This is a genomic window from Novacetimonas maltaceti, assembly GCF_002906255.1.
GTDB classification, from domain to species: Bacteria; Pseudomonadota; Alphaproteobacteria; order Acetobacterales; family Acetobacteraceae; genus Novacetimonas; species Novacetimonas maltaceti.
This window is the reverse complement of the sequence record NZ_POTC01000005.1, coordinates 1-113,840: the sequence shown is the minus strand read 5'-3', so window position 1 is coordinate 113,840 and position 113,840 is coordinate 1. Positions and strand designations below refer to the sequence as shown.

The window sequence follows — 113,840 nt, the reverse complement described above, 5'->3', positions numbered from 1 at the left end:
GGAGGCCCCGGCCCCCACGCCGGACACGCCCACGCCCCCCAAGGCGGAGGAGCCGTCGCCTGATGCGCTGAAGGTCCCGCCGCAGCCGCAGTCGGTGCCCGCGCCCGCAAGCGCGCCGGTGCCGCCGTCGCCGCAGCCGGAGGAGAACGCCCCGCCGAAGGTGCAGGAATTCTCCCACATCACGCAGCCCAACGAGACGAAGAAGGCCGTGCCGGATACGCATTCGCTGCTGGCGACGCTGGATTCCTTCCGCGCGGACCAGAAACAGACCCATCCGCCCAAGGCCCGCGCCAACCCCGCGCAGGGTGGCGCCCCGAACGGGGGCGGGACGCCTGACGGAGATATTACCCAGTCCATGAGCGCTGCCGACCAGAAGGGGATCGGCAACGCCGTGCGGCGCTGTTATTCCGAAGATACGGCGGCGCGTAATTATGCGCAGTTCGTGGCGCACCTTGTGGTCACGGTGGATGCCACGGGCACGGCCCGCATCGTGGAGTTCGCACCGCAGACGCAGGCCCGCATGGACAGCGACCCGTCCTATCGCGCCCTGGCCGAGCGTGCGCGTGATGCGGTGCTGAGCCCGACCTGCGCCAAGCTGCCGATTCCCAAGAACCTGCTGGGCCAGACCCGACAGCTGAAATTCGTATTTCGTCCGTAAAACGGGACGAGACCGAGGAGACGATTGAGATGAGTCCAAGTGTAAAGCCACTTATCCCCGATGCGGATGCCGATCGCCTGGCCGCTGTGTTCGGTCGCCGCGGCGTGATGGGGGCGGGGATCGCGGGGGGGCTGCTTGCGACGCCGCTGTTCACCCCTTCGGGCGCTGCCCACGCGCAATCGGCGCCGGATGCGGAAATTACCGTGGACCAGGCCCGCACCGCGCCGATTCCCATTGTCATCCCGTCACTGGGCAGTGGCACGGGACAGCAGATTACCGATGTCATTTCCGCCGACCTTGGCAATTGCGGCCTGTTCCGTCCCATTTCGGCCTCCATGCCGGCGGGGCGTCCCGATTTCGCGACGTACAAGACGATGGGCGCGCGCGCGCTGGTGACCGGCAGGGCGGAAGACCGCGGATCCTCCGTGCGTGTGGAATTCCGCCTGTGGGACGTGACCACCGGCAGCCAGATCCAGGGCACCGCCTATACCGCGTCCAGCCAGGACTGGCGGCGGATCGCGCATGTGATTTCCGACGTGATCTATACGCGCCTGCTGGGGGAGAAGGGGTATTTCAATTCCCGCATCGCCTATGTCGCGATGTCGGGGCCGCGTTCGCACCAGACGCGCCGCCTTGCGATCATGGACCAGGACGGCGCCGACAGCCGTTACCTGACCAGCGGGCAGTGGGACACGATCACCCCGCGCTTCAACCCGGCGAACAGCGAACTCGCCTTCATGTCGTATATCAACAACCGCCCGCGCGTTTACCTGTTCAACCTCAATACGGGGCAGCAGCGGATGCTGGGCGAATTCTCGGGCATGTCGTTCGCCCCGCGTTTCAGCCCGCGTGGTGATTCGGTCATCCTGTCGGTGACGCGCGGCAGCGGGTCCGACCTGTACACGGTGGACCTGTCGAGCATGTCGCGCCGCCAGATCACGGCGTCGGGCGCGATCGACACCAGCCCGTGCTACAGCCCCGACGGTTCGCAGATCGTCTTCAACTCCGACCGTGGCGGCTCCCCGCAGCTTTACGTGATGCCGGCCGGGGGCGGGGAGGCGAAACGTATTTCCTATGGCCACGGACATTACGGGTCCCCCGTGTGGTCACCGCGCGGCGACCTGATCGCGTTTTCGCGTATCGCCAATGGTTCCTTCTCCCTTGGCGTCATGGCGCCCGACGGGACGGGGGAACGTATCCTGACGCAGGGCTTTACAGTGGAAAGCCCGACTTTCTGCCCCAATGGCCGGGTCCTTGCCTTCTGCCGCCAGAGTGCCGCCCATGCGGGTGGTGCAGGGTTCAGCTCCGGCATCAGCAGCATCGACATCACCGGCTTCCACGAGCGTATCCTGCCGGTCGGCATGTCGTCCGACCCGACATGGTCGCCCCTGAACCAGTAAAGAGGAGACATTTTTACAACAGTCGACGGGTACAATATCGTGCAGCGTTTCGTCTGGTGAAGGTCCGATATGTGTCGGCTTCAACTTGACGATCGTGGGTCCGATGAAGTATTAACCCCGCAGGTCTCCAGCGTTCGCGGGTCTCTGTTTACGTTTGTTGGCAGGGCAAAACGAGACTCGGGACCAGCAGAATTTGTACCCGGAAATTTAACAAGTGGTTTCGACGATCACAGAAACCAATCCAGGATCAAAAGTAATGAGACTGAAGCTTCTTGGCGCCGCTGGCATGGCTCTCTTCCTTGCCGCCTGCTCCGACCACACGAACAAGGCCGCCAACACCGGCGCCGCAACCCAGCAGCAGACCGGCCCCGTCCCGGGCAGCGAAGCCGACCTGGTTGCCAACGCTGGTGACCGCGTGTTCTTCGAACTGAACCAGAACACCCTGTCCGCCGATGCGAAGGCGACGCTGGACCGTCAGGCCGCGTGGCTGGCGAAGTATCCGCAGGTCAACATCCAGATCGCCGGCAACTGCGACGATCGCGGGACCGAGGAATACAACCTTGCGCTGGGTCAGCGTCGTGCGAACGCCGCCCATGACTACCTGGTGGCCAAGGGTGTCGCGGCTTCGCGCATCACGACCATCTCCTACGGCAAGGACCGCCCGACCGCCCCTGGCGATGACGAGGCTTCCTGGTCGCAGAACCGCAACGCGATTTCCGCGGTGCAGTAAGGTTTCCTTTCCCGTCATGGGGAATGGAGGTTTTAACGGAACCGGTCGGGTGCTTATCACCCGGCCGGTTTTGTTTTAGGTATATGCCTGTTCCATCCGGTGCCCCTGCGTGCCGGCAAGATGCAAGCTCTCAAGAAGGGGGATCCCATCCATGCGGTCTGTTGTGTCCAGCTTTGTCCACGCGGGGCGGCGGCCGCTGCGAACGGGGCTTCTCGGGATGGCGTTGGGGCTTGTGGCCCTGCATGGCCCGGCGATGGCGCGTAACGATGACAATGCCAACCTCGTGCTGCAACTGCTGGACCGCGTGAACACGCTGGAGGAGCAGACGCGCGACATGCGCGGGCAGATCGACCAGCTGAACAACCAGGTGCAGCAGCAGAACGCCGCGCTGAGCAAGCAGATCGCGGACATGAATTTCGCGATGCAGAACGGCCATGGCGGCACCGCCGGCGGCACATCCGCCCCGGCAGCGGCCACGGTGGCGCCGCCGCTGGCATCCGCCGACGATGCAGCACCGGCAAAGCGCACCGCGGCCGATATCCTCAAGGACGGGAATGCGGCGCTGCTGCGGCAGGATTACACGACCGCGCAGGCGGACGCGCAGCAGGTCCTGTCCGGCCCCAAGAGCCCGCGCCAGATCGACGCGCAGTACCTGCTGGCGCAGTCGCTGGCGGGGCAGAAGCAGTACCGCCAGTCGGCGCTGGCCTATTACGATACCTATAACCGCTCCCCCCATGGCGCCCGCGCGCCAAGTGCGCTTCTGGGGGTTGCGGCAACGCTGGTGGCGCTGGGGGACAAGGCTTCGGCCTGTCAGGCGCTGGACAAGCTGTCGAACGAATTCCCCGAACCCGAAGCCCGCATCCGCAGTGCGGAAGGGGTCTATCGCAAGAAGGCGAAGTGCAGCGGTTGAGCAGAAGCCGCAAAACAACGGTTTGATGACAGATAAAAGTTTCTGGGCGCCGCCTTTTTCCAAAAAGGCGGCGTTCTGTTGAAGTTTTTTTGGGAAAAAGCTTCACCGGAAACTGCTGAATGATTTTCGCAATGTCCATGGACAGACTGGATGAGGCCACCATACGCATGAAGGCGGCAGATGGCGGCCGGGTGATTGGTGATGCCGAATTCGCCCGCTGCATGCAGGCGCTTGGGCCATGGCTGCCGGACGGACCGGATGCAGTGCCGGTCGCGATTGCGGTCTCCGGCGGGGCCGACAGCCTTGCGCTGGCGCTGCTGGCGCGTCGGTGGCGGCGCGCGGTGGTCGGGTTGGTCGTGGACCATGGGTTGCGCGCGGAATCGGCGCAGGAGGCGGCGCTGACGCTCCGTCGTCTTGAGGCCCTCGACATTCCCGCGCGCCTGCTGCGGCTGGAGGGACTGTCGCGTGGGCCGCGCATGGCAGAGCGTGCGCGGCGCATGCGCTACCACGCCCTGACGGGGGCCTGCCGCGAACTGGGCAGCCTCGACCTGCTGCTGGGCCATCATGGGGACGACCAGGCGGAGACCGTGCTGATGCGCCAGCGCGCCGGAAGTGGCCCGGACGGGCTGGCCGCGATGGCGCGGGCGGTTGCGGGCACGGATGTGCGGTTTGTCCGGCCATTGCTTGGGGTGGGGAAGGCCGACCTTTACGCCACCATGCGCCATGCGGGTCTGGCCTGGGTGGAGGACCCGTCCAATGCCGACCTGCGCACCGAACGCGCGCGGGCGCGCTCCGCGCTGTCGGGTGATGCGCCGTTGCGCGATGCGTGCCGTGATGCCGCCGACATGGCGGGGGGGCAGCGCATGGCGCGCGATGCGCATGACGCGCAATGGCTTGCGGCCCATGCCCGGTTCGATGCGGGGGGATGGGTGGCGCTGCCGCATGGACTGCCGCCCGCACGGGTGCTCTCCGCGCTGGTGCGCACCGTCTCCGGCCATGAATATCCCCCATCCCCCGGCGGTATCGCCGCCCTGTGCGCAGCCCCGCGCCAGGCCACGCTGGGGGGGGCGTGCCTTCTGGCGCATGGGGACGGATGGATTCTGGCGCGGGAGGAAGCGGCGATGCAGGGGCCTGTCCCCGCCTGCGCGGGCGCGTGCTGGGACGGGCGTTTCGTGCTGTGCGGGGCAGGGGGGATGCAACTTCCGCCGGGGCTGCGCGTCGGTGCGGCCGGGCCGGTTGCCGCATGGTGGCCGCGCGAACGGGGACGGGCGGGCGTGCCCGCGCGGGTGCTGCGCACGCTGCCCGCGCTGCATCGGGACGGGCGGGTGGTGGCGGTACCGCACATGGGGGTGTTCGCCCCCGGCATGGAGCAGGGCTGGCGTTTCGCCTTCGTCCCCCCGTCACCTGCGACGGCGCTTGCCAGATTCGGGCCGTCAGGGCAGATTCATCATCCCGTTTGACAGAAAGGTCTGTCATGGGGGGTGTGAATATGCCTTGATCGTCCTATGTAAGAAAGACGTAAACAGGAACTTGGTGTCTGTCAGTCGGCCTGCCACGGTGGGTCCACGAGGGCGTCAGCACATGGAACAGTGGGCAAGATGAATAATTTCGGCCGGAACCTGGCCCTGTGGGTAATCATCATCGTGCTGCTGCTGCTGCTGTTCAACGTTTTCCAACCGGGAAGCGCGCAGCACGCATCGCAGCAGTTGGCGTATTCGGACTTCATCGGTGACGTGAACACCGGGCATGTGCGGTCTGTCGTGGTGCAGGACCACACGATTACCGGCACCCTGACCGATGGGACGTCGTTCGATACCTATGCGCCGCAGGATCCGACATTGATCTCGCGCCTGACGGAAAAGGGCGTCGAAGTCGTGGCAAAGCCGATCGACAGCGACACCAATCCGTTCCTGCGCTACCTGATCAATTACGCACCGCTGCTGCTGATGGTGGGGGCATGGATCTTCATCATGCGCCAGATGCAGTCCGGCAGCGGACGCGCGATGGGCTTTGGCAAGTCGCGGGCGCGGATGCTGACGGAAAAGCAGGGGCGCGTCACGTTTGACGATGTCGCCGGCATTGATGAGGCCAAGGGCGAACTGCAGGAAATCGTGGACTTCCTGCGCGATCCGCAGAAGTTCACCCGTCTGGGCGGCAAGATCCCCAAGGGCGTGCTGCTTGTCGGCCCGCCCGGCACCGGCAAGACGCTGCTGGCCCGTGCCATCGCGGGGGAGGCGAACGTCCCGTTCTTCACCATCTCCGGCTCGGACTTTGTTGAAATGTTCGTCGGTGTCGGCGCATCGCGTGTGCGCGACATGTTCGAGCAGGGCAAGAAGGCCGCGCCGTGCATCATCTTCATCGACGAAATCGACGCCGTGGGCCGCCATCGTGGCGCGGGCCTTGGCGGCGGCAATGACGAGCGCGAGCAGACGCTCAACCAGATGCTCGTGGAGATGGACGGCTTCGACAGCAATGAGGGCGTGATCCTGATTGCCGCGACCAACCGCCCTGACGTCCTTGACCCCGCGCTGCTGCGTCCCGGCCGCTTCGACCGGCAGGTCGTGGTGCCGAACCCCGACGTGGCGGGGCGTGAAAAGATCCTGCGCGTGCACATGCGCAAGGTTCCGCTGGCGTCCGATGTCGATCCCAAGGTGATCGCGCGCGGCACGCCGGGCTTCTCCGGCGCGGACCTCGCCAACCTCGTGAACGAGGCGGCGCTGATGGCGGCGCGCCTTGGCAAGCGCACGGTCGCGATGCTGGAGTTCGAGAACGCCAAGGACAAGGTCATGATGGGTGCAGAGCGCCGTTCGCTGGTCATGACCGATGACGAGAAGAAGATGACCGCCTATCACGAAGGCGGGCATGCGCTGGTCGGCATCCTCACGCCCGGGTCGGACCCGGTGCACAAGGCGACGATCATCCCGCGTGGCCGTGCGCTGGGCATGGTCATGAGCCTGCCGGAGAAGGACCGTTACTCCGAAAGCCGTTCGTGGTGCCTTGGCAAGCTGACGCTGGCGATGGGTGGCCGCGCGGCGGAGGAAATCATCTTTGGCCCGGACAACGTCTCCACCGGGGCGTCGGGCGATATCAAGATGGCGACCGATGTTGCGCGCCGCATGGTCACCGAATGGGGCATGAGCGAGAAGCTCGGCATGGTGGCCTATGGCGGCAACGGGCAGGAAGTCTTCCTTGGCCACAGTGTCACGCAGAACAAGAACGTGTCGGAAGAAACCGCGCGTGAGATCGACAACGAGGTGCGCAGCCTGATCGATGCGGCCTACCTCAAGGCACGGACGCTGCTGCTGGAACATATCGACCAGCTGCACCGTCTGGGCGAGGCATTGCTGGAATATGAAACCCTGACGGGCGAGGAAATCCGTCAGGTGCTGCGGGGCGAGAAGATTACCCGTGTCGTGGTGGATGACCCGATGCCTGAAAACCGCCGCCCGTCGGTACCGCCGTCGGCCCCCACGGGGTCGCTGCCGGGGCCTGCGGCCGGGCCGGATATCGGGACCGCGCCCCAGCCGGGCTGACGCCTCTGGCGCGGTTTCATGACCAAGGGAAATGGCGGAAGAACCATAGGCGTTCTTCCGCCATTCTTTATTTGGGGTGCCTGAAAAAACGCCCCCGGCAACATACTGTTATCGTTTTCCATTACATGACGACTTCAACCGGTTTCTTTGTGGTTATACGAGACGATAGATGACGGACGACGACAGGCTTCTCGAACCTCTGGGGCTGCTGTCGGGGCAGGCAGCGGTGGATGCGGTGCGCCTTGGCGTGGCGCGCTGGCTGTGTGGCGGCCCGGTGGCCTTTTCGCTGGCGCGGTTGTGGCGGGGGTATCGTGACACGGGGCTTGTGCCCGTGGGGGCGATCCCGCCGGGATGGGAAGACGTACTGGCGCGGGTCTGTGCGCCACCTTGTGCCGCGGGCCTGCCGGATGGGGCGCGGGTGATGGGGATCGTCAACGCCACCCCCGACAGTTTCAGCGATGGCGGGCGGCATCTGGCGGCGGATCGCGCCCTTGCCACGGCGGCGGACATGCTGGCGCAGGGGGCGACGGTGATTGATGTCGGCGGTGAAAGCACGCGGCCGGGTGCGGCCCGCGTCACCCCGGCGCAGGAGTGGGAGCGGGTCGGCCCGGTCATTGCCGCCCTGCGCACTGACGCGCGGACGCGCGACGCCGTGATTTCCGTCGATACGCGTCATGCACTGGTCATGGAACGCGCGCTGGCGGCGGGGGCGGATGCGATCAACGATGTCTCCGCCCTGGCGCACGACCCGGCGGCGGCGGATGTGGTGGCGCGCGCGGGGTGCCCGGTCATGCTGATGCATATGCGTGGCACGCCGGGGACGATGAACGACCATGCGACCTATGCCGATGTTGCGGTGGATGTCGTGCGCGAACTGCGCGACCGGGTGGAATGCGCCGTGGCGGCGGGGGTCGCGCGCGATCGCATCATGGTCGATCCGGGGATCGGCTTTGCCAAGACGGCGACGCAGAACATGGAACTCCTCGCCCGGTTGCCGTTACTGGCCAATCTGGGATGCCGGGTGGTGCTTGGCGTCTCGCGCAAGCGGTTCGTGGGGCAGGTGACCGGTATTGCCGACGCCGCGCTGCGTGATCCGGGCAGCATGGCCGCCAGCCTGCCCGGACTGGTGTTTTCGAACACGATCCTGCGGGTTCACGATGTCGGTGTCATGATGCAGGGCCTGAAGATATGGCAGGGACTGGATTGCACGCGGCAGGTAAGGTAGGTCCATGCACACCAGTTCAAGCAGCCCGGGGATGGCGCAGGCATGACGAAGACAAGACGACTGTTCGGGACCGATGGGATTCGGGGCACCGCCAACCAGGACCCGATGACGGTTGAAATCGCGCAGAAACTGGGTCAGGCCTCCGGCCTGCGTTTCATTCAGGGGACGCACCGCCACAGCGTGCTGCTGGGCAAGGATACGCGGCTGTCGGGTTACATGATCGAATGCGCGCTGGTCTCGGGCTTCCTGTCGGCGGGGATGGATGTCACGCTGGTCGGTCCCATGCCGACACCCGCCATCGCCATGCTGACGCGCTCGCTGCGCGCGGACCTCGGGGTCATGATCTCCGCCTCGCACAACCCGTATGGCGACAATGGCATCAAGCTGTTCGGCCCCGACGGGTTCAAGCTGTCCGACGAGGTCGAGGCCGAGATCGAGGAGACCATGCGCTCCGACCTCAGTGGCCGCCTTGCCGCCCCGGACCAGATCGGCCGGGCCTCGCGCCTCAATGACGCGGCGGGACGGTATATCGAAAGCGCGAAGTCATCCTTCCCGCGCGGGCTGCGCCTTGATGGGCTGCGCATCGTCATCGACTGCGCCAATGGCGCGGCTTATCGCGTTGCCCCCACCGCCCTGTGGGAACTTGGGGCGGAGGTCATCCGTATCGGCTGTGACCCCGATGGCATCAACATCAACGAGGGCTGTGGCTCCACCCGGCCGGAGGCGCTGTGCAGCGCGGTCACGCGGCACCGTGCCGATATCGGCATCGCACTGGACGGGGATGCGGACCGGGTGCTGATCGCGGACGAGAAGGGGCGCCTGGTCGATGGGGACCAGATCCTTGCCCTGATCGCGCGGTCATGGATCCGGCAGGGGCGCCTTGCGGGGCGGCAGATCGTCGCCACCGTGATGTCCAACATGGGGCTGGAACGCTTCCTGTCCGAACAGGGGCTGGAACTGGTCCGTACCGCCGTGGGGGACCGTTACGTCGTTGAAAAGATGCGTGAGCTTGGCGCGAACCTTGGCGGGGAACAGTCGGGGCACATGCTGCTGTCGGACTTCGCCACCACGGGGGATGGCCTTGTCGCCGCCCTGCAGGTGCTGGCCGTTCTGGTGGAGGAGGGACGGCCGGCAAGCGAGGTCTGCCGCATGTTCACGCCCTATCCGCAACTGCTGCGCAATGTGCGTTTTGCCGGGCGCAGCCCGCTGCTGGACCCCGCCATTGCCGAAGCCCGGCGCGCGGCGGAGGCGCGACTGGGAACGCGCGGGCGCCTGGTGCTGCGTGAAAGCGGGACCGAACCCCTGATCCGCGTGATGGTGGAGGCACAGGACGAACAGCTTGTCCGTGAGGTGGTCGATGACATGTGTGCCGCCATCACCGCCGTGCAGATGATGGCCTGACGATGCGCGGGCGTATCCTTGTCATTGCCGGCAGCGACAGTGGCGGCGGCGCGGGCATACAGGCGGACATCAAGGCGATCACCGCGCTGGGTGGTTTCGCGATGACGGCCATCACTGCCCTGACCGCGCAGGATACGCGCGGCGTGCATGACGTGTTTCCCGTCCCGCCGGATTTCGTCACCGCGCAGATGCGCTGCGTGGTGGAGGATATCGGTGTCGATGCCTTCAAGAGCGGGATGCTCGACCGGCGCGAGGTCATAGGGGCCGTTGCGGACATGATCGCCACCCGTCCCGACGTGCCCTATGTGCTGGACCCGGTGATGGTGGCGAAGGGCGGGGCCTCGCTGCTGCAGCAGGCGGCGGTGGCCGCGCTGAAATCCCGGCTGCTGCCACTGGCGACGCTGCTGACCCCGAACCTGCCCGAAGCGGAGGTCCTGCTGGGGCGGCCCGTGCGCGTCCATGGCGACATGCGGCAGGCGGCGCTGGACCTGCGTGACATGGGCGCGCGGGCGGTCCTGCTGAAGGGCGGGCACCTGCCGGGGGATGAACTGGTGGATGTGTTCGTGGATTCGGATGGAACGGTGGAAAGTTTTACCTCCACGCGCATCAGGACGGTCCATACCCATGGCACCGGATGCACGCTGGCCAGCGCGATCGCGGCGGGCCTGGGGCAGGGGATGACCCTGTCGGCGGCCATTGGCCGGGCGCGGGCCTACCTCCATCGCGCGATCATGGCCGCGCCGGGCTATGGCCATGGGGCAGGGCCGGTGAACCACGCGGTAGACATCACGACATAGTGATGACGGGGTGCCTGTCGCGCCCCATCCGGTCCGGCCGTGCATGGTGGCGGGCCTGCCTGATGCGCCCGGCGGGGCGCAGGGGCCGTGGCGTGGGAGCCATGGAAACGGCCCTGTAACCCGCGGTTACATGCCATTTTCCACAATTATGGATCGTAACGGGGGCGGGTCGGAAATGGCCGCGCCCGGCGCGCGACTGCGGCATTGTCGCAGGAGGAAACACGTGGAACGTGTCATTTCTAAGGCACGGACATGTGGCCGGAATTTACGCGATATATAAATAAATTCCTGATTTACTTCATAATCTAGCCGTAACTATGGACTCATGCGGGAACATATAGGATTATATTCCCCTATTGAATGAGTGTGTCACTGCTTATTCACAACCTAAAGATTGTTTCATGAAAAAAATACACTTATAGGTAGTAACACATATTAACGAAAATATTGGTGGTCGATATGCGTGTTTTGCTGGTTGAACCGGACAGGGCCATGATGGGAAAAGAAGTCAGCCAGTTTCAGGCGGTTGGGTTCATGGTCGATCATGCGGTTTCGGGTCATGACGCGATTGCGATGCTGAAACTGTATGATTACGACATTGCGGTTGTGGAACTTGGCCTGCCGGACATGGAAGGTCACGATGTCGTCAGGCGCTGCCGCGCGGCGCGGATTGCCACCCCGGTCCTGATCCTGTCCGCGCAGGGCAGTGCACAGGCGAAGGTGAAGGCCTTTTCGATCGGGGCGGATGATTATGTGACCCGTCCCTATGACCCGATGGAGCTGACGGCGCGCATGCAGGCGGTCATCCGCCGCTCCAAGGGGTATAGCGAGCCGACATTGCAGGCAGGCGCGCTGCGGCTTTCCCTCGACAGCCGCGACGTGTCGGTCAACGGACGGTCCGTTCACCTGACGGGCAAGGAATACATGATCCTGGAGCTGCTGCTGCTGCGCAAGGGCATGGTCCTGACCAAGGATGCGTTCCTCAACCACCTGTATGGCGGCATGGACGAGCCGGAGATGAAGATCATCGATGTCTTCGTCTGCAAGCTGCGCAAGAAACTGCAGAAGGCAGGTGGGGAAAACCTGATCACGACCGTCTGGGGGCAGGGATACATGCTCAAGGACGATGCGGTCGCCGCGATTCCCATGCCTGCCGCCGGCAAGGGCGACATCGCCCCCCATGTTGCGGCACGCGCGGCATCGCACGGTGTCGGTGGTGGTTCCGTGGCCTGATCCCGGCTGCCATTGCCGGCATGACAGCACCGCCCCCGTGTTGTCATGCGGTATCGGGAATGACCCGTCATGAGGTTCCTCATGGCGGGTTTTTCGTGTCCGCGCGTGTGGGCCATGGACGAATGACGGGGTCATAAAAAAATGCGGGGCCATAGGCTGGCCCCGCAAGTTGAAAGTGATGATTCGATATGCGATGCCCCCATCGCCCTTTCAACCTCGCATGGGCTTTCCCACGCCGACATGAGATAGATCAAAGTCGATGAAAAATAATGTATCGACGCTCCGGGATATGTCATGACGCAGCGGGAACGTGATATTTTCATCCGATGAACCATGCGCCATGTCCTGCATGGCATCCTGTTCGCCTTTGCCAGCGTTTCGGATCGGGAATATGAACAGGATGGAACAAGGGGTATGTGGATGAAAACCAAGATCAGGACGAATTGGACTCTGTCGGCGGTCCCGGCATTCATGGCTGTGGCCTGCCTGTCGCTTTCGGGGTGTGAAAGCGTGCGCGACCAGATTGCCGATCGTGAAAACAGCCTCGCCGCCGCAGGGTTTGTCGCGCGTCCGGCAAATACGCCGCAGCGCCTGGAAATGCTGCAGAAACTGCCGCCCAACCGTTTCCTGCAGAAGCCGTTTGGCGACCATGTCCTGTATATCTATTCCGACCCCAAGGTCTGCAACTGCCTGTATGTTGGCAACCAGGCCGCCTATGGCCGGTACCAGTCCTATGTGCAGGCGCAGAACCTGGCGGATCAGCAGCAGATGACCGCGGACATGTATGAAGATGCCTCGTGGAACTGGGGCATGTGGGGCTGGGGCGGCGGCTGGGGCCCCGGCATGGGCATGGGCATGTGGTGATGGCGGGTCCCGGCATGTCCCTGTATGGGGATGCCGGGACAGGTCATTTCAGGCGATGGTCGGCATAGACGATCATCTGCCAGACTTCCTGCGTGCCCAGCCGATGGGGATGGGCATGGATGGGGGGCAGCAGCTGTCCCTCGCTTGCCGCGATTTCAAAGCCACATCCCACACAGCGATAGATGCCCGAATGTGGCGCGGGCGTACGCGGGTGATGCAGCCGGTCGAATTCGGCATCGGTCCATGCCGTTATGAATTGTGAAGACTGGTACAGCGCCATTCAGGTCTCCCTGCGCTACGTCCTGGCGAATACGGGAATGCCGTGCCGGAGGCGGCAGGGCGGTTCATGGAATGTGCCAGAAGAATAACGGTTTGTCGCCATCCTGATTGCCGGGCGCGATCAGTCGTCCGAATGGAGGGTGACGGACTGTTCGATGTCGGAAATGACGATGCCGTTCAGCCCCCCATGGGCGGCAACCCACTGGAACGCGTCGGGGTCGGTATCGAATGTCGGGTCGAACCTGCTGCCATGCACCACGCCATAGGCCTGGTAATAGACATGGGGATCGGCCGGGATATGGTCCGCCGTCCAGGTCCAGTCCTCTGACAAAACGGCCTGTGCAGCGACATTGGCGCAGGGACGGGCGCGGGTCAGGGTGGTGGTGGCGCTTATCATGACGGCGGCCTGTGGGCGGTGATAGCCGCTGTCGCCGCCGATATCCTCCATCTGCAGCGCGCGCCTGCGCTGTTCCTCCCCCGGGGGCAGGCCGCGCCAGCCATCGCCGAAGGGGGCGGCATGCGCGCGGTCAAGCGGGTCGTCCGCAGGGCCGAAGGCATGCCCGGCGTAATTGAAGACCGTGCCCGACGGGACCGTAATCGAATCGAAACGTGGCATGTTGGGCGCGGGATCCGATTCCGCGACGCGACGGTCGAAGCAGATGCGGATTTCGCCCGCCCATGCGCCGGAGGGACATAGGGGGAGCACGCCGGTCATGATCCCGGCCATTCCCGCCATCAGGGCGAATCGAAACATTGACAGTCCTGCGCGCGGTTGCGGGGCGGGAAAATTGCGGCCCCGCAAGCGCAAGTGGCGGCCCGTCCCACCGTGTCAGGTGCGCCGGGCCGCCGGTAGCGGGGTCTTACTTGCCCTTGGCGGCCTTGCTGCCGGCGGCAGGGGCGTCAGGGGTTTCGACCATGTCCTCGGACACGAAGCGAATCGAGTTCTGGGCATCGGCCAGCGCGGCGTCCGCACCCTTGGTGTCCTTGCCCGCCAGCAGGTTGGTGGCGCGGTACACGTCATCGGCGCTGGCCTGCAGCGGCGCGATGGCAAGGACGAAGTCCACGTCAACCGCGGCAACCTGCAGGTTCTGGCTGGCCTGCGCGGGCTTGCCCTTGTTCAGGCTGGCGTTGGCGGCGGCGACGGCCGTGCCCTTGGCGGAGGTCGGCTCCAGGTCCTCGGTCACGATATATTCGCCATCAACCGGCAGCCATGCGACAGGCTGCGTGCTTGGCGCCGTGGTGGGGGCGGGCGCGCCGGCCGGGGCCTTCTTGGGCTTCGACAGCTGGGATTCGGCCTTCATGAAGACGCGGTTGTCGGTCTTGGCGCGGGTGAAGGCGTTGTTGGCATCGGTCAGCAGCTTGGCCGTGCCGGCAGCGTCGCCATTGGCCAGCGCGGTGCGGGCCATCGTGATGTCGTCGAATGCACGGCTGCCGTCGATCGACAGCTTGGTGAAGTCGCGGTTGACGGCGCGCGTGTTCGACGGCGTGGCGGAAGCAACACCCGTGGCCGCGCCCAGCATCAGCAGCGAGGCAGACAGAAGTCCGATTTTCTTCATTTCCATGACCCTCTGAAAATATTTGGATGACATGATTACCCGCAAACCTTCGCAACAATAAGGGGTGCGCGTGCATCCCGGCTCCTCTTTCATCGCATGTCATGGAATGTGGGTGGCCGATTTCCGCCGTCATGCCTGTCCCGATCCACCCTGCGCACCGCAGGTGGGGGGCTGGAGCGTCAAATCCGGGATGCCTTATGGCGCTGCGTGCGCTAGGGTGGGGTGTTTCGTTCCGTATGGGAGCGAAGACGACACAACCAAGGAAAACCATCCATGTCCGAATGTACGACAAAGTGCCCGTCCAAGTCCCCCTGCCTGAAGGGGATTCTGGCACTTGGCGCGATCGCCGGCCTGATCTTCTTCTTCGTCAAGAAAAAGAAGTGCAACGGCTGATTGCCAGTCATGTGGCGTGGCCGCGGTCCTTTCGGGCCGCGGTGCGTCATGCTGTCGCGTGTCCCGCCGGGATGTGCCCATGACGGGGACCGCCGTCGCGGGACATCCGGCGGCACAGGCGGCGCAGGAGCCGGACGTGCGGCGGATCATCCATGTTGACATGGATGCGTTCTATGCCTCGGTGGAGCAGCGCGACAATCCCGCCCTGCGGGGCCGCCCCGTCGCGGTGGGCGGCGACAGGCAGCGTGGCGTCGTGGCCGCCGCAAGTTACGAGGCCCGGCGCTTTGGCGTCCGTTCGGCCATGCCATCCGTTACCGCGCGCCGCAAATGTCCCGAACTGGTCTTCGTGCCGCCGCGCTTTGATGTCTATCGGGCGGTCTCGGCCCGGATCCATGAAATCCTTGCCCGCTATACCCCGCTGATACAGCCGCTTTCGCTGGATGAGGCGTATCTGGACGTGACCCGTCCCCTGCTGCCACGCGGGTCGGCCACTGAAATCGCGCGTGAACTCCGCGCCGTCATCCGTGCCGAAACCGGCCTGTGCGCCTCTGCCGGGGTGTCCTACAACAAATTCCTCGCCAAGCTGGCGTCCGACCATCGCAAGCCTGATGGCCTGTTTGTCATTCCCCCACGCCAGGGGGCGGCATTCGTGGCTGACCTGCCGGTGGAGCGGTTCCATGGCATCGGCCCGGCCACGGCGGCGCGGATGCACGCGCTGGGCATCCATACCGGGCGTGACCTGCGTGCGCGTACGCTGCCGGAACTGACGCGGCATTTCGGCAAGGTCGCCGCCTTCTATCATGGGGTGGCGCGGGGGGTGGACCACCGTCCGGTGGAGCCGGACCGCCCGCGCAAGTCGCTGGGGACCGAACGTACGTTCGAGCGTGACCTGTATGAATGGCCTGACATGCTTGCGCCGGTATCCGACATGTGCGCGCGCGTGTGGCATGGATGCGAACGGCGCGACATCACCGGCCGCACCGTGACGCTGAAGGTCAAATACAATGATTTCCGCCAGATCGTGCGCGCCTGCACCCTGATGCAGCCTGTCTCCTCGGCGGGGGAACTGCTGGTCCATGCGCAGGGCCTGCTGCGCGGGTGCTTCCCGCCCGAACGTGGCGTCCGCCTGCTGGGCGTCACGCTGTCCACGCTGCTGCCGCGCGCGCAGGCGCTGACGCGACAGCTTGCCCTCGCGCTGGAGGTTCAGTCGCCCGACAGCGTATCGATCGGCGGCAACGGTGTCGGGCGCAGGTCCGCCGGCAGGTAAAGCGGGTGTTCGGGACGCCGGGCGCGGCTGCTCAGGCGCAGGACGTTCACCGTGATCCCGGCCTCCTGCAGCATGCGCACCACGTCCGTGCCACGCGCGCGCAGCGCGGGATAGCGCGGGCAGCCATAGGCCGCGACCACAAGGTCGGCCCGTTGCGCCATGTCGCGCAGGTAACGGTCATTTTCCGGCCCGACCGGATCCGCGACCTCCATCAGGCGCGTCTGGTCGGTGCAGCGGTAGGCGAAGGTATTGCCGACGAAAATCGCCCCATAGCCCCAGGCGCGGGCATAACGCTGGCACTTGGCGACCGTGCGGTCATCGCCGTCTTCCGTCGCGACGGACGGGTTCATCATCAGCCACATCACCGTCGGGCGCGCGGGGTCCCACGTTCGTGTCAGTTCATAGCGGTAGCATTTGCCCGGCCCGCCATAGACCGCGTGGCTGACGACATCATCGGACAGGCGCAGCGGACGCGAACTGCCGACATGATGGGAAGGGGAGGGGGAAGCTTTCTTCATCACCGCCGCTTCATACGCCGCTTTCGCGTGCGATGCACTCTTCTGGCGGGGATACCGTAAGGAAGTTTTTGGTGAAGCTTTTTTCAAAAAGCTTCGAAAGACGTCACCTTTTCGAAAAAAGGCGGCACCCAAAAACTTTTATTCTCCGGATGATTTTTCCCGGCGCCCCCTTTCTGGCAAAGGGGGCGCCCGGAAACATTTACGCCTTCATGTCAGGCAGCGGTTCAGCTCTTGCCGCACAGCGGGCGGGGTTCGACCATCAGTTCGCGCCCCTTGAGCATCCCGTCCCAGTACAGCAGCGGCATGACATATTCCTTCAGCAGCCACGCCAGATGCGTCGGGCGGCGGCCGTCGAGCAGCCATTTCGGCAGGGTCGGCTCCAGCTTGCCGCCATAGGCGAACTCCGCCAGCACGATCTTCCCGCGTTCCACCGTCAGCGGGCATGCGCCATAGCCATCGTAATCCGCGACCATCGGCCGCCCCTCCAGCGCGGCGAGCGCATTGACCGCGACGATCGGCGCCTGCTTGCGCACGGCGGCGGCCGTCTTGGCGTTCGACGTACCGGCCACATCGCCCAGTGCGAAGACATCGTCATACTTGACGTGGCGCAGGGTCGCGGGGTCCACCGCGACAAACCCGTCCGCCCCGGCCAGCGGGCTGTTGCGGATGACGTCGGGCGCGCGCTGCGGCGGGACGACGTGCAGCATGGCGAATTCCACCTCGCTCTTCGTCGTGGCGCCATCCGCGCCGACGTTGGAGAAGGTCGCGACCTGACGCGCGCCATCGACCGCGACAAGGTTGGATTTCAGCTGCAGGTCGATGTGATAGCGCTCGATATATTCCATCAGCGCGGGGACATAGTCCTTCACCCCGAACAGGCCTGGCGTCGCGGTATGGAAGGAGACGTTGATGTTGTCCGAAATCCCGCGGCGGCGCCATGCGTCGCACGCCAGGTACATCGCCTTCTGCGGCGCGCCCGCGCACTTGATGGGCATGGGCGGCTGCGTGAAGACCGCGTTGCCACGCCCCAGCGTCTGGACCATCTGCCACGTATAGGGGGCAAGGTCATAGCGGTAGTTGGAGGTCACGCCATTGCGGCCCAGTGCTTCGGGCAGGCCCTCGATCGCGTCCCAGTCCAGCATGATGCCGGTGGCGACGATCAGGATGCTGTACCGCACCGACGACCCGTTCGACAGGTGGACGATGCGCCCGTCGGGATCGAACCCGGTGGCGGCGGCCTGGATCCAGTCAGCACCTGCGGGGATCAGCTTCTTTTCCGCACGCCGTGTCTGCGACTGCTTGAACACGCCGCCACCCACCAGCGTCCAGCCCGGCTGGTAGTAGTGCGAGCCCGAAGGTTCCACGATGGCGACGGTGATGCCCGGCTTGCGCTTGAGGATGCTGGCGGCGGTGGACAGACCCGCGGCCCCGCCGCCGATGATGGCGATGTCATAGGTCAGCCCCCGCGCGCTGCTGCTCAGTGCGGGGGCGGAGGGGGCTGGGGTATCGTTCATGTCTGGATATCTCCTCGGTAACGATCAAAGGTGCCGTGTCGTGATGGGATGGCACGGCAGGAATGGGGGGACGATCACACGCGGTCAATCGGGATCTTGATATAACGCGTGCCGTTCTCCTCCGCTTCCGGCAGGTGGCCGCCGCGCATGTTCACCTGCACGGAAGGCATCAGCAGGTTGGGCATCGACAGCGTCGCGTCGCGCCCGGTCCGCATGGCGACGAATTCGTCCTCGCCCACGCCTTCATGAACATGGACATTGTGCGCGCGTTCCGCGCCCACCGTCGTTTCCCATGCGAAGCTGTCGCGTCCCGGCGCCTTGTAGTCATGGCACAGGAACAGCCGCGTCTGTTCGGGCAGCGACAGCAGGCGGCGGATGGACCGGTACAGCATCCGCGCATCCCCGCCGGGAAAATCCGCGCGCGCCGTGCCATAATCGGGCATGAACAGCGTATCGCCGATAAAGGCGGCATCCCCGATCACATACGCCATGTCGGCGGGGGTGTGCCCCGGCACATGCAGCGCAATGGCGGGAATGGAGCCAAGCATGAACGTCTCCCCATCATGGAACAGGTGATCGAACTGCGACCCGTTGCGTGCGAAACGCGTCCCGGCATTGAACAGCTTGCCGAAGATGTCCTGCACCCGGACGATGTCCGCCCCGATGGCAAGTTTCCCGCCCAGCTGTTCCTGTATCCATGGCGCCGCCGACAGGTGATCGGCATGGACATGGGTTTCAAGCAGCCACTGCAGCTTCAGGTCGCTGGCGCGGATGTAATCCACCACTTCCTGCGCGTGGTGATGGGCGGTGCGCCCGGCGGCCGGGTCGTATTCCATCACACTGTCGACAACCGCGGCCTCCCGCGTGGCAGGGTCGTGGACGACATGTGTCGCGGTAAAAGTCGTGTTATCGAAAAAAGTCTTTACCAACGGCACTTTATTAGACCTCAAGGCCGAAATGACCTGTTGGTCGGCAGCGGCGAGGGCTAAATCTGACATGGCGTTGTCTTCATGATAGTTTATAAATTACATAATAAATGTATGTTGTCGTGCATCTTGCGTCAAGGCACGGCAGATGCAAAAGGGGCAGACAATGAATAATGGCATGACCTCTCCCATTCCCAACGCCACGGCGCCGCATCCGTTGCGTATCGGCGACACGGCCCCGGACTTTCACGCCCGTACCTCCCAAGGTGAGGTGCGGCTGAGTGATTTTCGCGGCAGATGGCTGCTTTTCTTCTCCCATCCCGCGGATTTCACGCCGGTCTGCACCAGCGAGTTCCTGGCGCTGGCGCGTGAATATTCCCGCTTCGAGGCCATGGACTGCGCGTTGCTCGGCCTCTCGGTGGACAGCCTGTATTCCCACCTTGCATGGCTGGAGGCGATTCGCACCCGCTTCGGGGTGGAGATTCCCTTCCCCGTGGTGGAAGACCCGTCCATGGCGGTCGGCCATGCCTATGGCATGCTGGCGGCCGATGCGCATGACAGTGCTACGGTGCGCGCGACCTATTTCATCGACCCCACGGGACTCGTGCGGGCCATCATATGGTACCCGATGTCGGTCGGGCGTTCCGTGGATGAACTGCTGCGCCTGCTGGCCGCGTTGCAGCGTTCCGACAACGGCGAGGTCATGACGCCGGAGGGATGGCGGCCGGGCGATGACGTGCTGACCCCCGTGCCCCTGACGCAGGACGGGGTGCGGGATGCGCAGGGATGCTGGTTCTATCCCGCCACGCCCGACCAGTCCCCCCCGAAGTAGGAGGAAGGTGCGCGCATGGTCGACATGTCCGTCCATATCCTGACGCTGCGCTGCATGAACCGTCCCGGCATCGTCGCGGCCATCAGTTCGACGCTGTTCGGCGCGGGCTGCGACATTACCGAGGCGCAGCAGTTCGATGCGTGGGAAAGCCGCTCCTTCTTCATGCGGGTGGTCTTTCGCATGCCCGTGCGCGACGGGGCGGACGCGGGCGTGGCGGAGGGGGCGCTGCGTGACGCGGTGGCGGCGATGGCGCGCGAATTCGACATGGACTGGACCCTGCGCGCCCGCGCCCGTCCCACGCGCACGGTGCTGATGGTCTCGCGCTTTGACCACTGCCTTGTGGACCTGCTGTATCGCTGGCGCATCGGCGAACTGGCGATCGACCCGGTCGCGATCATCGCCAATCACCCGCGCGAAACCTATGCGGGCATCGATTTCGGGGAAATCCCCTTCCATTACCTGCCGGTCACGGCCGCCACCCGCCCGGTGCAGGAGGCGCGTATCCGGGATATCGTCTCCGCCACGGATGCGGAACTGGTGGTGCTGGCGCGTTACATGCAGGTACTGTCGGATTCGCTGGTGGCGCGGCTTGTGGGGCGGTGCATCAATATCCATCACTCCTTCCTGCCGGGGTTCAAGGGCGCGCGGCCGTATCACCAGGCTTTCGCCCGTGGGGTGAAGCTGATCGGGGCGACGGCGCATTTCGTGACCGGCGACCTTGATGAAGGCCCGATCATCGAACAGGATGTCGAGCGCATTTCCCATGCCGACAGTCCCGACGACCTGGTGCGCAAGGGCCGCGACATCGAACGGCGCGTGCTGGCGCGTGCGGTGCGGTATTTCACCGAATGTCGCGTCATTCCCGACGGGCGCAAGACAATCGTCTTCAACGCGTGAACGCCGCCGCACGTGGCGTGGGGCAGGGGATTGAGAAGGCGGAAACTTCCCGTATAAGGCAGGGGAGCAGGGGCTTTTCCCATCCATATCCCGCCAGTTCCGACCTTCAGGAGACACCATGAGGCGCAGAAAACCTGGCTCCATGCCTGATCCCCGGACCCAGTCGGCAGGGTTCGAGCAGGCGCGCCAGTCACGCAAGACCGCGCTGGTGGAGGATTATGTCGAACTGATCGCGGACCTGCTGCATGACGGGCAGGAAGCGCGGCAGGTCGATATCGCGCAGCGCCTGGGGGTCTCGCAGCCGACGGTGGCCAAGATGCTGTGCCGGTTGGAGGCGGACGGCCTTGTCACGCGCCGTCCCTACCGCGGCATCTTCCTGACGGAGGCGGGGGAGAAGATGGCCGCCGACAGCCAGGCCCGCCACCATATCGTGGAGACGTTCCTGCGCGCGCTGGGCATCAGCGAGAAGAACGCCAGCATTGATGCCGAAGGCATGGAGCATTACGTGGGCGAGGAGACGCTTGCCGCGTTCGAGCGTGCCATCCGTGCGGGCGTTGCGGAGTTCATGGGCACCCGCGCGGCCCCGGACAGCCGCAAATGACCAGACGATAAAGGCCCCCTGCGCACAGCAGCCTTATGGCAGGGGCATGTATTCGTCGGCAAGGTAGTTGGGTGGCCCGCCATCAAGCCCTTCGGGCGCGAAGCCATCGTTATAGGGGCCGTAATATCCCCCCATGCCCGTCTGGGTCTGGTTCCAGTCATTGTCCGCGATGGGCGGCCCGTCAGGCCCGCTGAGCCCCATGTTGTACGGACCTGCCCCGTTTGCGCAGGCCGACAGCAGCCCCGTTGCGGCCAGTAGCGTCGCAAGCCGGATCTGAAATTTCATTCCGTATCCCTCCCTGTCCCTGCGTCATAGGGGTTTGTTACGCCCTGCGACAGGGGGCTGTGCACAGGGCGCACCTGCATGGCGGTCCTGACATGTGGGGGACAGGGCTGGAAAAAAGATTTCCAGAGAAAAGTTTTTGGTGAAGCTTTTTCAAAAAGCTTCAAGAAACGCCGTCTTTTAAAAAAAAGGGGGACATCCGGAAACTTTCGGATTCAGCAGGCCTGCGTGTCGGAGGGCGTGAGCATCCGCATCTTGCGATGCAGGGTGGAACGGCTGATGCCCAGCATCCGTGCCGCCACCGCCACCTTGCCGCGCGCGCTCGCCAGGGCGGAGCGGATCGCCATTTTCTGCGCATGGCGCAGGTCGCCGCCTTCGGCCGTGGCCGTGGGGGCGTCGGCAAGGAGGCAGAAATTGATGTCCTGCGCCGGGGCCATTCCCATATGCACGCGCGCGGCATGGGTCGCGCCGACCACCACCCGGTCCGCATCCAGCGCGATCATGGGGACCGACCCGTAATACCCTTCGCCAAGCAGCATGATCGCATGCCCGCGATAGCGGTCCATGAAGGCCATGCGTTCGATCTGGCGCGCCGCCTGGGTCACGACCGCCCCGATCAGCGCGGTTTCGCGCCCGTCCTGCGTGGGATGGAACGAACTGGCGTTGATCACGCCCGCCACGCGGCCCAGCGCGTCATGGACCGGCGTTGCGATACATGACAGTCCGCGCAGGGCGACGCGCCAGTGCTGTGCGGCATGGACGCTCACGGGGCGCCCTTCGGCCAGGCAGGTGCCGATGCCGTTCGTGCCTTCGCGCGGTTCATCCCATACCGCGCCGGGCCACAGGCACCACCGGCGTGACCCGCGCCGGATGGCGGGATCGACCCGGTGGGCCAGCACCACGCCCTGCGCATCCGCCAGCAGCGTCGCATACCCCAGCGGGGCAAGGATCGCATGCAACTGTGCCATCGCGCCCTCCGCCTGGCGCGGCAGCGCCCCGGCCCGCTGGCAGCACTGGCGCAGTTCGGCATCGCACAGGACCTGCGGCATCCATGGGGCAACGGGGTCAAGGCCATGGTCATGGCCGCACCGGTGCCATGACGCCTCCAGCCCCAATGCCACCTGTGGCGGGGACGTTTCGTGGGACACGGGACGGGGAAATGGGGGCATGCGTCGCCTGTCGTGTAACGGTTGGTACGAAAATATGCCGTGCGGAGTGTCCGCCATGGATGATGTCGGCATAACCCGTCGCGAAGTGTCGCGTTTCGCGACACTTCGGACATCGGGCGTCACATGGGCGTGAAAGCGGCGCGGCCATGCTTGTTTCAGGCAGGGCGGTGGCGCTGTGCTGCGGATGCGCCCGGTCGCGCCAGTGCGGTGCGAAGTGTCCACCCTCGTATGTGTGGCGCGCCGGGCGAAGAACGAACGCCATAACGAACCCATGGCTGGAACAGGGAAAATATCCATGCAAATAGCGCGTGAAACGCTGCTGCGTTCCTATCGTGCGATGCGCACCATCCGCATGTTCGAGGAACGCCTGCATGTCGAATTCGCAACCGGCGAAATCCCCGGTTTCGTCCACCTGTATTGCGGGGAAGAAGCCTCGGGCGTTGGCGTGTGCGCCAACCTGACGGATAACGACACGATCGCCAGCACCCATCGTGGCCACGGCCACTGCATCGCCAAAGGTGTGGGCGTCGCGGGCATGATGGCCGAAATCTATGGCCGCAGCACCGGCGTATGCCGGGGCAAGGGCGGGTCGATGCACATCGCTGACCTGGCCTGCGGCATGCTGGGCGCGAACGGCATCGTCGGTGGTGGGCCGCCGCTGATCTGTGGTGCGGCATTATCGCACAAAACGCTACGCAACGGCGCCGTGGCGGTCGCATTCTATGGCGACGGGGCCTCGAACGAGGGTTCGACCCTCGAAAGCCTCAACCTTGCCTCCGTATGGAACCTGCCCGCCGTCTTCGTGGTGGAGGACAATGGATACGGCGAGGCCACGGCCGCGTCCTATGCCTGCGCAGGCACGCAGAAGGCGCGCGCGGCGGCGTTCGGCATGCCCTATGTCGAATGTGACGGGTCGGACTTCTTCGCCGTGCACCAGGCCTCGGCCGAGGTGATCGCCCATGCGCGCGCGGGCAACGGGCCTGCGATGCTGCATGTCCACCTGCAGCGCTGGTACGGGCATTTCGAGGGCGACGCCATGACCTACCGCGCCGCGGGCGAGGTGGCGGAGGCCCGGCGCGACCATGACTGCCTCAAGCTGTTCCGCGAGCGCGTGACGCAGGCCGCCCTGCTGGAGGACACGACGCTGGACGAGATCGACGCCGCCGTCGCGGACGAGATCGAGAGCGCGGTCATGCAGGCCAAGGCCGATCCCCTGCCGCAGGACCCGGACCTGCTGGCGGATGTGTATGTGCGGTACTGAACCGGTTGCGTGCAGGCCGCGCGGGCGGGCACACGCCGCCCGCCACGCGCGATCCGCAACCTTTGTCCGAAAGAATGAAGAATGAGCAAGAAAAGCTTTCGACAGGCCATCAACGAGGCCATCCGCCTGGAAATGCGCCGCGACCCGCGCGTCATCCTGATGGGCGAGGACGTGGCCGGTGGCCGTGGCGGCTCCGCCGGGATCAAGGACGCATGGGGTGGCGTGCTGGGCGTGACCAAGGGCATCCTTGAGGAATTCGGCGAGGACCGCGTCCTCGACACCCCGATTACCGAGGCCTCCTATATCGGGGCTGCGGCGGGGGCGGCGGTGACGGGCCTGCGCCCGGTGGCCGAACTGATGTTCGTGGATTTCGTGGGCTGCTGCCTTGACCAGATCATGAACCAGGCGGCCAAGTTCCGCTACATGTTCGGCGGCAAGGCGCGCACGCCGCTGGTGATCCGCGCGATGTATGGCGCGGGCTTCAACGCGGCGGCACAGCACAGCCAGGCGCTGTATCCGCTGTTCACCCACATCCCCGGCCTGAAGGTGGTCGTCCCGTCCTCCCCCTATGAGGCGAAGGGCCTGCTGATCGAGGCGATCCGCGATGACGACCCGGTCATCTTCCTTGAAAACAAGGTCATGTACGATGACGAGGAAGACGTCCCGGACGAGGCCTATACCATCCCGTTCGGGGAGGCGAACCTGACGCGCGAAGGCGGGGATGTCACGATCGTGGCCTTTGGCCGCATGGTGGGCCTGGCCAACCAGGCGGCGGACAGCCTTGAGCGCAAGGGCATCAGCTGCACCGTCATCGACCCGCGCACGACCTCGCCGCTGGATCGCGACACGATCCTGGAATGCGTGGCCGATACTGGCCGACTTGTGATTGTCGATGAATCGAGCCCGCGCTGCAACATGGCGACCGATGTCGCGGCCCTGGTGGCGGAGGAGGCGTTCGACGCCCTGCGCGCGCCGATCCGCCGCGTCGTGCCGCCCCATACCCCGGTGCCTTTCGCGACGGTGCTGGAGAACCTCTACCTTCCCAGCGTGGAGAAGATCGAGGCCGCCGTCACATCGGTCATGAACGTACGCGTTACGGAGAAAGCCTGACATGGCAAGTGAGATCACACCCATCACCATGCCCAAATTCGGCCTTGCCATGACGGAGGGGAAGGTCGCCGGCTGGATGATCGCCCCCGGCAGGCCGGTGAAGGCGGGCGACGAACTGGTTGATATCGAAACCTCCAAGATCACCAACGCCTTTGAAAGCCCGGCGTCGGGCATCCTGCGCAGGCAGGTCGCCCCCAATGGGGAGACGCTGCCGGTGGGCGCGCTGATCGGGGTGGTGGCGGATGCGTCGGTGCCGGATGCGGAAATCGACGAATTCATCACCCGGTTCCAAGCGGAATTCGCCGAAAGCAACGCCTCCGCCAAGGGCGAGGAGACGGCGGTGGAGCCAACCCTTGTAACGGTTGGTACGCATACGCTGCGCGTGCATGACCTTGGCATGGGGGATGCGACGCCGCTGGTGCTGATCCATGGTTTTGGGGGGGATCTCAAGAACTGGATGCTCAACCATGCGGCGCTGGCGCATGGGCGGCGGGTCATCGCGTTCGACCTGCCCGGTCATGGCGGGTCGTCCAAGGATGTCGGGCCGGGCACGCTGTCCTACTTTGCCGACGTAACAGTGCAACTGCTGGAACATTTCGACCTGCCGAAGGTGCATGTGATGGGCCATTCGCTGGGCGGGGGGATCGCGCTGACGCTGGCGCAGGCCGCGCCGCAGCGCGTGGCGTCTTTGTGCCTGCTCGCGCCTGCCGGACTGGGTCCGCAGGTCAACATGGCCTTCATCAACGGCTTTATCGAGGCGGACCGCACGCGGGCGTTGCAGGACGTGCTGAAATTCCTCGTGCATGACAAGTCGCTGATCGGGCGGCGCATGACCGATGACGTCCTGCGCTACAAGCGCCTTGATGGCGCGCAGGCGGCGTTGCAGACGGTGGCGGCGGCGTGCTTCCCCGATGGGAAGCAGGGCGACGACCTGCGCCCGGTGCTGGATGCCGCGCCATGCCAGGCCACCATCCTGTGGGGGGAGGAGGACGAGATCCTGCCCGTCACGCAGGCCGACGGACTGTCCGCATCCATCGCGCGGCACGTCTTCAGCGGAATCGGGCACATGCCGCAGCTTGAATGTGCCTCCGACGTGAACGGCATCGTGGAGACGTTCCTCACGCAGCATGACCACTGACCACGCGGCATGTGACGGGAACGGGGCCTCCATCCCCGTCACGTGACGGTCGAATGAAGCTTTTCGGGTGCCGCCTTTTTTACAAAGGCGGCATTCTGTCTTTTCAGAAGCCTTTTCGAAACGGATGCCTGAATCCGCGTGCGATAACCGGAAGGTGTGCCGCGCGTGCTTGCCAAGCCGGACCCTGTGTGTTTTCAGTTATGACAACGCAGAACGGCAAAGCAAGACAGGCCGCACGGTACAGCGCCACGGGGCTGCATCCGGCGGTACGGGATAATAATAAATGTTTGTCGGAATCGATCTGGGCACGTCGGCCGTCAAGGCCGTGCTGGTGAATGGCAGTCAGGATGTGGTGGGGGCGTGTTCGCGCGCGCTGACCATCAGTTCCCCACGCGATGGCTGGAACGAACAGGACCCCGGGGACTGGTGGACGGCGACGCTTTCGGCGCTGGACGCGCTTGCGGCGGCCCACCCGCGGGAGATGGCGGACGTGCGCGGCATCGGCCTGTCGGGGCAGCAGCACGGCGCGGTCCTGCTGGGCGATGCGGGGCAGGTGCTGCGTCCGTGCATCCTGTGGAATGACGTGCGCGCCGCCGCCGAAAGCCGCGAATTCGAACGCCGCTTCCCCGACAGCCGGCAGGTCTGCGGCAACGTGGCCATGCCCGGTTTTACCGCGCCAAAGCTGTTGTGGGTGGCGCATCACGAACCCGAAATCTTTGCCGCGACCCGGCATGTCCTGCTGCCCAAGGCATGGCTGCGCTATCGCCTGTGCGGGGAGATGATCGAGGACATGTCCGATGCGTCGGGCACGCTGTGGCTGGATGTGGGGCGGCGGTGCTGGTCGGATGCGGCGCTGGAGGCGACGGGCCTTGCGCGTGACGCGATGCCCGCGCTGGTGGAAGGCACGGCGCGGGCCGGGCGGGTGCATCCCGCCCTTGCGCGGCGGTGGGGGATGAAGGATGCCCCCATCCTGGCCGGTGGGGCGGGGGACAATGCCGCCGGTGCCGTCGGGCTGGGCGCGGTGGGCGCGGGGTCGGCGTTCGTGTCGCTGGGCACGTCGGGGGTGGTGTGGGTGACGACGGACCGTTTCCGCCCGCATCCGCAGGGGGGCATCCATGCCTTCTGCCATGCCGTGCCCGACATGTGGCACCAGATGGGCGTGACCCTGTCGGCGGCGTCGTCGCTGGCATGGTGGGCGCGCACCACCGGTGTGGCGGAGGCCGACCTGCTGGCCGAACTGCCCGAACGGGTGACGCGGCCGTCGCCGGTAATCTTCCTGCCCTACCTGTCGGGGGAGCGCACGCCGCACAATGATGGCGACATCCGGGGCGTGTTCGCGGGCCTGTCGTCGGGCACGACGCGCGCGGACATGACGCAGGCGGTGCTCGAAGGTGTCGCCTTTTCCTTCCGCGATGTCGTGGACGTGCTGGCGGACGCGCATTCGCCACTGGCGCAGGCCGACGTGATCGGCGGCGGGTCGCGCAGCAGGCTGTGGATTTCCATCATCGCCACGGTCACGGGGGTGTCGCTGCACCGCCTGGCGCATGGGGAACAGGGCGGGGCGTTCGGCGCCGCGCGCCTTGCCCGACTGGCGGTGACGGGGGAAAGCGTGGGCAGCGTCTGCCTGCCGCCGCAGCGGGTGGAAACCGTGCATCCCGATCCCGCGCTGTCGGGGGCCTATGACGTGCCGCTGGCGCGGTATCGCGCGCTTTATGGCGGGGTGCGGGATGCCATGCGGGCCGGTGCGCGCTCGTGAACCTTATCCGCGCGCGGGGGGATGACCCGTGCGCGATGGCGTGCCATGCGGTAGCGTCTGAACATTGAGTCCCAGTCAGAGAAAGAATGGAATGCCGGGTATGACCTCCTCCCTGTTTGCCTCACGCCCCTCCCGCCTGCTGCAGGTCATGGGGCTTGCCGGGGTGATGTCCCTCCCGCTGCAGGCCCATGCGCGCGACAGCCATGACAGCGTGGACCTCGGGTCGATCCCGTCGCGCAACATCACTGTCGCCGCGCGCTTTGCCGACATGCAGGCGTCGGGCATCGCCGCCCTGCCGGACGGGCGCATCATCCTTGCCTTCCCGCGCAGCGCCGCCGACCATAAGGGGCCGCGCCTTGCGGTGCTGAAGGATGGCAGGCCCCAGCCCTTCCCCGATGCGGCGACGCAGGCGCGCTTCATCTCGCCGCTGGGCATGACGGTGGATGCGACGGGCCGCCTGTGGGTCGTGGACGAGGGCGCGGTCGCGGGGGAGACGACCCCGCCGCAGCCTGCATTGATCGGTATTGACCCGCAGGCCGGGCAGGTCGTCGCCACCATCGCGCTGGGCGCCGGGACGGGGGCCACGCGCAGTGACAGCCATGTCAATGATGTGCGCGTGGACATGACGCACGGGGCGAAGGGCACGGCCTATGTCAGCGATACCTCCACCGCCGACCATCCCGCGATCATCGTGATCGACCTTGCCACCGGCAAGGCGCGGCGCGTGCTGGAAAATGCGCCCTCCACCCGTGCGGATCCGGGCTTCGGCATGGAGCTTGACGGGCAGATGCTGCAGTACAGCGCCACCAAACCCGTGATGGGGCAGGGGGGCATCGATGGTGTTACGCTGAGCGCCGATTCCTCGCGCCTGTACTGGCAGCCTTTGTCGAGCCGCCGCCTGTACAGCGCGCCGACGGCGTTGCTGTCCAATCCCGCGACAAAACCCGCGCAGCTTGAAAAGGCCATCCGTGACGAGGGCGAGACCGCCGTGGTCGATGGCATGGCGACCGCGCCGGACAATGCGCTGTACCTGACCGATATCGAACATCATGCCGTCATCCGGCGTGACCCGGATGGCCACCTGTCGATGGTGGCGCATGACCCGCGCCTGATCGCGCCCGACAGCATGGCGCTGGTGGGCAATACGCTGTGGCTGACGGTGGGGCAGTGGGTGCGCCTGCCGGTCTTCCACGATGGTCACGACATGGAGCAGCGCCCGTGGCTGCTGGTCCGGATATCCCTGCAGTAAAGGCCACCCGCCACATGGGCTGACCGGTCCGCGCATACGCTGCTTACGCTGTCATGAAAGAACAAGAATAATGGCGCAAGACACCAACACGGCTTCCACTCCCCCCATTGTCGGCCTGATTGCGGCCGTGGCGGCGACGGGGGGGCTTCTGTTCGGGTATGATACGGGCATCATCTCCGCCGCCCTGCTGCAGATCACCCCTGATTTCACGCTCGACACGCTGGGGCAGCAGGTCGTGACGTCGGCCATCGTGGCGGGTGCGCTGGGCGGGTGCCTGATCGCGGCCCCGCTGTCGGACCGGCTGGGGCGGCGGTACATGATCATGTTCGCCGCCCTCGTGTTCATATTCGGCACGCTGGTGGCGTCGTTTTCGCCGGGCATTTCGCTGCTGGTGTTCGCGCGCTTCATCCTTGGCCTGGCGGTGGGGATGTGTTCGCAGATCGTGCCGGTCTATATTGCCGAAATCGCCCCGCGTGAAAAACGCGGGCAGATGGTCGTCCTGTTCCAGATGGCGGTGGTGGCGGGCATCCTGATTTCCTTCATCGTGGGCTATTTCCTGCAGGACCGGTCATGGCGGCTGATGTTCGGGCTGGGCGTCATTCCTGCGGTGATCCTGTATGTGGGCATGTCGCTGCTGCCGCGCAGCCCGCGCTGGCTGGCGATGAAAGGTAACCTCGAAGGGGCGTTCGAGGTGCTGCAGCGCCTGCGTCGTGACCCTGCCGTGGCGCGGACCGAACTGGATTCCATCATCGCCATGCATGACGAGCAGGCGCCATGGTCCGCCCTGTTGCAGCCATGGGTCCGCCCCGCGCTGGTCGCGTCGGTCGGCGTGGCCCTGTTCTGCCAGATCACGGGCGTCAATGCGGTGCTGTATTACGCGCCGACGATCTTTGCCGGGGTGGGGTTTGGCAAGAGTTCGGCGCTGCTGACCTCGATCGCCATCGGGGTCGCGATGCTGGCCTCCACCACGTTCGGCAGCTGGGCCGTCGATGCCTGGGGGCGGCGGACGCTGCTTTTGCGCCTGATCCCCGGCGCGGTGGTGTCGCTGCTGGTGCTGGGCACGATGTTTGCCATTGGCGCGACGCAGGGGATCAATACATGGATCACGGCGGCGGCGGTCGTGTCCTATGCCATCTTCAATGTCGGCAGCCTGTCGGTCGCGGTCTGGCTGGTGGGGGCGGAGGTCTATCCCCTGTCATGCCGCAGCAAGGGGATGAGCCTTGTGGCCGCGACGCACTGGGTGGCGGACCTTGTGGTGTCGCTGACGACGCTGTCGCTGGTGCAGGCGCTGGGGGCGGCGGGCACGTTCTGGATGTTCGCCGCGCTGAATCTCGCGGCGTTCGTGTTCGTGCTGCGCTACGTGCCGGAGACGCGCGGACGTTCGCTGGAGGAAATCGAGACGTCGCTGAAAGACGGCACGTTCAGCCAGATGAAATAACGAAAGAAAGTTTTTGGTGAAGCTTTTTCCAAAAAGCTTCAAAGAACGCCGCCTTTTTGAAAAAAGGCGGCACCCAAAAACTTTGATTCCATTTACCTGTCAGGCAGACGTATCGTCTTTTCCCAGGGGCTGCGCGCCGCCCTTGCACAGGTCGTCGAACGCCTCGTCCAGTGAGCCGTCGGAGACGAAGCAGACCAGCACGTCGTCGCTTTCCTCCTTCCGGGCGCGTGCAGGCGTGATCACGCTGTCCCAGTCGCGCGACAGGGAGTGGACACGCCCGATCCGGGGGCTGAGGAATTCCCACGACCCGCCCCTGGCGACCGATCCCATGACGGTGGTCAGCAGGAAGATTGCAGGCTGGTCCGGCAGGTCCTGCGGCGGGCGCTTGAACTGGTAGATCGTGCCGGATTTCCCGAATTCGGTGAACGAGGTCCATGGTTCCATTGCGGATGTCTCCTTTTCATGTCCCGTCTGCCATATTCGGGGCCATTCTCTTTCAGACAAAAGCGCATGCAACCAATGCGTACGGGGGATTGCGGTTGCATGCCATGCCTTTACCCGCCATGGCCCAGCGGGCCGTCGGTCATGACCCCGCGCTGCCAGACCTGCGCGATGTGGTTGATGTCCCCGATGTCGTGGTCGGGACGGCCCTGTACCACCAGCAGGTCGGCCCGCTGTCCGGGCGCGATCGTGCCCCGGTCGGGCAGGTGCAGCAGGGCTGCGGCATTGCCCGTCGCCAGCGTGATCGCCTGCAGCGGCGTCAGCCCTGCCGCGACCGACAGGTACAGTTCACGATGTTCGGCAAATCCGGGGATGCGGGTGGGCATCGCCCCCGAATCCGTGCCGAAGCCGACATGGATGCCCGCACGGTACAGCGTCAGCAGGTTGCGCATGTTCATCGCCAGCGCGGCGTGCGAGGCCGCCGTCAGTGGCGCGGCCAGCACCTGCGCGCGCCATTTCGGGTCCGCGAACTGCGCCCGCAGCGCGGGGTCGAGGCCGGCGGAGAGGAACGGGTCCTCCAGCCATTCGGGGTGTTCGGCAAAGATGTAGTTGGCTTCGTCAAGGTCGAGGGTCGCGATGTACCATGTGCCGCGCTGCTCCATATCCTCGATCAGGGTGGTATCCACGGGCAGGTCACGCACGCCATGGGCCAGGATGTCCACCCCGGCTCGCACCAGCGCGCGGGCGTCGGACAGGTCATGGATGTGTGCGGCCACCCGCTTTCCGCGCAGGTGGGCCTGCGTGATGGCGGCGCGATAGATGTCGGGTGACATCTTGGGCAGCGGCTTCGCCCCCGGCACGCCATTGCGGAAGTCGTCCACCCACAGCTTGATCAGGTCCGTGCCCTCGTCCGCCATGCGGTTGACGGCGGCGCGGGCCTCATCGGGGGTAATGGGGCGGAAGACCTCGTCAGCGGCAAGGTGGAAGCGGTTTTGCGGTGGCACGCCATCGGGTGCGCCAATTCCCTGGTCCACGCCAAACAGGTCCGCGCCGGGATTGCGCCCGGCATGCTGTTCGCGGCGCAGGTCATCGAACAGCGGCGAGCGGTTCAGCCCCAGCGCCGTGACCGTCAGCACGCCATAGCGTTCATACTGGCGCAGGGCCGCAAGGATATTGGCGCGGGTATAGTTCTGCGCGCCATTGGTGGTTCCCGACACCTGCCCCACATGGCTGTGGTCCGAAATCAGCGCGGGCAGGACCGTGCGGCCCGTCATGTCGAGGCGCCGTGCATGGCGGGGGGCGTCGATATGGGGGCTGACGGCCATGATCCGCCCATTGTCGATCAGGAGGGAGGTGTCGGCCTGCGCCGCCGCCCCGGTGCCGTCAATGACGCTGGCATGTTCCATCAGCACAGGGCGCGCGTGCGCACCTGCCCCCCATCCGGCGACAAGGGATGTGGCCATGGTCGTGGCAAGGGTCGTGGCGAGGAGGCGTTGTTTTCCGGCGGTCCGCATCTTTGCATCCTTACTTGGCGTGGTGGGACAGGTGTGATGACAGGCACAGGCATACATGGACCATCATGCAGCCACCCGACAAAAGGCCTGATCTCACGCAATGCTGTACCGTGCGGCTTCCGTCAGGGCGGGGCGGGAGCATCCCGTTCCCATCATGGCGGCATCGTGCCGCGTTGTCTCCATCGCCGCAGCCATTGCTGATAGTGCTGGTCATCAGCGTTCAACCATGTGGAAAACGATGATGTCGACACCTGTCCTTTATTCCCCCGATGATGTTCGCAAGCTGGCGGCAGGTGGCGACGCCATCCTGATCGACGTGCGCGACAGGAAGGATTACGAGGCCGGTCATATTCCCGGCGCGGTCAACATGCCCGACATCTTCACCTATCTGGCCGAAACCACCGAAGACGGGCTGAAGACGCTGCGGGACACCTTTGCCAGCCTGTTCGCCGATTACGGCCTTGATGGCAAAAAGACCGCCATCATCTACGAAGACGCGCTGCATACGCGCTATGGCGCGTCATGCCGGGGATACTGGATCCTGAGCTACCTTGGCTATCCCCGTGTCGGCATCCTTGATGGCGGGCTGAGCGCGTGGCGCAGGGAGGGCGGCGCGTTCACGACCGAGGTCACGACGCCGGTGCGCACGCAGTTCCCGCTGTCGATCAATGCCGGGCTGATGGCCACCTATGCGGACGTACGCGCGGCCCTTGGCTCCGCCACGGTCAGGCTGCTCGACAACCGTGACAGGGTGGAATGGCTGGGGGACAGTTCGTCGCCCTATGGCGTTGACTTCGCGCCGCGCAAGGGACGTATTCCCGGTGCCGTGTGGATTGAATGGTACGATTTCATGCAGGTCACGGACAACCACGCCGCCTTTCGCAGTGTGGAGGAAATCCGGGCGCTGGCCGCATCGCGTGGCCTGTTCCCCGATGATGACATCATCATCTACTGTTTCAAGGGCGCACGCGCGGCCAATACCTATGTCGCGCTGGCGTCGGCCGGGTTTACGCGGCTGCGGATCTATATGGGGTCGTGGAACGAATGGTCCCGCAACCCGGACCTGCCGATCGAGGACGGACTGCCCAAGGCGGCAGCGCCCTACCGTGCGGGACAGGCGGGCACTGCGAAATAGACTGCCGGGTAAAGGAAAGTGGGCCGGCGCTGGCTTTTCCCAGAAAAGGGGTGGCCGCTGCGGGTTATGTCTGTTTCCGCCGCACGGAGGGGTAATTCATGCCGCCTAGCAGGGTGTGGTGCGCTTCCTCCACCGTGGCGGCGGCATTGCGGATTTCCTGCGCGGCATCTTCGCTGATCGGCGTCGCGGGGAGGGCGTCGATATCCTGCGCAAGGGTTTCAAGCGCCTCCTGAAGCCGGGTTGCGCGTTCCCGTATGGCTGCAAGGGCGGGGGCGGCGACGGCCGCCTTGCGCTGGGCGGGGCGCATGTCGTTACGGAAGCTGGTCACGGGTTCCCCCAATATCCAGAATGCCATCCTGTTCCTCCTGTATCGGAAATGATCCTGTCATTACCCGAAAAAGGGGCGGGGTCGATGAAACCGACCCCGCCCCATTATCGTCGCATCTGCCTGATACCGCAGCCGCCCGATACATGGGCCGCGTGCATGCGATGGCACGTCTGCAGATACGCTGGCCTCGCCTCCCTGCCGGGCGGCGGGCATGAAACGTCAGTCAGTCATGTCAGGGCTTGTAATAGAATATGTCCCAGTCATTGCTGTCTCTGGTCTCATACATGACGTTGCATTTCCTGCCGTTTGCTTTCCCGATATGGATATCCTCGGAATAACTGTCCCGGGTCCGGGTCCATCCATTCGGGGCAACCTGACAGTAGCTTCCCATATCCCGCAATATCTTATCAAGGGGATTGCCGTCCCTGCTGATGACGATTTCCCCCCACTTCATGGTGCCATCGTCGTTCCAGTCAGTGCTGTATGATTTGACGCGGAATCCATGAAAATAGTTGTTGCTGCTATTTAATTGGTCAGAATCTATGGATTTCTGGACATCCGCTTTCCGGCCGGTTTCGATGTCAATGAGGCGTTCGAGGACACTGCCCGCACCCGCATTGCCACCGTTTGCGGTATTGGCCCACTTCAGGCCGCTGATATCGAATGAGACCTGGTGTTCTTTCTGCTGGAACATATCAATGGCCGCATACATGGTGTGGGACTCCATGATGCTGTTCAATATCGAACCATCATCATCTTTCAGGATGGCCTGGGTGGCGCTGGTTGTGCCGTCCGAGCAGTAAGGCACGTCAATCGCCGGTTTATTGTCGAATTTCACCGTTACATGTTCATCCTGGCTTTCAAACCCTTCCAGGCAGAGGGAAGCGGGGAACTGGCCGGGCGTTACGTTCAGGTAGATTTTCGTACGCGGGTCTTTTGATGTCCTTTTGAGGACAAGGCTGGATACGGACCCACCTTCAAGGGGTATTTCAAGGTTTATTATATCCGGGGAGTCTATTTTTGCGGAATAAGTGGTTTCATCCCGTATCTTGTCAACGGATTCATCATAAACCCAATGGGTGGCATGGGTTTCTGTTCTACCACCCCCGCTGCTGCTGCTGCCGGTGCTGTCATCCTTGGGGGAAAATGATTTCAGGGCTATAAATACTATTGGCACCATGACTAAAATAAAAAACAGGTTCTTTTTCATATCTCACCATTACCGCAATATACTTCAGCATCAATATGCACATTAAAAATCATGTGCAATATTTATTTTGTTCGCGATGAATTTATCCGGGGATAAGAGCCTGACGCTGTATTTCCCTGTAGTGATGCGCATGAAAGATCATCAGTTATAATAAAGAAGATGCCACTTCCTGTGTAATTCCCTGATTTTCATCTATTTCATAATGAACTGGCAGGTCCTTATGGTGGATTTTCCTGCTTCCCGTTACGGCCCTACGCAATCATCCCCTCAGGTGGGCCTGTCCGGCCGGGGCGCGTACCTTTGGTCTCAGATCCCCCGGATCATCTTGATTTTTTCCTCAGGACACGTTCGGCCCAGCGCATGTTGTCCCCGCGCAGGATTTCCTTGCCGAGGTCATGCAGGATCTCGCATCGCTGGGTCTGTATGAGTTCAGCCTGAAGGTCGGGGTGCGCGCCAAAGGGATGTTCCCGCGCTGTCGCCGCATGCCTGAAAAGGTTATTTCCCGTGGTGCAGATCGCGAAACCGGAGCATGGGCAGCTGATGGAACATCAGGCCATGAATGACGGATTGTTCCCTGTCATCAATATCCGTGGAAAAAGAGGCTTATGGCCCACCGTCGCAGATCTGAACTTCAGGACCGGGTAAGTACGACCGCATGGCCGCGTGGCGGACGTGATGGCCGTCTTTTGTGATTCGCTTTGGAAAAGCCCTGATATCACTGAGCCATCCCTGAGTGACGGAAACCCGTTCGGCTCAAAGTCCAACTGATTGGAAATCAAGAAAGTGCCTGTAATCAGCCAAGACCCGCAGTAAACTGCGGTAAAGTAGCTGGCGTCCCGTACGGGATTCGAACCCGTGTTGCCGCCGTGAAAGGGCGGAAGGAATGCTATGACTTACCTTGAATTTTGCAAAAATACCTGACTTCCGCCACTTTTATATAACCGGGCGTCACTGCTTGTCACGGGGTATCTCCCTCCATTTGGCTCAAAATTGGCTCAATGGCTCAGGCCGAAACATTGACATTTTGGGCTGCCTCGCCCAGAAATTTCATTGATAATTTTGTAGCAGAGTGATGGCGTCCGAACTTCCTGAAGGTATGAGGCCCGCTGTCCTGACATACGTGCAGGCGGCAGAATATCTGGGCATCAGTCCGGGTCGGTTGCGGAATTTGAAATGGATGGGCCGAGGGCCCCGGTCTGTCACATATGGGACCCGCGACGTAAGGTTCCGAATCACTGATCTCGATGCCTGGCTGGATCAGAAAGCTGGTATTCAGTCTGCCCCACAACCTGCACGGAAGCGTGCGCCACGGCCCAGACGTCGCGGCGTCGGTATGTTGGCTACATTGGTGCTGCTTGGCGGCATGACGCTATTCGCAATGCTGATTAGGTTTATTTTTTCTTAGCATGCCATGCGTCTAAGGTTATGTGATTAACCAAGGCAGCATACACAATTTCCAGTTTTTTCTTTTGTTTTTGATCTAACTGTGGCACTGACGTTTAGTCGGCTATGGACCTCTTGGTCTGATTCCGTCGTATGTGGCGATGGCTTAGTTTGAAGATTGCCGAGGTTAGCGGATGTGGAAGCGCCAGAAACGGCAAAGCCGATCCGTCTCGCCAGTCTGATGGCAAGGCGTCCGAGGTCAATGATGGTCGAAAACCATCTGGCAGACGGGTTAATCGCAAGCTCCTGAAGCCCTCCGATTTAACAGTCGGTCAAAAAGGAGCTGGTAAGCATATGCACGGGCACAGGATCAGGGCGCGGGGAACCCATAGGGTGTCTGGTAGGCATCGTCGATTTGGGCTTGTACTTGCCGCCTTCTTGGGGTATATTACATTGGGGGCGAATGGTCTTGCGCCAACCACGAGTGGTGGGATGACAGCCGAACTTAGCTGGAATTCTGTTACCGGGAAGGATGCCGAGGTTAGCGGATGTGGAAGCGCCAGAAACGGCAAAGCCGATCCGTCTCGCCAGTCTGATGGCAAGGCGTCCGTGGTCAATGATGGTCGAAAACCATCTGGCAGCAGTCGCCTCGCTTGCTGGGGCTATATGAAGCAAGCGAGGCAGTGCCCTTTCCTTTTGATGGGAAGTGATTTTGAGTCAGTCAGCTCGCCAAGAATTGGCATCTCTCTCCAGACTTGAATTCGCGTGGAAGCAAATTTGGAGAAAAAGAGGGGCGAAGACTACTCCTGGGGTTGATGGGGTATCTGCTACTACTTTCAAAAATGAACGTATGAATCGTCTGCGTGAAATTCAAAGTAATATTCGTGACGGATATAAATTTAGTCTGTTGCGGGGGGTAGCAATACCCAAAACTGATCCTACAAAATTGAGATTAATCTGTATTCCTACGTTATCTGATCGGATAGTGCAGCGTGCCCTCGTCAATAAAATCGAGGAGCAGGCGGAAAAATTGGGACTTATTAATCCTGTCAGTTATGGCTTTATAAGAAACACAGAAAATCAGAACCGTGGCGTTAGAGGGGCGCAAAAAGCTGCCTGTGCGCTTCGTGAGAAAAAGCCGTGGGTTTTTAAAGCAGATATAGCTAAATTTTTTGACCGCATTAATCGTAAAGAATTAGCTGAAAAATTTTCGCGTCAATTTAAATTAAGATCGTTGACACCCTTGGTTTTGGGTGCAATCCAGTGCGAAGTCGCTGAAAGTAGTGAAAAAATCCGAAAAGCCACTATTCAGAATGGCATTCAGAGAGGGAGAGGCCTTCGACAAGGGATGCCGTTATCTCCCATACTAAGCAATTTTGTTTTAAAAGATTTTGATAGAGTTGTTGGAGCGCAATACTCAATGGTGCGCTATGCGGATGACCTACTTATTTTCACTGACACCGAATCTCAATGTATAGAAGCACGGAAAAAAGTTGAAGAAGAATTAAAAATTATTGGTCATGAATTGAGTGAAGAAAAGAGTCATATATATTCTCCATCACAACCAGTAGATTTTCTTGGTATGGCATTGGCTAGGCAGGAGAATGGGGAATGTTATTTTTATGTGTCTCCTGAGCAAATAAGGGAGATAAAGAAATCCATTTCAGAATATCATGACATTTCATGGTTAATATCACAAAATAAAGATATTGGGTATGTATTGAGAAGAATAAATTTTATGAAAAATGGATATTTATCTGCATATGATTATGCTTCAAACAGTAAGGATTTAAAAAATCAATTGGATCAAGCAGTACAAAAATGTGCCAATGTTCTTTATGGAACAATTTTTGGACGCGATTCCGTTCAAAATATTTCAAATCAATATCGTAAGTTCCTTATGCTTCCTTAATATTTAATTAAATAATAAAGGAAAAAGGGATAGAAATCATTCCAGTCTGGCTATCCCTGCAATCCCTCCCATAACCCCCCCTGTTTTACGATGGCGGCAATAACTGTGCGCAGTAGGGCATTATCATTGAGCATCTGTTTGCCCATCTTCTCATGTGCGTCCATCAACTCGATGGTCGCATTCATCCCTTCTTCCTGGAGATCAGGTGAATTGGCGAACTGATCCTTGGTATTGGCCTGAGCCTGTTCGCGCAATTTTTCCGATTCTGCCAGTTTGGTTTCCAGTCCCGTAACAAATGCCACCTTGTCTCCGTCCGTCAGATCACCTTCGAACAGATCATTGATGGCTTCGATAATACGAGAAAGTTGAACCTTCGCCTTGTCCTGCGGTAGCCCTGAACCGGCCTCTTTTATTGGTTCCAGCCCCTCTCCGGCTTCGTTCTTGAGCCCAAGCTTCTGCTTGCCAAGATCCTTCATACGATGATGCGTCAGGCGCAGGGTGGTTGTATCGACCGTCTCGCGCTCACGGTCGAATTTCAGCAGTGGCCAGAGCATTTTTGCAAAAAGATATAGCTTTTCATAATCCGGATTGCCGTAATTCAGCATCTGGCTGAAGAACTCGTACATCCGCATATAGGATGCCAGATCGCTCCGGAACTGGATCAGGCCATCAATCCGTTCCTTTGCCTCCTGCCGTTCATGCGAACCTTCCGGTTCGTCCTGAAAGATTTTCCGGGCTTCGCGATACCGGCCCAGCACGCGCGAGTTGACCGGCACGATAGCCGCATCAAGCTGCTGCTGCGTTGCTTTCGGATGTGTCAGGACATGGGCCACGCGATCAACTTCCGGCTGATCGTATAACCCGGCATCATCCAGTTTGTGGCGCAGGTTTACCACGCAGTTCGGATCACTGAGGTCAGCCAGTTCGGCCCTGGTGTAATATTGCTGGAATGCCTTGAGGATATCTTCGGGGTCGTTCTCGAAATCCACAACGAAGGTCATGTCCTTGCCGGGATAGCAACGGTTCAGCCGCGAGAGCGTCTGGACCGCCTGAATGCCACCCAACTTACGGTCCACATACATACCGCACAGCAACGGCTGATCGAACCCGGTCTGGAATTTGTTGGCCACGATCAGAATCCGCCATGGGTCTTCGGCAAAAACCTCCCGCAGGTCGCGCCCCTTCAGGGCAGGATTGATGTTGCTTTCCGTAAATGGCTCCGGGCCACTTTCCGGGTCATCGACCTCACCCGAGAACGCAGCCAGCAACCCGAACGGATAATGCCTTTCCTTAACGTAGCGATCCATCGCCAGCTTCCAGCGCACTGCTTCCTTGCGGCTGGCGGTTACCACCATGGCCCGTGCCTTGCCGCCAAGGAGCGGCTGCACATTCTGGCGGAAATGCTCCACCACGATCTGAACACGCGCGGCGATATTGGTCGGGTGCAGCCGCACCCACTTCATCAGCACCTTCTTGGCTTCCGAAGCCTCGACTTCCGTCTCATCCAGAACCTGACCGTTCTGGCTCAGGCGAAAGGCCTGTTTCCATGATACATAATTCTGCAAGACATCAAGGATGAAGCCCTCCTCAATCGCCTGGCGCATGGAATAGATGTGGAATGCTTCGGGCTTGTTGTTCTCACCCTTGGGCTGGTCGGGGTGCGGCAGACGCCCGAACAGTTCCAGGGTCTTGGCCTTTGGCGTGGCGGTAAAGGCGATAAAGGAAATACCCATATCCGCAGCAGGCCGCTGTGCCATTTCCGCTGCCAGCAGGTCTTCTGTGCTGACCTCCCCGCCATCGGCAAGTTCTGCCAGTTCTCCCGCTGAAAGGGCCGCCTTCAGTTTGCTGGCTGATGCGCCAGTCTGGGAAGAATGAGCTTCATCCGCGATTACGGCGAAATGCTTGCCCTCGGTCGCCGCAAGCTGGCGGATTTCTTCGAGCGCGAAGGGAAAGGTCTGGATCGTGCAGATAATGATTTTCTTGCCCGCATGCAGGGCTTCTGCAAGTTCCTGGCTTTTGCTGCCACTATTGCCGGAAATGGAGGCCACCACGCCGCGCGTGCGCTCAAAACTCTCGATTGTTTCCGAAAGCTGCCGGTCCAGTACCGTCCGGTCCGACACCACAACCACGGTATCGAACATCTTGTGATTATGCTGGTCATGCAGATCAGACAGGAAATGCGCCGTCCAGGCGATGGAGTTCGTCTTGCCCGAACCTGCGGAATGCTGGATCAGGTAACGCTGGCCCGGACCTTCCGCCACAATGGTGGCAACCAGAAGCCGTGTGGCGGCCAGCTGGTGATAGCGGGGAAAGATCCAGCCCGTGATCTTCCCCTTTTTCTTCACCGGGATGATGTAGCGGCCCAGAATATCCAGCCATGAGTCCGGCTGCCAGACTTCGCGCCACAGATAGGCCGTGGTGCTGGGATTGCCTGCCCCGCCATCATTCCCCTGATTGAACGGCAGAAAACGGCTGTGCGCGCCCTCCAGATGCGTGCACATCATCACGTCGCTGTTGCTGATGGCAAAATGCACCACTGCCCCACCGGGGACCGAGAGCAATGGTTCTGCCGGTTTGCCGGGTGGCTTGGGCAGACGGTCGGTGCAGTACTGCTCCACCGCATCCTGAACCGACTGGGTATAGTTTGACTTCAGTTCCGCCGTTGCCACGGGCACGCCGTTCAGAAACAGCACCAGATCCAGTTCGTTGCCGTTGCTGGCTGAATAGCGCACCTGGCGCACTACGCGCAGGCGATTGGCGTTGTAGCGATGTTGCAAATGCGGATTCATCGTCAGCGCCGGGCGGAACTGGCAGATCTTCAGCGTTTTTGTCAGCCCGATAATGTCCAGTCCGTCACGCAGGACAACCAGCGCGCCGCGCGTGTTCAGGGCATCGCGCACACGCTGGCACAGCACGGTCCCTGCTGCTGCGCCATGCGTCTTTTCCAGTGTTTCCCATGCATCCGGTTCGCACTCACGCACCCATGCCAGCAGGTCTTCGGGGAACAGGGACAGGCCGACGTCGTAGCGGCTGGCAGACCCTTCCTCATACAGCCAGCCGGAGCGGCCGAGATAGTCGCAGATTTCCGATTCCAGATGGTGTTCCTTGTGGAGGTCGGTCATGAGTCGGCCTCCTCGTCAGGAATGGCCGCCAACTGTTGGGCCTGCCAGTCGCGGAATGTGATGTCCGGGTTATCTTCCAGCTTCCATGCAGCAGGCCCACTAACGGCATGGCCAAACACGACGGCAGCCGCCGCACTTGGGCTTCTGAATGCATAATCCTTGGTGAACACCCGATGTTCGCCAGCCATCTGCAGAATGCCGGAGCGTACCAGTTCCTCATGCAGCGGTTTATAGGTGCCTTCCCCGTGCCATTCAGTCCTGGCCTGGGACCCTGCCTCGACAACAAATTCACCGTCCTGAAAGATGGCTTTTGCCGTCAGGTCAATGCGTGGTTTGTGCAGGAAAAAGCGGGCTGTCTCCGTTGTGGTAGGGTTCGTTCCTGCTTCCGGCGCTTCAAAAGCGGGAACCGGTCGCGATGACCCCGCCGGGCGACTGCGCTGGATGAACATATCCACCCGGATGGCGGGCAGGACCACCATCAGGTTGGCAAGGAAGGCTTCCATCTTGGCAATGTCGGCTTCCGTCAGTCCCGGCAGGGAGGGCGAGTTGCCGTTATGCAGCGGGGTATGCCCGATCTCCCGCGCCATCGTGACCAGCCGCGCTTCCAGATATTTCACATGTGCCTTGTTGAGCCGGTTTGCGCTGGCGGAGACCAGCACGGCCGTTTCCCACCAGTCCTTGTCTGTTGCCGCCGCATGTTGCTTCAGCCGTGTGCTGAGGTCCTCGGCTTCCCCGATATAGGCGAAATCCTGCCCGTCCTTTTCACCCAGCAGCAAGTATACACCTGCATAACCGGCTTCCTGCCGTCGCAGTGCCTCGGTCAGACGCGTGCGCGGCGTGACGAACACATGTCCCGTCCAGTTGAACAGTTCGGCGGTCACCATACCGTCTGGATGACCGTCGATATAGAAAAGTTCCAGAGAGCGGCCTTTTGTGTCGATCATGCTGCGTTGGCCTTGTTCTGGTTACGAACGTCAATCTTTCCGGTGACGGCGGCAGAGATGAGTGCGGCGCGGCGTTCATATGCTAAATTAATGAATTGATTGGCATTTCCAATGGATTCTGCTTCGTCATTACAATTTAGATTTTTTAAAATATGACGTTGGATTTCTACTGGTGGAACAGGAAAAAGCATTTCTAAAATAGTTCCTTGTCCAATATTAACCATTGATTGACTGGCTCCAGAAGCAGCAATTTCAATGACATGACGACCAGCGGACGATTGCAAAAAAAAACTTAGATATTCCGGAAGGCAGAATTCCGGCCTTGTTCGCAATCTGAATATTTTATCGCAAATCATAAGACGCGAATAATTGCGTTCAGCGACAGCAGACCGACCGACAAGATCACGTGTATTTGCTCGCGAAACCAAGACATCGCCAGCACGCACTTGGAGATTTTCATTGCCATCCAGCGTTTCTGGCAAAACCTTGTTTTCGGATGGATCAAATATACCCGTATTAACACAGCCTACTTTCAAAACTGCCCATTCGGAATCAGAAGATCGAGGATAGTTCTCGCATTGTGGGCTCCAACCTTGCTCGATTGTTAATAGAATATTCTTAACGCGCATCATTTCCCACCCTTCCGGCACCATCCCGATCCACGGGATACCTGAGTCCTTCATGGGGGCGTTGGGGTTCAGGCCTTTTGTGACGGCGTGGGAGATGACGGCCTGCCGCTTTTCCGCAAGCAGGGCAATCAGTCGTTCCTGTTCGGCAATCAAGGCGTCAATCTTCCCGCACTCACGGTCCAAAAAGCTGGCTATTGCCTGCTGTTCGGGGAGTGGGGGAATGGGAATACGAAAACTTCTAATTTTCTCTTGATTGATATTTGGCTGGCCACCACCAGAAGAAAGTAGAAGCAAAGCTTCTTTCGCGTTTAAGAGACTATAAAATATAAATTTAAAATGAACATTTTTGGGATATGCCAAGGCACAACACGCTTGATTTGTAGTTGCATCTACTCCCAACCATCCCAAACGTCCCGTTGTTGCTCCGTACATTGCAACTAAAAGGGTGCCTGGCGGATAGATTTTCAATGCTGAAAAAACATTTAACGCTCCTGAAGAAATATTTTTTTCCGTAGAGAATATTTCCGCTTCTCGCAATTCTCCTGTTGTTACCCATGGGATATTCCCACGATAATATTCATCATTATTGGCAGATGGAGTTGTCCCGCTAGAAATATTTTCAAATACAAAAGACAATTGAGATAAATTCCAGCCTGTGGGGATCTCTCCAACCCACTTAAGCCCACTCTCCTTATAAGCTGGATACTTCGGAAAACTCATGCCGAAAGCTCCCCAAGCATCATCATTATTTTCGCGGTCACCTCTTTCAGATCGGCATTAATCTCCGCAAGCGGACGCGGCGGCTCAAACACATAGAAATACCGGTTAAACGGAATTTCGTAGCCGATCTTTGTCTTGTCCTCGTCAATCCACGCATCCGGGGTATGGGGCAGGACTTCGCGCTTGAAGTAGGCGTGAATGTCCTCATTCAGCGGCACGTTTTCCGTATCGCGCAGGCTGCTGTCGGGCATGGGCTTGCCCTTCGTCTTGCCGCGCTGGCCGAGGACGATATTGCCATCCTCATCACGCTGCGGGCGCTCCACCGTGATGGTCTGATAGCCAAAATCTTCATTGCGGAAGATACGGCTCAGCGGGGCGAGCCTGACCTTACCGCCTTCGGGGGGGGCGGGCGGTTCCGCACCCTTGGCCACGACTTCGCGCGTCTGCGTGCCATCGGCGGTGGTGATGGTGGCAAGTTGTGCGTCCTGCGCATTGCGGAACAGGCGGGTGACAAGCGTAATGTCATCCTCCCCCATTTCCTTGCGCTTGGAGCCAAGGCTTTTGCGCATTTTCTGCCAGAAGGAAGATGCGTCGATCAACTGCACCTTGCCCTTGCGGTTCTTCGGCTTGCGGTTGGTCAGCACCCAGACATAGGTGGCGATGCCGGTGTTGAAGAACATGTCGGTCGGCAGCGCGATGATGGCTTCCACCAGATCTTCTTCCAGCACGAAACGCCGAATTTCAGATTCACCGGAGCCAGCAGCGCCGGTGAACAGGGGCGAGCCGTTCAGGACAATACCAAAGCGCGCGCCGCCATCCTTTGCAGGACGCATCTTATGCACGAGATGGAGCAGGAACAGCATGGAACCGTCCGAGATACGGGGCAGGCCGGGACCGAAGCGGCCATCATAACGCAGCTTTTCATGCTCGGCCCGAACGGCTTTCTCAACCTTCTTCCATTCCACGCCGAAAGGCGGATTGGAAAGCATGTAGTCGAATTTGTAATCCGCCAGTTCGTCATCAGAAAGCGTATTGCCAAGGCGGATATTGCTGACATCCTGATTGCGGATCAGCATGTCGGCCTTGCAGATGGCATAGGATTCCGGGTTCAGTTCCTGTCCGAACATGGTCAGGCGTGCATCCGGGTTATGATCCAGCAGGAATTCTTCCGCAACCGAGAGCATGCCGCCGGTGCCAGCCGTCGGGTCATAGATGGTGCGCACGGCCGGGTTGCCGGGGGTCAGCAGGTCGTCATCCTCGGCAAAAATCAGGTTCACCATCAGCTTGATGACTTCGCGCGGGGTGAAGTGCTCCCCCGCCGTTTCATTGGAGGCTTCAGAGAACTTGCGGATCAGTTCCTCGAACACCTGCCCCATCTGGTGGTTATCGACAGCCTTGTCGCTGAGGTCGAAGCTTACGAATTTTTCCAGAACCAGATAGAGCAGATTGGCCTTTGCCAGGCGGTCTGTCTGCTCGGTGAAGCGGAAATGATCGAAGATGTCGCGCGCGGCAGGCGAAAAGGCATTGATGTAGGCAGAAAGGTTCTGGGTCAGGTTGTCCGGGTCGCCCAGCACGTCTTTCAGGGTAAAGTCAGACGTGTTCACGAATTTCAAACCGGCGGCTTTTTCCATGAACGGCATCGGATCGATGCCTTTGCTTTCCCACTTCGCCTTTTCCTTGAGCACTTTGTCCCGAGTGGGGATCAACACGGCGTCGAGGCGGCGGAGGACGGTGAAAGGCAGAATGACGCGCCCATATTCTGCGGGTCTGAAATCCCCGCGTAGAAGATCAGCTACCTGCCAGATCATGGAGGACAGGGAGGTCGTGCGGGGTGTTATGCTCATGGGGAAATCTGGTCCGGTAGCGAAATCATGTGAATTTTTTAGTCTTGAAAGTGCTGCCTAAGCCAGACTGAGAACGCGTCTTCCTCCATTGCGCCAGATGCAAGGGCAACCATGGTTTCGACGGCTTCCGGGGCGCTAACCTGCACACGCGTTCCATTCAGCCGAAGGAAAAGGATGCAGCAGCTTCAGGCTGTTTGCGTATTAGCGTCATTGAAGGGATGATTACGGGCAATGCCATAAGCATATGCGGCCGCTAAAGTCGCGATGTCCGGCGGATCGGATTCCGCATAATGCCAGCGGTTTTCTGGACGGGCTAACGCACTGTGCAGCAGGTCTTCACTTTTAATTCCATGGGTTCCGCCGTATTCCTTCAGGGCCTGATCGTGCATAAACAGCACCACATCAGGCTCCAGAAATTCGGGCGTATCCGACATTACCGCTTGGCCAGTTCCTGAAGGACATCAGCCTGCTCACGCAACGTTTCACGCGCCATCTGCATCTGGCGTTCCAGTTTGAGATTGCGCTTCACCAGCTTGATGCCGTCAGCCATTTCAACAAGTGTCAGTTCCTGCCCGACCTCCAGACCCAGTCGGATACGCGTTTCGGCAGGCAGGGTGACACCGACAGAGTTTCCCTGTTTGCGAATAATGACCGTTTCCACTGGCTTCACTCCGTATTACACAAAGTAATACGTATCAGGACCGCTTGGGATACGGCAAGCTAAAACAAATTGTCACTGGGTCCGCTATCACACTGATCCCCCCGCAACCTGACCATCCGTTTTCTGCCAAATCATCTGATCGTCAGGTTACGCTCTCTGGAAACATGGCATAAAATTATGTTGGCCCGGCACGGGAGGGGGTCAACGGGGGAGGTCACTCCCCCTTGTCAGGCAGGTAATGAGGACAGGGAGCGCAGCGAAATGTGCTCCATTTCCGATGCCTGGCTCTATCCCAATCCCATGCCTGTTTCCCGTTTTCGGAATCATGCACCGGAAAGTGGTATGATGGGCTGTCATCATGGGGAGTGATGACAGTGACTGGCACCCGAAAAACATATAACGCCCATATCCGCCTGACGCGACAGGAGCATGAGCGGATTGCTGCCGCCAGCGGTGGGAACATGTCCCGCTGGTTCCGTGCTGTCGCCCTTGACGCCATGGCGAATGGTGGCCCCCATCTTCATGCCGACATGCTGGATATCCGCAACCAGTTGGCAGCGCTTGGCAATAACCTGAACCAGTTGGCCCGACGGGTGAACGCAGGGGTAGCGGTAACAGGGCTTCAGGAGGCCACGGATGAACTCAGGGCCACGGCGCTCCGGGTGACAAAGGTGCTCCGGAAAGTCCGTTGACATGATCATCAAGTCAACGCGCATCCGGGCAACCGCACGCAGCATGACCCAAATTGTCTGCCACCTTCTGGACAAGCCCGATGAAAATGAAGTCATCCACCTGATCCGGGGATCACGGGCGGATGTAAGAATGGCGTTCGATGACGCCCGTGATTTTGGCCGGAAGAACGCGGTGGCCCACTTCATCCTTGCCAGTCAGGAAAAACTGGACCCACGGCAGGTCCGGGATGCCATTGCGACGATTGGCGACGAATTCGGCTTTTCACGTGACGACGTGAAGCTGTGTGTCCGCCACCAGAAAAGCCGCCATGATGGGGAAAGCTGGAATCAGCATTTTCATCTTCTGGTGCAGATGGTGAATCCGGAGAATGGCCGCGTCATGGACATGTCGCACAGTTACGCGCGACAGGAAAAGATCGAACGCATTTTCGAGGTGAAGAACGGCCTGCGCCTGCTGAAAGGACGACACAACCGGGCCGTTCTGCAAGCCATTACCGACCCGACGATCCGGGACCGTCTGACTAGTTTGGCCCAAGGCGGTCTGGATGGACATGCCTATACCGCGACGGCCAAGGAAACCGGCAAACGACTCGGTGTAGACAGGGCTGCGATCCGGCAGGAAGTCCGGACACTCTGGTCCCAGTCAGATGGTTGGAAAGCCTTTCGCACCGCCATTGAGGAGCGGGGATGGCGCGTCGGGCCGGGGACACGAAAACCGGACGTTATCATACTGACGGACGGTGAAGGCCGGATGCTGGGTTCCCTGTGCAGGCTACTGGGAATGAAAAAAGCGGAACTGGCATGGCGTATGTTGCCCGATGGCATCACTCCCAAAGTGTCCGGCCCATCTTCCGGGAAACAACTGCCCGAGAAGGTGACGCGATCATCATCAGGAAGCAATCAGGCTGAAACGCTTGGCAGGCAGAGAAAAACCACACCGGTTACCCCATCATCAAAAGGGCATTGGCTTGACCCGGTCCGTGAGCAGATCATCTCCACCATGACGCTGAACCTGCAAGGCAAGTCAGAGGAATTCCGGCGTGCGGAAATTGCGACGGCGGAGCGTGCCAAGGCGCAGGCAGATGCGAGCACCCAGCAACTAGCCGAGCAGAAGAAATTTTACAGGGATTTCTGCCGTATGATTGATGAACTGTTGGCATCAAGGCAGGCGGTCCTGCCACCAGCGCCACAGATCAGGGCCATCGACGAGATTGCAGCGGAATGCGAGTCTAAAATCACCAGCGCATACACGGCATACCGGAAGGCGGATGAGTGGGGCTTCCTGAACCCATGGCGGATTTTACGCCGGCGGCAGTTGGATGCAGCGCTGAAGGCGTCGGGCTTTGACGCTCATGATATGAATGCCGCTACCGTCATCCGTGAAGGCCTGCCAGCGGCGATGACGCAAGTGGCGCAAGCCATACAGAGGCAGGAACGTAGGAAGCATCGGGAATGGGAACGGCATCCCAATGTCCAGGCGTATGAGGCTTTCAGGACTGATCTTCGCCAGCTTCAAAACAGGCTTCATGACGTTCCCGACAGCCGCCTTATGGAGATGGCGCTGAAAGACCCATCTGCCGCTATACGGGAAATGAAGCGGCAAGGCGTCACTGGGGCACAAAAATCGGATTACGGGGAACGAATATCTACCAGTCCAGCCCCACAACCGTCGCCTAAACGGTCAAGGCAACCAAAGAACGGGATTTCGGACATTGAAATATGAAAGCCATGCAAGCACAGCTTTCATATCCGTTTTCAGCGGGTCTGTTTTGCGGCTCGATCAGCCAGATCGGAAAGGTCAGGCTGGTAATACCGATCCAATGATTTCAAGTCGCGGTGGCCCGTGATCCGCTTGAGGTCCATTGGGTTGGGAAACAGTTTTGCGAGGCGGGATGTCGCTTCATGGCGGAGGTCATGGAACGTCAGGTCATGAACTCCGAATTTTTTTATCTGCCGTCCGAACCGAAGGGAAAATGAGTCTTCTGATCCCACATAAAATACATGCGCCTCAGGATCAGGAACGGATGACCGCATCGCCAGCTTTTCCAGCAGGATCGATTTTGCACCGGGCATGAGGGGACGGATTTCCGGCCCCTGTACCTTGGCGGTTCGCATGTTCTTCGTTTGTTGCAGGCTGAGCAGGTTGCGCTTCATGTCAACATCACACCAGCGCAGAGCCATGGCTTCTCCCCGACGTGTGCCCTGTTCGATTGCAAAGCGCACAATCAGGACATCATCGGGATATTCCGTCTTGGACATGGCTTCCAGGATCAGGTCGTATTCTTTCCCGACCAGGCGGCGATTGCGTTTTTTATCCGCGCCTTCCGGACGTTTGACGATCTTGGCAGAGGCATTGTTGTCCATGTGGATATCCCACTCGGACACTGCGTGGCGAATGATGCTCGCGAGTAGGTTGAGGCGCTTGACGACCGTGCCTTTCGCAAAGCCCGTCTCAATCATCCGGTCACGAAATCCACGTACGTCAGCAGGTTTCCATTTGCCTGCCATGCAGGATGCTACAGGATCATCAAGGAGGGCAGGGATATGACCGATGCGGTCATTCTCCCTGTGGAGCATGCACTCATCCCGATAGCGTTCGATCAACTGACGGATCGGGATGCGGTCGATGGCGGAGGTATCACGAAACTGGCCCAGATCGATCTCGGCCCGTTTTTCATTGAGCCAACGTCGAGCCAAAGCGGCTGAGGCGAATGTTTTGCGGATACGTTTGCCGTCCACCATCTTCCGGGCTTGGTACTGGCTGGGGCCACGATACCAGACGCCTTTTGGCAGCGCTCTGCCCGTAGTGGGGTCGATATTCGTCTTTTGTGATTCGCTTTGGAAAAGCCCTGATATCACTGAGCCATCCCTGAGTGACGGAAACCCGTTTGGCTCAGGATTGGCTCAAAGTCCAACTAATTGGAAATCAGGAAAGTGCCTGTAATCAGCCAAGACCCGCAGTAAACTGCGGTAAAGTAGCTGGCGTCCCGTACGGGATTCGAACCCGTGTTGCCGCCGTGAAAGGGCGGTGTCCTAGGCCTCTAGACGAACGGGACTAAAGGCGTGAGCGGGTAGATATCCTGACATGGGGGGGCGGTCAACCCCCTGAAATCAGAATATGAAAATTAATTCGCAAAAGCCGCGTCACGGATGAAGAAACTGGCGGTCGTGCGGCCGTTCCATGTCTGGGCCTGCAACCATCCGGCCAGATGCAGCGGCGGGGCGTTGCGATCCTCCAGCACTGGCGTCATGGGATTGTCACCGGCGCGGAACAGCAGCGCCTTCAGGCGCGGGCCGCCGCCTTCCCCCTCGATCAGCAACCTCAGCGTATTGCCTTCGCGCCCGATACGGTCGGCGCGCACGATGCGCACGCGCGGCAGCGCCAGCAGCGGTTCGTCATTGCCCGACCCGAACGGGGCCAGGCGCCCGATATCGTTCGCCAGTTCCACCGTCGCGGCAGGGACGCCCACGACGCCTTCGATGCTCAGGTCCACCGCATCGGGCAATGCCGCCGCCTTCTCCAGCCGTTCATCAAGGAACGCATGCAGCGCGGAAATGTTTTCCGCCTTCAGGCCGAACCCCGCCGCCATCGCGTGTCCCCCGCCCGATGTCAGGAGGCCCGCCTGCCGCGCCGCGATGATGGCCGTGCCAAGGTCGATTCCCGGCACGGACCGTGCCGATCCCTTGACCGTCCCGTCCTCCAGCATCGCACCGACCAGGACAGGGCGGTTGAACCTTTCCTTCACCCGTCCCGCCACGATGCCCACCACGCCGGGGTGCCAGTCACGACCGCACAGCAGCAGGACGGGATGGCCTTCCTCACGCTGGCGGGTGGCCATCTCCATCGCGATGTCGAGGATATCGCCCTCCACCGTTTGGCGACGGCGGTTGACCGCATCCAGGCGCTCCGCCAGGCGCCGGGCTTCGGCCTCGTCCTCGCACAGCAGCAGTTCCAGCCCCAGTCCCGATTCCGCGATCCGCCCGCCCGCATTGATGCGCGGGCCAAGGGCGAAGCCACAGGTGGTGGAGGTCAGCCGGTCATCGCTGACGCCCGCAACGTCGAGCAGCGCGTTCAGGCCGATCCGCTGGCGACGGCCCATGACCTTCATGCCCTGCGTGACAAAGGCGCGGTTCAGCCCCGTCAGCGGCATGACGTCACACACGCTCGCCAGCGCCACGAGGTCGAGATAGTCCATCAGTTGCGGGACGGGCCGCGCCTCGAACCATCCCTCGCGGCGCAGCAGGCTCGTGGTGGCGACGACCGCCATGAAGGTCACGGCGGCGGCGCACGCCCCATGCAGGCGCGAGGTGCAGTCCAGCCGGTTCGGGTTGACCGTCGCCGTGATGCGCGGCAGCGCGCCCTGCACCTTGTGATGGTCCAGCACGATGATGTCCGCCCGTGCCGAGAGGGGGGAGAGGATGTCCGCCGCCGCCGTGCCGCAGTCCACGCAGACGATCAGGCCCGCGCCCTTGTCGATCATCGCCTCCAGCGCGGGGGTATTGGGTCCATAGCCCTCGCTCATGCGGTCAGGGACATGGGTGATGACGCGACAGCCCATCTGCCGCAGGAAATGCGTCAGCAGCGCCGCCGAACAGGCGCCATCCACGTCATAGTCGCCAAAGATGCCGACGGTTTCCGATGTCCTGATGGCCTGCGCCAGTCGCTGCGCCGCTTTGTCCATGTCGATCATGCCGGCCGGGTCGGGCATCAGCGCGCGCAGGGTGGGGCTGAGGAAATCCTGCACGGCGTCGGGCGCGATCCCGCGCATCGCCAGCATGCGTCCGACCACTTCGGGCACGCCGGCCTGCTGCATGATCGCCATGCCCATGCGCGCCGTAAGCCCGGCATCGCGCGTGGCCGACGCATCGCGCCACAGCCACCGCCGCCCCGTCAGGCTGGAGCGCACGCCCAGCACAAGGGCATCATCCGTATCGTCCACCGTGTCCGCCGCCAGCATCCCGTCCGTCGTCATGCCGTTCATGCCCGCGCCCCCGTCGCGGTATGCAGGGGCAGGGGGCTGCGGGCGGCGGGGGCATCGGTCATCTGGCAATCCTTGGCAGAAGGGGGAACGGGGGATGGCGGAAGGGGATCAGTCCCCTTCGATCCGGATCATGGCCGGTTCGTCAAGCACCGACTTGAGGTGCGCGATGTGCCTGAGCGCATGCAGCATCGCGGCCTCGCTGGTATGGTGGGTGATCAGCACCAGCGGGACGCTGTGGCTGTCATCGGGCAGCGTCTCACGCGCATGGGCGTGTTGCAGCATCGTATGCAGCGACACGCCATTGTCACGCAGCACCGCCGTGATGTCCGCCAGGACGCCCGGACGGTCCACCACGTTCAGGCGCAGGTAATACCGGCCCGCAAACTGCGCGCGCGGCAGGGCGACGGCCTGCGTCAGGCCATCCGTGCTGCGTCCCCATACGGGGATGGCGTTGCCGCGCGCGATGTCGATCAGGTCGGCGGTGACGGCGGTCGCGGTCGGGCCTTCGCCCGCGCCACGCCCCTCCAGCATCAGGCGCCCGACGAACGCGCCTTCGGCCACGACGGCGTTGAACACGCCATCGACCTGCGCGATGGGCGTCGTGTTGGGCACGAGGCACGGATGCACCCGTGCCTCGATGCCATTTTCATGCTGGCGCGCGATGCCCAGCAGCTTGATGCGGTAGCCCAGTTCGCGCGCGAAATGCAGGTCCAGCGCGCCGATGCGGCGGATCCCCTCGATATAGACCGAGGCAAAGACCACCGGCCGCCCGAACGCCAGGCCGGCAAGGATCGCAAGTTTATGCGCCGCGTCCACCCCGTCCACGTCGGTGGAGGGATCGGCCTCGGCATAGCCGAGTTTCTGCGCATCGGCGAGGATGTCGGCAAAATCACGCCCCGTCTCGCGCATCGCGGTCAGGATGTAGTTGCAGGTGCCGTTGAGGATGCCGCCGACCTTGAGGATCCGGTCCCCGGCCAGCGCCTCGCGCACGGTCTTGATGGCGGGGATGCCGCCGGCGACCGCCGCCTCGAACATCAGCGGCACGCAGGCCTTCTGCGCCAGGGTCGCAAGCTCCGCGCCATGGATCGCCATCAGCGCCTTGTTCGCGGTGACGACCGGCCGGCCGTTTTCCAGCGCGCCGGTGACGATCTTGCGCGCGATGCCTTCCGCGCCGCCAACCAGTTCGACCACGACGTCGACATCGGGATGCGCGGCGAGTTCGGCGGCATCGTCGCACCATGCGACATCCGACAGGTCCACGCCGCGATCGCGCGTGCGGTCGCGCGCGCTGACCGCCGTGACGACCAGGCGGCGCCCGGCGCGCGCCGTGATCAGCGCGGCGTTTTCACGCAGCATCCTGACGACACCGGCGCCAACCGTGCCCAGCCCTGCGATACCGATGCGCAGGGGAGGGGGCTCAACAGGTGAAGAAGCAGCAGTCATGTTTTTTCCGTAAGGGAAGTGAGAAGCGTTCAGGAAACGGAATCCGTGACCGCGGGGTCACGCTGCGGCGCGGGCGCGGCCGCGTTGTGGGCCGACATGAAATGGCGGATCGCGCGCGTCGCCTGACGCAGGCGCTGGGTGTTTTCCACAAGGCCGATGCGCACGAAGCCCTCCCCATGTTCGCCAAAGCCAAGGCCCGGTGCGACCGCGACCCCCGCCTCCTTCAGAAGCAGCTTGGAGAAGGCGACGCTGCCCATCTCACGGAACTTCTCGGGGATGGGGGCCCATGCGAACATGGAGCCTTCGGGCGAGGGCACGTCCCACCCGGCCGCATGCAGGCCGCGGATCAGCACGTCGCGGCGTTCGCGATAGATGTTGCGGATTTCCGCGACACAGTCCTGCGGCCCGCTGAGTGCCGCGACGGCGGCAACCTGGATCGGGGTGAACGCGCCATAGTCCAGATAGGACTTGATGCGCGTCAGCGCGGCGATCAGGCGCGGGTTGCCCGCGGCAAAGCCCATGCGCCAGCCCGCCATGGAATAGGTCTTGGACAGGGATGTGAACTCCACCGCGATGTCCTTCGCGCCCGGCACCTCGAGGATGGAGGGCGGCACGCGGTCCCCGAAATAGATTTCGGCATAGGCAAGGTCGGACATGATCCAGATCTCATGCCTGCGGGCGAAGGCGACAAGCTCGCGGTAGAAATCGAGGTCCGCGACATAGGCGGTCGGATTTGACGGAAAATTGACAATCAGCGCGGTCGGTTTCGGCACCGAATGATGCACGGCGCGTTCCAGCGCGCGCAGCATTTCCTCGTCCGGGGTGGCGGGAATGGACCGCACGGACGCCCCCGCGATGATGAACCCGAACTGGTGGATCGGATAGGACGGGTTGGGCACGAGGATCGTATCGCCCGGACTGGTGATGGCGGAGGCAAGGTTCGCCAGCCCCTCCTTGGAGCCGAGGGTCGCGATCACTTCGGTTTCCGGGTCGAGGCCGACATTGAAGCGGCGTTCGTAATAGCCCGCCAGCGCGCGCCGCAGGCCGGGGATGCCACGACTGACGGAATAGCGGTGCGCGCGCGGATCCGCCACGGTTTCCACCAGTTTCTGCACGATGTGCGAGGGCGTGGGCGTGTCGGGGTTGCCCATTCCCAGATCGATGATGTCTTCCCCGCGGGCTCGCGCGCTGGCCTTGGCCTTGTTCACTTCGGCGAAAACATAGGGCGGCAGACGGCGGATGCGATGGAATTCTTCGGTCATGGGACTGCTCTGCAGGCAGGCGGGATCTGGGATCGCGCCGGGTTGGGAATCTGAAGCCACGGCCGCCAGGATGGCGGGCCGGCGGATACATTAGTGCACGATGCCAACTCTTGCACCAGTCCCGAACGCCCCGGCATGCAGGCGGATCGCCGATTCCGGCACGCCCTGCGCCACAAGCGCGTGCGCCAGCGTGCGGGTGCGCAGGATCGCCAGCGACATGGCCTGCGCCTGTCCCTGCGCGCTCGCCGTGGTGGCGTCGCCATAGCCGTTGATGACGATGGTCCCGTCGCCACGCCCGTTCACGATGTCCGACAGCGCGCGCGCCTGCCCGGGCCGCATCTGGTCCGAACCGGGTTCAAAGCCGATGGCGCGCCCCTGGTCGTTGCCAAGTTGGTAGTCCGGCAGGGGCCGGCTGACGCCCTCGTTCGTCCCGATCGTCCCGATCCCGGCGATGGTCACGGGTTCTGGCGGGGCCTTTGCCAGCGCGGGCAGGGTGGTGGGCAGGATCTGTGCGTCGCCCGGCAGGGTGGTGCTGACTTCCGGCATCGCGATCGTGGTGTCCTCCTCCCGCGCGGGGCGCGACGTGCCGGCCGGCGCGGGGGAGGCTGCCGCGGCGAAGGAGGCCGACTGCGTGCCGCCGGCAGGGGCGACGGGCGGCGGCGGCACGTCGGCGACGGAGGGAATCGGCCCCATCGTCGCGTCCTCGCGGTGGATCAGGCTGCGCTGTTCGGTCAGGTCGGTGGTGATGTCGTCGCGCAGGTCCTGTGACGGCATGGCCGGGGCCTCCCGCGGGCCAAGCCCGACACGCGGATACGGGTCGTGCGCGCCGGGCGGGGGCGGGCGCTGCTGCCCGATGACGCCGCCCTGGTGGTTATGGTACCAGTCCGTCAGCGTATCGACCGTATCGCGATGGCCCGACCCGCACCCGCCAAGCAGGGCCATGGCGGCAACGGCCCATGCCAGGCGCGCGCCACTGCCCGCCGCGATGCGGCATGAATGGCCGCGACGCACGAAAAAGAACGCATCGGAACTTGGCGCGGGCGCAGGATTGCCCATATCCACTCCGTCAAACAGATGTCACACGATGTTTCCTACTACCCTGTCCCGCCCGTCATAGCGAGGGGCGGCGCGCCAGGTCGCGGGACCCGGATCGTTCGACAGGGCTTGGCACCACGGCCAAGGCAGCGCAGGATAGGGGCATGACTATGCCAGCCCCGGAAAAGAGGGAGAGCCCAATGAACGGCATGCAGCCGAAAGATCGCGTCCGCATGGATGACGAGGATCCGCGCGATCCCGACATCCCCGAACCCCAAGGCCCGGAGACCGAGGAACCCGATCGCAACCGCACGCTCTCCTCGCCCATCAGCGAACTGGAAAGCCGCCTGTTCGACCAGCGCAAGGTGCTGGTGTTCGGGCCGATCAATGACAAGATCGCCCGCGATGTCACCGGCCGCCTGCTGGCGCTGGCCGGCGCGTCGGACAAGCCGATTGACGTGTATGTCAATTCGCCCGGCGGCCATGTCGAAAGTGGCGACACCATCCATGACATGATCCGCTTTGTCGATTCGGTCGCCCCGGTCAACATGATCGGCACCGGATGGGTGGCGTCGGCGGGTGCGCTGATCTATGCCGCGGGCAATAAGGAACGGCGTTACTGCCTGCCCAACACGCGTTTCCTGCTGCACCAGCCGATGGGTGGCGTGCGTGGCCCCGCCACCGACATCGACATCGAGGCGCGCGAGATCGTCAAGATGCGCGAACGCCTCAACCGCCTGTTCGCGCGCGAGACCGGGCAGCCGTACGAGAAGATCTGCAAGGATACGGACCGTAACTACTGGATGTCCGCGCCGGAGGCGATCGAGTATGGCCTCGTCACACGCGTGATCGAGAATATCTCCGACATTCATTGATCCATGACAAGGGCGGCGACGGCGGCAGCCCCCATACTGCCGCCGTCGCCCCAGTGGGGCGCATAACAGGGTCCGCCAGGAATTCAGCGTCCTTGTGCAACGAAGAACAGTTCATTGCCCGGTCGGCACGACCATTTCCGTGTGCCGCGATGGCGGCGGACTGTTTTTTTTGGTGCCAGCCGATCGGTGAATTCCCGCGATACCGTTTCGATCAGCGAGCTGACACATGAACGCACTTTCAGACATCTATACCAACCTGCCGGAGGCGCAGGACCCCGGCAAGGCCACACCTGATGCCGTGGCAAAGGCGGATTACACGGCGCGTCACTGGTCGAGTCCGGTGCCGGGGCCGCTGAAGCCCGGCTCGGTAGAGCACAAGCGCGCCGTGGCGGAGATGTTCCGCGAGACCTTCAATCCCTACAAGCCGTCCGTCATCGAATGGCCCAAGCTGGATGCGGACACGCTGCGCCGGGTGACGTCGCTGCCGATCTGGGACATCGCGGTCCAGACCGAGGGCAAGGCCCGCCTGCGCATGGCCGCCTATGCCCGCCTGATTGACGACCCGGACATGAAGGACGCCCTGTCGCGCAATGCGTGGGAGGAAAACCGCCACAAGGAGGTCCTCTCCAAGATGGTGGAGGCCTATGGCATCCCGCTGGCGTCGGAGCCGACCTACCACGAACCGCGCGATGTGGAGTGGGCCTACCTTGTCACCGGCTTTTCCGAATGCGTCGACAGCTTCTTCGCCTTTGGCCTGTTCGAGGTGGCGAAGCGTTCTGGCTTCTTCCCGGCGGAACTGGTGGAGACGTTCGAGCCGGTGATGCAGGAGGAATGCCGCCATATCCTGCTGTTCGCCAACTGGCTGGCGTGGCACCGCGCGACGATGCCGCTGTGGAAGCGCCCGTGGTTCGAGATCCGTGTCCTCGCGGTGTGGGTGTTCCTGGTCTACGAACGCCTCGGCATGGCGAAGACGATGGATGCGGACGGCAATGTCCACGAACAGGACAACAACTTCACCGTCAACGGCACCAAGGAAGTGGCAAGCATCGACATGCCGCTGCGTGATTTCCTGGACCTGTGCCTCAATGAGAACGAGCGCCGCTTCTCGGGCTATGACCCACGCCTGCTGCGCCCGAAACTGGCGCCGAACCTTGCGCGGTTCCTGCGCTTTTTCCTGCCGCGCACGCCTGAATCACGCAGGCTGGAGGGGCAGCAGGCCATTTCCTGACCCCCGGACGATGTGCGCCTGACGCGGCCCCGTCCCCTGCCATCAAAGGCCGGGGACGGGGCCGTTTTCGTTGGGGTACCATAAGCCTTTCTGAATAACTGTTTGAAAAACTTGAAGAATTTTTTGGTGAAGCTTTTTCCAAAAAGCTTCAAAAGACGCCGCCTTTTTTAAAAAAGGCGGCACCGGAAACTTTTGTTTTAAACAGTAATTACACAGCGACCTTCGCCGGCGCGGCAGCGAAGTCGAGTTGCCCCAGATAGGCAAGGCGCTTTGCCGGGACGATGTCGCCAATGCGGCCATCGGTAATCCGGGCATAGCCGAACACCTTGCTCTCCTCTTCATCCGAACCGATGGCAAGGCCCGCGAAATCCTGACCCTTTTCATCCTGCAGGTGCCATACGTCACCGCGCACCACCGCATCGAACTTGTAGCGGAAGCCGGGCAGGATCTTGGTCAGGATGGCGGGCATCACCTCGGTCACGTCGAGCGCGCTGCGCACGAATTCGGTGCAGAATTCGTCCGGGGCGAAATATCCCTTCATTTCCGGTGTCATCAGGATCAGTCCCGGCTTCGTGCCTTCGGCGGAGACGAGGCGGCTGCGGATGACGATCTTGGGTTCGTCACGCGATATTTCCGAGGCGAGGAGGACCGTCCCCACCGGTGCGGCGAGCAGGTCGGACACGACCTTCATCTGTGTCAGGGGGAGGGTGGACAGGGTGGTCATCGGTAATCTCCGCTTGCGTGCGATATCCAGCCATGAAGACGGCGGGACCGACTGTGCGCTTCCTGTCCCGGCGGTGCAACCGGCCCCGGCGGCAGCCGTCCGGCCACGGTATGGCTCGGTCGCGTCTGCTGCGGGGCGTGGGTGGCGGGGAGGGGAGCGCATGCCGTTCGCATCGCGGCGGGCGGAGGATGCAAATCGTGGAATTACAGGGCCGCCACGCTTTGGGGGCGGCAGGGACGGGGTGTCGGGCGGGGCGTTTCCTTTCTTCCGCATGTCCCGGCGGGGCACGCATATGTGCCATCCCCGCATGGGGGAGTTGTTGGATATTAACCCCTGACGGCGCTATCGTGTGTACCACACGGACGAACCTGTCGCGCATGGCCCGCAAACCGGGCAGGTGACGCGATGGCATGCAGGAATGACGAGCGGAGGATGACGATGGCCGGATATGAGAAGACCCCACGGTGGCGCGTGCTGGCGGCGGGCCTGCTGGTTGCGGGAATGGCGGGTGCCGTGGACATGGCGCAGGCGCGCCCGCCCGCAGGTGGCGCGACCTATGGCGGCAGCCAGTACGGGGGCGGGTACAGCGGTGACAGCCGCCTTGACAATTACGGCCCGACGGCCGGCGGCGCATCGCAGTACAATTCGTCCGAGGCCGGGATGGGCACGGGGGACGGCATCATGCCAGCCGACCGGTATGGTGATGGCGGCGGCATCCAGTCGCAGAGCACGATCCCCGGTGGCTCCAGCGAGGCCGTGCCCGGCATGGGATCGCCCGATGGCGGCACATTCAGCAACATGAATGTCGGCGGCGTGGATAGCTCCGCGGCACCCGGCATGAACTGAGGTCCGGATGCCCGTATCCCCTGTGTCCCCCGCCGGGGGGCCGCTTCCCGTCCGCTACAGTGTGGAGACACGGTGGCTGCACTGGCTGACGGCGGTGATGGTGCTGGTGCAGTTCGCGTTCGGTGAAACATGGGGCTTCATGCCGCGTGGCACCGAGGTGCGGGTGGCGATGATCATGACGCACACCTCGGTCGGGGTGCTGCTGGCCGCGACCTTCCTGACGCGCATCGTCTGGGCGGTGACGGGGGGACGGGCCATCCGCTTTCCCGTGCGCACCCCCCTCGACCACCTGGCGCGACTGGTGCACTGGCTCCTGTATGTCATGCTGGGCGCGGAAATCGCGTTGGGCTACATGCTCCGCTGGTCACGGGGGCGGCCGGTCGTGGCATTCGGCGTGCCGATCAATTCGCCCTTTGCGGACATGGGCGTCGGCGTGCAGCGGATTTTCGGGCAGTGCCATCACTGGCTGGCCTGGGGCCTGATCGTGGTCGCGGCGTTCCATGCGGTGGCCGCCATATACCATGCCGTCATCTGCCATGACGGGGTACTGCAGCGGATGCTGCCATCGCGCAGGCAGGCCGGGTAAAAGGTTACGTACTTTTAATCAGCTGTTCCGCCATGACGGGCTTCATGGCGGGGCATGAGGTTTCGAGCATGGCGCATCCCTGTCATGCGTAGGATTTAATTCCTGCAAGCGGAAGCAGGTAAAGTGGAAATATTGATGAATATATAGGATATTATTCTTATGTATCGGGTACCAATCCATGAAATCATGACGCAAACTGTTCCGCAGTGTACAAAATATGTGCAAAACAGGGCGAGGAAGTCGCAATTTAAACAAAAACTGAAGTGATCTTCAGGGAAGCCGGACAGGAAGGACACTGGCTGGTATGTTTGATTAAATATATTGGCATGTCATTGAAATCATAGGGGAAAATGAAAGCCTGGCCCAGTTGGCATGCCGGGTCTGGAATGGCCGCGGGCCAATTTAATTGCATCAGATATGTATCTTTACCCTTGCAACACTCTCGTAATTTCATTAATAAATCGTGAAACACAAGACAGGTATCCTATGGCCTTGTATTTGCATGTATACTTCATTTTTAGAAACGTATGAAAGTAGTATACAACAAGATAGCATGAATATCCTGAATATCGCCGTCCCAAGGCAGGGGTGATGCGGTATTCCCTGAACCGCCCTGAAATAATGTTTCGGTAACCAGCAGGCCTGCCCCCGTTGCATGGCCCCTCCCGTATGGGGGTGTCCTGTCAGGTCCTGATGTCCGATACGCCGTTATTTCCTGATCTGTTGATGACTGTGGACCCATGACCCCATGAATGAGATCGATACAAAACCCGTGTCTTCTTCCCTGCTGCCGATGGATTCCGGTATTGGCCTCGACCTGCTGGAACAGGCCTCGGATGGTGTCGTTATCATTGATGACAAGAACATCATCGTCTTCTTCAATACAGCAGCGGAACATCTCTGGGGCTATTCCAAGGAAGAGGTGCTGGGCAGGAACGTCAGCTGCCTCGTGCCCAGTATCTACCGCCAGGAACATGACAGCTATATTGATGCCAACCGCAAGACGGGCATCAACAAGATCGTCGGCACATCGCGTGAGGTCACGTTCGAAAGCAAGGCCGGGGATTACATCTCCGGCGAACTGTCGATTTCGACCGCGCTGATCGGGCCGGAAAAGAAGCGCTACTACATGGCGTTCATGAAGGGCGTGACGGAGGAAGGGCATCGCAAGCGGCTGCTCGACCTGCAGAACAGCGTCTTCCATGCCCTGTCGGGCGATACCATGATCCAGGACGTGGCGGACATGATCTGCCAGGAGGTCGAGGGATTCGTTCCCAACACGATCGCGGTGCTGATCCTCCTTGATGAGGAAAACCGCCTGCAGATCCTCTCCGGTCCCGGCCTGCCGCGGCGCTTCGCGCTGGCGCTGGAACGGCTGACCCTTACGCAGGCCGACCTGCATGCGCTGGATTCCGACCCGGCGGAAGCCACGACCATCGTGTGGGACAGCTACCTTGCCCTTGGGGCGTCGCTGGGGCTGCATTCATGCTGGGCGCTGGCGATCAAGAACCGCAAGGGGCGCTCGCTTGGCATCTTTGCGCTGTATTCGCGCAACCAGCACAAGCTGAGCAACTGGCCGCAGAAGATCGTCGAAGGCTGCGTGCCGTTCTGCGGCCTTGTGATCGAACAGCACGAGGCCCGGCAGCATATCTCGCAACTGTCGAACTATGACCCGGTGACCGGCTTCCTGAACCGTTCGGTGGCCCACCGGATGCTCAGGACGATGATCACGTCCCCCAATGAAAGCCGCTTTGCGGTGTACATGATCGACGTGGACCGTTTCCGCGACATCAACGACGCGCTGGGCCATGTGCATGGCGACGGGTTCCTCAAGGCCGTGGCCGAACGCCTCAAGCGGCTGTCGCGCAGCAACTATATCCTCAGCCGGTCGGGCGCGAACGAATTCATCATCATCGTCCCCAATGTCACCGAAGAGACGGTGGCCGATTTCGCGCGCAAGATCATGGACTGCATGCGCGAACCCATCGAGATCGCGGGCAACCAGATCGTCGGGACCGTGGGGATCGGCATCAGCCAGTATCCGGAACACGGGCCGGACGGGGAATCGCTGCTCAGTTACGCCGAACAGGCGATGCGCAACGCAAAGAAGCAGGGGCCGGGCACGTTCCGCGTCGCCTCCAGCGAGGACAACAAGGCCGCGCAGGACCGCCTTGTGCTGGGCCTTGCGCTGCGTGAATCCATCGCCGATGGCCTGCTGACGCTGCATTACCAGCCGCAGGTGGAATCCAGCACGGGCATGATCTACGGGGTGGAGGCGCTGTCGCGCTGGAACCATCCCACGCTGGGCAACATCTATCCCTCCCGCTTCATCGCGGTGGCGGAGGAAACCGGACAGATCGAGGCGATCGGCAAATGGTCGCTGGAAAAGGCCGTGCGCCAGATGACGATGTGGGACCGCGAAGGCATCCATGTGCCGACCATGGCGGTCAACCTGTCCGCCGGGCATTTCCGCGACCGCCTGCTGCCGGAATACCTGTCCAGCCTGCTGCGTGACCATGGCCTCCCGGCGGAGCGCCTGACGGTGGAAATCACCGAAAGCGTCATGATGGAGGAAAATGAAGAGACGATGAGCGTCCTGCAGGCGATCCGCAACCTTGGCATCGGCCTGTCGATGGATGATTTCGGCACGGGCTATTCCTCGCTGTCGCGCCTGACGCGCCTGCCGCTGAGCGAGATCAAGATCGACCGCAGCTTCATCATGAACCTCGACCATGATGCGAATGCCCAGGCGGTGACGACGGCGGTCATCGGCATCGGTTCGCGCCTTGGCATGACGGTCGTGACCGAAGGCGTGGAAACCGAGAAGCAGCGCGACATGCTCAAGAACCTGAACTGTGACGTCATGCAGGGCTACCTGTTCGCCCGCCCGATGCCGCCCGAAGGCGTGGCAGAGTGGGTGCGCGCCCGCGCGACCTGAGGGGGTGCAGGCTTGCCCCGCCCATCCGGCAGGAGGGCGGGGCGGGTGTTGAACGGCGCCTTTGCGATGCGCCATGCCGTGCCATCCGCACCCCGATCATGGGGAAGGATGGTATGGCATGGCGTTTTTTGCGTCTGGGGGCGCTTGGGGACGGCGGTGCACTATTATGTGCGCGGCCGTCTTTCCTGTTGTGGGACGCACGTGCGCTCCGACATGATGGCGGCAGGTGTTCAGCAGGGGATGGATGGCCGGATGGGACAGTCATGCGGGCGGATTGCGCGGGGTGTGGTCCTTGGGGCCTTCATGGCCGTCACGGTGGCGCATGCGGCCGTTGCGCAATCCCCGGACGGGCGTGCTGGGGGTGGCCATGCCGCAGGGCATATCGTCACCATGCAGAAGCTCGACTGGGCCATGGCAGGGCAACTCGCGACTGAGGCCGTGCGGGCCTGCGCGGCGCAGGGATATTCCGTCACCGCCACCGTGGTCGATACGACCGGCCACCAGCAGGCCGTCATCAAGGGGGACAGCGTGCCGCTGCAATCGCTGTCGGTCTCCTACCGCAAGGCCTATACCGCCTATTCCTATGGACTGGCGTTCAACATGAACACCACCAGCGAACTGATCGCGGCGAAGGTGACAGGGCCTGCGAACGGGGCGCTCAATACCATTCCCGAAGTGCTGTTCGTGCCGGGCGGCGTTACCCTGCGCAGGGCGTCGGATAATAGCGTGCTTGGCGGTATCGGGGTGTCCGGTGCGCCGGGCGGGGAGAAGGATGAGGCCTGCGCTCAGGCGGCAGTGCAGAAATACAGGGCGGATTTCCGCTAGGATAAAAAGATAAAAGTTTTCGGGGGCGCTTTTTTAAAAGGCGGCGTCTTCTGAAGCTTTTTGGAAAAAGCTTCACCAAAAACTTTCTGGCGATTCAATCAGGACATGACGGAACATTGTTCCGTATGGCTGCGCAATATTTCATGTTTTCAGGAAATGAAATGGTGCCCAAGGGCGGGATCGAACCACCGACACTGCGATTTTCAGTCGCATGCTCTACCAACTGAGCTACTTGGGCACCGGAGCCGTTGTCCGGCAGGCCGGGGCGGGGTGAACCGCCCTGACGATGTGCAGGCTTTACCCTACCTCTTCGTCGGGATCAACCCGTCTTGTGTGATTTTCATCCATATCGTTGAAATCATTGTCGGCGGGAACGCGATATTGCCCCGTGAACCAGCGGCCAAGGTCGATATCCGCGCAACGGCGCGAACAGAACGGGCGATAGGCCTGCACCATCGGCTTGCCGCAGACAGGGCAGGGGGGCGGTGTGGTGGCTTCAGTCATGGTCGTACCTCCATCCGGCAGGTGGCAGGTCGGGGGCGATGACGATGCGTAAGGGGCATCCCGTCAGGCGCGTGAAATCTTCCGCCCATGCGGGGAAGGTCCGCATCAGGCGCACGATATCGCACCCCGCATGCAATGTGACCGGCGTTGGCGCCTGTTGCCCCCGGCAGGCCCGCATCCGCTGGCGCAGGGAACGCAGCAGGCGGCCCGTCACGCTGTCGAGCAGCTCATGCAGGGGCGGATGGATGCGCGGGCGCACGATTTCCGCCAGTCCCAGCGCACTGATGCCCAGGAAACGCGGGCGCAGCGGATCCGCCGCCAGCGCCAGCGTGATTGGTTCGGCCAGCGCCCGGCGCTTGCGCACCGCAAGGCCCGCCGCATCCACGACGATGGCCCCCGACAGGTTGCGCAGCCGCAACTGGTGCAGCAGGTCCGGCAGCGCCGCGCGGTTGGCCGCGAACTGCGCCGTCTGCTTGGGCCTGCGGTCCATGCTGGTATGCCCGCCATCCATGTCGATGGCGATCAGGGCCGGGGTGGGGGTGATGGTGGCGGACATGCCACCGGGCAGCGCGACAGACGGATCGGACAGGGATTCGGCCATCATCTCCGTCTCCGCGTCGAAGGCCATCGGCTGGCGTTCGATCCGGGCATGCAGCGCCTGTGGCAGGCGCGCGCCCACGGCCGGGTCGTCAATGAGGATCGTGGCGTCAGGCCATTGCGCGGCCATGCGCTCCACCGGGCCGGGACCGCGCGACAGCAGCGCGGGCGGCCCGTCCGTGCGGGGTTCGGCAATGCCGCGCAGGCTCAGCCGCACGCCCTTGCCGCCCTGCGCGCTGCGGCTGACGCGCACCAGCAGGGCGGTCCCCTGCGTCATGGGGCCGCAGCCTTCGGAATCGGGCAGGAATCCCGTCTGCCCGTCGGTAAGGTCAATGAAGGTGCCCCCAAGCGCGGGCACATGGGCATTTACGCGGCCGCGATACAGGTCGCCCACCCCATCGGGCAGGTCAGGCCGCCACAGCGCGTAATCCAGCAGCCGTTCGCCATCCGTCAGCGCGACCCGCAATTCCCCCGGCCCGCTGGCCACGCGAATCAGCATGCTCACGCAATCCAGTCCCCGTCCTGCCCGCGCAGCATCTGCGCGACCTCGAACAGGGGCAGGCCGACCACGCCGGAATAGCTGCCGGACAGGAAACGCACGAAGGCCGCAGCCATCCCCTGGATGGCATAGCCACCCGCCTTGCCTCGCCAGTCCCCCGCCGCGATCAGCGCGTCAATCTGCGCAGGGGTCATGCGTGAAAATGCAACCGTGCTGGAGACGATGCGCGTGGCCGCGCGGCCTTTTGCCCATGCGGCACTCGGCTGCAGCGTCACGGCGGTCAGCACCGTATGCCGCCGCCCCGACAGCAGCGACAGGCAGGCGCGTGCGCAGGCCTCGTCTTCCGCCTTGGGCAGGATGCGCCGACCGGCGGCAACCACCGTGTCGGCCCCGATCACCAGCGCGGGGATATCGAGGGTGGCGGCAACGGCGCGCGCCTTCGTATCGGCCATGCGCAGCGCATAGGCACGGGGCAGTTCCCCCGGCGCGGGGCTTTCATCGATATCGGCGGCGATGACCTGGTCGGGATGCACCCCGACCTGTCGCAAGAGATCAAGACGCCGGGGAGAGGCAGAGGCAAGAACAAGCTGCGCGCCCGTTCCCGTGACGGAGGAACCGGGTGTCCGGGTCATGATCGGGCGATCCGTCTTATTTGAAGCGGAACGTGATGCGACCCTTGCTCAGGTCATAGGGGGTCATTTCCACGTTCACGCGGTCGCCCGCCAGCACGCGGATGCGGTTCTTGCGCATCTTGCCGCTGGTATGCGCCAGGATCATGTGTTCGTTATCCAGCTTGACGCGGAACATGGCGTTGGGAAGCAGCTCGGTCACCGTGCCGCTGAATTCGATCATGTCTTCCTTGGACATCTTATCCTTCAATCATGTTGGTTGGGTGGGGTGAAAAAAAGGCCAAGCGCGACGCGGAAGAAATTTCCGCATCGCGCCGACAGGAATACAAGGGTGGATATGTGGGGATTGTTCCCCCATGGTCAAGCTTTACCCGACCCGCGCGCCAGATCATCCAGCCGGACGGACACGCTCATGGCGTGCGCGTCCAGCCCTTCGGCCCGCGCCAGCGCCACGGCGGCCGGCCCGATTTCACGCAGGGATTCCGCCTTGGCGTCGATGAAGGTCGTGCGCTTGAGGAAGTCGAACACCGACAGGCCCGACGCGAAACGCGCGGTGGAGCTTGTCGGCAGGACATGGTTCGGGCCGCCGACATAATCGCCGATCGCCTCGGGGCAATAACGCCCAAGGAAGATCGCGCCCGCATGCCGCACCTTGTCGAACACCGGTTGCGGGTCGTCCATCACCAGTTCCAGATGCTCCGGCGCGATGCGGTTGACCAGTTCCACCGCCTCGTCAAGGGTGCGCACGGTGATGATCGCCCCGTGCGCGTCCCAGCTTGCGCGGGCGATCTGCGCGCGCGGCAGCGTCTTCAGTTCGGCTTCCACCGCGTCCTGCACCGCCTGCGCCAGCGTGGCATCGGGCGTGATCAGCACCGCCTGCGCCATCGGGTCATGTTCCGCCTGCGCCAGCAGGTCCAGGGCCAGGGCGCGCGGGTCGTTGGCGTCGGCCGCGACGATCACGATTTCGGATGGCCCTGCGATGCTGTCGATTCCCACGCGGCCGAACACCTGCCGCTTGGCTTCGGCGACATAGGCATTGCCCGGCCCGACCACGCGATCGACCGGCGCGATGGTTGCCGTGCCATAGGCCAGCGCGCCGACCGCCTGCGCGCCACCCACGCGATAGATCTCGGTCACGCCGGCGCGGCGGGCGGCGGCCAGCACCAGCGGGTTGAGCACGCCATCGGGCGTCGGCACGCACATCGCCAGGCGCTGCACGCCCGCCACCCGCGCGGGCAGGGCGTTCATCAGGACGGAGGACGGATACGCCGCCGTCCCGCCCGGCACGTACAGCCCCACCGCATCAAGCGGCGTCCAGCGCATGCCCAGCGTCACCCCCTGCGCATCGACATAGCGCAGGTCGCCGGGCATCTGCGCGCGGTGGAAGGATTCGATGCGCGTCGCCGCGACGTCGAGTGCGGCATGCAGCGACAGCGAGACCTCGGCGCAGGCGGCGTCGATTTCCGCATCCGTGATCCGCAGGCGATCGGGGGTGACGTCCATGCGGTCGAAGCGGCGGGTGAAGTCACACAGCGCCGTATCGCCATCACGGCGCACGGCGGCGAGGATCTCGGTCACCGGGCCATCGACGCGCGCCGTGTCGCTGTCGCGGTCCGCCAGCAGTTGTGCGAATGCGGTGTCGAAATCGGGGCTGCTGGTACTCAGGCGCTTCATGGCCGGCTTATCCCTCGGTCTGTGTCGTGCCGGACGCAAGGGCCTGGCGGAAACGGTTGATGATGCCCCCGATGCGTTCGGGTTGCGTCTTGAACGCCGTGCGGTTGACGATCAGGCGGCTGGTGACATGTGTGATGGTGCGCACTTCTTCCAGTCCGTTCGCCCGCAGGGTGGAACCCGTGTCCACAAGGTCCACGATCAGGTGCGACAGCCCCAGCACCGGCGCAAGTTCCATCGCCCCGTGCAGGTGCACGATATCGGCGTTGATCCCCTGTGCCGCGAAATGCCGCCGTGTGATGGAGGGGTATTTGGTCGCGACGCGCACCTGCGACCAGCGCGCGGGATCGTCCGACAGGGTGCTGCCACGCGGTTGCGCGATGGAGATGCGGCACCCGCCGATGCCAAGGTCGAGCGGCGCATAGATTTCGGGATAGTCGAATTCCATCAGCACATCGGCCCCGCACAGCCCCACCTGCGCGCCGCCGAATGCCACGAACGTCGCCACGTCGAAGGAGCGCACGCGCACCACGTCGATCTGCGGGTCATTGGTGGTAAAGCGCAGCAGGCGGCTGCGGTCATCGGTGAAATCGGGGCCGGGGACGATGCCCGCCGCCTTCAGCAGCGGTGTCGCGGCCTTGAGGATGCGGCCCTTGGGCAGGGCGATGATCATCGGGCTGTCCGTTTCCGGGACAAGACTGGAGGCCGGGGTCAGGACGGTCACTGCATTCTCCGAACAAAGGAAACGCGCCCGGACCGCATCACATCAGGCGTGACAGGCGCAACATGTCGCCTGCGCGCATACCACACTGTGCCCCCATGCAGAAAGGGCGCTTTTCGCACGACAGCCCTTTTGCACGGCCGCTCGCGCCGGTCTTTTGCGGGGTTTCAGCCCGAAACGCGTTCGATCTGCGCCCCGCAGCGCGCCAGCTTGCGCTCCACCGCCTCATACCCGCGGTCAAGGTGGTAGACGCGGCTCAGGATCGTCTCCCCATGTGCCGCAAGCCCCGCGAGGATGAGGGAGAACGACGCCCGCAGGTCTGTCGCCATGACCGGCGCGCCCGACAGGGAATGCACGCCCCGGATGATGGCGGACGATCCGTGCACGTTGATGCGCGCGCCCATGCGGTTGAGTTCGGGGACGTGCATGAACCGGTTTTCGAAGATCGTCTCCGTCACCATCGACGCCCCTTCGGCCACCGACAGCAGCGCCATGAACTGTGCCTGCATGTCGGTGGGAAAGCCGGGATAGGGTTCGGTCATGATGTCCACGCCCCGCAGCGCGCCGGTGCGCCGCACCCGCAGCGCGCCATCTTCCTGGAACACTTCCGCGCCCGCTTCCTCCAGCGCGCGCACGACCGCGCCAAGGTGTTCGGCCCGCCCGTCGATCAGGCGCAGGTCCCCCCCCGTGATCGCGGCGGCGCAGGCATAGGTGCCGCATTCGATGCGGTCGGGCATGACCCGGTATTCCGCCCCGTGCAGGGCGTCCACGCCGTCGATCACCAGCGTCCCGCTGCCCGCGCCGGTGATGCGCGCGCCCATGGCGTTGAGGCAGGAGACGAGGTCACCGATTTCGGGTTCACGCGCGGCGTTGACGATTTCGGTGCGTCCCTTCGCCAGGCACGACGCCATCAGCAGGTTTTCCGTCGCCCCCACCGATGCGAACGGCAGGATGATGCGCGCGCCCGTCAGTCCCTCGGGCGCGTGGGCGTTGATGTAGCCGTTTTCCAGCGTGATGCGCGCGCCCAGCGCCTCCAGCCCCTTGAGGTGCATGTCCACCGGGCGCGTGCCGATCGCACACCCCCCCGGAAGCGACACCCGCGCCTCCCCGCAGCGTGCCAGCAGCGGCCCGAGCACGAGGATCGAGGCCCGCATCTTGGAGACGATGTTGTAAGGCGCTTCCGTATTGGTGATCGGTCCGCCGACCGACAGGACGGACCCCGTGCCGTCCACGTCCTCCACCTTCAGGCCGTGCTGCTGCAGCAGCGTGCGCATGGTGCGGATGTCCGCGATGCGCGGCACGTTCGACAGTACCAGCGTCTCCGACGTCAGCAGTCCGGCGACCAGCAGCTTGAGCGCGGAGTTCTTGGCGCCACCGATGACGATGTCGCCGTGCAGGCGGTGCCCGCCGCGAATGATGAAACGGTCCATGGCCCTGCTCTCCTACATCCGTGGCGGGGCGACGCCGCGCTGTCCCATGTATTTGCCCGCCCGGTCGGCATAGCTGACCTCGCACGGCGACGCCCCCTGGAAGAACAGGAACTGGCAGATGCCTTCATTGGCGTAGATGCGCGCGGGCAGGGGGGTGGTGTTGCTGATTTCGATCGTGACCTGCCCTTCCCATTCCGGTTCCAGCGGGGTCACGTTCACGATGATGCCGCACCGGGCATAGGTGGACTTGCCAAGGCAGACGACGAGCGTGTCGCGCGGGATGCGGAAATATTCCACCGTATGCGCCAGCACGAAGCTGTGCGGCGGGATGGTGCAGGAATCGCCATGGCGGGTGACGAAGCTGTTTTCCGCGAAATTCTTGGGATCGACCACCGCGTTGTCCACGTCGGTGAAGATCTTGAATTCCGACGCCACGCGCGCGTCATAGCCGTAGGAGGACAGCCCGAAGGAGATCACGCCCTCGCGGTTCTGTTTTTCGACGAAGGGTTCGATCATGCCGGATTCGACGGCCATGCGGCGAATCCACGTATCAGGCATTATTGGCATGCGGTCCCTTTCTTCGTGCGTCATGGCGGGGACGTCCCGCCGCTGGCGAGCAGCGACCACTACCGAAGGTGGTCGAGTCGCGCAATCGTGTTATGCGCGGGCATGACGGCTTTATTATGTGGATGGCGCATCGTCCCCGGACGGGGGCGTGGCGGGCGTGCCCGGCGCGGTGCGGGCGCGGCTTTGCTGCTTGCGGCGGCGCAGGTTGTCACGCAGGGCCTGCGCCTCGCGCTGCTGGCGGGCGATGCGGGCGGCCTCGGCGCGGGCGCTTTCGGCTTTCGCCCGTCCGGGGGCTGGGTTTCGTCTGTCATGTGGGGATGGCCCGTGTCAGGCCCCGCCCCGCCGCACCGGCCATGGGGCGGTGCGGCGGGGCGGGAATGCGCGGTATCGCGTGGCGGGTCAGGCCGCGCCGGTGGCGACCGGCGCCGGGGTGGCCGCGGTATCGGGATTGGTGGTGTCGGGCATGCCCTTGCCGGCCGGCACGCCGCAGCGCGTCAGCAGTTCACGCAGCGCCTTGACCACGGGGAAGATTTCCACGTTGCGGTCGCCGCCCTGTTCGTTCCACGCCTGCTGTTCCAGTTCCACGATATCCTTGTCCTCAAGGAAGATGCGGTTGGTGAACCAGCCCAGCGCGGGCCAGATCAGGTCGATCAGCAGCGGCGTCTGCGGGCGCAGCACCGACAGCAGGCCAAAGGACTGCGTGACGCGCTGCTCCTTGTCCACCGGGACGTAGGAGGTCCACAGGTCCATGATAAGGTCGCCGTCCTTGTCGCGGATCTGAAGCGTCTGGTACGGATAGGTCGTGCGGATGGTCACGACTTCCTCGACCGGATGTTCCGCGCCGTTGAGGTCCTTGTGCTTGCCAAAGATCAGCCGTTCGGCCAGCGGCTGCTGCCCCGCGCTGCGCATGAAGCTGTAGCGCGCCTCGATGAAGTTCTCGCCCTTGTCCTGCCCGAGGAAGCGTGCCTTGATCTGGCCCATCTGGCGGCGGTGCAGGAACTGATGGTTCATGTCCATCAGGTTTTCATGCATGAACGTGTAGTGGCAGCCGACGCGCGGGCTGAAATTCTTGGTCTTGTAGGCGGGGTTGTCCACGCTGCCCAGCTTGGGGAAGGGCACGGTGTCGGCCTTGGCCGGGTCACCGGGGAAGATGAAGACAAGGCCGCCGGCCTCCCGGCAGGGATAGGTGCGTACGCCGTTGGGCAGCTTGCCCTTGCCCAGATACGGCACGTCGATGCAGCGGCCCGAACGCCCGAAGGCCCAGCCATGGTAGCAGCAGCGCACGGTCTGCCCGTTGACGGTCCCCTTGCTCAGCGGCACCTGCCGGTGGGGGCAGCGGTCATACAGCGCGAAGACGCTGCCTTCTTCCGGCCGGACCAGCGCGATGGGCACGCCCGCGTAACGCACGCCAAACGTCTTGCCCTTGCGCACCTGCGACGACCACGCGACGGGATACCAGAAATCGGGATCCGCATCGACGGTGCGCAGGTCGGTGCCGGGCGCGGCGTGCACGGTGGGTTCCGCGGTGGTCGTGGTGGTGGTCCGGTCCCGCGCCGGGGCCTCCGTCTGGACAGAAAGTGTATCGCTCATGTTGAGGCCCCGAAATTCCTGTTTGTCATGATCTGCGGATCTTACGTCATCCGGTTGCTATGGCGTATCCATAGAAGTCCTTGCGCAAGGATTTCAATCGCCTTGCGCATTGTAAATCCCCTCAGCGCATACGCCATATGTCGTGCGGGGGAGGCTGCGGCCAGATGGCCGTGGGGGTGCGGCAGATCAATGCCGCGTCCGCTCGGGCATGCCACACTGCGCGCCGGGGCGGCGTGAGCGTTCAGGATGCCTGCTGTTCGAGGTCATTGCCGGCCGCCATCAGGCCGGTATTGTACAGGAACGTCTCCGCCATGTGGGTATGCAGCAGTTCGTCATAGACCGAAAGGGTCGCGTACTGCATGCCGTGGCTGGTGTAATGCGCCATGACGTTCTCACGCGCATGGGACGCCATCAGCGCGCGCTGCTCCGGCGTCATGCACAGCGCGGTGCGCACCGCTTCCGTCAGGGCGGTGACGTCGCCGGGGGGGAAGGCGAAGCCGGTGACCCCGTCCTCCACCGTCTCCAGCGCCGCGCCATGGGCGGCGACCACGACGGGACGGCCCATGGCCTGAGCCTCCACCACCACGCGGCCAAAGGGTTCGGGCCGCAGGGAGGGCACGACCACGACATCGGCCAGCATCATCACCGCCGGCATGTCGGAACAGTGCCCGGTAAAGCGCACCCGTTCACCCAGTCCCGCCCCGCGCGCCCTGTCCACGAGCGCCTGCGCATGCCTGTCGCGATCCTTTGCGTCCCCGACGAAGACACAGATCCATTCGCGCCCGCACCCGCCCGTGTTTTCCATCCGCGCAAGCGCGTCGAGCAGAAGCATCTGCCCCTTCCACGGCGTGACCCGGCCCGGCAGCACGATGATGGCGGCATGTTCGGGCAGGTCCCACTGGTCCAGCAGGTTCTGTACCCGGTTGCCGCGCACGCCCTGCGGGTCGAAGCGCACGACATCCGCCCCGCGCGGGATCAGGCGCAGGCGGTCGTCGCCCACCCTGTATTCCGTGCGCAGGCGCTGCGCGATGTATTCGCTGACGGCGATGACGCGCTGCCCCGACGCCATGACGGCGTTGTAGCGGCGCTTGCCGGGGATGTTGTTGCCATAGACGCCATGCCATGTCGTCACCAGCGGCACGCCCGTGCGCCTGCACGCGGACGCCGCCGCCCATGCCGGCGCGCGTGAGCGTGCGTGCACGAGGCTAACGGAATGTTCGCGGATGATCTGCCCCAGCCGCAGGGAATTGCGCAGGATGGAAATCGGGTTTTTCGGCCGCAGGTCCAGGTGGACCGGTGTCGCCCCGACATAGCGCAGGCGCGGGATCAGTCGTCCGCCCGCACTTGCGACCAGGGCCGTGCCGCCCGCCTGTGTGATGGCGGCGGCCATTTCGATGGTGCCCTGTTCGATCCCGCCCGATTCAAGCGCGGGCAGAACCTGGAGGATGACGGGGCGTGTGGTCGCAAATTCCATTTCGGAATGTGTATCACGTAAGAGATAGTTCTGCACCGTCTGTTGCAACATTCGGGCGTATCAGGGGGCGGAGGCACTTGACCCCGGCGGGGCGCGGGGTGACGAAGGAACCATTATGATAGCTTTCACATGCATGTTTCCGTCCGCCTGTTCGCGGAGTCCCGCGCCGTACCGCGCCCTGTACGGTGTCCCGTGCGGGGGCCGCACGGCCCGGTGGCGGGTGGTCTGCATGCGTGCCATGCAGGTTGGAATGATGGTCATGGCGCTGGAGTCGGCGGGCGGCAGCGCGCGCGCCACGGTCGTGGGCGCGGATACCGCCAGTGCGACGGGCACGCCCCATGCCCCGCGTGCCGGCGCGGCGCCCGCGCGTGTCACGGGCCGGCCGCAGGCGGTCGGGGGCGGTCCTGCGGCACGGCAGGACTTTTCCTTCGCCACCTGCCAGTCGCACCTGTCCGATGATCCCGACGGCACCCGTGACTATGCCGAGGACTGGCAGGAGCATGGCGGCGGGGCGGAGGCGGAATATTGCGGCGCGCTTGCGGAAATGGCGCTGGGTGACGTGGGGGATGCGGCAGACACCCTCGACCGCCTGTCGCACATCACGCACTGGCCACACGGTGAGGCTGCCCCCCCCGCGAAGGCCCCGTCCTCGGCCCCCTCACAGGCTGCCGGCACGCCGGGAGGGGGGAGGGAGGAGGAACGCCATGACACGCCCGAGTCCCTGCACCGCCGCGCCCACGTGGCCGAGGAGGCCGCGCGGGCATGGCAGGCCGATGACAGCCCGCGCCAGGCGCTCGACAGTGCGACATACGGGCTGTCGCTTGACCCGCATGACATGACGCTGCGCGTGATTCATGCGCGCATTTCCGTGGACATGGGCATGGCGCAGCAGGCGGTTTCCGACCTGACGCCGCTGCCTGACGATGCGACGCTGCGGGTGGATGCGCTGGTGACACGTGCGGCCGCCAACCGTGAGCTGGGCCAGATCGACCTTGCCGCGACCGACATTGCCGCAGCATTGCAGCAGGCGCCGCACAATGTGGCCGCCGAACTGGAATCCGGCATCCTGCATGAACGCCAGGGAAAGATGGAGGACGCCCGCGCCGACTGGCAGCAGGTGATCGCGCTGGCCCCGGATTCGCATGAGGCGGACCTCGCCCGGCAGGATCTCTCCCTGCTGGAGGCCGACCCCGCCGCCCCCTGAGCGCGCCGGCCGTTTATCAGCATGTTGTTCCAACAGAAGCACGAAAGGTCGTGTATGCGGCGTATCCTTGTCATCCGTCTGGGCGCGCTGGGTGACTTCGTCCAGTCCTTTGCCCCCTTTGCGGCCATTCGCGAACACCATCGCAATGACAGCGTGACGCTGCTGACGACCCCGCCCTTTGTCGAACTGGCACGCGCGTCGCCATGGTTTGACGATGTGCGCGTCGATACCCGCGCGCCATGGCGCAACCTGCGCGCGGTCATGGCGATGCGCGCGCTGCTGCGGGAGTATGATTTCATCTACGACCTCCAGACCTCGGGGCGGACGACGCGCTATTTCCACCTGTCGGGGCACCGCGCATGGTCGGGCATCGCCCGGGGCGCGCAGGCCTGTCATGACAACCCGCAGCGCAAGGCGATGCACAACCGCGCCCGCCAGCGCGACCAGTTGCGCCGCGCCGGCATTGCGGAGGTGCCGGATGCCGACATCTCGTGGCTGGCGGAATACGGGCCGCGCCTGCCGGGGCCATATGCGCTGCTGGTGCCGGGCACGTCGGCGGCGCATCCGGTAAAGCGCTGGCCGGTGGAACGCTTCGCCGGGCTTGCGGTGCGGCTGTGGGCGCGCGGGTTGCGCCCGGTCGTCATCGGCACGCAGGCCGACGCGCCGCTGGCGGCCACCATTGCCGCCGCATGCGACGCGACGCTGGACCTGACAGGGCGGACCTCCCTGCTCGACCTTGGCGGACTGGCCGCGCGGGCCGCCGCTGCGGTGGGCAATGACACCGGTCCCATACACCTTGCCGCCGTGATGGGAACGCCGTGTGTCGTGCTGTTTTCGCGCGCGGGCGACCCCGCGCTCAGCGCGCCGCTGGGCCGTACGCCGGGGCAGGTCAGGGCGCTGTGGGCGCACGATCTGGCCACATTGCACATCGACAGGGTTGCAGCCGCGCTCGGCTGACGCCATTACAGCGGGACATATTCTTATCGGAGCACCAGAACATGCCTGCCATCACCCTGCCTGACGGATCCGTACGCCGCTTTGACGGGGCGGTGACGGGCACTACGGTGGCGCAGTCCATTGGCGCGGGCCTTGCGCGCGCGGCCATCGCCATGGAAGTGGACGGCCGCCTGATGGATATCGGCCGCGATATCGACCACGACGCGCATGTCCGTTTCATCACCCGCAAGGACACCGAGTCGCTGGAGATGATCCGCCATGACGCCGCCCACGTGCTGGCGGAGGCGGTGCAGTCGCTGTGGCCGGGCACGCAGGTCACCATCGGCCCGTCGATCGAAAATGGCTTCTATTACGATTTCTACCGCAATGAGCCGTTCACGCCGGAGGACTTCCCCCGCATCGAGGCCCGCATGCGCGAGATCATCGATGCCAACACCCCGTTCACGCGCGAAACCTGGCCGCGTGAGGAGGCGATCCGCTTCTTCGAGGACCGGGGCGAGCGCTTCAAGGCCGAACTGATCCGCGACCTGCCGGCTGACGAGGAAATCTCCATCTACCGGCAGGGCGAATGGCTCGACCTGTGCCGTGGCCCGCACCTGCGCAGCACGGGCGACATCGGCAAGGCGTTCCGCCTGATGAAGGTCGCCGGCGCCTACTGGCGTGGCGATCACCGCAACCCCATGCTGACGCGCATCTATGGGACCGCATGGCGTGACCAGAAGGAGCTTGACGCGCACCTCCACCAGCTGGAGGAAGCCGAGCGGCGCGACCATCGCCGCATCGGGCGCGAGATGGACCTGTTCCACATCCAGGAGGAGGCCGTGGGCCAGATCTTCTGGCACCCCAAGGGCTGGCGGCTGTATTCGGTGCTGCAGGACTACATGCGCCGCGCGCAGACCCGCAACGGGTACCAGGAGGTCCGCACCCCGCAGTTGGTCGATCGCGGCCTGTGGGAGGCGTCGGGCCACTGGGACAAGTATCGCGAGCACATGTTCATCGCCACGGTGGAGGACGAGGACAAGACCCTCGCGCTCAAGCCGATGAACTGCCCGTGCCATGTGCAGATCTTCCGCCACGGGCTGCGTTCCTATCGCGAACTGCCGCTGCGCATGGCGGAATTCGGCGCGTGCCACCGCTACGAACCTTCCGGCGCGCTGCATGGCATCATGCGCGTGCGCGGTTTCACGCAGGATGACGCGCACATCTTCTGCACCGACGACCAGATCGCGGACGAGACCGCGCGCTTCGTGCGCATGCTCTCCGCCGTGTACAAGGACCTCGGGTTCGAGCATTTCCGCGTGAAATTCGCCGACCGTCCCGAACAGCGCGCCGGTGACGATGCAACATGGGACCGGGCGGAAAACGCGCTGAAGGTCGCATGCGACATGGCGGGTGTCGAATACGAGTACAATCCGGGGGAGGGCGCGTTCTATGGCCCGAAGCTGGAATTCGTGCTGCGTGACGCCATCGGCCGCGACTGGCAGTGCGGGACGCTGCAGGTCGATTACGTGCTGCCCGAACGGCTTGATGCGTCCTATGTCGGTGAAGACAGCGCGCGCCATCGCCCGGTGATGCTGCATCGCGCGATCCTTGGTTCGTTCGAGCGGTTCCTCGGCATCCTGATCGAGCAGCATGCGGGGCGCTTCCCGATGTGGCTGGCCCCGGTGCAGGTCGTCGTCGCCTCCATCGTGACGGACGCCGAACCCTATGCCCGTGAGGTGGAGGAGAAGCTCCGCGCCGCGGGCCTGGTGGTGGAGGCCGATGTGCGGAACGAGAAGATCAACGCCAAGATTCGTGAACACAGCCTTGCGCGTGTTCCCGTCATCCTGGTGGTGGGCCGCAAGGAGGCGGAGGAACGCACCGTCGCCCTGCGCCGCCTTGGTGGCAAGGCGCAGGATATCCTGCCGCTGGACGAGGCGGTGAAGGCCCTTGCGCATGAGGCGACCCCGCCGGACCTGCGCTAGTCCTGTTTTAATAAGGCGCTGATAACAAACAGATAAAAGTTTTTGGGTGCCGCCTTTTTTCAAAAAGGCGGCGTTCTTTGAAGCTTTTTGAAAAAAGCTTCACCAAAAACTTTTACATGATGTTTCACGTAATGGTGGCCTGAAACATTCCGCAACCTGCGTCCGGCAGGGGCCTGCGTGCGGTGCATGCATGGCTGGCCCCGTCAGGGGGACTGCACACAAGACTTGATCTGGCCCTTGTGTTTGCGCCACATATTGCCACATCAGCAGCGTCCGCGTGATTTCGCGCCGTCATGCCGTCCGGAGTCTCCGGGCGCGTTTGGGCGTGGGGCCGGTGGCCGCCGCGACGATCTGAATACACAGTCACAGGAGATGACCATAGCCAGACCCCCGATGCCCACTCCGCCGAACCGAGAGGGGCCCCGTGTCAATGAGGAGATACGCGTTCCGCAGGTCCGCCTGATCGATGCCGACGGCGAAATGCTGGGAATCATGCCGATGCGTGACGCCCTTGCCCGCGCCTATGCGTCCGGTCTCGACCTGCTGGAAATCAGCCCGAACGCCGAGCCGCCCGTTGCGAAGATTCTCGATTACGGGAAGTTCAAGTACGAGCAGCAGAAGAAGCGCAACGAAGCCCGCAAGAAGCAGAAAGTCATCGAGATCAAGGAAGTCAAGGTTCGTCCGAACATCGACGAAAATGACTACCAGGTGAAGATGCGGGCGATGAAGAGCTTCATCGGCGAAGGCGACAAGGTCAAGGTAACCCTGCGTTTTCGTGGCCGCGAAATGGCGCATCAGGATCTGGGCATCAAGGTGCTGGAGCGCGTGCGCAACGAGATGGATGAAATCGCGAAGGTCGAGCATATGCCCAAGCTCGAAAATCGCCAGATGATCATGGTGCTGGCCCCGCGCTGATGCGCGTGTGACAGACGCCTGATCGGATATCCGAAAGCCCGGATCACATGACGTGGTCCGGGCTTTTTTCATGTCCGGGCGTCAGGGGCGCAGGATGTAGGTCGCATCCGCCTGCGCGCTGACATCCTGGTCGGCGGCGGGGGCCTGCGGGGCGGGCATGCTGGCGGCGCGCGCGGCCATCATCATCGGCATCGGGGGGGGCATGTCCTGATCGGTCAGGCTGACCGACTCGATCCGCGCGATTTTCAGGCCCAGCGCGGTTGCCGCCGCCTGCGCGCGCTGCTGCAGTTCACGCAGCGCAAGTCCTTCCGCCTGCTGTACAAGGGCCGTGCGGTGCGTGCGCGACAGGGACCAGTCCAGCCGTGACAGCGCCAGGCTGTCCGACTGGATCCGGCCCAGCAGCGGCAGCAGGATCGTGCCGTCGGTTGCGCTGATGCGGATGCTCTGACGTGCGATCCATTGTGCGGGGCGACTGTTGCGGGGGTCGGCCTCCTGATGATGCACGATATAGGATTCGGCATTGACCGTCAGGCCCGTCACGCCGCGCGCGACGGCCATCGCCTTGTCCACCTGTGCGTTCACCTGTCCCTGTGCCGCAGCGGCAGTCGGGGCGGAGGATTCGGCGAAGAAGACGGCCGTCAGTTCATCAGGCGGCGCATGGACGGTGCCGGTGGCCGACAGCCTCAGCTTCGTCGTCTGGGGGGCTTCGGCTGTCGTGGCGGCGCCATCGGCGGCATGGGCCTGCGTGACCCCGGCTGTCATCCCGGCCATGGCTGCGGTTCCGATCAGGAGCGAGAGAAGGAAAGGGCGGACATGCGCGCGTCGCGGGGCATGGGTCATGAATGCGTGGTTTCCTTCAGTTCCACCAGCGCACGGCGCAGCCGGATGATGCCGGAACGGACCCGCCCCTCCCGGCACAGGTCCGCGCCATGGGCGCGCAGGTCGTCGATGTCATGCGGCAGGCCGGGGCCATAGGCATCAATGATGCCGATCAGGCGATTGCAGAATGCGGGCGTGTCGCTGGTAATGATGACCGGCCTGTTGCTGTCCCCGCCAGCCTGCGAAGGCGGCGCCTGCGTGACGGGGGCCGCGGCTGCCACGGGCCACGAATGACCACACAGGCACAGGCTCATCACAAGGAAGGCGGGGACCGTGACCGGTTGGATGTTCATGGGCCTATACTACGCCACTGTTGGTGTCGTGCTGATGGGAGAATTGTGAAGTTCGCGTCATGTCTGGCATGTCCTCATCGAACGGATCATACCCGTATTCCGCCAGTGCGGAGGACGTGACCGGCAGGAGCAGGCGGACCGACAGGCCGGGATCATGCCGTGCAAGGTGGATTTCCCCCCCGTGTAGCTGCACGATCGCGCGTACCATCGCCAGCCCCAGCCCCGATCCGGGCGTGTTGCGTGCCTTTTCCGCGCGGAAGAATCGTTCGGTGGCGCGTTCCATGTCCGCGTCCGTCATGCCGATGCCCTCGTCACGGATTTCCAGCGTCAGCATCGCGCCCCCGGCATGCGTGACCATGCGCCCGGCGACAGGGGCCGCGATATGGGCGCCAAGGTGGACGGTCGAATGTTCGGGCGAGAACTTTATGGCGTTGTCGAGCAGGTTCGCCACCGCCTGCTGGATCAGGGAGCGGTCCCCGTAAAAGGGCAGGATCTCGTCCATGTCGAGTTCGAGGCGGATCCCATGGTCCTCCGCCACGGCCTCGTACAGTTCCGCGACATCGAACAGGACGGGCCGCAGGTCGAACGTGGCAAAGGCGGAACGACGCGCCCCGGTCTCGATCTGCGCGATGCGCAGCAGGGCCTCGAACACGGCGGTGATGTTGTCGAGGTTGCCGACCGCGCGTTCGATCGCGGCCCGCAGTTCGTCGGCATCGCGGGCATGCAGGGCTGCATCCTCCAACTGCGTGCGTGCGCGCGTGATGGGGGTGCGCAGGTCATGGGCGATGGAGTTGGAGACTTCGCGCACGCCATCCATCAGGCGCACGATCCGGTCGAGCATTTCATTGATGGCCTCGGCCACCTGGTCCATCTCGTCGCCATTGCCGACCAGCGGCATGCGGCGGTTGAGGTCCCCATGGGCGATGGCGGACGTGGTGCGCGCCACCGTCTTGACCATGCGACGGAAGATGCGGTGCACCAGCATCGCCCCGCTGACGGCAAGAAGCGTGACCATGATCCATGCCCAGACAAGGGAATCGGTCAGCAGTCGCCGCAGGATGGTGCGCGCGCGCATGTCGCGCCCGACCAGCAGGCGGTATCCGCTGTCAAGCTGCCCCGCCGTATGGGTCAGTTCCGTGCCCGGCAGGCGATAGGCGTGGATTTCCGCCAGTCCCCGCAGGCCCGCGCGCGTATCGGGCAGGGAATACCAGCGGTCGGTATACTGCACCTTTGCCGGCCAGGAGGAGACGTTCCCCGCGAGGTAGTTCCCCTCCGGGTCGATCACCATGTACACCGCGTCGTCGTCGAGGTTCTGTTCCAGCCGGTCCTCGATCGTCAGCGCCAGCGTGGGCACGCCCCCCAGCACCCAGCGGTCGACAAGGGCGCGGGCATCGGCATTGATCGCGGTTTCGACCTGGCGTTCAAGGAAACCGATCGTCCCCCACCAGATGAACGACATGAACAGGATGGACGACAGTGCGAACAGCACCCCGTACGCCAGCGAAAACCGCAGGCTGGCGGAGCGGAACGCCCGCAGCCGCGGCCTGCGTGACGTGCCTTCGTGCAGGGGCAGGTCCGTCACGCGTCGTGCTGTCCTGCGTGATGGGGGGCATCATTCCGCACGCAGCATGTATCCCGCATTGCGGATGGTGTGGATCAGCGGCACGCCGAACGGCTTGTCCACCTTCTGGCGCAGGCGCGAGACGTGGACGTCGATCACGTTGGTCTGCGGGTCGAAATGGTAATCCCACACCCCTTCGAGCAGCATGGTCCGCGTCACCACCTGTCCCGCATGGCGGGTGAGGTATTCCAGCAGCCGGAATTCGCGCGGTTGCAGGTCGATGCGCTGCCCCGCGCGGCGGACGGTGCGCGACAGCAGGTCGATCTCCAGGTCCGCGACGACCAGTTTGGTCTGCGGCGCCTGTTCGGTGCGCCCGCGCCGGCCGAGCGCCTCCACCCGGGCGAGCAGTTCGCTGAACGCGAACGGCTTGGTCACATAGTCGTCGCCCCCCGCCTTGAGGCCCTGCACGCGGTCATCCACATCTGCCAGTGCCGAAAGCAGGAGCACGGGTGTCGTGTTGTTCTGTGCGCGGATCGTCTCCAGCAGGCGCAACCCGTCGATCCCCCCCGGCAGCATCCGGTCAAGGATGATGAGGTCGAATTTCTCGCTCACCGCAAGGAACAGGCCGTCCTTGCCATTGTCGGTCAGTTCGGTCAGGTGTCCTGCCTCACGCAGGCCCTTGGCCACGAAATTGCGAACCGTCGGATCGTCTTCCACCACAAGAATATGCACGTTACCTCACTGATCGGCAGTCCAGACATCATTCTACGCCCGTCGCGCAACAAGGCCAGAGCAGATGCGCCACGACGACATTACCGATGTTACATGTGAAGTGGTGGCCGTGGCGTTAAGGGGGAGTTTTTACTTTCTTGCCAGAGATAGGGATATATAAATAATATTTCTAGAATGGTATTGTAGTATTCGAAACTTAATTTGGGTTAATTGCAGTGGAAATTTTCATGCCTTATTTTAACTTTCTGTATCCACATTTTGTGGAATTTTGTTAATTCCCAGTGTTCGCTCGATCTGCTTACGCTGGTTCATGGTAGCGCGGAGATCGCTAGGCGTTTTCGGGAGGGTAAGATTCTGTAGCCCCTCATAGCCCTCATCGGGTTCTAGTCGAATGTGTTTGTTTTCCGACTTGGCATGGTATCCGTGACGTTGCAAAAGTGACGTAAGCGCATCTGCCATTCGCTTGGGATCTTTCGTTGCGCGTCTAATGTCGGCAAGCAGTTCGTCTAGCGCAGGTGAGCGCCGGACGTGGTTGAGTATTTTTTTCCACACAGCAGTCGTACGGTCGTCGATGCCATTAGCCTCGGCAACTGACAGGGCAGTCTGTGCCGCCAAGCGAAGTCGATCCGTAATTTCGCCAGGGTAGATTTCCTTACCAATGCTTCGGAATATGCCTGAATCCTGTTCTTCCTTAGTGATGTCTATGACAGCCTGCGAATTCAGCTGCTCTGTCAGTCTCCGGTTTTCTTCCTGTAAGTCACTTAATTGCTTGGTGAAATCATCGAAAAGCTGATCTGCTTCGCCTTGAGAAATTGCATCGCGAAGGGCAGTGCGCTGATCTCTTAGCGCATGCTCTTGCAACTCGGTCCAATCCCATCCTACCGAAGGCATGAACCCTCGCAACCGAGTGGCGGTGCTCCGGACGATTTCGGTAATGTCGGTGACTTCTCCGAACTGACGTCCAAGAAAGAATTTACGGATGAAACCGTGATGCGGCATCGCGATGCCTAGCGCACCATTATAAACGTTCCGACCGTCACTGGCGTCTTTCAGACGGATTGAGAAATTTCTGCTCGGTTCTACTACGACATGAGCGACACCACCGAGATCGTAAGCGAGTTTATTAATCTGATCTTCAGTAAGACGCCATCGGTTCCTTCCGGTGGCTGATACATATACTACAGGTAACCATTTGGTAGCATGGCCATCTAAGATAAGTTTGGCCAACGCTAGATCGTCGCCGTTGTCCTCAAGCCATAGTGGTTCATCGCAGACTTCGATGTCTTTGTCGAAACCTCCCCAGTTGTCTTTCAGAAGCGCTTTTACGAGATATGGTTTTTTAGGCGTTTCCAAAAATGCGCCGGGGCGCTTTGCTAGGCACTGGGTCCTAAACCGGATGAGGTCTTGGTCTGTATCGTCTTTACTGCGCCGAAGTACCGCTTCCGTACGCCAGATGCGGCCTTGATCGTCTGGCATGTCATGCTGGAACCCAATCGCCACCCAGTCACTTTCGTGCTTAAGGGCCCGCATCCGCAGTTCTTCACCAGACCCAGCGACAAGATAAACGTTTTCGCCATCAAACTCGCGTTCAGATGCCGCCGTCAGGACCTCGCTGTTCCGTATCCCCTTGATCCAGGCGACTACTTCAGCAGGGAAGGCCGCTTTATTTTCTGAGTGTTTAACAGGAAATTCGGTTGCAAATGGTTGCATCTATGTAATCCGCACGATCTTTCAATCCGTGTCAATACTTGCTGTAATTCTGCGTGCGCCGAAGAGCGTCAGCTTCTGAAGTTTTACCAGCCAAATGGGAATGGCGTCAAAAGAGAGTCAGGCCATTTGGAATTTTACCAGAATGAATATCTGCTTCCGGTTCATTTTACCTTGTAACAGGCAGTGCGCTTCCTCAGGCTGTTCGCCATCAAAAACACCCCACTCAGTCATCCGTATCATCCGGCCGGAAGCCGACGGTGGCCGGGATGCTCAGCGCCTCGCGATGGCGGCGGATGTGCAGCATGACGGTGGAGGCCGGGCGTTTCGCCGCGATGGAGCGGATCAGCATGCGCGAACTGTCGATGGGTTCGCCATTCACGGCGGTGATGTAATCGCCGATATGCAGCCCCGCCTTCATGGCCGGGCCGCCACGGTCGATGCCCACGATCTCCACCCCCGGCACATGGGTGTCGCCGCCATCCGTCAGGGTCACGCCCAGCCAGCCGCGGTCGATATGCCCGTTGCGGCGCAGTTCCTCGACAATGGGGGCGACGATTTCCGACGGGATGCCGAAACCGATCCCCACCGACCCGCCGGTGGGCGAGACGATGGCCGTATTGAGCGCGACCACCTGCCCGCTGAGGTTGAAGGACGGCCCGCCCGAATTGCCCGGATTGATCGGCGCGTCGAGTTGGAGGAAGTCATCGAACGGGCTGGTGCCGATATCGCGTCCCCGGGCGGAGACGATGCCCGCCGTCACCGATGACCCCAGCCCGAACGGGTTGCCCGCCGCCATGATCCAGTCGCCGATATTCACCAGCCTGCTGTCACCCCACCGCACGAAGGGCAGGGGATGCGGTGGCTGCACCTTGATGACGGCGATATCCGTCAGGTCGTCGCTGCCGATCAGGTGCGCGGGCAGTTCCGTCCCATCGACGAGCGAGACGGTAATATGGTCCGCATCCCCCACGACATGCGTGTTGGTGACGATGATCCCGTCCGGGTCGATCACGAATCCCGATCCCGCGCCCAGCATCTCCTCCCCATGTGAACGCATGCGTTCGCGGAATTTGTGCTCGAACGGGGTGCCCCGGACACTCGGCAGCACGCGCTGCCCGTTGCGTTGTCCGTGCACGTCCTGGGTGACGGCGATGTTCACGACCGCGGCTCCCACCATCCGCACCAGCGGCGCGAAGGTCAGCGGGCCGGAGGACACCACGGGTGGCACGGGCGGCGCGAACAGCGATGGCGCTGCGGGCGGGGGGGCTGCGGCCACGGGCGCGGCATCCTGCGCCCGTGCGCCATGGCGGGACGGCAGCACACAGGCCAGCGCCAGCGGCGCGATGACAGACAGGCGGGAAAGACGGCGGGCCATGTGCATCCGTAACGGGTCGAAAAGAGCAGGATTACTCGTATGGCCGTGATGATAGGCGAAAAAAAAGGCAATGCCATGATGTGTGGCGACGCTGTGGCAAATGATTGTCCACTGCGGCGTTCATGTCACGTTCCCGGTCCTGCCTTTCCCGTATCATGTCCCCCGCCGCGCCGGGCGTTGCGAAGGCTGCGCATGCGCCGGGTCTTCGGGCCAGTCATGGCGGGGATAGCGCCCGCGCATGTCACGGCGCATGTCCGCCCATGACCCGGCCCAGAACCCGGCCAGGTCGGCGGTGATCGCCTGTGGCCGCCCGGCGGGCGACAGCAGCGCGATGCGCAACCCGATGCGCCCGTCCGCCAGTTTCGGCGTCTCGCACTGTCCGTAGAAGGTCTGCGCCCGCGCGGAGGCCAGCGGTACCGGCTGGAGGTAGTCGATCGCCACCCGTCCCCCCGGCAGTTCAAGCGCGGGGGGCAATGTCCGGTCCAGCCAGCGCAGGGCATCATGCGGGATCGTCGCGCGCAGCACCGCCAGCAGGTCGAGGGCGCGGATCTCGCTCATGCGCGATATCCCGCCGACCCATGCGCCCAGCCACCCTTCCACATCGGCGGCCAGCGCCGCGTCGGAAATATCCGGCAGGTCGGTGCGCGCCAGCACGTCGCGGGCCCATGCGACGCGGGCCTGCAACTGCCGGCACGCATCCGTCCATTCGAACGCGGCGGCCAGGTTCTGCCCCACCTGCCGCAGCAGCAGGTCCGCCACCTCGGTTGCGTCCGCCGTGACCGTGCGATCGCGCAGCACCAGCGCGCCCAGTCGCAGCCTGCGCCGGGCCATGACCGCGCCGGTGGCCGGGTCGATGGTGGTCTCCACCTGTTCATGCGCGCGCGCCAGCACGCTGTCGGGCAGGTTGTCGGGGTCCAGCGGCGCGGCAAGGCGGATTTCACAGGCCGTGCGCACATGCATCCCCGCCACCGCCAGCAGCGATGCGGAGGCCAGTGTGTCGGTCTTGCCCATCCGGGCGCTGCCCCCGCCCGACAGGCGGAACGTGCCGACATCGCCGCGCCGCTGTGCGATGCGGTCGGGGAAGGCCGCCGCCACCAAGGCAGCGCAGTCGCCCCGCGCCACCACGTCGCGCCCGATCCCCATGCGGCGCCGGTACTGCCGCGCCGCCTGGCGGATGCGCGACAGGGCGCCCCGGTCGGCGGCGGGATGGTCCCCCCCCGCGATCAGGTCGAGGCGCAGGCGGATATCGGCGGGCGGGACGATGTTGCCGCCCGGCCCCCGGCCCGACGGGCGCGGGCGCAGCGGGTCGCGTTCCTCCAGCAGGGCGGCAAGGTCGGCGGCCAGCGCGGCCTCGTCCGGGGTGCGGGCGGCCAGCATCATCGCCGCAAGGCGTGGATGCGACCCCAGTTGCGCCATCTGCACGCCCGCCTGCGTGATCCGCCCGTCATCCGACAGGGCGCCAAGGGCGATGAGCAGGCTGCGCGCCGCCTCGAACGCGCCATTGGGGGGCGTGTCGGCAAAGGGCAGGTCGGCAGGCAGGGTCCCCATCGCCGCCTGCCATGCCGCCGTGTCCAGCCGCAGGCCCGTCAGTTCGGCCTCCATGATCTCGGGCCGGTCGTGGGGGGGCATGGCGCGGGTGGTCGTCTCGCTCCACAGGCGGATTGCAATCCCCGGTGCCTCGCGCCCCGCGCGGCCCGCGCGCTGGGTCGCCGCCGCGCGGGAGATGCGCGCCGTCTCCAGCTTCGTCAGGCCGGTGCCGACATCAAGGCGCGGCGTGCGGCGGAACCCGCCATCAATGACGATGCGCACGCCCGGCACCGTCAGCGACGTCTCCGCGATGGAGGTGGACAGGATCACCCGCCGTCCGCCCTTCGTGTCCGGGCGCAGGACATAATCCTGCTCTCCCGGCGGCAGTTCGCCATAAAGCGGCAGCACTTCGGCCCCGACATCCGCCAGCGCGGCCTGCGTGCGGCGGATTTCGCCCACGCCGGGCAGGAAGGCGAGGATATCGCCCTCTTCCTCCGCCAGCGCCGTGCGGATGGCGCGCGCCATGGCGTCGGGCAGGTCGCGCAGGTGCGCGATGTCGTGGCGCGCGTGGCGGACATCGACCGGGAACATCCGCCCGGCGCTTTCGATGACGGGGGCGTCCATGCGCTGCGACAGGGTGGCGGCGTCGGTCGTGGCCGACATCGCCACCAGCCGCAGGTCGGGGCGCAGTTCGCGTTGCAGGTCAAGGCAGAAGGCCAGCGCCATGTCCGCATCGACGGAGCGTTCGTGGATTTCATCGAAGATGACGCACGCCACGCCGTCGAGCGTCGGGTCCGACAGCAGGCGGCGCACCAGCAGCCCTTCGGTCACGACCTCGATTCGCGTGGCGGTGGAGGATGCGCCATCCAGTCGCGTGCGATAGCCGATCAGCCCGCCGGGTTCTTCCCCGATCAGGTCGGCCATCCGTCGTGCGGCGGCGCGCGCGGCAAGGCGGCGTGGCTCCAGCATCACGATGCGCCCGTCGCCGCGCCACGGGGCGGCCAGCAGCGCCAGCGGCACCAGCGTCGTCTTGCCCGCGCCGGGCGGGGCGACCAGCACCGCGTTGCTGCCGTCATGGAGGGCCGTGCGCAGGCGGGGCAGGGCCTCGGCCACGGGCAGTCCCTCCTCGGGGGAGGAAAGGCCGGGCGCGAACAGGCCGGCGGGGAAAAGCGGGTGCTGGGGGGATGGATCGGACGCCATGGCATGCTTTATGGCGTGCGTGCCCCCCGCCCGGCAATGGCTGACCGCCACCGGCGGGGGCATGGCGCGAAAAGCCCATGAAGACAGGATTATCATCCTGATTATAATTCGCGCGTTCTATGATGGTCCCGACCCCCTGCTGACGGAGTATCCCTGCTTGGCAATCCTGCGCTTACCGTCCGTCCTGTTCCTGTCCGTCCTGTGCGCCCTGGCCTGCCTTGGTCCCGTGCTGCCCCGTGCGGGACATGCGGCGCAGAGCACGCCGGTCACGACCGCGCATGGCACCGCGACGCTGCTGAGCGACAGTGACAGCTTCATGCCGGGGCAGGACATGCATTTCGGCCTGCGCCTGCAGCTTGCCCCCGGCTGGCATACCTACTGGCTCAACCCCGGTGACGCGGGGGAGGCGGTGACGCTGGCGGTGCATGCGTCCGGCGGCGCGGTGGGGGAGGGCGGACCCATCGAATGGCCCGTCCCGCAGCGGCTGCGTGATGGGCCGCTGATGTCATATGCCTATACCGGGGATGTCGTGCTGCCGGTGCGCCTGCAGCCGCAGGAGGCGAAGGAAGGGGCCGACATGGTGGTGGAGGCCACGGCCGACTGGCTGGTCTGCGCCACGGTGTGCGTGCCCGAACATGCGCAGTTCACCATGGCCCTGCCGCGCGCGCCGCTTTATCCCTCGCCGCAGGCCCCGCTGTTCGCGCGTGCGGCGGCGCAGCGTCCCGTGGCCTCGCCCTTTGCGGCGGCGATCGCGCCGGACGGCACGCTTTCGCTGTCGGGGGAGGGGCTGTCGCCCGCGATGGTCCGCGATGCGTGGTTCATGCCCGAACAGCCGGGACAGGTCGACCATGACGCGCCGCAGGTGCTGCATGTGCGTGACGGCCTGCTGCAGTTGGGCCTGAAGACGGCGGACGGGTTCCACAGGGACGCGCCGCTGTCCGGTATCGTGGTGATCCGTGACGTTTCGGGACGTGAACAGGCGCTGGCGGTCACCGCGCGGCCCGGTGGCCCGCCCGCGATGATGGCGGCGCGCGGCGGCGGCGTGGCATGGCTGGCGCGGCTGCTGGCGCTGGCGTTCGCGGGGGGGATGATCCTGAACCTGATGCCCTGCGTCTTTCCGGTGCTGGCGATGAAGGTCCTGTCGCTTGAACGCATGGCGCGCGGGGAACGGCGCGCGGCCCTGCTGGGGGCGGCGCTGTATGCGGCGGGGATCGTCGCGGCCTTCGTCGCGCTGGGCGCGCTGATCGTGGGGCTGCGCATGGCGGGGGATACGGTGGGATGGGGATTCCAGTTCCAGTCGGTCACCTTCGTCATGCTGATGTGCTGGCTGCTGTTCGCCATTGCGCTCAACCTGCTGGGGGTCTTTTCCTTCGGGACGGGAATCGCGGCGCTTGGCGGTGCGGGACGGCTGTCGGGGCATCTGGGCGATGTCCTGACCGGGGTGCTGGCGGTCGTGGTGGCGACGCCATGCACCGCGCCGTTCATGGGGGCGGCCATTGCGGGTGCGCTGTCGGCTTCCCCCGTGGCGGGGATCGCGATCTTCGTCGCCATGGGACTGGGGCTGGCCGCGCCCTACCTGCTGCTGGCGTCGGTGCCGGGACTGGTGCGGGTGCTGCCCCGGCCGGGGGCGTGGATGGAAATCATGCGCCAGGCGCTGGCCTTTCCCATGCTGGCGACATGTGTCTGGCTGGCATGGGTCGCGACATTGCAGGGCGGTCAGGTTGCGGTGCCGCTGCTGGCGGGGGGGCTGGTGCTGGTCGCCCTTGCCGCGTGGCTGGTGCGCAAGGCGCAGGACATGGTGATGGCCGGTCGCGGCTGGCGCGACGGCCTGGTCCTGTCCTGCCGGGGCGGGGCGCTGCTGGCCGTGGCCTTCGCGGTGGGGGCCGTCACGATGGTGCCCCCCGCGCTGGCCCCGCAGGGCGCGGGCGCCACCCCGCCACCGGGTGATGGGAGCGAGGCCTTTTCGCAGGCGCGACTGGATACGCTGCGTGCGCAGGGAAAGCCCGTCTTCATCGACATGACGGCGGCGTGGTGCATCTCCTGCCTTGTGAACGAACGCGTCGCCCTGTCACCGCAGCGGGTGCGCGACGCCTTCGCCCGGCAGGGCGTGGTCTACATGAAGGGGGACTGGACCGGTCGGGACGCGGCGATTACCGCCTTCCTGCGCGATCATGGCCGCGATGGGGTGCCGCTTTATGTCTATTACCCCGCCCATGGCGACGGCGTCGTCCTGCCGCAGGTGCTGACCCCCGGCCTGGTCCTGCATACGATCGGCGCGCAATAAGGAAAGGCGGGCGGGGAAATATCCCTGCCCGCCTTTGAGAAGAACGGATGGACGTTTTTGGGGGGCGCCTTTTTTCAAAAAGGCGCCGCTTTTGAAGCTTTTAAAAAAGCTTCACCAAAAATTTTTATTATTTTTCAGTATTTTATGAGATGGATTCTGATCGTCAGTTGGCGCTACTGCCTGCTGGCAGCGTCAGGTATCCCGGCTTGGGGGACAGCTGGCGCGCCGGTTTCGTGGTGGTGGTGGCCGTGTCGGAGGAATAGCCTTCGGGGAAAATCGGGTCAGGCCCTTCATTCGCGTGGGTGGCGGCCGGGGTGGCCGGTGTCGTGGTTGTGGCCGGAGCGTTCGACTCCGACGTCGTGTTGGGCATCGGCATGGTGACGGTCTGTGCCGGGGCGGCCGTGGACGTGCCATCAAGCGACTGTTCCGCCACGGCCCCCGCGACCGGCGCGGTCGTCAGCCAGTTGCCAAGGTTGGTGCGGATCTGCGTTTCCAGTTCCCGGTTCATGTCCTGCATCATCTGGTTGACCAGGTCATACAGGTTCGCCGCCGTATCGGTATTGCCATCCTGCCGCGCCTTCGGGTCGTAGGAGCGCGTGACCTGCGCCACGGCATATCCCTTGCGCAGGCCATCGGCGGACACGACGTCGAGGTGGACGTTCATCTGCCCGTCAAGGATGCCGCCCGGTTCATGCAGGATGGAGGCACGGTCGATGGTGAAGACGCCATGCCCGCCGGTGCCCGATGCGATCAGCCGGTCATGCGCCATCTGCTTGAGCGCCTGGTCCGGCGGCGTGGGCGCGCGGCTCGACAGGTCGCCGGGCACGATCCCGGGCTGTCCCCGGTCCACGATGGAAATGCTGGCGACATTCAGCGGCAGCGGCGCAAGGCTGCTGTAGTTGGGCTGTGCAAAGGTCATGGTGGGCTGCTGCTGGTCGCTGTGGCATGCGCCCAGCATGACGAGCGGCAGGCCAAGCGCGCAGAGGCGCAGCATGCGTGCGGGCCGGGTGGCGCGGGACATGCGGGGAAGGGGCAGGTGCGGATGCATGAACGGATTTCCCGGAAAAGCTCTGGCGTCCGGTTCTGGCACGGACGCGCGACTGTCATGTTGAAACGTCATCTACCATGCCACATCACGCCGCCCGCGCGACAGCGCGATGATGGCGCAGGGCCGTTCCCTATCCGGCGGCGCGGCCGACCTCGTCGCGCTGGAAGTGGAAGGCATGGTTGCAAAAGGAGCAGTTCATGGTGATCGTCCCGTCCTCGGCCATGTGGTCAAGGTCGTCGGTCGGGAACGTCTCCAGGATGCCGGCAAGGCGCGCGCGGCTGCACCGGCAGCCGAACGCCAGCGCGCGGGGCTGGCCAATGCACGGGTCCTCGCTGTGGAACAGGCGATAGAGCAGGGTCTCCGACGACAGGCTGTCGTCAAGGATCTCCGCTTGCGTCAGGGTGGCGGCCAGCGTCGTCGCCGTCTCCCACGCATCGTCGCCATCCTCCGGCGCGCTGTCGGAGACATGGCCCCCCTCGGTCGCGATGCGCTCAAGGATCAGCGCCCCGGCGCGCCAGCCTTCCTCGCCCTTGTGGCAGTACAGCCGCACCCAGCAGGCATGCTGCTCGCTGGTGGTGAAATAATGCGCGGCCATGTCCGACAGGCTCTCGCCCCTGATCTCCACGATGCCCTGGTGAATTTCGGTATCCGGACCCTGGTCCACGCTGAAGGCAAGGTAGCCCGCGCCCAGCAGCTGCGCCGCCGTGGGTTCGGGATGCTCACGCAGGAGGGCGGCGACCTTCTCGTCATCGGAGCGGACATGGAAACGCAGCGCGCCCGCATCGGTGCAGTCCGCCACCAGCAGCGTCACCGGCCCGTCACCCTTTGCCTGTAGCGAGAACGATCCCTTGAACTTCAGCGCGGAGGCAAGCCCCGCGACCAGCGCCAGTGCCTCCCCCGCGAGGCGCAGCACCACGTCGGGATTGTCATGGCGCGTCAGCAGCGTGTCGGTCAGCACGCCGGGCCGCACGAGGCGACCGCGCACCGGGCGGCTGGCGAGGTAGAAGGGCACGACGCCCTGGTCCACCACGAGGTTGGGAGTGTCGGGACGGTTGGTGTCGAGGAAGGCGGGGGTATCAATCATATGGAATCGGGTCTCGGCAGGCGGGATGGGGCGGGAGGAGGGCAGCGCAGGCAGGGCAGCGTGGGGAGGCCGCCCTGCCGCGCCGTCTTACAGGTTGGCGGTAATGTCCGCTTCCAGCGCCTCGAGCTGCTGGGTCAGCGCCTGTGTCGTCGCCGTGTCGAGCAGCTTGCCTTCCACCACCTGGTCAAGCAGCGCCTGGCGGCAGTTGTCGTGCTCCGTGTCGATATCTTCCCCACGTCCCGCGCCCGCAAGGCAGTCGAGATAGGCGTCGCGCAGCGTGTCGAGCCGCGCGCCCTGCCCCGGCAGGGCGGCAAAGATGTCGTTGACGCTTTTTTCCACCCATCCCGGGACGCTTGCGGCCTCTTCGGTCGTGCTGGGCAGGGTGGGCTGTTCTGCGGGGCCGGTCATGTCAGGCGGTTTCCTTTCCAAAGCTCTGCCAGTCATCGCCACACAGGGCCCAGACCAGCAGGCCCTTCTGTGCGTGCAGGCGGTTCTCCGCTTCGTCAAAGACCACGGAATGCGGGCCTTCGAACACGTCGGCGGTCACTTCCTCGCCTATATGGGCAGGCAGGCAGTGCAGGAAAAGGGCATCGGGGGCCGCGTGCGCCATCAGGGCCGCATCCACGCGATACGGCTCGAACGCATGCGCGCGCTTTTCCGACGCATTGTCGGACATGCTGACCCATGTGTCGGTAATGACCGCGTCCGCCCCGGCGACGGCCTGCGCCGCGTCGGTGCCCACCGTGATGTCGCCGCCATGCGCGCGCGCCCATTCCACCGCGCGCGCGTCGGGCATGTGCGTCGGCGGTGTCGCAAGGCGCAGGCGAAAGCCGAACAGGGCCGCGGCCTCGATGAAGGAGGTGGCGACATTGTTGCCATCCCCCACCCATGCCAGCGTCCGGCCACGGATCGGGCCGCGATGTTCCTCGAACGTCATGATGTCGGCCAGGATCTGCACCGGGTGCGAATCCGGCGTCAGGCCGTTGATGACGGGCACGCTGCTCCATTTCGCCAGTTCGCGCAGGTTCTGCGTCTTGCCCGTGCGCAGCACCATCGCATCGACAAAGCGTGACAGCACGCGCGCGGTATCGGCAATGGTCTCGCCCCGGCCCAGCTGCATGTCGCTGGGGGAGAGCAGGATCACGTCGCCGCCCAACTGGCGCATCCCGACCTCGAACGAGACGCGGGTGCGCGTGGACGGCTTGGACAGCATCAGCCCAAGCATCCGCCCACGCAGCGGCAGGCGCGGGTGCAGCGGCCGCGCGCGGCCATGCTGCATGCGCTTGATGCCCGCCGCCACGTCGAGGATCGCGCGCAGGGTCGCGGCGTCGAGGTCCTTCAGGTCAAGGAAATGGCGCGGCTGCGCGCGGTTCGGGGCGTTGGTCGACAGCGCGTTCATGCCACGGTCTCCGCTGCTGCGGCCATGTGGGCGCGTGCACGCTGCGCCGCGCGCGACAGCATCTCGCCCGCCGTGCGGCAGTCGGCCTCGGTAATCGTAAGCGGCGGCACAAGGCGCAGGACATTGCCGCCCGCCGTGACGCTGAGCAGGCCTTCGTGCATCGCGGCATCCTGCACCACGCCCACGGGGGCCGTGCATTGCAGGCCGATCATCAGGCCGATGCCGCGATGGCTGGCGAAGATGTCGGGATATTCGGCGACAAGCCTGTCGAACTCTTTCGACAGCAGCGCGCCGCGCGCCTGCACCTGTTCAAGGAAGCCGGGGGCGAGGATGACGTCGAGCACCGCGTTCGCCGCCGTGCACGCCAGCGGGTTGCCGCCGAACGTGGTGCCATGGCTGCCGGGTGTCAGGTGGCGGGCGACATTTTCCACCGCAAGGATCGCGCCCATGGGGAAGCCCCCGGCGATTCCCTTGGCCGTGGACATGACGTCCGGCGCGATGCCCGACCATTCATGCGCGAACAGCTTGCCCGTCCGGCCCATGCCGCACTGCACCTCGTCCATGCCAAGGAACAGGCCGTATTCATCGCACGCGGTGCGCAGTTCGCGCAGGAAGCGCGGGTCGGCAAGGTTGATGCCGCTTTCGCCCTGCACGGGTTCGATCATGATGCCTGCGGTTTCCGCCGTGATGGCGGCGCGCACGGCGTTCATGTTGTTCATCGGCACATGGTCGAACCCTTCGACCACCGGGCCGAACCCGTCGAGGTATTTCGCATTGCCCGTCGCCGCCAGCGTGGCGAGCGTGCGGCCATGGAACGCGCCGTTGAAGCAGATGATGCGCACGCGTTCGGGATGGCCGCCCTTTGCCTGCGCGCGGCGGATCATCTTGATCATGCCCTCGTTCGCTTCCGCGCCGGAATTGCAGAAGAAGGCGCTGTCGGCAAAGCTGGCGGCAACGAGTCGCTGTGCCAGCTTCTCGGCCTGCGGGATGCGGTACAGGTTGGAGACGTGTATCACCCGCGCCGCCTGCTGCGCGATGGCGGAGACAAGGTGCGGGTTGTTGTGCCCGAGCGAGGAGGTGGCGATTCCTGCCCCGAAATCGAGGAATCGTCGCCCGTCCACCGTGTACAGCCAGGCGCCTTCGCCCCGCTCGAAGGCGAGGTCGGCGCGATTGTATGTCGGCATCAGGGCGGGAATCATGGGATTGCCTTGTGGTTTCGGTTGCTTGATCAAACAGCGTTTGCAGAAGGGAACACGAAAAGCCCACGCCGCCAGGGGGTGGGCCTTTGCCGCGTTCCATGGTGTCTTCCGCAGGTCACGGGCCTGCCGGTGCAGGTATGCCATGCCGTGCGGAATAGGAAAGAATATTGCCCAAATGGCGCGAATGCAACCATGCACGCCCATCCCCCGGCGGCCCGGTGCGTGGGGGCGGCATTGCATGGCCTGCACGGCGGACTGCTGCATGTCGCCATGGGGGGCATGGATATGGCACAGTGCGGGGCATGACGGACCCTGATACGCAACCAGATGGCACGCCCCCCCGGCGCAGGTCCTCCCGCCGTGGCCGGCGCGACGGGCGGGAGGCGCGCCGCGTGCCCCCGGCCGGTCCCGCGCCGGACCACGCGGCGCTGCGTGCGGCGGCGCTGGCCCATGTCGCGCGCTTTGCCACCACCATCGCGGGGATGGAGCGGATGCTCGGCCGCGTGATGCAGCGCTGGGGGCGCCGTGCGGAGGCGGAGGGGATGGAGCCCTCGGCGGTCGCATCGCATATTGCCGCCGCCGCCCCGGACATCGCCGCCGTCATTGCCGACATGCGTGCCCTTGGCGCCGTGGATGACGCACGCTTCAGCGAATCGCGCGCCCGTTCCCTGACGCGGGCGGGGCGGTCGCGCCGGGCGGTGGGCGCACATCTGCAGGCGCGGGGCGTCGATGGCGCGGTGGTGGCACGGGTCATGGAAGAGACGCTGGGCGCGCGCGGCGAGGACGCGCACGAGACCGAACTGGCCGCCGCCCTTGTATTCGTGCGCAAGCGCCGGGCCGGTCCCTTCGCCCGTCCCGACGCCACGGCGGAGGAGGCGGCCACGCGCGACCGGCGTGCGATGGAAGCGATGGCGCGGTCGGGATTTTCGCGCGATATTGCCTGTCGTGCGCTGGAAATGGACACGCAGGAGGCGGAGGAACGCATATGGCGCATGAAATCTGCGTGACGCGGGGTGGCGGGGGCGCGCGGCGCATGGCCCGTGTGCTGGCCATGGCGCTGCTGCCGCTCATGGCGGCCTGCGCGGGCGGTGGCAGCGGGAGCGGGAACTGGCATGGCGCGCTGCAGTGCGCGCCCTATGCCCGGCAGGTGACGGGGGTGAAGCTGAGCGGTTCGGCGGCAAGCTGGTGGGCGCAGGCGTCGGGGCAGTATCCACGCACCCATGCGCCAAAGGCGGGCGCGGTGCTGGTGCTGCGCGCGACGGGCCGCCTGCCGGACGGGCATGTTGCGGTCGTGCGCTCCGTGCGCAGCCCGCGTGAGGTGGTGGTCGAGCAGGCGAACTGGGTGCCCGGGCGCATCGGGCGGGCGGACCCGGTCATCGATGTCTCGGCCCGCAATGACTGGTCAAGGGTGCAGGTCTGGTGGGCCCCCATTCACGGCATGGGGAAAAGTGTCTATCCTGCGTATGGTTTCATCCTGCCGCTCAGGTGATTGCGTGGGGTGGGGCCGGTCATGGCTGGGTGCTGCGCGAAAGCGGCGAGGCAATGCTTGCATGGACGGGCCTGTGCCCTCATGTGATGGGAAGACGCGTCTGGCGCATGTCATGGCGGCATGGGTCACAGGGAAAACAGCTTTTGCGTCGGCGACGCGGGAATCGAGGATGTTATGGGTAGCTTGAGCTGGGGACATTGGCTGATCGTTCTTGCGGTCGTGCTCGTGCTGTTCGGGGGCGGGGGCAAGATCAGCTCGCTGATGGGCGACATGGCGCGCGGCATCAAGACGTTCAAGAAGAACATGGCCGATGACGAACCGTCCACCCCGCCGCAGCAGGGGGCGGGCGGCCACATTTCGGGACCGGCCACGCAGCAGCACGACGCAAGCTTCAGCGAAAGCGGGCAGCCGTCGGGCCAGAACGTCAAATAATCAGGGCATGGCGGCCGCCCGCCACGGGGGGATGCCGCGGCAGGCGGGGCGCCATGGTGTTGCGTAAAGGTTCGATGGACAAGGTTATTTCTTCCGACCCGCGCGCGGTCGCGGTCAATGACATCATTGCCGCCGGCCGGCGCATGGACCGCTTTGGCTGGGTTCCGGCGACGGCGGGCAACATCAGCTGCCGCCTGCCCGACGGGCTGATCGCGATCACGCGTTCGGGCGGGCACAAGGGCATGCTGACCCCGCATGGCGTGATCGAGGTCACGGCGGAAGGTGCGCCCGTGCATGAAGGCGACCGGCCCAGCGCCGAAACCCTGCTGCACTGCCAGGTCTATGCCGCGTCCCCGCGCACGGGGGCGGTGCTGCACGGTCATTCCGTCGCGTCGACCGTGCTGTCGATGCTGGCGGGCGATGCGATCACCCTTGCGGGGTATGAAGTGCTCAAGGTGTTCGAGGGGCAGGACACCCACGACACCAGCCTGCGCCTGCCGGTGTTCGACAATGACCAGGATATCGCCCGCCTTGCCCGCGTCATCGCGCCACACATGCCCGACATGCCGCTTGGCTACGTGATCCGTGGCCATGGCGTCTATGTCTGGGGCGATGACATGGGCATGGCGCTCGCCCGGCTCGAGGGGCTGGAGTTCCTGCTGGCGTGCGAACTGGAAAAACGGAAGATCCGCACATGAGCAGCCTTGCGCTCTATCGCGACGATGCGCCCGGACTCCCGCTCGAACGGACCACGGACCCCGCGCGGATCGCGCAGGTGCTGCGCACGATCGGCGTGCGGTTCGAACGCTGGGACAGTCCCGTGACCCCTGCGCGCGATGCGCCGGCCGATGATGTGCTGGCGGCCTACCGCCCCTACCTCGACCAGTTGATGGGGGAGACGGGGGCCGGGTCCGCCGATGTCATCAGCCTGCACGGCGCGGGGGAGGAATGGCCCGCCACCCGGCGCAAATTCCTGTGCGAACATGTCCATGACGAGGACGAGATCCGCTTTTTCGTGCATGGGCAGGGCGATTTCGTCCTGCATGCCGACGGGCGGGTGTTCAACGTGCGCTGCACGGCGGGGGACCTGATTTCGGTGCCGGCCGGCGTGCCGCACTGGTTCGATGGCGGTGCGGTGCCGGATTTCGTGGCGCTGCGGGTCTTTACCAACCGCGATGGCTGGATCGCGCATTATACCGGCGATGACATCGCCACCCGCTTTGCCGCCCCCGATGATGAAGGGTGTAAAATTGCCGTCTGATCCCGTCTCGCCCCCCACGCCGCCGCGCGTCGTCCTGCTGGATATCGAGGGGACGACCATCCCGGTCTCCTTCGTCCATGACGTGCTGTTTCCCTATGCGCGGAGCGTGCTGCCGGACCTGCTGCGCGAGCGGGCCGACGACCCGCAGGTGCGCGTGCAGGTGGCGGAAATCGCCCGCCTCGCCCCCGGCGTGCCGCCGCTGGCGCAGCTTGAGGCGTGGATGGATCGTGACGAGAAGGTCGCCCCGCTCAAGGCCCTGCAGGGCATCGCATGGGCGCAGGGCTACCGCACGGGGCAACTCAGCGCGCGGCTCTATCCCGACGTGCTGCCCGCGCTGCGCCGGTGGGCGGCGGCGGGCGTGGTGCTCGCGGTCTATTCCTCCGGCTCGGCGGCGGCGCAGGAACTGATTTACGGCCACACGGACGAAGGGGATGTCACGGGGCTGTTTTCGGGCTTCTACGACCTCGCCATGGGGGGCAAGCGCGTGGCGTCGAGCTATGCCAACATCATGGCGAAGGCCGGGTGGGCGGCCGGTGACGTGCTGTTCCTGTCCGATGTGGTGGCCGAACTCGACGCGGCGGCGCAGGCGGGGCTGCGTACCTGCCAGATCGTGCGGCCGGAAGACGGGACGGTGGCCGGGACCACGCACCCTGTGGCCGCGACGCTGGACGGGGCCGCGCGCATGTTCGGCCTGCCGGTGGCGGCATGAAGGCGCATCTCTATACCGACTGGCGCGACATTCCCGACGCCGCGCGCGGCACGGTCGCGGCGCTGGGCAATTTCGATGGCGTGCACCTGGGCCATGCCCACCTGCTGCGCACGTTGCAGGCCGCCCGGCCCGAAGGGGAACTGGCGGTCGTGACATTCGAGCCGCACCCGCGCGAACTGTTCCGCCCGCAGGACCCGCCCTTTCGCCTGACCCTGCCGGACGAGCGGTTTTCCGCCCTTGTCGCGCTAGGCGTGCGGCGTGTGTTCCAGATTCCCTTCACCCCCGAATTCAGCGCCATGAGTGCTGAGGAATTCGTCACCGGCGTCCTGCATGCGGGCCTTGGGGTGCAGCATGTCGCCTGCGGGGCGGATTTCGCGTTCGGCCACCGCAGGCGTGGCGACGTCGCCTTCCTTGCGCAGGAGGCGCATGACCTTGGCATCGGGCTGACGGTGGTGCCGGCCCTGTGCGATACGGCGGGGCCGTATTCCTCCACCCGCATCCGCCGCCTGCTGCAGGAGGGGTATCCCGAACGCGCGGCGGAGGAACTGGGCCGCGCATGGTCGATCCGCGGCGTGGTGGAGCATGGGGACAAGCGCGGGCGCCTGCTGGGCTTTCCCACTGCCAACATCGCGCTAGGCCGGCATCTGGAACCCGCGCGCGGGGTCTATGCCGTCAGCGTGCGCATGGGCGATGGCCGCGTCTGCCCCGGTGTCGCCAATATCGGCCGCCGCCCCACCATCAATGACGGGCAGGTCAGCCGGCTGGAGGTCCACCTGCTGGATTTCGACGGCGACCTGTATGGCCAGACCCTGTCGGTCGCGCTGCATACCCTGCTGCGCGAGGAACGGCGGTTTGACGGGCTTGACGCCCTGCGCGCGCAGATCGCGCGTGATACGCAGGCCGCGCGCGACTACCTGCTGGCGACGGGCGGGGCATGACGGGTGGGGCGTGGTCGTGTCGCGAAAGCTTGACCGCAGGCCCGCACCCTCCCCATAAGGTTGCGTTGCGGTTGTACGGGGCGTGTCCCGTCCCTCCATGTTTCTTTGGATCAAGCAGTCAGAAAACAGGGTCATGACCGAGTCAAAACCACAGGATCTCTATCGGGAGACGGTGTTTCTTCCCACCACCTCCTTTCCCATGCGCGGCAGCCTGCCGAAGCGGGAGCCCGAGATGCTGGAGCGCTGGGCCGCGGAAAAGCTTGACGACAGCCTGTTCGCGCAGGCGCAGGGGCGTCAGGTCTTCATGCTGCATGATGGCCCTCCGTATGCGAACGGCCACCTCCATATCGGCCATGCCCTGAACAAGATCCTCAAGGACGTCATCAACCGCGCGCACCGCATGTCGGGCTATGGCATCCATTACGTGCCGGGCTGGGACTGCCACGGCCTGCCGATCGAATGGAAGATCGAGGAGGAATACCGCAAGCGCGGGCAGGACAAGGACAGCGTGCCCGTCCTGCAGTTCCGCGCCGAATGCCGCGCCTATGCGCAGAAATGGCTGGATATCCAGGCCGCCGAATTCCGCCGCCTTGGCGTGCAGGCGGAATGGGCGCGCCGCTACGCCACGATGGATTTCTCCTCCGAGGCGGCGATCGCGGGGGAGATCGGCAAGTTCCTGCTCAACGGCCTGCTGTATCGCGGCCTGCGCCCGGTGATGTGGAGCCCGGTGGAAAAGACCGCCCTGGCCGAGGCGGAGATCGAATATCGCGACCATGAATCCACCGCGATCCATGTGGCCTTCCCCGTCATCCATGATCCCACCCCGGCCCATGCGCTCGACGATGTGTCGGCGGTCATCTGGACCACGACGCCGTGGACCATCCCGGCCAACCGCGCCATCGCCTATGGCCCGGACATCACCTATGCCGTGGTGCGGGTCGATGACGTGGCCGACGGCGCCCTGCTGGAGCCGGAATCGAAGGTGCTGGTGGCCGAGGACCTGATCGAGCAGTTCTGCACGGCCGCAGGCGTCAGCGCGCATCATGTCCTCTATACCCTGCCGGGCAGCGCGCTGGAGGGGGCCGTGTGCGCCCATCCGCTGCGCGGGCAGGGCTATGATTTCGACGTGCCGATGCTGCCGGGCGCGCATGTCACGACCGAGGCGGGCACGGGCCTTGTCCATACCGCCCCCGCGCATGGCGAGGACGACTTCAACCTTGGCCGCCAGCACGGGCTGGAGATCACCGAACTGGTCATGGATGACGGGCGCTATGCCGACTGGGTGCCGCTGTTCGCGGGTGGCCATGTCTTCAAGGCGGCCGAACCCGTATGCAGCGCGCTGGAGGAGGTCATGCGCCGCGCGGCCAGCGCCGGGCAGGCCCCGGCCGGGCTGGTGGCGCGCACCACGTTGGTCCATTCCTACCCGCATTCGTGGCGTTCGCGCGCGCCGATCATCTATCGCGCGACGCCGCAATGGTTCATCCGCATGGATGGCGAAGGCGCGCTGCGGCAACGCGCGCTCGGGGCGCTTGACGACGTGACGTTCGTCCCCGCGCAGTCGCGCAACCGCTTGACCTCCATGGTGGAGGGACGTCCCGACTGGTGCATCAGCCGCCAGCGCGCATGGGGCGTGCCCATTGCCGTGTTCGTGGAAAAGCGCACGGGCGAGGTCCTGCGCGACGCCGCCGTGATGAAGCGCGTGGTCGATGCGTTTGCGGCCGAGGGCGCGGATGCGTGGTATTCCTCGCCCGCGTCGCGCTTCCTTGGCGAAGGGCGCAACCCCGACGATTACGAGCAGGTGTTCGACATCGTCGACGTGTGGTTCGAAAGTGGCTCCACCCATGCCTTCGTGCTGGGCCATGGCGACATGCCGTTCCCCGCCGATGTCTACCTCGAAGGGTCGGACCAGCATCGTGGCTGGTTCCAGTCCTCGCTGCTCGAAAGCGTGGGGACGAAGGGCGTCGCCCCGTTCCGCGCGCTGGTGACCAACGGCTTTGTCCTTGATGAGCAGGGCCGCAAGATGTCCAAGTCGCTGGGCAATGTCATCGCGCCGCAGGATGTCAATGACTCGCTGGGTGCCGACATCCTGCGCCTGTGGGTCATGAATTCCGACACCAACGAGGACCTGCGCATCGGCAAGGACATCCTCAAGCAGCAGGGCGAGCTTTACCGCCGCCTGCGCAACACGCTGCGCTGGCTGCTCGGCGCGCTTGACGGATTTACCGAGGAAGAGCGCGTCGCCTATGACGACCTGCCGGAACTGGAACGCTGGGTCCTGCATCGCATGTGCGAACTGGGCGGCCTGGTGGCCCGCGCGGTGGAGACGCATGAATGGGTGGGCGTCTATCCCGCCCTGCATGGGTTCTGCGCGGCCGACCTTTCGGCGTTCTATTTCGACGTGCGCAAGGACACGATCTACTGCGACGCCGCCAGCAGCCTGAAGCGGCGCGCGGCGCGCACGGTGCTGGACCACCTGCACCGCTGCCTGTGCGCGTGGCTGGCCCCGGTGCTGGTCTTCACGGCGGAGGAAGCGTGGCTGGCGCGGCCGGGCAATACGCAGAGCATCCACCTGCAGCCCTTCCCCGACCTTCCGGCGCAGTGGCACCAGCCCGCGCTGGAGGATCGCTGGGCCACGCTGCGCGGGGTGCGGCGCATCATCACGACCGAGATCGAGGCCGCGCGCCGCGACGGCGTGGTGGGGTCGTCGCTGCAGGCGGCGGTGACGCTGCCCCTGTCGGAAGACGAGGCCGCGGCCTTTGGCGAGGTGGACTGGTGCGAACTGGCGATCGTCTCGAAGGTTGACGTGGAGATCGAGGCGGGGAGTGCTTCGATCTATCTCGACACTCCCACCGATGCGCAGGGCGCTGCGCATGGCGGGCCGGTCATCCGCGCGGCGGCGGGGCACAAATGCGCGCGCTGCTGGAAGGTGCTGGAGGAAGTCGGCACCGTGGCGGCCCATCCGCAACTGTGCCTGCGGTGCGCGGACGTGGTGCAGGGCGGGGCGTGAGTTCGTCCGTCATGTCAGGATCTGGCATGCTGGAGCCTTCGCCGCGACGTCGGCGCAGGGCCAGCAGGGTGGGCTGGACGGTCCTGTTCTTCTGCCTCGTCCTAGCCCTTGACCAGTGGAGCAAGCACTGGATGCTCCACGGCTACGACCTGCCGGACAAACAGAGCGTCGCCCTGATGCCGGGGCTCAATTTCACCATGGTGTGGAACCACGCCATCACGTTCGGGATGCTGGGTGGCGCGGGCAGTGCCGGGCGCATCATCTTCTCGGTCGTGGCGCTGTTCATTGTCGTGCTGCTGGGCCTGTGGGCGGCGCGCACGCCGCGGCCGTGGGTGGCGGGTGCGCTGGGCGCGATCATGGGTGGCGCCGTGGGCAATGTCATCGACCGGCTGCAGTTCGGGGCGGTGGTGGATTTCGTGCACCTGCATGCCTACGGGTGGTCGTGGCCGGTATTCAACCTGGCCGATGCGGCGATCGACTGCGGCGTGGCCGTCCTGATCATTGATAATCTTCTCGATCGCGACAGGGGATAGGACAGAATGTCAAAGCGGTGCTTGTCTAACTGTTGCAGGGGCGGTAAGAGGCGAATCATGGCATCCACGGCTTTCAGAACCCTTACTCTTGCGCTGGTCACCACGGGTGGTCTTTCCCTGACCGGCTGCTCGGGGGGGGATGTTTCACGCGCGTTCGGCCTCGAACGCAGCATGCCTGACGAATATACCGTCACGACCCGCACGCCCCTGTCGATGCCACCGTCCGACGAACTTGGCGCGCCCAGCAGTGTCGCGGTCCAGCGCGCGCAGGATTCCAACCCGCGCATGCAGGCGCTCGAAACCCTGTCGCCCAATGTCGCGCTGCAGGGGACGTATGGCGATGACAGCCCCGGCCAGACCGCGCTGGTGGGGGAGGCCAGGGAAGCCTCCAATGCACCGGATAACGGCGAACTGGGCAAGGCGGGGTCCAGCTTTGTCGATCGCCTGATGTTCTGGCATGGCGGTGGCGCGGGCAGCGTGGTCAATGCAAAGGCCGAGAATGCCCGCCTGCGCGAGGATTCGGCGCTGGGCCGCAACCTGACTCAGGGCGCGACCCCGACCGTCGCCGCACCGTCCAAGAAATAATCCCCGTCATGAAGGACGGGCCGGGTCCCTCCCGGCCCGGTCGTTCCTGACCTGAAAGGCCGGCCGGCCCTTCCGCCGCATAAAGGTGGCGATGGGTAAGGCGGGCGTTCATGATGCCGCCATGACCGAACATTCCCCATCCCCGGATCGTCCCGTGATCCGTCGCCTGTCCGAACAGGTCGTCAACCGCATCGCGGCGGGCGAAGTGATCGAACGTCCGGCGGCGGCGCTGAAGGAACTTGTGGAAAATGCGCTTGATTCCGGGGCGCGGCGGATTTCGGTCCACCTGCAGCAGGGCGGGATTGAACGGATTGAGGTGACCGACGACGGGTGCGGCATGACGCCGGAGGACCTGCGCCTTGCGGTGGAGCGCCACTGCACATCCAAGCTGTCGGACGAGACGCTGGTGCGGATCTCGACCCTTGGCTTTCGCGGGGAAGCGCTGCCGTCGATCGGCGCGGCCGCACGGCTGAGTGTGACCTCACGCACGCATGGCGCGCCCACCGCATGGTCGATCCGCGTGGAAGGCGGCCGGGTGGAGGAACCACGCCCCTGTGCCGGGGTCGCGGGCACCCGTGTGGTGGTGGAGGACCTGTTCTTCGCCACGCCCGCGCGGCGCAAGTTCCTCAAGAGCGCGCGCGTGGAATCGGGTCATGCGGAAAATACGGTCCGTCGCCTTGCCCTGTCGGCCCCGCATGTCGCCTTCCGCCTGCAGTTCGACCAGCGCGTGGTCCTTGATCTGCCGGCGCAGGACATGGCGGCGCGGGCGGCGGCCATCCTTGACGCGGGGCAGGCCGACGGCCTGATCCCGGTGGAGGGGGAGCGCGGCGACCTGCGCCTGTCGGGCTATATCTGTGCGCCATCGGTGCATCGCGCGACGGCCAACGGGCAGTTGCTTCTGGTCAACGGGCGCCCGGTGGTGGACCCGGTGCTGCGCACGGCGGTGCGCGTGGCCTATCGCAATGTCATGGAACATGGCCGCCATGCCGTTGTCGCCCTGTCATTGCAGATCCCGCCCGAGCAGGTGGACGTGAACGTCCATCCCGCCAAGACCGAACTGCGTTATGCCGATGCGGCGGCCGTGCGGGCACTGGTCATCGGGTCGCTGGGCCGGGCCCTGGGAATCGGCGCGGGCGTGGCGGGCGTGCGGCCCGGCCTGTTGCAGTCACGCGGCAGCGGGGGCGCGCGCATCTGGTACCCACCGGAAACCGCGCCTCCGTCCCCCGGGCGCGAGACAGCGGCATATCAGGTGCCATCCCCCGCCATGCCGGACGTGGCGGCAGCCATGCCCGAAGGGGTTGCCGAACGCCGGCTGCCGCTGGTGGATGCCGCACCGGGCGCGCGGCGTGCCGTCACATGGTCCGAAGCGGACATCCCCGCAACGCCCCGGCCCGAGTCCCATGAGGAAGCGGCAGCCGATTTTCCCCTTGGCGCGGCCGTGGCGCAGGTTCTGGGCACCTATATCCTTGCCCAGACGGCACGCGGGGAACTGGTTCTGGTGGACCAGCATGCAGCGCATGAGCGCCTGACCCATGAACGGCTGCGCGCGCAGTATCTGGGGGGCGAGGTCCGTGCGCAGCGGCTGCTCCTGCCCGAAGTGGTGAACATGCCCCGCGGGCAGGCCGACCTGCTGGTGTCCTTTGCCGATACGCTGTCGGCGCTGGGACTCGAGGTCGATGCCTTTGGCGGCGATGCCGTGATGGTGCGCACCGTGCCCGCGCTGCTGGGCGGTGGGGACGCGGCGGCGATGCTGCGCGACCTAGCGGAGGAGCTGGCCGAAGATGAACTGCTCGCCCCCGCGCAGGCGCAGGCGATCGACGGGCGGCTGGATGCGATCATCGCGCGCATGGCCTGCCATGGCAGCGTGCGCGCGGGCCGACGCCTCACACACGAGGAAATGAACGCCCTGCTGCGGGACATGGAGAAAACCCCCCGCGCCGGCACCTGTTCACATGGTCGGCCGACCTGGCTGAAGCTGGAAAAAGGCGATCTGGAGCGGATGTTCGGCCGTCGCTGACCCCATGGCGCAGGCTGTCGTCCGGGCGCGTTCGGGCGGTGTGCATGCGGTGCCGGGGCGGCCTGCTCGGCAGAACGTGAGCGGCGGGCGGCTGGATTTCATTTCCGTAATGTCCCTAAGTTCGGTCCATCCTTTCATGGCGATGAGACTGACGTGCACCCGATCCTGCTTTCCCTCGTCACATACCTGCCCCTAGGGGGCGTTCTGGCCATCATGCTGACGCGAGGTACGACCGAAGCGGTCGAAACCTCCGCGCGGTGGGTGGCGCTGTGGACCAGTGCGATCGTGTTCGTCCTGTCCCTGGTGATGTGGGCGCAGTTCGACCCCACCCATGCCGGGGTGCAGTTCGAGCAGCGCGCGGCTTGGGCTTCCGCCTTTGGCGTGTCGTACCATGCGGGCGTCGATGGCATCAGCCTGATGTTCGTGCTGCTGTCCACGTTCCTCACCCCGCTTGCCATCATCGGCGGGTGGAAGCTGGTGAATACGCGGGTGCGTGACTACATGGTCGCGATGCTGCTGCTGGAAACCACGCTGATCGGCCTGTTTTCCGCGCTGGACCTCGTGCTGTTCTATGTCTTTTACGAGGCGACGCTGCTTCCCGGTAGCCTGATGATCGGGGTCTGGGGCGGGCCCAAGCGGGTCTGGGCCTCGCTGCAGTTCTTCCTGTTCACCTTTGGCGGGTCGCTGTTCATGCTGGTCGCGCTGCTGGTGATGTGGAATGTCGCGGGCACCACCGATATCCCGACATTGCAGCATGCCACCTTCTCCCACGCGATGCAGGGCTGGCTGTTGGCGGGATTCATCCTGGCGTTCGGGGTCAAGCTGCCGCTGTTCCCGCTGCATGCGTGGCTGCCCGATGCCTATACCGAGGCCCCGACGCCTGCATCCGTCATGCTGTCGGGCGTCCTGTCCAAGGCCGGGGCCTATGGCCTGCTGCGCTTTGGCGTGCTGATGTTTCCCGACGCGGCGCGGGTGTTCGCGCCCTACATCCTGACGCTGGGTGTCGTGGCCGTCATCTATGCCGCCATCATCGCGCTGGCGCAGACGGATATGAAGCGGGTGATCGCCTATTCCTCCTTCTCCCACATGGGGGTGATCGCGATCGGGCTGTTCACCCTGACGCCGGAGGGGATTGATGGCGCGATCTTCCAGATGCTGTCGCATGGCATCGTGATCGCGGCGCTGTTCTTCTGTGTCTCCGCCGTGTCGTGGCGGGCGGAAACGCGCGAAATCTCGGCCTTTGCCGGGGTGGCGCACAAGATGCCGGTGCTCGCCACGCTGACGATGCTGTTCGTGATGGCCAATATCGGCCTGCCGGGCACCGGGGCGTTCGTGGGTGAACTGCTGGTGATGGTCGGCGCGATCCACGTCTCCTTCTGGCTGGCGTTCCTTGGCGGGTCGAGCATGATCCTCGGCGCGGTCTACATGCTGGTGCTTTATCGCCGCGTGATGTTCGGGCAGGCGGCAGGCGGCATGGTGGCCCTGCTGCGGGACCTGACGGGGCCGGAACTTGCGGTGCTGGTGCCGCTTGCGGTGGTGACGCTATGGATGGGCATCCATCCGGGCACGTTCCTGCGGGTGTTCAACCCCACGGTCACAAGCCTTGTGCAGCCTGCGCCGGTCGTGGCTTCCGACAGTGTGGCGCCCGTGGTTCGGACCGCCGCCGGGTAGGGCTGCTCCAAGGAAAAAGGACGCCGCCACCGCATTGTCGGGTGGGGCGTCCTTTTTTATCGGATAAAAGTTTTTGGGTGCCGCCTTTTGATCGAAAAAGGCGGTGTCTTTCGAAGCTTTTTGAAAAAAGCTTCACCAAAAACTTTTTGAACTTAAAGGCAGTCCGTTGCCTCAGATATCGAGGTTTTCCACCTGTCGCGCATGTTCCTGAATGAACTGGAAACGCAGTTCGGGCTTGCGCCCCATCAGGTGTTCAACCCGTTCGCGCGTCAGGTTGCTGTCCTCCATCGGGGTCACGACCTTCAGCAGCGTGCGGTGCTTCGGGTCCATGGTCGTCTGCTTCAGGTCGGACGGCGGCATTTCGCCCAGCCCCTTGAAGCGGGAGACCTCGACCTTCGCATTGGGCTTGAACTCGCGCTTCAGCCTGCGTTCGCGGTCGGCGTCATCCATGGCATAGATCGTCTTGCCCCCCTGTGTGAGGCGATAGAGCGGCGGCTGCGCGAGGTAGAGATGCCCGCCCCGGATCAGCGCGGGCAACTCACGATAGAAGAATGTCATCAGCAGTGACGCGATATGCGCGCCATCCACGTCGGCATCGGTCATGATGATGATGCGGCCATAGCGCAGGCGGCTGGCGTCAAAGCGTTCGCCAATGCCACAGCCCAGCGCCTCCACAAGGTCGCGCAGTTCCTGATTGGCGCGCAGCTTCTCGGCCGAGGCGCTGGCGACGTTGAGGATCTTGCCACGCAGGGGCAGGACGGCCTGTGTCTCGCGGTTGCGTGCCTGCTTGGCCGACCCACCTGCCGAGTCACCTTCGACCAGGAAGATCTCCGTCTCGGCGGCGTTTTCACGGGTGCAGTCCGTCAGCTTCCCCGGCAGGCGCAGGCGGCGCGTTGCACTCTTGCGCGGGGTGTCCTTCATTTCCTTGCGGCGCAGGCGTTCTTCCGCGCGCTCGATCACCACCGCAAGCAGGTTGTCCGCCTGTGGCGGGTTGCCCGCCAGCCAGTGGTCGAAACGGTCCCGCAGCGCGGTCTCCACAAGGCGGCTGGCCTCGCTGCTGGTCAGCTTCTCCTTGGTCTGGCCCTGGAACTGCGGGTCACGGATGAAGACCGACAGCTTGGCGGAAATCAGGCCCATGATGTCATCGGCATTGATCGTGGCCGCGCGTTTGTTGGAGCGCTGCTCCCCCCAGTTGCGCAGCCCCTTGGTCAGCGCGGTGCGAAAGCCGGTTTCATGCGTGCCGCCATTGGGGGTGGGAATGGTGTTGCAGTAGGAGGACAGCCCCGTCGTGCCGCGTTCGACAAACGCGATGGCCCATTCCATGCGCCCGGTGCTTTCGCCGTCCGCCGTGGTCGGCAGGTCCGCATCCCCGGCCCAGATATCGGTCAGCAGCGCGGTATTGCCCAGTTCGTCACGCAGGCTGTCGGCCAGGCCGCCGGGGAAGTGCAGCACGGCCTCCGCCGGGACATCCGTGCCCTTGATGAGCGAGGGATCGCATGACCAGCGGATGGTCACGCCACGGAACAGGAACGCCTTGGACCGGCACAGCCTGTACAGGCGCAGGGGCGAGAAGTGGAGCTTGCCGAAAATCTGCGGGTCGGGGACAAAGCGGATCTGCGTGCCGCGCCGGTTCTGGGTCGGGCCGACCTCCTCCACCGGGGCCAGTGGGACGCCGCGTTCATAGACCTGCTGCCACAGCGTGCGGTCGCGCGCGATCTCCACCTCCATGCGGGCGGACAGGGCATTGACCACCGATGAACCCACGCCATGCAGGCCGCCGGACGTGGCATAGGCCTTGCCGGAGAACTTGCCCCCCGCATGCAGCGTCGTCAGGATGACCTCCAGCGCGGAACGCTGCGGGAACTTGGGGTGCGGGTCAACCGGGATGCCGCGTCCGTTATCGCGGATCGTCAGCCAGTTCCCGGCCTCCAGCGACACGTCGATGACCGAGGCATGGCCGGCCACGGCCTCGTCCATCGCGTTGTCAAGGATTTCGGACGCCAGGTGGTGGTAGGCGGTTTCATCCGTGCCGCCGATATACATGCCGGGACGGCGGCGCACGGGTTCCAGCCCCTCGAGCACCTCGATCGCGCTGGCGTCGTAATCTTCGCTCCCGGCCCGTGGGGTGTCAGCAGGGGCGCGGGATTTGCGCGCCTGCGTCCGGCGTTGGGCTGCGGGCTTGGAGAAAAGATCTTCGTTCATGAACTGTTCTTTGTGCCTTCGGACCGTGGGATGTCAAGACCGGGATGCCTGCGCACGGCAATAATGCCCGATGCGCCGGGGGATGCACGCAAAAAAGGCCGGACACAGGGACCGGCCTTCCTTTGCACTTTGCGCCACCATGGCTGTTTCCTGCGCCGTGGCTGGCGGGTGTGCCCGTATCAGCGACCCGGTATCAGCTGCGCACCGTGCGGCGGGTGGAGCGCGTGGTCGAACGCGCGGCCGCGGGCGCGGGATGGTTCGGCGCCGTGCAGGTCAGGTAGGAGGCAGGCTGCAGGATGTCCTTTGCCTGCGCATAGTTCGACAGGTCGGCCGCACTGTCGAGGACCTGCACCTCGTCGAACATCGACAGGCGCTGCTGGCAGAAGGCGGTGCCGGATTTCAGCCCGCGCTCGGACTGCACGTTCGCAAGCTGCGTGATGTAGTCGTCATGCTGGCGCTGCGCGCTGCGGCCATAGGTGGTGTGGAAATAGGCCGTCAGGACCTTTTCCTCGTTCGCCAGCTTGGGGCGGAACTTGGTGACGAAGTTGTTGTACTTGTCCTGTGCGCCGCACGAAAGCGCGGTGACCATCAGTTCGCTCTTGAGGCCCTGGACATCGAACGCTTCATGCGCGGGGGAGGGGGAGCAGGGACCTGCGGCCAGCGCATGGCCGGAATTGACAAGACCGGCAAGAGCCAGGCCAGCGGCCGCGGCGCGCCAAAAGGACAAAGACATCGGGACGGTTCTCCAGATCTTGCGGCGTGGGTGTCGCCGGATCCGTGGAGCCCCACATGAACCGGCAGAATTGAAATGCTGAAAGGCTCTATACCCTAATCGGATATCGGCCAAAAGGGAGGGGGCATGCCCCCGGACAAAAAAAGTGCATGCCATACCTCCATGGTCACCGACTCGTGTGGACCAAGGATAGGCCTTTCGCCTGCGGCCATGTTGCTCTAGAGCGGGGCGGTGGCAGTCCGCCTCGCATGTGTCCCGCGCCGTGTGCGTTCGGGCCGGGCGGGCATGCCGGATGGATACGATGTATTAGAGAGCGGAGCTGATCGAGTGCGACTGCGACTGTCTGCAATGATGATGACGACGGGCGTTCTGCTCGCCGGATGTATGAACAAACCGGCTGTGAATCTCGGCGGCCCCCCCAACCCCTACAACTACATGAAGGTGTCGGGCCTGTGCCACGTGGACCCGCTGACCACCACGGGCAAGGATACGCAGGCCACCACGATGCAGGTGCGCAGCGATGACGGCTACTGCGCGGTAGAGGTGCGCAAGCCCGATGGCCGTGCCTATGCTTCGTTCGGGGTGTCGCCCGCGCCGGAACACGGCAAGGCGTTCATCTACAACTATAACGATCACACTTATGTGACCTACACGCCCAATACGGCGTATGCCGGCAACGACACGTTCCGGGTCGAGCTGATCCGTGGGGAAAAGGAACCGCGCGATACGCTGAACATCACGGCGCATGTCGAGGCGCCGGGCGTCGGCACGGCGGCAAAATGATCGGGGTCACGCATTTGTGACACCGGGCATCCGTGGCGGCGTGCCGCGGATGCGCCCGTCCCCCTTGCCGGGGGCGGGAATGGCTCAGATGGAAAAGGTGATCGGTTCCGGCAGGGGGCGGCGCATGCCGCTATGTTCCGCCCGCTTCACCAGGTCGTCGAGCGTCAGGCTGCGGCATTGTTCTTCAACCATGCCGTCCAGTTCCTTCCAGCACGGCTCGATCACCTTCTCGAAAAGCTGGCCCGTGGGGCCACCATCGGTGGATTCGTCCGCCGTCACGACATCCAGCACATCCGACAGCAGGATATCCCGGCGCGGACGGCCAAGCCGGTAGCCCCCGCGCGGGCCACGGATGCTTTCGAGCAGCCCGGAACGTGACAGTGTCTGCAGCAGCGGTTCGATCCCGCGCCGGGCAAGGTTCGCGCGCTCGGCAATGTCCGCCGCGCTGACGGTTCCGTTGCGTCCCGCATGAAATGCCACGTCAAGCATGATCAGTATCGCGATCATGGTCCTGTCACACCGAAGAAGCATATCGTACGGTCCCGTTTGTGAAACAAAGTAGCTGGCGGTGAATTTATCAGCAATCGCCCGGATGATCCACGCTTCTGTTCATCGTGACAGTGGATTATGTCAGGGAACACGATCCGCATGATGATCCCACCAACAGGAGACCGACGTATGAATGATTCGACCGACCAGGACATGACATTCGGCTTCGCCCAACCGCGTGGCAGGGTGTACGGGTCGATTACCGAGACGGTCGGCGGGACGCCCCTGGTGGAACTGCCCCACCTGATGCGCGAGGACGAACTGAAAAGCCGCCTGCTGATGAAGCTGGAGTTTTTCAATCCCCTTGGTTCGGTCAAGGACAGGATCGGCGCCGCGATGGTGATGGATGCCGAACGGCGCGGCGAAATCACGCCGGGCAAGACGACACTGGTGGAACCGACATCGGGCAATACCGGCATTTCGCTGGCGTTTGTCGCGGCGGCGCGGGGATACCGCCTGATTGTCACCATGCCCGAAGGGGCCTCCATCGAACGGCGCAAGATGCTGCGCCTTCTGGATGCGCAACTGGAACTGACGCCTGCGCGCCTTGGCATGGCCGGTGCGATCGCCCGGGCGGAGGCGATCCTGAAGCACACGCCCGGCGCGTGGATGCCGCGCCAGTTCGACAATCCCGCCAACCCCGCCATCCATGCCGCCACCACGGCGGAGGAGATCTGGGTCGATACGCGCGGGGAAGTCGATATCGTCGTGGCCGGTGTCGGCACCGGCGGCACCGCAAGTGGCATTGCCCATGGCCTGAAGCCGCGCAAGAAGGGATTGCAGGTCTTTGGCGTCGAACCGGTCGAAAGCGCTGTCCTGAATGGTGACGAACCCGGCCCGCACGGCATCCAGGGGATCGGCCCCGGCTTCTGCCCCCATACGCTGGACCTGCACAGCCTGGATGGCATCATGACCGTGTCGGAGCGGGAATCGATCGCCGCGGCACGGCGGTGCGCGCGCCTTGATGGCGTGCCGGTGGGGATCTCCTCTGGCGCGGCGCTGCATGCGGCCATGCAGTTGGCCCAGATGCCTGAAAATGCGGGCAAGACCATCGTGACCATCGCCCCGTCCTTTGCGGAGCGTTATCTGTCCACGTCGCTGTTCAATGGCCTTGTCTGAGGGCTTTTCGGAAAGCGGACCAAAGGTTTCGGGGGCCGCCTTGCGATCGGGAAAGGCGGTGTTCCCTGAGGCTTTCAATGATTCCAGGCTGCTTCGTGGTGGTCCTGTGGTCTGGACATGAAAAAGGCGGCTCCCGTGGACGGGGCCGCCTTTTTCATGTCCGCAATCCCCGCAGGGGGGCGGGCAGGGATCAGTGCAGGATGATTTCCACGCGGCGGTTCTGCGCCTCCCGCGTGTTAGGCCCTGTGGGGACCAGCGGGTTGGCATCGCCAAAACCATGGATGTCGATCGCCGGGCCGGGCACGCCGTCACGCACCAGTTCCGCCTTGATGGTCTGGGCGCGGCGCAGCGACAGTTCCTGATTGTAATGTTCGCCCTGCGGCCCCGGATGGCTCGCGGAATTGTCGGTATATCCGTTGACCTCGATCCGGGTGGTCTGCGTGTTGGTCGATGCCTGCGCCGCGACGGCCACGATGGCGCGCGCCCGGTCGGTCAGCGTGCTCTTGTCCCAGTCGAAGAAGACGAGGTAGGTGCGGTTTTCCACCGGGGCGGGGGCCGCAGGCGTGGTGACGGGCGGCGGGGG

At 64.0% G+C, this 113,840-nt stretch carries 100 protein-coding genes, 3 tRNA genes and 2 pseudogenes; 52 read left to right on the top strand and 53 right to left on the bottom strand.

Annotated elements, in window-relative coordinates; genetic code table 11:
- The 11 genes and pseudogenes from KMAL_RS03535 to KMAL_RS03485 all read left to right on the top strand — a co-directional run.
- Nucleotides 1–658, top strand: a pseudogene (locus tag KMAL_RS03535) (energy transducer TonB); the annotation flags it as partial.
- 29 nt (nucleotides 659–687) lie between these two features.
- A complete protein-coding gene (gene tolB, locus KMAL_RS03530; protein ID WP_110094365.1) occupies nucleotides 688–2,058 on the top strand; it encodes a Tol-Pal system beta propeller repeat protein TolB in 1,371 nt (456 codons plus the stop codon).
- 256 nt (nucleotides 2,059–2,314) lie between these two features.
- A complete protein-coding gene (gene pal / locus KMAL_RS03525; RefSeq protein WP_110094364.1) occupies nucleotides 2,315–2,788 on the top strand; it encodes a peptidoglycan-associated lipoprotein Pal in 474 nt (157 codons plus the stop codon).
- A 253-nt stretch (nucleotides 2,789–3,041) separates the two neighbouring features.
- On the top strand, nucleotides 3,042–3,698 hold the full coding sequence (locus KMAL_RS03520) for a tol-pal system YbgF family protein (protein WP_408887884.1): 657 nt from the start codon (nucleotides 3,042–3,044) through the stop codon (nucleotides 3,696–3,698).
- 137 nt (nucleotides 3,699–3,835) lie between these two features.
- Entirely contained in the window at nucleotides 3,836–5,158 is a 1,323-nt protein-coding gene (tilS, locus tag KMAL_RS03515; RefSeq protein WP_408887883.1) for a tRNA lysidine(34) synthetase TilS, read from the top strand.
- A gap of 138 nt (nucleotides 5,159–5,296) precedes the next feature.
- The gene (gene ftsH, locus KMAL_RS03510) at nucleotides 5,297–7,231 is read left to right on the top strand and encodes an ATP-dependent zinc metalloprotease FtsH (RefSeq protein ID WP_110094362.1); all 1,935 of its coding nucleotides are present in this window, start codon (nucleotides 5,297–5,299) and stop codon (nucleotides 7,229–7,231) included.
- A gap of 169 nt (nucleotides 7,232–7,400) precedes the next feature.
- Nucleotides 7,401–8,456 (top strand): dihydropteroate synthase, encoded by a 1,056-nt coding sequence (gene folP / locus KMAL_RS03505; RefSeq protein ID WP_110094361.1) that lies wholly within the window; start codon nucleotides 7,401–7,403, stop codon nucleotides 8,454–8,456.
- A 42-nt stretch (nucleotides 8,457–8,498) separates the two neighbouring features.
- A complete protein-coding gene (glmM, locus tag KMAL_RS03500; protein ID WP_110094360.1) occupies nucleotides 8,499–9,857 on the top strand; it encodes a phosphoglucosamine mutase in 1,359 nt (452 codons plus the stop codon).
- A 2-nt stretch (nucleotides 9,858–9,859) separates the two neighbouring features.
- On the top strand, nucleotides 9,860–10,654 hold the full coding sequence (gene thiD / locus KMAL_RS03495; RefSeq protein ID WP_110094387.1) for a bifunctional hydroxymethylpyrimidine kinase/phosphomethylpyrimidine kinase: 795 nt from the start codon (nucleotides 9,860–9,862) through the stop codon (nucleotides 10,652–10,654).
- A gap of 459 nt (nucleotides 10,655–11,113) precedes the next feature.
- A complete protein-coding gene (locus KMAL_RS03490; protein WP_110094386.1) occupies nucleotides 11,114–11,887 on the top strand; it encodes a response regulator transcription factor in 774 nt (257 codons plus the stop codon).
- Between the two features lie 471 nt (nucleotides 11,888–12,358).
- Nucleotides 12,359–12,751 (top strand): hypothetical protein, encoded by a 393-nt coding sequence (locus KMAL_RS03485; protein ID WP_110094385.1) that lies wholly within the window; start codon nucleotides 12,359–12,361, stop codon nucleotides 12,749–12,751.
- 43 nt (nucleotides 12,752–12,794) lie between these two features.
- On the opposite strand, the gene KMAL_RS03480 is transcribed toward KMAL_RS03485, so the two are convergent.
- From KMAL_RS03480 to KMAL_RS03470, 3 genes are all read right to left on the bottom strand, one after another.
- Nucleotides 12,795–13,031 carry a hypothetical protein gene (locus KMAL_RS03480; RefSeq protein ID WP_110094359.1) on the bottom strand — a complete coding sequence of 79 codons (237 nt, stop codon included), beginning with the start codon at nucleotides 13,029–13,031 and terminating at the stop codon, nucleotides 12,795–12,797.
- 120 nt (nucleotides 13,032–13,151) lie between these two features.
- On the bottom strand, nucleotides 13,152–13,784 hold the full coding sequence (locus tag KMAL_RS03475) for a hypothetical protein (RefSeq protein WP_239019922.1): 633 nt from the start codon (nucleotides 13,782–13,784) through the stop codon (nucleotides 13,152–13,154).
- Nucleotides 13,785–13,890: 106 nt separating this feature from the next.
- A complete protein-coding gene (locus KMAL_RS03470) occupies nucleotides 13,891–14,586 on the bottom strand; it encodes a YfdX family protein (RefSeq protein WP_110094383.1) in 696 nt (231 codons plus the stop codon).
- Between the two features lie 472 nt (nucleotides 14,587–15,058).
- On the opposite strand from KMAL_RS03470, the gene dinB reads away from it, so the two are divergent.
- Nucleotides 15,059–16,246 (top strand): DNA polymerase IV, encoded by a 1,188-nt coding sequence (dinB, locus tag KMAL_RS03465; protein WP_110094358.1) that lies wholly within the window; start codon nucleotides 15,059–15,061, stop codon nucleotides 16,244–16,246.
- Here the strand turns inward: dinB and KMAL_RS03460 are convergent.
- The 3 genes from KMAL_RS03460 to KMAL_RS03450 all read right to left on the bottom strand — a co-directional run bounded on the left by KMAL_RS03460 (nucleotide 16,183) and on the right by KMAL_RS03450 (nucleotide 19,276).
- On the bottom strand, nucleotides 16,183–16,764 hold the full coding sequence (locus KMAL_RS03460) for a DUF1643 domain-containing protein (protein WP_110094357.1): 582 nt from the start codon (nucleotides 16,762–16,764) through the stop codon (nucleotides 16,183–16,185). The two genes, dinB and KMAL_RS03460, sit on opposite strands and share 64 nt — an antisense overlap.
- A 224-nt stretch (nucleotides 16,765–16,988) precedes the next feature.
- Nucleotides 16,989–18,278, bottom strand: a complete 1,290-nt coding sequence (locus KMAL_RS03455; protein ID WP_110094356.1) for an NAD(P)/FAD-dependent oxidoreductase — start codon at nucleotides 18,276–18,278, stop codon at nucleotides 16,989–16,991.
- A 74-nt stretch (nucleotides 18,279–18,352) separates the two neighbouring features.
- Nucleotides 18,353–19,276 (bottom strand): MBL fold metallo-hydrolase, encoded by a 924-nt coding sequence (locus tag KMAL_RS03450; protein WP_110094355.1) that lies wholly within the window; start codon nucleotides 19,274–19,276, stop codon nucleotides 18,353–18,355.
- 106 nt (nucleotides 19,277–19,382) lie between these two features.
- On the opposite strand from KMAL_RS03450, the gene KMAL_RS03445 reads away from it, so the two are divergent.
- From KMAL_RS03445 to mntR, 3 genes are all read left to right on the top strand, one after another.
- Nucleotides 19,383–20,036, top strand: a complete 654-nt coding sequence (locus KMAL_RS03445) for a peroxiredoxin (RefSeq protein WP_408887882.1) — start codon at nucleotides 19,383–19,385, stop codon at nucleotides 20,034–20,036.
- A 15-nt stretch (nucleotides 20,037–20,051) separates the two neighbouring features.
- The gene (purU, locus tag KMAL_RS03440) at nucleotides 20,052–20,933 is read left to right on the top strand and encodes a formyltetrahydrofolate deformylase (protein ID WP_110094354.1); all 882 of its coding nucleotides are present in this window, start codon (nucleotides 20,052–20,054) and stop codon (nucleotides 20,931–20,933) included.
- A gap of 118 nt (nucleotides 20,934–21,051) precedes the next feature.
- Entirely contained in the window at nucleotides 21,052–21,534 is a 483-nt protein-coding gene (gene mntR / locus KMAL_RS03435; protein ID WP_110094353.1) for a manganese-binding transcriptional regulator MntR, read from the top strand.
- A 33-nt stretch (nucleotides 21,535–21,567) separates the two neighbouring features.
- On the opposite strand, the gene KMAL_RS03430 is transcribed toward mntR, so the two are convergent.
- Nucleotides 21,568–21,819 (bottom strand): hypothetical protein, encoded by a 252-nt coding sequence (locus KMAL_RS03430; protein ID WP_110094352.1) that lies wholly within the window; start codon nucleotides 21,817–21,819, stop codon nucleotides 21,568–21,570.
- 212 nt (nucleotides 21,820–22,031) lie between these two features.
- Nucleotides 22,032–22,985, bottom strand: coding sequence for a GAF domain-containing protein (locus tag KMAL_RS03425; RefSeq protein ID WP_110094351.1), 954 nt, complete (start codon nucleotides 22,983–22,985; stop codon nucleotides 22,032–22,034).
- Between the two features lie 295 nt (nucleotides 22,986–23,280).
- On the opposite strand from KMAL_RS03425, the gene KMAL_RS03420 reads away from it, so the two are divergent.
- The 6 genes from KMAL_RS03420 (at nucleotide 23,281) to KMAL_RS03395 (ending at nucleotide 30,937) form a co-directional block, all read left to right on the top strand.
- Nucleotides 23,281–24,246: a thiamine pyrophosphate-dependent dehydrogenase E1 component subunit alpha gene (locus tag KMAL_RS03420; RefSeq protein WP_110094350.1), complete on the top strand. Its 966-nt coding sequence runs from the start codon at nucleotides 23,281–23,283 to the stop codon at nucleotides 24,244–24,246.
- Nucleotides 24,247–24,327: 81 nt separating this feature from the next.
- Entirely contained in the window at nucleotides 24,328–25,356 is a 1,029-nt protein-coding gene (locus tag KMAL_RS03415; RefSeq protein ID WP_110094349.1) for an alpha-ketoacid dehydrogenase subunit beta, read from the top strand.
- Nucleotide 25,357: 1 nt separating this feature from the next.
- Nucleotides 25,358–26,494: an acetoin dehydrogenase dihydrolipoyllysine-residue acetyltransferase subunit gene (locus tag KMAL_RS03410; RefSeq protein WP_110094348.1), complete on the top strand. Its 1,137-nt coding sequence runs from the start codon at nucleotides 25,358–25,360 to the stop codon at nucleotides 26,492–26,494.
- Between the two features lie 283 nt (nucleotides 26,495–26,777).
- The gene (xylB, locus tag KMAL_RS03405) at nucleotides 26,778–28,250 is read left to right on the top strand and encodes a xylulokinase (RefSeq protein ID WP_110094347.1); all 1,473 of its coding nucleotides are present in this window, start codon (nucleotides 26,778–26,780) and stop codon (nucleotides 28,248–28,250) included.
- A gap of 148 nt (nucleotides 28,251–28,398) precedes the next feature.
- The gene (locus KMAL_RS03400) at nucleotides 28,399–29,499 is read left to right on the top strand and encodes an L-dopachrome tautomerase-related protein (protein WP_110094381.1); all 1,101 of its coding nucleotides are present in this window, start codon (nucleotides 28,399–28,401) and stop codon (nucleotides 29,497–29,499) included.
- A 70-nt stretch (nucleotides 29,500–29,569) separates the two neighbouring features.
- Complete coding sequence (locus tag KMAL_RS03395; protein ID WP_110094346.1) at nucleotides 29,570–30,937, top strand: sugar porter family MFS transporter; 1,368 nt, start codon at nucleotides 29,570–29,572, stop codon at nucleotides 30,935–30,937.
- Nucleotides 30,938–31,036: 99 nt separating this feature from the next.
- Here the strand turns inward: KMAL_RS03395 and KMAL_RS03390 are convergent, their stop codons facing one another.
- Together KMAL_RS03390 and KMAL_RS03385 are read right to left on the bottom strand one after the other, a co-directional pair.
- Nucleotides 31,037–31,381, bottom strand: coding sequence for a hypothetical protein (locus tag KMAL_RS03390; RefSeq protein ID WP_110094345.1), 345 nt, complete (start codon nucleotides 31,379–31,381; stop codon nucleotides 31,037–31,039).
- 110 nt (nucleotides 31,382–31,491) lie between these two features.
- Nucleotides 31,492–32,892, bottom strand: coding sequence for an amidohydrolase family protein (locus KMAL_RS03385; protein ID WP_408887881.1), 1,401 nt, complete (start codon nucleotides 32,890–32,892; stop codon nucleotides 31,492–31,494).
- A 241-nt stretch (nucleotides 32,893–33,133) separates the two neighbouring features.
- Here KMAL_RS03385 and KMAL_RS03380 point away from each other — a divergent pair, with 241 nt between their 5' ends.
- Entirely contained in the window at nucleotides 33,134–34,027 is an 894-nt protein-coding gene (locus KMAL_RS03380) for a sulfurtransferase (protein ID WP_167400050.1), read from the top strand.
- A 64-nt stretch (nucleotides 34,028–34,091) separates the two neighbouring features.
- Here the strand turns inward: KMAL_RS03380 and KMAL_RS03375 are convergent, their stop codons facing one another.
- On the bottom strand, nucleotides 34,092–34,382 hold the full coding sequence (locus KMAL_RS03375; protein ID WP_110094344.1) for a hypothetical protein: 291 nt from the start codon (nucleotides 34,380–34,382) through the stop codon (nucleotides 34,092–34,094).
- A gap of 205 nt (nucleotides 34,383–34,587) precedes the next feature.
- Entirely contained in the window at nucleotides 34,588–35,565 is a 978-nt protein-coding gene (locus tag KMAL_RS03370; RefSeq protein ID WP_110094343.1) for a hypothetical protein, read from the bottom strand.
- Between the two features lie 395 nt (nucleotides 35,566–35,960).
- Here KMAL_RS03370 and KMAL_RS17120 point away from each other — a divergent pair, with 395 nt between their 5' ends.
- Nucleotides 35,961–36,128, top strand: coding sequence for a hypothetical protein (locus KMAL_RS17120; RefSeq protein ID WP_167400045.1), 168 nt, complete (start codon nucleotides 35,961–35,963; stop codon nucleotides 36,126–36,128).
- A gap of 266 nt (nucleotides 36,129–36,394) precedes the next feature.
- On the opposite strand, the gene KMAL_RS17115 is transcribed toward KMAL_RS17120, so the two are convergent.
- Nucleotides 36,395–36,479 (bottom strand) — tRNA-OTHER (locus KMAL_RS17115).
- A gap of 158 nt (nucleotides 36,480–36,637) precedes the next feature.
- Between KMAL_RS17115 and KMAL_RS17855 the strand changes: the two genes are divergently transcribed.
- Nucleotides 36,638–36,970, top strand: coding sequence for a helix-turn-helix domain-containing protein (locus KMAL_RS17855; protein WP_110094342.1), 333 nt, complete (start codon nucleotides 36,638–36,640; stop codon nucleotides 36,968–36,970).
- Nucleotides 36,971–37,660: 690 nt separating this feature from the next.
- Entirely contained in the window at nucleotides 37,661–38,860 is a 1,200-nt protein-coding gene (locus KMAL_RS03360; protein WP_146044140.1) for a reverse transcriptase domain-containing protein, read from the top strand.
- Between the two features lie 50 nt (nucleotides 38,861–38,910).
- On the opposite strand, the gene KMAL_RS03355 is transcribed toward KMAL_RS03360, so the two are convergent.
- From KMAL_RS03355 to KMAL_RS03330, 6 genes and pseudogenes are all read right to left on the bottom strand, one after another.
- Complete coding sequence (locus tag KMAL_RS03355) at nucleotides 38,911–41,982, bottom strand: type I restriction endonuclease subunit R (protein WP_110094340.1); 3,072 nt, start codon at nucleotides 41,980–41,982, stop codon at nucleotides 38,911–38,913.
- The gene (locus tag KMAL_RS03350) at nucleotides 41,979–42,926 is read right to left on the bottom strand and encodes a GIY-YIG nuclease family protein (RefSeq protein WP_110094339.1); all 948 of its coding nucleotides are present in this window, start codon (nucleotides 42,924–42,926) and stop codon (nucleotides 41,979–41,981) included. The genes KMAL_RS03355 and KMAL_RS03350 overlap by 4 nt, the downstream gene beginning before the upstream one ends.
- Nucleotides 42,923–44,275 (bottom strand): restriction endonuclease subunit S, encoded by a 1,353-nt coding sequence (locus KMAL_RS03345; protein ID WP_110094338.1) that lies wholly within the window; start codon nucleotides 44,273–44,275, stop codon nucleotides 42,923–42,925. Before KMAL_RS03345 ends, KMAL_RS03350 begins: the two co-directional genes overlap by 4 nt.
- The gene (locus KMAL_RS03340) at nucleotides 44,272–46,083 is read right to left on the bottom strand and encodes a type I restriction-modification system subunit M (RefSeq protein WP_110094378.1); all 1,812 of its coding nucleotides are present in this window, start codon (nucleotides 46,081–46,083) and stop codon (nucleotides 44,272–44,274) included. The genes KMAL_RS03345 and KMAL_RS03340 overlap by 4 nt, the downstream gene beginning before the upstream one ends.
- Before the next feature lie 74 nt (nucleotides 46,084–46,157).
- Nucleotides 46,158–46,553, bottom strand: a pseudogene (locus KMAL_RS03335) (type II toxin-antitoxin system death-on-curing family toxin).
- On the bottom strand, nucleotides 46,553–46,780 hold the full coding sequence (locus KMAL_RS03330; RefSeq protein WP_110094337.1) for an AbrB/MazE/SpoVT family DNA-binding domain-containing protein: 228 nt from the start codon (nucleotides 46,778–46,780) through the stop codon (nucleotides 46,553–46,555). The pseudogene KMAL_RS03335 and the gene KMAL_RS03330 overlap by 1 nt, the downstream one beginning before the upstream one ends.
- Before the next feature lie 368 nt (nucleotides 46,781–47,148).
- Between KMAL_RS03330 and KMAL_RS03325 the strand changes: the two genes are divergently transcribed.
- Nucleotides 47,149–47,472 (top strand): plasmid mobilization protein, encoded by a 324-nt coding sequence (locus KMAL_RS03325; protein WP_110094336.1) that lies wholly within the window; start codon nucleotides 47,149–47,151, stop codon nucleotides 47,470–47,472.
- 1 nt (nucleotide 47,473) lies between these two features.
- On the top strand, nucleotides 47,474–49,195 hold the full coding sequence (locus tag KMAL_RS03320; protein ID WP_110094335.1) for a relaxase/mobilization nuclease domain-containing protein: 1,722 nt from the start codon (nucleotides 47,474–47,476) through the stop codon (nucleotides 49,193–49,195).
- Nucleotides 49,196–49,227: 32 nt separating this feature from the next.
- On the opposite strand, the gene KMAL_RS03315 is transcribed toward KMAL_RS03320, so the two are convergent.
- From KMAL_RS03315 to KMAL_RS03290, 6 genes are all read right to left on the bottom strand, one after another.
- Nucleotides 49,228–50,214, bottom strand: coding sequence for a site-specific integrase (locus tag KMAL_RS03315; RefSeq protein WP_180999734.1), 987 nt, complete (start codon nucleotides 50,212–50,214; stop codon nucleotides 49,228–49,230).
- Nucleotides 50,215–50,452: 238 nt separating this feature from the next.
- A tRNA-Glu gene (locus KMAL_RS03310) sits at nucleotides 50,453–50,528 on the bottom strand.
- A gap of 69 nt (nucleotides 50,529–50,597) precedes the next feature.
- The gene (recJ, locus tag KMAL_RS03305; RefSeq protein WP_110094333.1) at nucleotides 50,598–52,445 is read right to left on the bottom strand and encodes a single-stranded-DNA-specific exonuclease RecJ; all 1,848 of its coding nucleotides are present in this window, start codon (nucleotides 52,443–52,445) and stop codon (nucleotides 50,598–50,600) included.
- A 117-nt stretch (nucleotides 52,446–52,562) separates the two neighbouring features.
- Entirely contained in the window at nucleotides 52,563–53,897 is a 1,335-nt protein-coding gene (locus KMAL_RS03300) for a homoserine dehydrogenase (protein WP_110094332.1), read from the bottom strand.
- Between the two features lie 29 nt (nucleotides 53,898–53,926).
- Entirely contained in the window at nucleotides 53,927–55,159 is a 1,233-nt protein-coding gene (locus KMAL_RS03295; protein ID WP_110094331.1) for an LL-diaminopimelate aminotransferase, read from the bottom strand.
- 90 nt (nucleotides 55,160–55,249) lie between these two features.
- Nucleotides 55,250–56,215 carry an OmpA family protein gene (locus tag KMAL_RS03290; RefSeq protein WP_110094330.1) on the bottom strand — a complete coding sequence of 322 codons (966 nt, stop codon included), beginning with the start codon at nucleotides 56,213–56,215 and terminating at the stop codon, nucleotides 55,250–55,252.
- A gap of 179 nt (nucleotides 56,216–56,394) precedes the next feature.
- On the opposite strand from KMAL_RS03290, the gene KMAL_RS03285 reads away from it, so the two are divergent.
- Both KMAL_RS03285 and KMAL_RS03280 read left to right on the top strand, forming a co-directional pair.
- Nucleotides 56,395–57,069 carry an ATP-dependent Clp protease proteolytic subunit gene (locus tag KMAL_RS03285; RefSeq protein ID WP_110094329.1) on the top strand — a complete coding sequence of 225 codons (675 nt, stop codon included), beginning with the start codon at nucleotides 56,395–56,397 and terminating at the stop codon, nucleotides 57,067–57,069.
- Nucleotides 57,070–57,295: 226 nt separating this feature from the next.
- Nucleotides 57,296–58,297 carry a hypothetical protein gene (locus KMAL_RS03280; protein ID WP_110094328.1) on the top strand — a complete coding sequence of 334 codons (1,002 nt, stop codon included), beginning with the start codon at nucleotides 57,296–57,298 and terminating at the stop codon, nucleotides 58,295–58,297.
- A 208-nt stretch (nucleotides 58,298–58,505) separates the two neighbouring features.
- Here KMAL_RS03280 and KMAL_RS03275 read toward each other — a convergent pair whose 3' ends face one another.
- Nucleotides 58,506–59,183 carry a hypothetical protein gene (locus KMAL_RS03275; RefSeq protein WP_239019920.1) on the bottom strand — a complete coding sequence of 226 codons (678 nt, stop codon included), beginning with the start codon at nucleotides 59,181–59,183 and terminating at the stop codon, nucleotides 58,506–58,508.
- A 276-nt stretch (nucleotides 59,184–59,459) separates the two neighbouring features.
- On the opposite strand from KMAL_RS03275, the gene KMAL_RS03270 reads away from it, so the two are divergent.
- The 4 genes from KMAL_RS03270 to KMAL_RS03255 all read left to right on the top strand — a co-directional run bounded on the left by KMAL_RS03270 (nucleotide 59,460) and on the right by KMAL_RS03255 (nucleotide 64,216).
- The gene (locus KMAL_RS03270; protein ID WP_146044139.1) at nucleotides 59,460–59,867 is read left to right on the top strand and encodes a hypothetical protein; all 408 of its coding nucleotides are present in this window, start codon (nucleotides 59,460–59,462) and stop codon (nucleotides 59,865–59,867) included.
- A 7-nt stretch (nucleotides 59,868–59,874) separates the two neighbouring features.
- Complete coding sequence (locus KMAL_RS03265) at nucleotides 59,875–60,453, top strand: cytochrome b (RefSeq protein WP_110094325.1); 579 nt, start codon at nucleotides 59,875–59,877, stop codon at nucleotides 60,451–60,453.
- Nucleotides 60,454–61,201: 748 nt separating this feature from the next.
- Nucleotides 61,202–63,391: an EAL domain-containing protein gene (locus KMAL_RS03260; RefSeq protein ID WP_110094324.1), complete on the top strand. Its 2,190-nt coding sequence runs from the start codon at nucleotides 61,202–61,204 to the stop codon at nucleotides 63,389–63,391.
- A 303-nt stretch (nucleotides 63,392–63,694) separates the two neighbouring features.
- A complete protein-coding gene (locus KMAL_RS03255; RefSeq protein ID WP_110094377.1) occupies nucleotides 63,695–64,216 on the top strand; it encodes a GlcG/HbpS family heme-binding protein in 522 nt (173 codons plus the stop codon).
- Nucleotides 64,217–64,378: 162 nt separating this feature from the next.
- On the opposite strand, the gene KMAL_RS03250 is transcribed toward KMAL_RS03255, so the two are convergent.
- The 11 genes from KMAL_RS03250 to KMAL_RS03200 form a co-directional block, all read right to left on the bottom strand.
- Nucleotides 64,379–64,454 (bottom strand) — tRNA-Phe (locus KMAL_RS03250).
- A gap of 59 nt (nucleotides 64,455–64,513) precedes the next feature.
- Complete coding sequence (locus KMAL_RS03245) at nucleotides 64,514–64,720, bottom strand: DNA gyrase inhibitor YacG (protein ID WP_110094323.1); 207 nt, start codon at nucleotides 64,718–64,720, stop codon at nucleotides 64,514–64,516.
- Nucleotides 64,713–65,816: a ribonuclease E/G gene (locus KMAL_RS03240; RefSeq protein WP_110094322.1), complete on the bottom strand. Its 1,104-nt coding sequence runs from the start codon at nucleotides 65,814–65,816 to the stop codon at nucleotides 64,713–64,715. The genes KMAL_RS03245 and KMAL_RS03240 overlap by 8 nt, the downstream gene beginning before the upstream one ends.
- Before the next feature lie 2 nt (nucleotides 65,817–65,818).
- On the bottom strand, nucleotides 65,819–66,448 hold the full coding sequence (locus tag KMAL_RS03235; protein WP_110094321.1) for a Maf family protein: 630 nt from the start codon (nucleotides 66,446–66,448) through the stop codon (nucleotides 65,819–65,821).
- A gap of 16 nt (nucleotides 66,449–66,464) precedes the next feature.
- Nucleotides 66,465–66,683 (bottom strand): translation initiation factor IF-1, encoded by a 219-nt coding sequence (gene infA, locus KMAL_RS03230; RefSeq protein WP_003622234.1) that lies wholly within the window; start codon nucleotides 66,681–66,683, stop codon nucleotides 66,465–66,467.
- Nucleotides 66,684–66,805: 122 nt separating this feature from the next.
- Complete coding sequence (gene hisD / locus KMAL_RS03225; RefSeq protein ID WP_110094320.1) at nucleotides 66,806–68,119, bottom strand: histidinol dehydrogenase; 1,314 nt, start codon at nucleotides 68,117–68,119, stop codon at nucleotides 66,806–66,808.
- Between the two features lie 7 nt (nucleotides 68,120–68,126).
- Complete coding sequence (hisG, locus tag KMAL_RS03220; protein ID WP_110094376.1) at nucleotides 68,127–68,789, bottom strand: ATP phosphoribosyltransferase; 663 nt, start codon at nucleotides 68,787–68,789, stop codon at nucleotides 68,127–68,129.
- A gap of 215 nt (nucleotides 68,790–69,004) precedes the next feature.
- Entirely contained in the window at nucleotides 69,005–70,267 is a 1,263-nt protein-coding gene (gene murA / locus KMAL_RS03215; RefSeq protein WP_110094319.1) for a UDP-N-acetylglucosamine 1-carboxyvinyltransferase, read from the bottom strand.
- Between the two features lie 12 nt (nucleotides 70,268–70,279).
- Nucleotides 70,280–70,834 (bottom strand): dCTP deaminase, encoded by a 555-nt coding sequence (gene dcd, locus KMAL_RS03210; protein WP_110094375.1) that lies wholly within the window; start codon nucleotides 70,832–70,834, stop codon nucleotides 70,280–70,282.
- A gap of 399 nt (nucleotides 70,835–71,233) precedes the next feature.
- Nucleotides 71,234–72,424 (bottom strand): aromatic ring-hydroxylating oxygenase subunit alpha, encoded by a 1,191-nt coding sequence (locus KMAL_RS03205; protein ID WP_110094318.1) that lies wholly within the window; start codon nucleotides 72,422–72,424, stop codon nucleotides 71,234–71,236.
- A gap of 241 nt (nucleotides 72,425–72,665) precedes the next feature.
- Nucleotides 72,666–73,898: a glycosyltransferase family 4 protein gene (locus tag KMAL_RS03200; RefSeq protein ID WP_110094374.1), complete on the bottom strand. Its 1,233-nt coding sequence runs from the start codon at nucleotides 73,896–73,898 to the stop codon at nucleotides 72,666–72,668.
- 115 nt (nucleotides 73,899–74,013) lie between these two features.
- Between KMAL_RS03200 and KMAL_RS03195 the strand changes: the two genes are divergently transcribed.
- The 4 genes from KMAL_RS03195 (at nucleotide 74,014) to infC (ending at nucleotide 78,938) form a co-directional block, all read left to right on the top strand.
- Entirely contained in the window at nucleotides 74,014–75,102 is a 1,089-nt protein-coding gene (locus tag KMAL_RS03195) for a tetratricopeptide repeat protein (protein ID WP_180999729.1), read from the top strand.
- Between the two features lie 54 nt (nucleotides 75,103–75,156).
- Nucleotides 75,157–76,059 (top strand): glycosyltransferase family 9 protein, encoded by a 903-nt coding sequence (locus tag KMAL_RS03190; protein WP_110094317.1) that lies wholly within the window; start codon nucleotides 75,157–75,159, stop codon nucleotides 76,057–76,059.
- A 41-nt stretch (nucleotides 76,060–76,100) separates the two neighbouring features.
- Entirely contained in the window at nucleotides 76,101–78,023 is a 1,923-nt protein-coding gene (thrS, locus tag KMAL_RS03185) for a threonine--tRNA ligase (RefSeq protein ID WP_110094316.1), read from the top strand.
- 393 nt (nucleotides 78,024–78,416) lie between these two features.
- Nucleotides 78,417–78,938 carry a translation initiation factor IF-3 gene (gene infC / locus KMAL_RS03180; RefSeq protein ID WP_110094315.1) on the top strand — a complete coding sequence of 174 codons (522 nt, stop codon included), beginning with the start codon at nucleotides 78,417–78,419 and terminating at the stop codon, nucleotides 78,936–78,938.
- 81 nt (nucleotides 78,939–79,019) lie between these two features.
- Here infC and KMAL_RS03175 read toward each other — a convergent pair whose 3' ends face one another.
- The 7 genes from KMAL_RS03175 to hrpB all read right to left on the bottom strand — a co-directional run bounded on the left by KMAL_RS03175 (nucleotide 79,020) and on the right by hrpB (nucleotide 88,215).
- Nucleotides 79,020–79,778 (bottom strand): SIMPL domain-containing protein, encoded by a 759-nt coding sequence (locus KMAL_RS03175; protein WP_239019918.1) that lies wholly within the window; start codon nucleotides 79,776–79,778, stop codon nucleotides 79,020–79,022.
- The gene (locus KMAL_RS03170) at nucleotides 79,775–80,110 is read right to left on the bottom strand and encodes a hypothetical protein (protein ID WP_110094314.1); all 336 of its coding nucleotides are present in this window, start codon (nucleotides 80,108–80,110) and stop codon (nucleotides 79,775–79,777) included. Before KMAL_RS03170 ends, KMAL_RS03175 begins: the two co-directional genes overlap by 4 nt.
- A gap of 4 nt (nucleotides 80,111–80,114) precedes the next feature.
- On the bottom strand, nucleotides 80,115–81,569 hold the full coding sequence (locus KMAL_RS03165) for a sensor histidine kinase (protein ID WP_338043479.1): 1,455 nt from the start codon (nucleotides 81,567–81,569) through the stop codon (nucleotides 80,115–80,117).
- A gap of 153 nt (nucleotides 81,570–81,722) precedes the next feature.
- On the bottom strand, nucleotides 81,723–82,403 hold the full coding sequence (locus KMAL_RS03160) for a response regulator transcription factor (RefSeq protein ID WP_110094312.1): 681 nt from the start codon (nucleotides 82,401–82,403) through the stop codon (nucleotides 81,723–81,725).
- A gap of 237 nt (nucleotides 82,404–82,640) precedes the next feature.
- Entirely contained in the window at nucleotides 82,641–84,113 is a 1,473-nt protein-coding gene (locus KMAL_RS03155) for a hypothetical protein (protein WP_110094311.1), read from the bottom strand.
- A 223-nt stretch (nucleotides 84,114–84,336) separates the two neighbouring features.
- Complete coding sequence (locus KMAL_RS03150; protein ID WP_180999728.1) at nucleotides 84,337–85,488, bottom strand: S1C family serine protease; 1,152 nt, start codon at nucleotides 85,486–85,488, stop codon at nucleotides 84,337–84,339.
- 153 nt (nucleotides 85,489–85,641) lie between these two features.
- Complete coding sequence (hrpB, locus tag KMAL_RS03145) at nucleotides 85,642–88,215, bottom strand: ATP-dependent helicase HrpB (protein WP_180999727.1); 2,574 nt, start codon at nucleotides 88,213–88,215, stop codon at nucleotides 85,642–85,644.
- Here hrpB and KMAL_RS03140 point away from each other — a divergent pair.
- A complete protein-coding gene (locus KMAL_RS03140; protein ID WP_239019917.1) occupies nucleotides 88,214–90,499 on the top strand; it encodes a protein-disulfide reductase DsbD family protein in 2,286 nt (761 codons plus the stop codon). The genes hrpB and KMAL_RS03140 overlap by 2 nt on opposite strands.
- Before the next feature lie 163 nt (nucleotides 90,500–90,662).
- Here the strand turns inward: KMAL_RS03140 and KMAL_RS03135 are convergent, their stop codons facing one another.
- From KMAL_RS03135 to KMAL_RS03115, 5 genes are all read right to left on the bottom strand, one after another.
- Complete coding sequence (locus KMAL_RS03135) at nucleotides 90,663–91,547, bottom strand: hypothetical protein (protein ID WP_110094309.1); 885 nt, start codon at nucleotides 91,545–91,547, stop codon at nucleotides 90,663–90,665.
- Between the two features lie 130 nt (nucleotides 91,548–91,677).
- On the bottom strand, nucleotides 91,678–92,631 hold the full coding sequence (gene hslO, locus KMAL_RS03130; protein WP_110094308.1) for an Hsp33 family molecular chaperone HslO: 954 nt from the start codon (nucleotides 92,629–92,631) through the stop codon (nucleotides 91,678–91,680).
- A gap of 87 nt (nucleotides 92,632–92,718) precedes the next feature.
- The gene (locus KMAL_RS03125) at nucleotides 92,719–93,039 is read right to left on the bottom strand and encodes a hypothetical protein (RefSeq protein ID WP_110094307.1); all 321 of its coding nucleotides are present in this window, start codon (nucleotides 93,037–93,039) and stop codon (nucleotides 92,719–92,721) included.
- A 1-nt stretch (nucleotide 93,040) separates the two neighbouring features.
- The gene (argF, locus tag KMAL_RS03120; protein WP_110094306.1) at nucleotides 93,041–94,030 is read right to left on the bottom strand and encodes an ornithine carbamoyltransferase; all 990 of its coding nucleotides are present in this window, start codon (nucleotides 94,028–94,030) and stop codon (nucleotides 93,041–93,043) included.
- A complete protein-coding gene (locus KMAL_RS03115) occupies nucleotides 94,027–95,229 on the bottom strand; it encodes an aspartate aminotransferase family protein (RefSeq protein ID WP_110094305.1) in 1,203 nt (400 codons plus the stop codon). Before KMAL_RS03115 ends, argF begins: the two co-directional genes overlap by 4 nt.
- Nucleotides 95,230–95,531: 302 nt before the next feature.
- Between KMAL_RS03115 and KMAL_RS03110 the strand changes: the two genes are divergently transcribed.
- The 12 genes from KMAL_RS03110 (at nucleotide 95,532) to KMAL_RS03055 (ending at nucleotide 107,871) form a co-directional block, all read left to right on the top strand.
- On the top strand, nucleotides 95,532–96,236 hold the full coding sequence (locus tag KMAL_RS03110; protein WP_110094304.1) for a regulatory protein RecX: 705 nt from the start codon (nucleotides 95,532–95,534) through the stop codon (nucleotides 96,234–96,236).
- 26 nt (nucleotides 96,237–96,262) lie between these two features.
- Entirely contained in the window at nucleotides 96,263–96,718 is a 456-nt protein-coding gene (locus tag KMAL_RS03105; protein WP_110094370.1) for a CHAP domain-containing protein, read from the top strand.
- A gap of 174 nt (nucleotides 96,719–96,892) precedes the next feature.
- The gene (locus KMAL_RS03100) at nucleotides 96,893–97,150 is read left to right on the top strand and encodes a twin-arginine translocase TatA/TatE family subunit (protein ID WP_110094369.1); all 258 of its coding nucleotides are present in this window, start codon (nucleotides 96,893–96,895) and stop codon (nucleotides 97,148–97,150) included.
- 74 nt (nucleotides 97,151–97,224) lie between these two features.
- A complete protein-coding gene (locus KMAL_RS03095) occupies nucleotides 97,225–97,848 on the top strand; it encodes a methylthioribulose 1-phosphate dehydratase (RefSeq protein ID WP_110094303.1) in 624 nt (207 codons plus the stop codon).
- Complete coding sequence (locus KMAL_RS03090; RefSeq protein WP_110094302.1) at nucleotides 97,845–98,411, top strand: 1,2-dihydroxy-3-keto-5-methylthiopentene dioxygenase; 567 nt, start codon at nucleotides 97,845–97,847, stop codon at nucleotides 98,409–98,411. The genes KMAL_RS03095 and KMAL_RS03090 overlap by 4 nt, the downstream gene beginning before the upstream one ends.
- Complete coding sequence (mtnC, locus tag KMAL_RS03085; RefSeq protein ID WP_239019916.1) at nucleotides 98,401–99,120, top strand: acireductone synthase; 720 nt, start codon at nucleotides 98,401–98,403, stop codon at nucleotides 99,118–99,120. Before KMAL_RS03090 ends, mtnC begins: the two co-directional genes overlap by 11 nt.
- Complete coding sequence (locus tag KMAL_RS03080; RefSeq protein ID WP_110094301.1) at nucleotides 99,117–100,058, top strand: bifunctional riboflavin kinase/FAD synthetase; 942 nt, start codon at nucleotides 99,117–99,119, stop codon at nucleotides 100,056–100,058. The genes mtnC and KMAL_RS03080 overlap by 4 nt, the downstream gene beginning before the upstream one ends.
- 133 nt (nucleotides 100,059–100,191) lie before the next feature.
- The gene (ileS, locus tag KMAL_RS03075) at nucleotides 100,192–103,065 is read left to right on the top strand and encodes an isoleucine--tRNA ligase (RefSeq protein ID WP_110094300.1); all 2,874 of its coding nucleotides are present in this window, start codon (nucleotides 100,192–100,194) and stop codon (nucleotides 103,063–103,065) included.
- A 26-nt stretch (nucleotides 103,066–103,091) separates the two neighbouring features.
- Nucleotides 103,092–103,598 (top strand): signal peptidase II, encoded by a 507-nt coding sequence (gene lspA, locus KMAL_RS03070; protein WP_110094299.1) that lies wholly within the window; start codon nucleotides 103,092–103,094, stop codon nucleotides 103,596–103,598.
- A 57-nt stretch (nucleotides 103,599–103,655) separates the two neighbouring features.
- On the top strand, nucleotides 103,656–104,183 hold the full coding sequence (locus KMAL_RS03065; protein ID WP_180999726.1) for a DUF3035 domain-containing protein: 528 nt from the start codon (nucleotides 103,656–103,658) through the stop codon (nucleotides 104,181–104,183).
- A gap of 121 nt (nucleotides 104,184–104,304) precedes the next feature.
- Nucleotides 104,305–106,200: a DNA mismatch repair endonuclease MutL gene (mutL, locus tag KMAL_RS03060; RefSeq protein WP_110094298.1), complete on the top strand. Its 1,896-nt coding sequence runs from the start codon at nucleotides 104,305–104,307 to the stop codon at nucleotides 106,198–106,200.
- A 153-nt stretch (nucleotides 106,201–106,353) separates the two neighbouring features.
- On the top strand, nucleotides 106,354–107,871 hold the full coding sequence (locus KMAL_RS03055; protein WP_110094297.1) for an NADH-quinone oxidoreductase subunit M: 1,518 nt from the start codon (nucleotides 106,354–106,356) through the stop codon (nucleotides 107,869–107,871).
- A gap of 171 nt (nucleotides 107,872–108,042) precedes the next feature.
- On the opposite strand, the gene parE is transcribed toward KMAL_RS03055, so the two are convergent.
- Entirely contained in the window at nucleotides 108,043–110,073 is a 2,031-nt protein-coding gene (parE, locus tag KMAL_RS03050) for a DNA topoisomerase IV subunit B (RefSeq protein WP_110094296.1), read from the bottom strand.
- Between the two features lie 193 nt (nucleotides 110,074–110,266).
- Nucleotides 110,267–110,806 carry a hypothetical protein gene (locus KMAL_RS03045; RefSeq protein WP_110094295.1) on the bottom strand — a complete coding sequence of 180 codons (540 nt, stop codon included), beginning with the start codon at nucleotides 110,804–110,806 and terminating at the stop codon, nucleotides 110,267–110,269.
- A 399-nt stretch (nucleotides 110,807–111,205) separates the two neighbouring features.
- On the opposite strand from KMAL_RS03045, the gene KMAL_RS03040 reads away from it, so the two are divergent.
- Nucleotides 111,206–111,589 (top strand): hypothetical protein, encoded by a 384-nt coding sequence (locus KMAL_RS03040; protein ID WP_239019915.1) that lies wholly within the window; start codon nucleotides 111,206–111,208, stop codon nucleotides 111,587–111,589.
- 84 nt (nucleotides 111,590–111,673) lie between these two features.
- Here the strand turns inward: KMAL_RS03040 and KMAL_RS03035 are convergent, their stop codons facing one another.
- A complete protein-coding gene (locus tag KMAL_RS03035; RefSeq protein WP_110094294.1) occupies nucleotides 111,674–112,120 on the bottom strand; it encodes an RrF2 family transcriptional regulator in 447 nt (148 codons plus the stop codon).
- A 147-nt stretch (nucleotides 112,121–112,267) separates the two neighbouring features.
- Here KMAL_RS03035 and cysK point away from each other — a divergent pair, with 147 nt between their 5' ends.
- A complete protein-coding gene (gene cysK / locus KMAL_RS03030; RefSeq protein WP_110094293.1) occupies nucleotides 112,268–113,257 on the top strand; it encodes a cysteine synthase A in 990 nt (329 codons plus the stop codon).
- A gap of 190 nt (nucleotides 113,258–113,447) precedes the next feature.
- Here cysK and KMAL_RS03025 read toward each other — a convergent pair.
- The coding region (locus KMAL_RS03025) for an OmpA family protein (RefSeq protein ID WP_146044138.1) at nucleotides 113,448–113,840 on the bottom strand (393 nt) is incomplete at its 5' end.

Bases quoted from the DNA above. Each gene is read 5' to 3' on its own strand.
- tolB (WP_110094365.1), top strand. From the start codon at position 688: ATGAGTCCAAGTGTAAAGCCACTTATCCCCGATGCGGATGCCGATCGC.
- pal (WP_110094364.1), top strand. From the start codon at position 2,315: ATGAGACTGAAGCTTCTTGGCGCCGCTGGCATGGCTCTCTTCCTTGCC.
- KMAL_RS03520 (WP_408887884.1), top strand. From the start codon at position 3,042: ATGGCGCGTAACGATGACAATGCCAACCTCGTGCTGCAACTGCTGGAC.
- tilS (WP_408887883.1), top strand. From the start codon at position 3,836: ATGGACAGACTGGATGAGGCCACCATACGCATGAAGGCGGCAGATGGC.
- ftsH (WP_110094362.1), top strand. From the start codon at position 5,297: ATGAATAATTTCGGCCGGAACCTGGCCCTGTGGGTAATCATCATCGTG.
- folP (WP_110094361.1), top strand. From the start codon at position 7,401: ATGACGGACGACGACAGGCTTCTCGAACCTCTGGGGCTGCTGTCGGGG.
- glmM (WP_110094360.1), top strand. From the start codon at position 8,499: ATGACGAAGACAAGACGACTGTTCGGGACCGATGGGATTCGGGGCACC.
- thiD (WP_110094387.1), top strand. From the start codon at position 9,860: ATGCGCGGGCGTATCCTTGTCATTGCCGGCAGCGACAGTGGCGGCGGC.
- KMAL_RS03490 (WP_110094386.1), top strand. From the start codon at position 11,114: ATGCGTGTTTTGCTGGTTGAACCGGACAGGGCCATGATGGGAAAAGAA.
- KMAL_RS03485 (WP_110094385.1), top strand. From the start codon at position 12,359: ATGGCTGTGGCCTGCCTGTCGCTTTCGGGGTGTGAAAGCGTGCGCGAC.
- KMAL_RS03480 (WP_110094359.1), bottom strand. From the start codon at position 13,031: ATGGCGCTGTACCAGTCTTCACAATTCATAACGGCATGGACCGATGCC.
- KMAL_RS03475 (WP_239019922.1), bottom strand. From the start codon at position 13,784: ATGTTTCGATTCGCCCTGATGGCGGGAATGGCCGGGATCATGACCGGC.
- KMAL_RS03470 (WP_110094383.1), bottom strand. From the start codon at position 14,586: ATGAAGAAAATCGGACTTCTGTCTGCCTCGCTGCTGATGCTGGGCGCG.
- dinB (WP_110094358.1), top strand. From the start codon at position 15,059: ATGACGGGGACCGCCGTCGCGGGACATCCGGCGGCACAGGCGGCGCAG.
- KMAL_RS03460 (WP_110094357.1), bottom strand. From the start codon at position 16,764: ATGAAGAAAGCTTCCCCCTCCCCTTCCCATCATGTCGGCAGTTCGCGT.
- KMAL_RS03455 (WP_110094356.1), bottom strand. From the start codon at position 18,278: ATGAACGATACCCCAGCCCCCTCCGCCCCCGCACTGAGCAGCAGCGCG.
- KMAL_RS03450 (WP_110094355.1), bottom strand. From the start codon at position 19,276: ATGTCAGATTTAGCCCTCGCCGCTGCCGACCAACAGGTCATTTCGGCC.
- KMAL_RS03445 (WP_408887882.1), top strand. From the start codon at position 19,383: ATGACCTCTCCCATTCCCAACGCCACGGCGCCGCATCCGTTGCGTATC.
- purU (WP_110094354.1), top strand. From the start codon at position 20,052: ATGGTCGACATGTCCGTCCATATCCTGACGCTGCGCTGCATGAACCGT.
- mntR (WP_110094353.1), top strand. From the start codon at position 21,052: ATGAGGCGCAGAAAACCTGGCTCCATGCCTGATCCCCGGACCCAGTCG.
- KMAL_RS03430 (WP_110094352.1), bottom strand. From the start codon at position 21,819: ATGAAATTTCAGATCCGGCTTGCGACGCTACTGGCCGCAACGGGGCTG.
- KMAL_RS03425 (WP_110094351.1), bottom strand. From the start codon at position 22,985: ATGCCCCCATTTCCCCGTCCCGTGTCCCACGAAACGTCCCCGCCACAG.
- KMAL_RS03420 (WP_110094350.1), top strand. From the start codon at position 23,281: ATGCAAATAGCGCGTGAAACGCTGCTGCGTTCCTATCGTGCGATGCGC.
- KMAL_RS03415 (WP_110094349.1), top strand. From the start codon at position 24,328: ATGAGCAAGAAAAGCTTTCGACAGGCCATCAACGAGGCCATCCGCCTG.
- KMAL_RS03410 (WP_110094348.1), top strand. From the start codon at position 25,358: ATGGCAAGTGAGATCACACCCATCACCATGCCCAAATTCGGCCTTGCC.
- xylB (WP_110094347.1), top strand. From the start codon at position 26,778: ATGTTTGTCGGAATCGATCTGGGCACGTCGGCCGTCAAGGCCGTGCTG.
- KMAL_RS03400 (WP_110094381.1), top strand. From the start codon at position 28,399: ATGGGGCTTGCCGGGGTGATGTCCCTCCCGCTGCAGGCCCATGCGCGC.
- KMAL_RS03395 (WP_110094346.1), top strand. From the start codon at position 29,570: ATGGCGCAAGACACCAACACGGCTTCCACTCCCCCCATTGTCGGCCTG.
- KMAL_RS03390 (WP_110094345.1), bottom strand. From the start codon at position 31,381: ATGGAACCATGGACCTCGTTCACCGAATTCGGGAAATCCGGCACGATC.
- KMAL_RS03385 (WP_408887881.1), bottom strand. From the start codon at position 32,892: ATGCGGACCGCCGGAAAACAACGCCTCCTCGCCACGACCCTTGCCACG.
- KMAL_RS03380 (WP_167400050.1), top strand. From the start codon at position 33,134: ATGTCGACACCTGTCCTTTATTCCCCCGATGATGTTCGCAAGCTGGCG.
- KMAL_RS03375 (WP_110094344.1), bottom strand. From the start codon at position 34,382: ATGGCATTCTGGATATTGGGGGAACCCGTGACCAGCTTCCGTAACGAC.
- KMAL_RS03370 (WP_110094343.1), bottom strand. From the start codon at position 35,565: ATGAAAAAGAACCTGTTTTTTATTTTAGTCATGGTGCCAATAGTATTT.
- KMAL_RS17120 (WP_167400045.1), top strand. From the start codon at position 35,961: ATGCAGGATCTCGCATCGCTGGGTCTGTATGAGTTCAGCCTGAAGGTC.
- KMAL_RS17855 (WP_110094342.1), top strand. From the start codon at position 36,638: ATGGCGTCCGAACTTCCTGAAGGTATGAGGCCCGCTGTCCTGACATAC.
- KMAL_RS03355 (WP_110094340.1), bottom strand. From the start codon at position 41,982: ATGACCGACCTCCACAAGGAACACCATCTGGAATCGGAAATCTGCGAC.
- KMAL_RS03350 (WP_110094339.1), bottom strand. From the start codon at position 42,926: ATGATCGACACAAAAGGCCGCTCTCTGGAACTTTTCTATATCGACGGT.
- KMAL_RS03345 (WP_110094338.1), bottom strand. From the start codon at position 44,275: ATGAGTTTTCCGAAGTATCCAGCTTATAAGGAGAGTGGGCTTAAGTGG.
- KMAL_RS03340 (WP_110094378.1), bottom strand. From the start codon at position 46,083: ATGATCTGGCAGGTAGCTGATCTTCTACGCGGGGATTTCAGACCCGCA.
- KMAL_RS03325 (WP_110094336.1), top strand. From the start codon at position 47,149: ATGACAGTGACTGGCACCCGAAAAACATATAACGCCCATATCCGCCTG.
- KMAL_RS03320 (WP_110094335.1), top strand. From the start codon at position 47,474: ATGATCATCAAGTCAACGCGCATCCGGGCAACCGCACGCAGCATGACC.
- KMAL_RS03315 (WP_180999734.1), bottom strand. From the start codon at position 50,214: ATGGTGGACGGCAAACGTATCCGCAAAACATTCGCCTCAGCCGCTTTG.
- recJ (WP_110094333.1), bottom strand. From the start codon at position 52,445: ATGACGACGGACGGGATGCTGGCGGCGGACACGGTGGACGATACGGAT.
- KMAL_RS03300 (WP_110094332.1), bottom strand. From the start codon at position 53,897: ATGACTGCTGCTTCTTCACCTGTTGAGCCCCCTCCCCTGCGCATCGGT.
- KMAL_RS03295 (WP_110094331.1), bottom strand. From the start codon at position 55,159: ATGACCGAAGAATTCCATCGCATCCGCCGTCTGCCGCCCTATGTTTTC.
- KMAL_RS03290 (WP_110094330.1), bottom strand. From the start codon at position 56,215: ATGGGCAATCCTGCGCCCGCGCCAAGTTCCGATGCGTTCTTTTTCGTG.
- KMAL_RS03285 (WP_110094329.1), top strand. From the start codon at position 56,395: ATGAACGGCATGCAGCCGAAAGATCGCGTCCGCATGGATGACGAGGAT.
- KMAL_RS03280 (WP_110094328.1), top strand. From the start codon at position 57,296: ATGAACGCACTTTCAGACATCTATACCAACCTGCCGGAGGCGCAGGAC.
- KMAL_RS03275 (WP_239019920.1), bottom strand. From the start codon at position 59,183: ATGCGCTCCCCTCCCCGCCACCCACGCCCCGCAGCAGACGCGACCGAG.
- KMAL_RS03270 (WP_146044139.1), top strand. From the start codon at position 59,460: ATGGCCGGATATGAGAAGACCCCACGGTGGCGCGTGCTGGCGGCGGGC.
- KMAL_RS03265 (WP_110094325.1), top strand. From the start codon at position 59,875: ATGCCCGTATCCCCTGTGTCCCCCGCCGGGGGGCCGCTTCCCGTCCGC.
- KMAL_RS03260 (WP_110094324.1), top strand. From the start codon at position 61,202: ATGAATGAGATCGATACAAAACCCGTGTCTTCTTCCCTGCTGCCGATG.
- KMAL_RS03255 (WP_110094377.1), top strand. From the start codon at position 63,695: ATGGCCGTCACGGTGGCGCATGCGGCCGTTGCGCAATCCCCGGACGGG.
- KMAL_RS03245 (WP_110094323.1), bottom strand. From the start codon at position 64,720: ATGACTGAAGCCACCACACCGCCCCCCTGCCCTGTCTGCGGCAAGCCG.
- KMAL_RS03240 (WP_110094322.1), bottom strand. From the start codon at position 65,816: ATGCTGATTCGCGTGGCCAGCGGGCCGGGGGAATTGCGGGTCGCGCTG.
- KMAL_RS03235 (WP_110094321.1), bottom strand. From the start codon at position 66,448: ATGACCCGGACACCCGGTTCCTCCGTCACGGGAACGGGCGCGCAGCTT.
- infA (WP_003622234.1), bottom strand. From the start codon at position 66,683: ATGTCCAAGGAAGACATGATCGAATTCAGCGGCACGGTGACCGAGCTG.
- hisD (WP_110094320.1), bottom strand. From the start codon at position 68,119: ATGAAGCGCCTGAGTACCAGCAGCCCCGATTTCGACACCGCATTCGCA.
- hisG (WP_110094376.1), bottom strand. From the start codon at position 68,789: ATGATCATCGCCCTGCCCAAGGGCCGCATCCTCAAGGCCGCGACACCG.
- murA (WP_110094319.1), bottom strand. From the start codon at position 70,267: ATGGACCGTTTCATCATTCGCGGCGGGCACCGCCTGCACGGCGACATC.
- dcd (WP_110094375.1), bottom strand. From the start codon at position 70,834: ATGCCAATAATGCCTGATACGTGGATTCGCCGCATGGCCGTCGAATCC.
- KMAL_RS03205 (WP_110094318.1), bottom strand. From the start codon at position 72,424: ATGAGCGATACACTTTCTGTCCAGACGGAGGCCCCGGCGCGGGACCGG.
- KMAL_RS03200 (WP_110094374.1), bottom strand. From the start codon at position 73,898: ATGGAATTTGCGACCACACGCCCCGTCATCCTCCAGGTTCTGCCCGCG.
- KMAL_RS03195 (WP_180999729.1), top strand. From the start codon at position 74,014: ATGATAGCTTTCACATGCATGTTTCCGTCCGCCTGTTCGCGGAGTCCC.
- KMAL_RS03190 (WP_110094317.1), top strand. From the start codon at position 75,157: ATGCGGCGTATCCTTGTCATCCGTCTGGGCGCGCTGGGTGACTTCGTC.
- thrS (WP_110094316.1), top strand. From the start codon at position 76,101: ATGCCTGCCATCACCCTGCCTGACGGATCCGTACGCCGCTTTGACGGG.
- infC (WP_110094315.1), top strand. From the start codon at position 78,417: ATGCCCACTCCGCCGAACCGAGAGGGGCCCCGTGTCAATGAGGAGATA.
- KMAL_RS03175 (WP_239019918.1), bottom strand. From the start codon at position 79,778: ATGACCCATGCCCCGCGACGCGCGCATGTCCGCCCTTTCCTTCTCTCG.
- KMAL_RS03170 (WP_110094314.1), bottom strand. From the start codon at position 80,110: ATGAACATCCAACCGGTCACGGTCCCCGCCTTCCTTGTGATGAGCCTG.
- KMAL_RS03165 (WP_338043479.1), bottom strand. From the start codon at position 81,569: ATGTCGTTCATCTGGTGGGGGACGATCGGTTTCCTTGAACGCCAGGTC.
- KMAL_RS03155 (WP_110094311.1), bottom strand. From the start codon at position 84,113: ATGCAACCATTTGCAACCGAATTTCCTGTTAAACACTCAGAAAATAAA.
- KMAL_RS03150 (WP_180999728.1), bottom strand. From the start codon at position 85,488: ATGGCCCGCCGTCTTTCCCGCCTGTCTGTCATCGCGCCGCTGGCGCTG.
- KMAL_RS03140 (WP_239019917.1), top strand. From the start codon at position 88,214: ATGGCATGCTTTATGGCGTGCGTGCCCCCCGCCCGGCAATGGCTGACC.
- hrpB (WP_180999727.1), bottom strand. From the start codon at position 88,215: ATGGCGTCCGATCCATCCCCCCAGCACCCGCTTTTCCCCGCCGGCCTG.
- KMAL_RS03135 (WP_110094309.1), bottom strand. From the start codon at position 91,547: ATGCATCCGCACCTGCCCCTTCCCCGCATGTCCCGCGCCACCCGGCCC.
- hslO (WP_110094308.1), bottom strand. From the start codon at position 92,631: ATGATTGATACCCCCGCCTTCCTCGACACCAACCGTCCCGACACTCCC.
- KMAL_RS03125 (WP_110094307.1), bottom strand. From the start codon at position 93,039: ATGACCGGCCCCGCAGAACAGCCCACCCTGCCCAGCACGACCGAAGAG.
- argF (WP_110094306.1), bottom strand. From the start codon at position 94,030: ATGAACGCGCTGTCGACCAACGCCCCGAACCGCGCGCAGCCGCGCCAT.
- KMAL_RS03115 (WP_110094305.1), bottom strand. From the start codon at position 95,229: ATGATTCCCGCCCTGATGCCGACATACAATCGCGCCGACCTCGCCTTC.
- KMAL_RS03110 (WP_110094304.1), top strand. From the start codon at position 95,532: ATGACGGACCCTGATACGCAACCAGATGGCACGCCCCCCCGGCGCAGG.
- KMAL_RS03105 (WP_110094370.1), top strand. From the start codon at position 96,263: ATGGCCCGTGTGCTGGCCATGGCGCTGCTGCCGCTCATGGCGGCCTGC.
- KMAL_RS03100 (WP_110094369.1), top strand. From the start codon at position 96,893: ATGGGTAGCTTGAGCTGGGGACATTGGCTGATCGTTCTTGCGGTCGTG.
- KMAL_RS03095 (WP_110094303.1), top strand. From the start codon at position 97,225: ATGGACAAGGTTATTTCTTCCGACCCGCGCGCGGTCGCGGTCAATGAC.
- KMAL_RS03090 (WP_110094302.1), top strand. From the start codon at position 97,845: ATGAGCAGCCTTGCGCTCTATCGCGACGATGCGCCCGGACTCCCGCTC.
- KMAL_RS03080 (WP_110094301.1), top strand. From the start codon at position 99,117: ATGAAGGCGCATCTCTATACCGACTGGCGCGACATTCCCGACGCCGCG.
- ileS (WP_110094300.1), top strand. From the start codon at position 100,192: ATGACCGAGTCAAAACCACAGGATCTCTATCGGGAGACGGTGTTTCTT.
- lspA (WP_110094299.1), top strand. From the start codon at position 103,092: ATGCTGGAGCCTTCGCCGCGACGTCGGCGCAGGGCCAGCAGGGTGGGC.
- KMAL_RS03065 (WP_180999726.1), top strand. From the start codon at position 103,656: ATGGCATCCACGGCTTTCAGAACCCTTACTCTTGCGCTGGTCACCACG.
- mutL (WP_110094298.1), top strand. From the start codon at position 104,305: ATGACCGAACATTCCCCATCCCCGGATCGTCCCGTGATCCGTCGCCTG.
- parE (WP_110094296.1), bottom strand. From the start codon at position 110,073: ATGAACGAAGATCTTTTCTCCAAGCCCGCAGCCCAACGCCGGACGCAG.
- KMAL_RS03045 (WP_110094295.1), bottom strand. From the start codon at position 110,806: ATGTCTTTGTCCTTTTGGCGCGCCGCGGCCGCTGGCCTGGCTCTTGCC.
- KMAL_RS03035 (WP_110094294.1), bottom strand. From the start codon at position 112,120: ATGCTTCTTCGGTGTGACAGGACCATGATCGCGATACTGATCATGCTT.
- cysK (WP_110094293.1), top strand. From the start codon at position 112,268: ATGAATGATTCGACCGACCAGGACATGACATTCGGCTTCGCCCAACCG.